The organism is Janthinobacterium sp. HH104, assembly GCF_001758715.1.
GTDB classification, from domain to species: domain Bacteria; phylum Pseudomonadota; class Gammaproteobacteria; order Burkholderiales; family Burkholderiaceae_D; genus Janthinobacterium; species Janthinobacterium aestuarii.
Map to the genome: position 1 here is coordinate 56388 of NZ_LRIB01000041.1, position 113339 is coordinate 169726.

Sequence of the window (113339 nt, forward strand, 5' to 3'; positions counted from 1 at the left end):
CCGGCTGCTCGCTCTGCTGGCGCTCGCAGCGCTCGGCCACTTCCTCGTACATGTCGAGTTTCTGGCTGTCGTTTCCTTCCAGGTGCGTGGCATAGATGCAGGTGGCCTTGTGCGCCACCGCATAGCCGGGCACGCCGACTGCCAGGCCCAGCTTCACGGCGCGCTCGAAGTCGCCCGCGTGGAAGGCCAGCCAGGCTTGCAGCAGCGCAGGGTGCGTGGGAAACGGTTCCACATCGCCCGCATGCAGGCGCGGCCAGGCCGCTTCCAGGGTTTGCGGCGTGTAGACATATGCTTCGTCCGGATAGGGGAATTGTTTCCAAGCCATCTCTCTCTCCTGTAATTGACGACGTGGCGCCAGCAGCAGCGTCAGTCGTTCTTGAGTTTGGTCACATACTCTTCCGACAGTTTGCGAAACAGCAAATGCGTTTCATTGCGCAGATACGGCCCGATCAGGGATAGCACCTGGTAGCAGCCGCGCGCCAGCGCATCGGACATCGATTGCTGCTCGCTGTACTTGCGCGGGTTGCGCACGTACTCGTACGACAGCCAGTAGGTGGCGACGACGACCATATTCGTCGCCATGGCAGCGACTTCCATGTCCGACGCTTCGAGCGACTGTTCGCTGCGCAAGTCTTCGCACAGCTGGGTGGCCACCTTGATCTTGTGCGCCAGGATCAGTTTGAAGTGCAGTTCCAGCTTGCGGTTGCGCGACAGCAAATCGTTGAGGTCGCGATAGAAAAAGCGGTAGCGCCAGATCAGTTCGAACATCAGGTGCAGGTACAGCCAGACGTCCTCGATATTCGAGCGGCGCCCGTCGGGCACGGTCAGGATGCGTTCGATTTCCGCCTCGAACTGGACGAAGATGGAGTTGACGATGTCGTCCTTGTTACGGAAGTGGTAATACAGGTTTCCCGGCGAAATGTTCATCTCTTCCGCAATCACGGTCGTCGTGATATTCGGCTCACCAAACTCATTGAACAGGCGCAGCGACAACTCCAGGATGCGTTCGCGGGTACGGCGTGGTGCTTTTTGTAGCATGGCGGGCAATCTCTCTGTGTTCTGCCTCAAGCATACCACCTAAGATAGTCGTAATGAAACACTGCGCCCGCTGGCACCGGCGAAAACCGCAGGCCAAAAAAAGCCTGCGCGAGCAGGCTGGAGGAATGCGGCGCCAGCTCAGGCGGCCGGCGCTTTTTTCTTCGCCGCCGGCCTCGCGGCGGGTTTACTCGCTGGCTTGCTTGCGGCGCGCGGCGCAGCCTTGGCGGCAGCCGCTTTCGGCGCAGTTTTCGTTACGGCTTTCGGCGCGGCTTTCGGCGCCGCCTTCACGGCGGGCTTGGCCGTCACCTTCGGCTTGGGCGCCGGCGCGGCCTTGGCCGACAGCGCCGCCACTTGCCGGCTCAAGGCATCGATCTGCGCGTGCAGCGCGGCGAGGTCCTGCTGCGTGGGCACGCCGATGGTGGCCAGCGCGCGCGCGACGCGCTCTTCGAACACTTGTTCGAGCTTGTCCCACGAGCCGCTGGCCTGCTTGCCCACGCCATCGGCCAGTTTGCCGACGCTGCCGCTGACGTCGGCCACCTTGTCTTCGGCCCGTTTCTGGAATTCCGTGCCTTCCTTCACCAGCCTGGAAAACACGCGTCCGCCCTCTTCCTGCGCCTTGGCGAATGCGCCGAGGCCCGCTTGCCAGATCTGCTGCGCGGACGAGCGCACGGCACTCGCCAATTCCGTGTCTTCCGTCAGCGCCTTCAATTTCTTCACCATCGCCAGCTCCCGTCATGTGAAAGGCCATGCCACTTCATGGATGCGTTTTATTCTAGAGAGCAAAACTAGAGACGGGAGTCTAATTCGATGGAAAGCTGCTGCGCAAGGTGCGCCAGCGCACGCGGCGGCCAATTACCCGCTGCGGAAAATCCTCAGGCCGCCGCTTTCACCTGGCCATGCAGCAGCTTGTGCAGCCGAAACCCTTCGCGGATATTCTCGCGCAGCACGGCGCCTTTCCACGGCTTGGTATAGAAGCGGTCGACAGCGCCGCGGTTGATGGCCGCCATGATGGGCGTCAGATCGGCAAAGGCCGACAGCATGATGCGGAAGGTATCGGGGCACAAATGCTTGACCCGCTCCATGAATTCGGTGCCGCTCATCAGCGGCATGCACTGGTCGCACAGGATCACCTGGACCTTGTGGCGGGCCAGGATGTCGAAACCCTCGGCGGCCGTCTGCGCCGTCAGGATGCGGTAGCCGTCCTGCGCCAGGAAGTCGCTGAGCACGTCGAGCATGAAGACATCGTCGTCGACGATCAGCAGGGTTTGCTGCTCTTCGCTGCCGGCATCCTGCGGCGCCTGCAGCAGCTTGCCGCCCATCAGCATCTGCTCGAATTCTTCCTGCGGCACGGGGCGGCTGAAATAATAGCCCTGCATCTCGTCGCAGCCGTGGCGCCGCAGGTAGGCCAGCTGCGCATCGTTTTCCACGCCTTCGGCGATCACTTCCAGCTTCATGCTGTGCGCCATGCTGATGATGGCCAGCACGATGGCCGCGTCGTCCGGATTGCTCGTCACTTCGCGCACGAAGGCGATGTCGATCTTCAGCTTGTCGATGGGGAAGCGCTTCAGGTAGGCCAGGCTGGAATAGCCGGTGCCGAAATCGTCGATGGAAATCTGGATGCCCAGCGCCTTCAGGTTGCGCAGCACGGCGATGGTTTCCTCGGCATTCGACATCAGCGAGCTTTCCGTCAGCTCCAGCTCCAGCAGGTCGGGCGCGATATCGTGCTTGCGGATCGCCTTGAGCACCTCTTCTTCCAGGCCGCCGACGAAGAACTGGATGCCCGACACGTTCACCGACAGGTGTACGGGGCCGATGCTGCTGGCGCCCCACTCGCTGATCTTCTTGCAGGCCTCGTCGAGCACCCAGTTACCGACGCGCACGATGAGACCCGTTTCTTCCAGCAGGGGGATGAACAGGGCCGGCGAAACCATGCCGTGGCCAGGACGGCGCCAGCGTATCAGCGCTTCGGCGCCGCTGATGCGCCCCGAGATGATATTCACCTTGGGCTGGAAGAACAGCACGAATTCCTCGTTGTCGATGGCGCGCCGCAGGGCATTTTCCATGTCCAGCCGCGCCATCGATTGCGCGTTCATTTCCGCCGTGAAGAAGCGGAAGGCGTCGCGCCCCGCTTCCTTGGCGCGGTACATGGCCGTGTCGGCATATTGAATCAGGGTGTCCGCATCGGCAGCATCCTCGGGGAAGACGGAAATGCCGATGCTGACCGTCACCGTCACCTCGTGGCCCTGCAAGTCGAAAGGCTTGCGCATCGCCTCGCGGATCTTGTCGACCACGCCAACAGCATGCTGGGCGCCTTCGGGCAGCAGCAGGATGGTGGCAAATTCATCGCCGCCAAAGCGGCCAATGGTGTCGCGCACGCGCAGGCAATCGACGAGGCGGCTGGAAAACTGGCGCAGCAGGTCGTCGCCGATCGTGTGGCCCAGGGTATCGTTGATATTCTTGAAGCGGTCGACATCCATGAACAGCACGGCCACGGCCCACTGGTGCTCGGCCGCCTGGGCCAGCGAATGGGTCAGTGAAGCGTAGAACTGGCTGCGGTTCGGCAAACCCGTCAAGGTGTCGAAATGAGCCAGTTTCATCAAGCGCTGCTCGGCGTCCTTGCGCTCCGTGATGTCGCGCGCCACGGCCACCAGGATCCAGCTCTGCCCCGAACGCAAGGTGCGCCGCTGCACTTCCACCGACAGGGGCGATCCATCCTTGCGCTGCAGCTGCAATTCCGTCATCGGGCCGCCCTGGTCGCCGGCCAGCAGCTTGTTGTACAGCTCTTCCAGCTGGGATTCGCCCTCGTGCGCACGGCCCGGGCCCACGCGCAGGAAATCCTCGCGCTCGAAACCGAGCATGCGGCACGCCGTCTGGTTGACGTCGACGAAGCACATGCCGGCGCGGTCGACGAGGAAAATCGCGTCGGCCGTGGCGTCCATCGCCAGGCGGAAGCGGCGCAAGTCTTCATCGAGGCGGATGCGCGCCGCCATGTCCAGGGTCAGCTGCTCGTGGTGGCGCTTGATCTCGTCGTACAGCAGCAGATTATCGTAGGCGACGGCGATCTGCGCCGCCACCGTGGCGGCGACCCGTTCGTCGACTTCGGAAAATTCATTCGCCCCCAGCTTGTCGACCAGGTACAGCCAGCCGTGGCTGCGCTCGCGCGAGGCGATGGCCACGCCGAGGAAGGAGTGTACGGGCGGGTGCGTGTCGGGCAGGCCCAGCGCGCCGGGGTCGCCCTTCAAGCCATTGACGCGGTAAGGCTGGCGCTGTTCCAGCAAGCGGTTCAAAATGCCCGTGCGCGGCGTGCTGGCGATGCGGTCGAGGTTTTTCTCGGCGCCGCACGAGGAAAAATAGCTGAGCTTTTCGGCGCCCTCTTCCAGTACGCCGATGCAGGCGTACTTGGAGACGCAGATATTCTGCGCCACCTTGCAGCCCGCCTCGATCAGGGCGCGCGGATCGCGTTCGGCACCCAGCTCGATGCCCAGTTCGATCAGGGCCGTCAGGCGCAGGCTCACCGCCTGCAGGCTCGACAGCGAGCGCGACAAGCGCTCCGTCATGATGCCCAGGTCTTCGGGGAGCGCAGCTTGGCCCTCGCGCTGGCTGGCCAGCTGCGAAATCTGCTGGCTGCTCGATTCGAGTTCGTCGAGGTAGCCGCTGACCTGGTGCTCGATGCCCGCCAGCTGGCCCGTGGCGGGAAGCGCCGCCCCGCCGCCCGCGCCCGGCGCCGCCGGCACCTGGGGCGCCGCCGGCATCAGTCCCAGCGCCTCGTTGACGGTGCGTACGATGACTTCGGGATCGGACGGCTTGGGCAAGACCCAGCGCACGCCGCACGCCTGCGCCAGCAGGATCGCTTCCTGCTCGCGGTAGGTGGCCGTATAAAAGATGATGGGCACGTCGGCCAGCGCGGGATCGGCATGCACGCGCGTGACAAATTCGTAGCCGTCCATGTTCGGCATGAGGATGTCGGAGATGATCAGGTTGGGCCGCTCGGTACGCAGTATTTCCAGCGCGTCGGCGCCGTTGGCCGCCTCCAGCAGGCGGTGGCCGCCGTAGCCGAGAAGTGCGGTCAGGAACTCGCGGTTCAGCACATGATCATCGACGATCAGGATGGTGGCTATGTCGTTTTTAACTGGCGTCGACGGCGCCCCGGGTAAAAAAGACTCCAGCTCCGCGACGAACAGGTCGGGTTCGATCGGCTTGCCGATGTAGCCATTGAAGCCCGCTTCGAGCAGGCGCTCGCGGTCGCCCACCATGGCCAGCGCCGTCACGGCCAGCGCCGGGATCTTGCGCAGCTGCGGGTCCTTCTTCAGCTCCGCCACCACGCCATAGCCATCGAGCTTGGGCAAATGCACGTCGCAAATGATCAAGTCCGGCAACTCGCTGCGCGCCATGCGCACGCCCTCTTCGCCGTCATAGGCGGCCAGCGGCGTGTACCCGAAGGCACGCAGCAAGTACACCATCAATTCCATATTGGTGGCGTTATCTTCGATAATCAGGATACGTGCGGACAATTAGCGCCCCCAATAAAAACGGCATGGACTCATTTTTCCGCATGCGCGGGCTACATAACAATCGTATAACATCTTGCCATAGATTCAGAGAAATTTCTGGCCCACGTACGCCTGCAGAACGGCTCAAGCGACCTCATGAACAAATTTTCCCCGCTTATCTTCTGACGTTAGCTTAATACAGTACGCCAGTGGAAAACAGCATTTTCTGCCTCGTGCGTTGTTAAACATGGGCAACAGCAGAGTCAAAAGAGACAGTCTTGCCATGCAGACAAAACACAACAGGACTCAGGCGAAATGGGGAGCGGAGGGAGGCTGGGCGACTTCGCTCTTGATAGTAATTTCTGCCAGTAGCTGGCGCAGCACGCGCGCATCGCTGGCCAGCGCCACGTGGCCGATGCCGCCGAAAGCGATATTGCGCGCGCCCGGCAGCTGCGCGGACGCTTGCGGCGCGACGATATTGTCGTGATGCGAATAGATCGACGTGATCAGGGCGCGCGTCTCGGGCGTCTCGCTGGCGGCCAGCTGCGCCAGCCAGCCGCTGGGCGTGCCATCGACGCGGCTCATCTGGCGCGCATTGGCACCCGCCGCCAGGTTGGCCAGCGCCGTGCCGTGGTGCGGCGTGCCGATCGTGACGATGCGCGCCACGCGGGCCGCGCCGTAATGGCGCAGCCAGGCGCGCGCCACCAGGCCGCCCATGCTGTGGGCGACGAGAATCACGCGGTCGCTGCCCGTGCGGGCGCATAGCTCGGTGATGGCTTGTTCCACCAGCGGCACGAACTCCTCGATATCGGCGTTGATCGGTTCCAGGTCGATCGCCTTGTGCACGATACCGGCCCGTGCCAGCTGCCGGCTCAGCTTAGTCCAATAGCCGCCGTTGCACACATAGCCGTGCACCAGCAGCACCGGCAGGCCCTGGCCGAGGATGGTGCCGGCCGCATGCAGGCGCGGACGCAGCATGCCCCATGACGACGTCCACAGGGTGGCACGCAGTTCGCCCAAAAACAGGCGCGCCGCGCCCATGGTGCCCAGCTGGTATTCAGGCGGCACGGGGCTGCCCAGGCGCCGGCTCTCCCAGAAATTGCGCACGACGATCAGCGCGCGCACGGCCAGCAGCATGGCCAGCGCCAGCAGCACGGCCAGCAGCGGCGAAGCGACGCCCCACGCCTGCATGGCCAGGTACGCCAAGCCCAGCACGGCCAGCACTTGCAGCAGCATCAACCACTTGAGGATGCGCGCGATCATGCGGCGCCTGTTGCGGCGGCAGGCATGGGAACGGGCGCCGGCTTGCCCGTCAGCGCTTGCGCCAGGCCGCTGGCCAGGCGCGCTGTCAGCGCGTAGATCGTCAGTTGCGGATTGGCGCCGATCGACGTGGGGAACAGCGAGCCGTCGTGCACGGACAGGTTGCGTACGCCGTGATAGCGGCCGTCGGCGCCCGTCACGCCCAGGCGCGCATCGTCCGACATGGCGCAGCCGCCCATCACGTGGGCCGACACCACGCGCGCCAGCAGCGCCTTCATCGGCAAATCGCCGATGGCCTGCTTTGCCTGCGCCCAGCTCGTGTAGTGGCTGGCCAGCTCATGCACGGGATAGACGCTCCTGGCGCCGGCCGCGAACTGGATTTCCGCCATCGACAGCAGCGCGCGCCGCACGCCATCCCAGAGAAAAGGCGTGAGCGGATAGTCGAGCACGGGCGCGCCGAAACTGTCGATGGAGACGCTGCCGCCCGCCGCATCATGGTGAAAGCCGTCGCGCAGCAGCGCCAGCAAGGCGTGCGCATGGGGAAATTCGCGCATGGTGCGCGCATGCTCGTCGCCGAAGCCGCCCATGGTGGTGGCCATCAGCAGCGGGTGCAAGGGCGGCGCTTCGAGCTTGTAGCCGATAGGGCCATCGATGGGCGCCGTGTGCAGGAAATGGTCGGAATAAATCGTCTGTGGCGCGCCCGCATAGGCGTCGACCCTCTGCTTGAACAGGCCCGCCGACACCACGGTCGGATGCAAGAAGGTGCGCCGGCCCAGCAAGCCGTGCGGGTCGGGCGCCTGCGAGCGCAGCAGCAGCGCGGGCGAGTTGATGGCGCCGCCGGCCAGCACAAAGTGTTTCGCGCGCAGCGTGAGGCGCACGCCCGTCGGCGCCTGCCCGGTAGCGTCCAGCGCCGTCACCTGCAGGCTGTCGATGCGCTCGCCCTTGAAAGTGAAACGTTCGGCGCGCGCATGCACGAGCAGGCCCGCGCCCAGCGCCAGCGCCGACGGGATCGTCGTCACCAGCATCGACTGCTTGGCGTTGGTCGGGCAGCCCATGCCGCAGTAGCCGAGGTTCCAGCAGCCGTTCACGTTGCGCCGGATGGCGGCCGTGGGGATGCCCAGCGCCGTAGCGCCACGGCGCAGCAGATCGTTGTTTTCATTGGGCGGCGCGGCCCAGTCGCTTACGTGCAGGCGCTTTTCCATCATGGCGAACCACGGCGCCATGGCATCGACGCCATAGCCGGACAAGCCAAAGTGCTTGCGCCAGTATTCGAGGGTGCCGGGCGGCGTGCGGAAGCTCGAGGTCCAGTTGACGGTGGTCGAACCGCCGACCGTGCGTCCCTGCAGGATATTGATCGCCTTGTCGCGCGTCTTGCGCGCGGCCGATTCCTGGTACAGCGCGGGATAAGCGTCCGCTTCGCGCATCTTGAAGTCTTGCGAGGACTTCAAGCCGCCCTCCTCGACGATCAAGACCTTCAAACCGGCCAGCGCGAGGATTTCCGCCGTCACGCCGCCGCCGGCGCCGCTGCCGATGACGACGACGTCCGCTTCCAGGGTGCGGTCGGCGCTCAATGTGCTGGCGTCGGTGACGTTCCAGCCGCTGGCCACGCCGATGGCGATGGGATCAAGAATGGGGGATGTGCTCATGGATGCCTTATGCGCTCAGTTCGGGCAGCGGTCCCGGATAGCCGATGGCGGCCCAGTGGGCGGCATCGGCATACCAGGCGCCGAGGATCAGGTCGTGCAGGGCCAGATAGGCCGTCTGCAGTGTCGCCAGGCGGTGCGTGCGCCACGACTGCAGAAAGGCGGCCACCTGTGCCGGGTCGGCGTCAAGCCAGCCGCCATGCACGCCGGCGACGAAACGCCGCGCGGGCGCCAGCGCCAGAAGACCGAACAAATCCTGCACTTCCTGCTGCGCCGCCAGCGGCAAGCCGCGGATGGCCGTGTCCACGCCGGCGATGGCACCATCGAGCGCCACAGCCCGCGCGGTCGCGTCCCGAGTCAGTGCACTGCCCAGCATGGCCGGCACGATGGCCGCCAGCGCCGCGCGCGCTTCGCCGTCGAGCACGAAGCGGCCAGGCGGCGCCGGCCCGCGTACCAGCCGGTAGGCGGCGCCGCCGGCGGCCAGCACACCGGCGCCGAGCACGCCCAGTTTCAGAAACGATCTGCGTCGCATCCCCATGTCTCCCCTTGTTTTGTACGGCCTTTTGCAGGCCAGTGTACGCCAAAGGGGGCGGCGATCCGCGCGCAAAAACTAGAGCGACCCGTCTAGTTTGCGCGACGGGAACCACAGCAGCAACATGGCCAGCAGCGCCGCCAGCGCGCCGCCGATGGCGATGCTGGGCAAGCCAAAGGCGACGATCAGCGCACCGCCGAGCGCGCCACCGGCCGCCGTGCCCGCATTGAAGGCGGCGATATTCAAGCCCGCCGCCACGGCGTCGCTGCCAGGGCAATGCTGCTGCGCCAGGGCTAGCTGCCGCACGGTGGACAGGGTCACGAGGGCGAAGAACAGCAAGCCCAAAGTGCCGCACAGGGCCAGCAGGGCCACGGGCTGGGCGCGCAGCACATAAAACGCCAGCAAGTTGAGCGCCAGCGCGCCCAATGCCAGCACGGTGGCGCGCAGCGCGTGGGGCCTATCCGCGCACCAGCCGCCCAGCAGGTTGCCGCCGATGGCGCAAGCGCCAAAGCACAGCATGGCGGCGCCCAGCCAGCCCGCATCGAGTCCGCCCAGCTGCAACAGGAACGGCGAAACATAGGTGAAAAAACTGAAGGTGGCCACGCTGACCAGCGCCGCCACGCCGGCCGCCAGCAGCAGGGGCGGTTGCACGATGGCGCGCAGGCTGGCCAGGGCCGAGACGGCAGCGGTTTCCTGGCGCGCGGCCGGCATGGCGAAGCGCAAGCCGGCGCCGCCGCACAGGGCCAGCACGCCGATGGCCGCAAATACCCAGCGCCACGACGAGACGGCGCCCAGCCATGTCCCCAGCGGCACGCCGCCCGCCAGCGCCAGGGTCAGGCCCAGCCAGACGATGGATAGCGCCCGTCCCGCGCGCGACGGGTCGACCAGGCTGGTGGCCGCATGCGAGGCGACGGCCATGAACACGCCATGCGCGAGGCCCACGGCAAAGCGCACACCGAGCAGCGCGCCCAGTGCCGGCGCGGCCGCCATGGCCACGCTGCCGGCCGCCAGCACGAGCATGGTGGCCACCAGCACCTGGCGCATGGGCTGGCGCGCCAGCATGGCCGTCAGGATCGGTGCGCCGATGGCCGCCCCCAGCGCATACGCGGCAATGGCGCCGCCGGCCGCCGCCACGCTGGCGTGCAAGTCGCGCGCCATGGGGGTCAACAGGCCGGCGGCGATGAATTCGGACAAGCCAAAGGCGAAGCTGCACAGGGAGAGCAGATAAATCGCGGGCGGCAGGGACGCCGCGGCGCGGATGGAAACAGTGGACATGACGGCTCCAGTACAGGTAAAACGCCATGCTGGCCCCTGGGCCATCATCTGTAAAATATCTTATTTATCTTGAAATGAGACCTTGAAAGTCTCAATGCGTGGCAGACAGCCGCAACTGCGCCAGCAGCCGCTCGCGCACGGGCAACGTGCGCTGCGGGTCCCACGCCATGTACAGGTCGAGCTGGCGCAGCGCCTCGGGCGCGCTGCTTGCCAGCGGCAGCATGATCACGCCGGCAGGTGCGCAGGCCGCCAGGCTGGCCGGCAGCAGGGCCACGCCAAAGCCGGCCGCCACCAGTCCCAGCACCGTTTGCAGCCGGCGCGCCTGCTGCACCACGCGCGGCACGAAACCCGCATGCAGGCACAGGCTGGCCAGCTGGTCGTGGAAACCCTGGCCCAGCTCGCGCGGCGAAGCGACGAAATCGTCACCGGCCAGGTCCGCCAGATCCACCCTCACCTGTCCCGCGCAATGGTGGTCCAAGGGCAGCGCAATCACGATGTCTTCGCCCGACAGGCGCTCGAAGCGCAAGCCCGGCGTGCTGCGCCCGGGAGCGCGCAGCAGCGCGATATCGATGTCGCCCCGCTCCAGCCACTCGACCTGCTGCTGCGTCGACGCTTCGCGCAAGGTGAATTGCACGGCGGGCGAGGCGGCGCGGAACGCGCGCAAAGCCTCGAGCACGTGGGCATACGGCGTGATGTGGATAAAGCTGAGGCGCAAGTGGCCCTCGATGCCTTGCGCCACGCGGCGCGTGGCGGCCACGCCCTCTTCCAGGCTGGCCAGCACCTGGCGCGCCGTGACTAGGAAAGTGCCGCCGGCCGGGGTCAAGGCGACCTTGCGGTTCGTGCGTTCGAAAACAGGGTAGCCGAGCGCCTCTTCCAGCCGCAATATCGCCTGCGACAGCGGCGGCTGCGCCATGTGCAGCCGTTCGGCCGCGCGCCGGAAATTGAGTTCCTCGGCGACGGCGATGAACTGGCGCAGCAGCCGAGTCTCTATCATGGGCCTTTTTTGGCTACCGCCAGGATATGGCGCGCGATGCCGCGCAGGATATTGACTTCTTCCGTTTCCAGCCCCGTACGCGAAAACAGGCGTTTCAGGCGCGGCATGAGCTTTTTCGGATTGTCGGCGTCGAGAAAATCGATGGCGACCAGCGCCTGCTCCAGATGCGCATACATGCCGTCGACCTGCGCCAGGCTGGCCGCGTCGCCATGAAAACCGACGGGGCTGGACATTTGCCCATCGCCGAGCGCCGCCACGCGGCATTCATAGGCGACGACCTGCGCCGCCTGCGACAGGTTCAGCGACGAATACTCGGGATTGGCGGGGATGTTGATCAGCACATTGCACTGCTCGACGATCTCGTTTGGCAAGCCGAAGCGCTCATTGCCGAAGATGACGGCCGCGTGCAAGTCTGCGCCGGCCGCCAGCTGGGCCGCGATGGCGCGCGGGGCCGTGACGGGCGGCGAAAATTCGCGCAACCGGGCCGACACGGCGGCCGCGTAATTGCAGCCTTCAAGCGCCTCGGCGATCGAGCCGACGATGCGCGCGCCCGACAAAATATCCTGCGCGCCGCTGGCGAAGGCCACCGCTTCCGCATCCGTCAAGGCATCGGGAAAGCGGGGGTTGACCAGCACCAGATCGGAAAAACCCATCGTTTTCATGGCGCGCGCGACGCCGCCAATGTTGCCAGGACGACTAGTTTCGACAAGAATAAATCGCAGGCGTTTGAAAAGAGACGTGTTGATTTCGGGCAGATTCATTTAAAATAGCGCTATTGCGCGGTATCGATACAGGAAATTTCGGGAAACGGAGTCACAAAACGCTGACGCCAGGCCGGGATTTTAACCACTTCGGCACCGCTCCGCTCTTTAATTCATTCTTGCACTCTATCGTACCGGCGCCGCAAGGCGGCCATGGGCGGTCGCGTGCTTTTAACGGAAGCTCACATGCACCCAATGCTCAACACGGCGATCAAAGCCGCCCGCCGCGGCGCCGCCGTCATCAATCGCGCCTCTTTTGACCTCGACCGCGTCGTCGTCACGGAAAAACAACATAACGATTTCGTCACCGACGTCGACCAGGCGGCCGAACAAGCCATCATCGAGGTGCTGTCCAAAGCCTACCCGGACCACGCGTTCCTGGCTGAGGAATCGGGAGCTTCCGCCAACTCGCACGACGAGAACGAATATCAGTGGATCATCGATCCGCTGGACGGCACCACCAACTTCATCCACGGTTTCCCGCAATACTGCATCTCGATCGCCCTCGCGCATCGCGGCGTCGTCACGCAAGCCGTCATCTACGACCCGGTCCGCAACGACCTGTTCACGGCCACCAAGGGCGCCGGCGCCTACCTGAACGAAAAACGCATCCGCGTCACCAAGCTCGACCGCATCTCGAACGCCCTGCTGGGCACCGGCTACGTGGCCGGCAGCGCCCGCGCGCTGGACGAATACCTGAAGATGTACGCGATCATGGGCGAACGCAGCCAGGGCGTACGCCGCGCCGGCTCGGCCGCGCTGGACCTGGCCTACGTCGCTTGCGGCCGCCTGGACGGCTTCTACGAAAAAGGCTTGAAGCCTTGGGATATCGCCGCTGGCGCCCTGATGATCACGGAATCGGGCGGCATCGTCGGTGAATTTTCCGGCGAATCGGACTACCTGTACAAGGGTGACGTCATCGCCGCCAGCCCGAAGATCTTTGGCCAGATGATCACCTTGCTGACGCCATTCGCCTGATTGCCAGGCAAGGGCTGATGTAAAGAAGCTGCCGGAGGAAACTCCGGCAGCTTTTTTTTGCCCGCTCGGCTACCCCTCAGCTGCCCCGCATGGCCGGCAGCAGCACGCGGTAAATCTGCAGGAACGCCGGGCCCATCAGCACGACCATCAGCGATGGAAAAATGAAAAAGATCAGCGGGAACAGCAGCTTGAGGGCGATCCTGGCCGCCGTTTGTTCGGCGCGCTGGCGCCGCTTGGTGCGCAGCTGGTCGGACTGCACGCGCAGCGACGCGGCGATGCTCGTGCCGAAGCGTTCGGCCTGGATCAGCAAGGTCACCAGTGCGTCCACGTCTTCCACGCCCGTGCGCAGGGCCAGGTTGCGCAAAGCCTTGTCCTTGGCGCTGCCGGCGCGCAGTTCCAGCGTCACCAGTTGCAGCTCTTCGGCCAGCACCGCGCTTTTCAGGCCGATCTCCTGCGCCACGCGCGCCAGCGCCGCATCCATCGCCAGCCCCGCTTCGACGCACACCGTCATCAGGTCGAGCGCATCGGGAAAGGTCTCGAACACTTCGCGCTGGCGCTGTTTCAAACAGTGCGACAGCCAGACGTTGGGCAGGTAATAACCGAGGGCGGCGGCCGCGACCAGCCACAACAGCATATTCTGTCCGCCCTGGCGCAGCAGGAAATACAGCAGCAGCGGCAAGCCCACGAACAGGCCCGTCTTGGCCGCATAAAACAGGGCTGGCGCGGCCTGGCTGCGCCAGCCGGCATGGACGAAGCGGCTGCGGATGGGCGAACTTTCCCAGCCTTCGTCGGGCAGCGACAGCCTGGCCAGCGGGCGGGTCAGGCTGACGGCGTGCGCCACCCAGCGCCGCCTCGCATGGCGCTCCCGGTCGCCGGCGGCGCCCGCATCACCGAGCGATTGCAGCCGCTGCTGCACGGCACTGCCGGCAAACAGGCGCAGCACCAGCACGGCCAGCGCGAAAACAATCAGGAACAGCAGGCCCAGCAAAGCCAACTGCGCCGCACTCATGCCGCTCATCGTGTTTGCTCTTTCATGTCACACCCGGATATGGATAATTTTTCGGATACAGAGCACGCCAACCATCAGCAAGCCCAGCGCCACGCCGACCATCTTGCGCCCGCCCGCATCCGTGTACAGCACGGCAATGAATTGCGGATTCATCACGTGCATCATCAGCGCCGCGCCAAACGGCAGCAAGCCCAGTACCCAGGCCGACATGCGCCCTTCGGCCGACAGCACGCGCACCTGGCCCAGCAATTTCAATCGGTCGCGGATGATGGCGCTGATGCTGCCCAGCAATTCAGTCAGGTTGCCGCCCGTTTCCCGCTGGATCAGCACGGCGATGACGACATAGCGCAAATCCGTGCTGGGCACGCGCGCGGCCAGGTTGCCCAGCGCATCGGCCATCGCCACGCCGAAACTGACTTCGTCGAACACGGCGCGGAACTCGTCGGCCAGCGGCCCCGTCATCTCCTCGCCCACCATTTTCAGCGCGGTGGGAAACGCATGGCCGGCACGCATGGCGCGGCCCATCAGGTCCAGCGCGTCCGGCAATTGCTGCTCGATGCGCACCAGCCGCCGGCTCCTGGCGCGGCGCGCCAGCAGATACGGCAGCGCGGCGCCGCCCGCGCCCAGGCCCAGGCGCACATACCATGGCAAGGGCAGCGCGCTGGCCGCCAGCAGGCCGGCGGTCGCGCCAAGCGCGCAATAGCCGAGGAAGCCGGCCACGAGCCAGCGCATGCCCGCCTGCAGCAGCAGTTGCTCGATGCGCCGCGCGCCGGGCAAGCCTTCCAGCACGCCCTGCAGAAACGGATAGCTGCTCAGCGGGCGCTGCTTGGTGATCGACAGCGCCTGTTCGCCATCGCTGGCCGTGTACATGGACTGCAAGCGCCGCGCCACCCGCGCAGCGCCCGCCCCCCGCGCCGCTTGCCACGCCAGCCAGGCGCCCGCCACCAGCAGCACGACGGCAAGGAAGAGGAACAGATAGACAAGATAGGAAAGCATGGCGTTCAGCGTCCCGCCGCGGTGGGTTCGAACAGGGCGGCCGAGACGCCGATGCCAAAGCTGTTCAGGCGCTCGAGGAAGCGCGGGCGGATGCCGCTGGCCGAGAACTGCCCGACCACGGCGCCGCCCTCGGCCACGCCAGTCTGCTTGAAGCTGAAGATTTCCTGCATCGTGATGACCTCCCCTTCCATGCCCGTGATTTCCTGGATCGACGTGACCTTGCGCTTGCCGTCGATCAGGCGCGACACTTGCACCACCACCGACACGGCCGAGCTGATCTGCTGCCGGATGGCCTTGCTGGGCAAATTCGCCGCCGCCATGCTGATCATGTTTTCCAGCCGCGTCAGCGCGTCGCGCGGGGTATTCGCATGGATGGTGGCCATCGAGCCTTCATGGCCCGTGTTCATGGCGCCCAGCATGTCGAGCGCCTCGGCGCCGCGCACTTCGCCCAGGATGATGCGGTCGGGGCGCATGCGCAGCGCATTGCGTACCAGCGCGCGCTGCGACACTTCCCCCTTGCCTTCGATATTCGCGGGGCGCGTTTCCAGGCGCACGACGTGCGGCTGCTGCAATTGCAGTTCGGCCGCGTCTTCCACCGTGACGATGCGTTCCGTATTGCCGATGAAGCCGGAAATCACGTTGAGCATGGTGGTCTTGCCGCTGCCCGTGCCGCCGGAAATGAGGATGTTCATCTTCGCCTTGCCCAGGCCCTGCAGCACTTCGGCCATCTCGGCCGTCATGCTGCGGTAGGCGACCAGGTCGGCCAGGCGCAGCGGATCGACGGAAAAACGCCGGATCGACATCACGGGACCGTCGATGGCCAGCGGCGGGATGATGGCGTTCACGCGCGAACCGTCGGGCAGGCGCGCATCGACCATGGGACTCGACTCGTCGATGCGCCGGCCCACGCGCGAGACGATCTTGTCGATGATTTTCATCAGGTGGGCGTCATCGTCGAAGCAGATGTCGGTCAGTTCCAGGCGGCCGCCGCGTTCCACATACACCTGCTTGTGGCCGTTGACGAGGATGTCCGACACGCTGGCGTCCGACAACAGGGTTTCGAGCGGCCCGAAGCCCAGCATCTCGTGCTGGATGTCGCGCGTGAGGCTCCGGCGCTCGGCGTCGTTGATGACGACCGCCTCTTCGTCCAACAGGCGCTCGACGAGGCCGCGCAATTCTTCGCGGATGCGCTCCTGCGACAGGCGCTGCATGCTTTCCAGGTCGACCCGTTCGAGCAGCAGCCCATGGATGCGCAGCTTGAGGGCGCGGTAGCCGTGGTTGTCGATGGCCGCCGCGCGTTGCGGCGCGAGCGCGGCGATCTTGGCGCTGCCGAGCCGTTCGCGGATGGACAAGGCGGCAGTGGGGGAACTAGCCATGCAATGCTCCTGTTATGGGGTGTGGGTCAAGCATGTGCATCAAGCGCGCCGCAGGACACGGCCCAGCCAGCCCTGGCGCGCCGTGCTGGCCGCGCCGCCGGCCAGGCTGGCGGCGAACTCCTGCAGCGAGCGGGTGATCGGGCTGGCTTTGTCGAGCTGCAAAATCGGCATGCCCTGGTTGACGGAGGCGGCCGCCGAGGCGTAGTGATTAGGCACCGTGCGGTAGACAGCCGTGCCATACGCCGCTTCCAGGTCGCGCAGGCGGATTTCGCCGCCCTTGTCGTGGCGGTTGACGATGATGTGCACCTTTTCCTTCGCGTATTCGAGCGAGCGGAACATGCCCAGCAGGCGCTTGCCGTCGCGGATGTACGGCAAGGTCGCTTGCAGGACGGGAAAGATCATGTCGGCGTGGTCGAGCGCGCGCACGCTGACGGCGTCGAGGTTGCGGCCCACGTCGAGCACGATGAAATCGTACTGGCGCCTGGCTTGCCGGATGATGGCGTCGATGTGTTCGGGCGCCACTTCGCTGGCGTGGGCCGGGTCCTCGGGCGCGGCCAGCACGCTGTAGTTGGGCAGGATGTGCAGCATGCTCGATCCCAGGAACGAGGAGTCGAGCCGGTGGATGTCGCGCGTGACGTCGGACAGCGTGGCCAGCGGCTTGTTCTCGGAAACGAAGAGCGAGGCGTCGCCAAAATGCAGGTTCATGTCGATCAGGGCAACGCGCTGCTGGCCGCCGGCGGCCAGCGCATAACCGAGGTTGCTGGCGATGAAGGTGGCGCCGCTGCCGCCCTTGCAGGAAATGAAGGCCAGCACCTTGCCGTTGCCATGCTCGCGCCGCTCCAGCTTTTCCTCGATGCGTTCGAGCGCCGCATGCAGGCTGGCCGGCACGGCAGGAAACGGCAGCACGTCGCGCACGCCCGCGCGCATGGCCTGCAGCAGGAATTCGGGCGGCTGCTGGTGGCACAGCACGATGAAGGCCATGCGCGGATGCAGGTTGCTGAGGCGCTCGATGGCGGCCAGGTCGGCGCCGTCGTTCGACGGGCGGTCGAAGATCAGCACGTCGGGCAGCGATTGCGCCGCCTGCAGCGGTTCGAGCGATTCGCCGCCCGCGCTGATCTCGTCGAGCCGGTTGCGGCTGCGCAGCAGCCGGCCCAGTTCGGACAGTATTTTTTCATCCCTGGAATTGATGGCGATTTTCACGATATGCCTTGCTGATTCTGTGGTGACGGTGCCAGGCTCACGGGCGCGCCCCGACGCCGATGGTCAGGGCGGCTCCTTGCGGCGCGGGCGCGGCAAAGCTTTTCTGGTAGGCCGCGTGGGCGGCCTGCGCGGCCTTGCCATCGATGCCAGCCACGGGGTCGCGGTTCGCGCCCGCCTGCGGCGCCAGCACCTGGCGCGCGCGCAGCTGCTCGACGCTGTGGCCGAACTGGCGGTCCAGGTTCGGCGTGGCGGCGCAGCCGCTGGCGGCCAGGGCGGCCAGCAGCACGGGAAAGTAAAAAGAATGCTGCATGGTGTGCTCCTATTGAATGTCCGGGCCGGCCGGCGCTGTCTGCGTGGCCGCTTCCTGCCGTGGCCGTGGTGGGGTGGCGCCTTCCATTTTTCCCTGCAAGAAGAACTCGCCGCGGCTCGGTGCCACATAGGCGTCGGTCGGCAGCACGACAGCGGCGCCATCCGCGGTATCGAGCGGCTTGACCAGATGCGGCGTGATGATGAATACCAGCTCGGTACGGTCAGTCTGGAAATCGCTGCTGCGGAACAGCGCGCCCAGCACGGGAATCTCACCCAGGAAGGGCAAGGCCTTGATATTGGTCGTCACATTGTTCTTGATCAAGCCGCCAACGGCAAAGCTCTGGCCATCGAACAGCTGCACCGTCGTCGTGGTGCGCCGCGTGGTAAAGGCCGGCAGCACCGCATTGGCGGCGGCGCCCCCGCCCGTGGTGATACCGATGCCTTCGCGGTTCAGTTCCGACACTTCCGGTGCCACCTTCAGGTTGATGCGCCCCCCTTCCAGCACGGTGGGCGTGAACTTGACGGCGATGCCGAATTCCTTTTCTTCCAGCGTGATCTTGTTGGTCGTGCTGTCTTGCGCGACCGGAATGAAAATCTTGCCGCCCGCCAGGAAACTGGCTTCCTGGCCGCTGATGGCCATGATGTTCGGTTCGGCCAGCACCTTGACGAGGCCGTCGCGCTTTTGCGCGTCGAGCGTCAGGCCGTTGCCATTCTTGCCGTGCACGGCGCCCAGTTGGCTGGGGTTGCCGCTTAGCAGGTTCGACAGCAAGCCGTAGCTCCAGTTGCCGCGCGTGCCGCTGATGCCCACGCTGGCGCCCAGCTGGTCGACGAGGGTCTTCGACACTTCGGCGATCTTCACTTCCAGCATGACCTGTTGCGGCGCCGCGACCGACAGCATATTGATGACCTTGACGGCGCCGCCCGCACTCGCGGCGCCGTCGGCCGCTGCGGCCGATTCGCCTGCGCCCCGCTGCGCATAGGCTTGCGCCATCTCGAGGATCTGGCTGGCCTTGACGCCGTCGCTCACCTGTCCCGACAGCACGATGCTGCCGCCGGCCGCGCCAACTTTCACGGCGCGCTCGCCAGGGAAGACATAGGCGAGCTGCGCCTGCAAGCCTTCGACGTCGATCTCGACTTCAATATCGACGATCACGGGACGCTGCTGCCGGTCCCACAGGATCAGGTTGGTGCTGCCCGGGGCCAGGCCCCAGACGAACAGCTGGCTGGACGAGCCCAGCATCCTGGCGCCGGCCACGCGCGCATCGTTGACGGCGATCTGCGACACCGGCAGGCTCAGCTTGCGCAAGGTGGACTTGCCCACGGCGATGCGCACGGGCTCGCCCAGGCGGGCGATATCGGCGCCCAGCGACATGGCCGGCGCCGCCACCGGCGACATGACGGCCTGCCGGGCGGGCGCCGCCGCGATGGCGCCGCCCGGCCAGGCCAGTCCTGCCGCCAGGGCCAGGCGCATGCCCGCACTCGCGGCGTGCTTACGAAATGTATTCATCGGTCATCCTTGCTTGCCTGCTGATTGTTAAAATTGCTGGACGCTCGTATCCATGCCCTTGACGACGGTGACGCTGTCGCGCGTTGCGGCGCGTGCCGGGGCCGCCTGGCGCCGCGCCGCTCGCACCGGCGCGGGCGCCGGCACCTTCAGTTCCAGCAACGACTCCTTGGTGGCGCCGCCCGTGTTGACGGGGTCCGGATCGACCTGGTTGCGCAGCACCAGCGACAGGCTGCCAACGCTGCGCGCCAGGTCCAGCTTTTCCACCTGCTCCGGCGTCAGTTCCAGGGTCACGGCGTTGACCACCTTGGGCTTGTTGTCGTCACGGCCCGACTCCTGCGCCACGGCCAGCACGAGGATGCGTTCAAGCACGATTTTGGAAATGGCCAGTGGCGCGCCGCCTGCCGGCCTGGCGCGGTCATCCTGCGTATGGACGAGAATGTCGACGAAATTGCCCGGCAGGGCGAAGCCGGCCACGCCCACCACGTCATTGACGCGCACGGTCATGGCGCGCTTGCCGGCCGCCACGATGGCCGACAGGCCGCCGGTGGCGCCGGGCGGCGCGAGTTTGCTTTCCAGCACCGGCTCGCCTCGGCTGACGGCGCTGCGCGTGATGCGCCCGTCCAGCGCGCCGGCCTCGCCGAACGCCCCGGGCGGCATGGCGCCGGCGGGCCAGTCCATGCCGCGCAGCATGGCCGGCGTCACCTTCGCGCCCACGTCGATATCGACCAGCGCGACCATCACCGTCTGGCTGGCCGGCGCGCCCTGCCCCGACATCCAGCGCGCGGCCGCCAGCACGGCGGCCCCCGCCATCAGCAGCGCCAGCAGCACGATCGCAACGCGGCTATTTCTCATTGTTTTTCCTCTTGATCAAGCGTGGGGTTCCGGACGGGCGTGTCATGCATGGCCGCCGGCCGCCAGGGCCAGCCAGATGGCGGTGCCGGCGGCAATGGCGATCGCGTACGGCAAGTTGCCGCCCGGCGCGGCAGGCGCACCAAGCTGCGGTGCCTCGCCCGCTGCGGCGCGCAGCCAGCCTTGCAGCAACAATTGGCGGGCATTCGCCAGCGCCTGGCGCAGCGTGCCCTGATACACGGCGACGGCCAGCGCCAGCACGCCGCCCGCAAGCAGGCTGCACAGCACGGCAAACACGGCGGCGCGCGGACCGAGAAAAGCCCCCACCATCGCCATCAGCTTGACGTCGCCCGCGCCCAGCGCCTTCATCGCATGCATGGGCAACAGCAAGCCCAGCCCGACGGCGAGGCCGCCCAGCGCCAGCAACGGTCCGGACGGCGTCATCCCGGGCAAGGCCAGGCTGTTGAGCAACACGCCCAGCACGGCGCCGGAAAACACGAGCCGGTTGGGAATGCGCCGGCGGCGCACGTCATGCCAGACAGCCGCGGCAAGCAGCCCCCACAAGACTATGGCGGGGCTGAACGTCCAGAAAGAATGAGGGTCCATCGTGTACCTGATGCAAGCCGAGCGCAGCACAGCATGCGCATCGTTGGGCGGGAAGTCGGCAGGCCGGGCCGGATCGGCAGCCGGCCTGTCGGGGTGCAGCGCGGTGGGCCGGCGTTTTAGATCGCCGCGCCCGTCAGCTTGGTGCCGATCGCCTTGAAGGCGCCATCGAGGCCGGTGGTGAAATAGCCGACGGCCGTTACCAGCGCCGCAGCCACCAGCGCCGCGATCAGCGCATATTCGATCGCAGTCACGCCGTCTTCTTCGGCGATAAAGTTTTTAATGCAATTCATATTATTCCCTTTCAGGTCAAGTTTCAAACATGATAAAAACTGAAAATACAGTCTGAAAATAAAAACATCATCCTTGTTTTTATTTGCCAATTTCTGATGCGTGTATTTTATATAAACAAACATCAAATCGAATCAGAGAAAAGTCATTTTATGTGCAGTACAAAACATCTTAATTTTTTATTCACACCCAGTACATATGTACCGTCATTCCGCATGGATGGGCTCGGCCAGCCGGTTGCGGGTGGCGTACACATATAATTCCAAGCGGTTGGTGACATCGAGCTTGCTGTAGATCGATGTCAGATGATTACGCAAGGTTTGCTCCGAGATAAAAGCGCGCTGGGCTATCGCGCGGTTCAGCGCACCATTTCCTTCCACCATCATGGCAACGATCTTGCGCTCCTTCAGCGTCAGCCTGGCGATCCGCTGCTCTTCCGGATCGGGCGCCGCTTCCGGCTTGTTCTGCACGCCCAGCATGCTGTCGAGCAGCGCCGGATCCAGGCACAACTCGCCCTGATGCAGACGGACGATGGCGTCGACCATCTGCTTGACGGGCGTTTCCTTGCCCAGCACCGCCCGCGCGCCGCTGCGCACGGCGCGCCCGCATGCGGCCTGGTCCTGCGTGCCGCTGAACAGCAAGGCCCGCGACACGCCATTGCCGAGCAGCTGCGGCAGATAGTCGATGGCGCAGGCGCTGGCGCCGCTGCAGCCCAAGTCGGCGTCCAGCACGATGACGTCGGGACACAGGGTCCGCGCCAGCAGCAGCGCGCTGTCGATCTCGGTGGAGCTGGCCACCACCTGCATTGCCGGCTGGGCACCGGCGAGCAGCTGCTCCAGGCCCCACAGCCAGGTCTTGTGGTCCGACACCAGCATGACGCGGATGACATTTTTTGTTGACATGCTTTACCTCTTTACTTGAAGCCCACTCCCCTCGGGGAATGTTGTTGATCCGAATCGGCTTGCCTGCCTCGCGCGCGCGCCTTCCGCGGCTGCGCGCAGGGGAAAGAAGTCATGGGGGCACGAAGGAAGAGGCATCGGGCCGGCACGCGCAAACGCGGTGCGTGGCCCAGGCCAGCGGGCGCCGCATGGCGGGCGTGTGCCGGTGGATGGGCAGCGTGGCCGGGGCGGACGAGGCGCGGGCGCGCCAGCGCTGCTGCCACCGCTGCTGTTGCTTACATTGCAGCATTTTTGTTGCATCACCTTGCAAAACAAGTCCTTGCCTGCACGCAGGACAATCCTGACACCAGGCCTGTTTTCATACCCGCGCATATTACTCCCGGCCTTGTAAGGACGGGGCCGGGACAATTGAAATATGGCGATTAATTTCGATTATCTTGACCTGTAATAATTTAAATGGCGGCCACGCCCTTGAAAATCGATATAGAATAATCGCCAGTCAAATGGCGCATTGCCATCCGCCCGACATTCGTCATCGCGAAACTTTACCGGATTATTCCCATGCGTTTAAAACAGGCCGATTCCCGCATATTGCGCAAGCACGGCGGACAAGGCGGCGCCACCTTGCTTGAATTTGCCCTGATAACGCCGGTCTTTCTCATGCTGATAATCGGCATCATCGAATTGAGCATGGCTTATTTTGCCAATATGACCATGCAGCACGCGGTACGCGAAGGCGCGCGTTATGCCGTCACGGGGGCCAAGGACTTTGACCCCGACAGCGCCAACCAGCAGCGCTACCAGGCCGTGATACAGAAGATCAGGGACAGTTCCATGGGCATGTATGACAAGGTCAGCCCCGTGATCGCCGTCAACGGCAGCGATGCCGTCGGCGCCGCCATGTTCGGCCAGGCCGGCGATATCGTCGTCATTTCCGTCGATTGCCGCTGGGCGTTTGCCACGCCGATGATCCGTGCCCTGTTCCGCGATGGGCAGGCGCATTTCGTCGTGGCCGCCACCATGCGCAATGAAAGCTTTGGCGGCCTGTGATGCGCGGCTACTTTCCTGCGCGCGCCCCGCGCGGCATCGCCGCCGTGGAATTTGCCATCGTGCTGCCGCTGCTGGCGCTGCTGCTGTTCATGGTGGTCGATCTGTCACGCGCCATCCAGGCCAAGACCATCTTGCTCAACATCAGCCGCGAAGGCGCCAACCTGGCTTCGCGCTCCACCTCCGACCTGAGCGGATCTAGCCAGGCCATCATGAACGCGCTGGCGGCCAGCACGCCGCCGCTGGACATGAACCAGCGCGGCATGATCTACATCACCAAGATCATGGGCTACACGGCCAAGAGCGGCATGCGCAACATCGTGCTGGAACAGTACCGCTGGGATGCGGGCGCGAAGGCCAGCGGCTACCTGCCCACCAGCCAGGTGTGGCAATGCGGCAGCTGGAGCAATGGCGCGTGCACGGGCATCGCCAAGGACGAGTCCGCCCCCACGGTGGCCTTGATGCGGGACCAGCTGGCCGACGGCGAACTGATCTACGCCGTGGAAACTTTCTACAATTTCGACATGCTGTTCGGCACCTTGAAATTTGGCAACAGCACGACGCCCGTTCTGGGCCCCAACCTCACTTCGATGACGGTATTCTGATGCGCATTCCACACAAGCGGCAAGGCGGGCAAGTGCTGATCATGGTGGCGCTGTCGGCCGTCGTTTTGATCGCCTCGGTGGGCCTGGCCGTCGATTCGGCCCTCGGCTACTTCGTCAAGGCCAAGCTCAACGCGGCCGTCGACTCGGCCAGCCTGGCGGCGGCGCGCGGCGTCACGGCGGGCAGCTCGGAAGAGGAACAGCGGACCAATGCGCGCCAGTCGGCCAGGGAATTTTTCGACATCAATTATCCGGACCAGTTCCTGCTGTCGACGCCGACCCTGCATCCGGTCGGCGTCACGTTCGACAAGGGCACCGTCACCATCGACGTCTCTGCCACCGCCTCGCTGCCCGTCTCGCTGATGGGCGTACTCGGCTTCAAGACCCTGAACGTGGCAGCCAGCGCGCAAACCATCCGCAAGGACCTGGACATGGTGCTGGTGATGGATACCTCGGGCTCGCTGGAAAACAATGCGGACGCCGTGCGGGCGGCGGGCAAGTCCTTCCTGAATAAATTCAATTCCACCGTGGACCGCGTCGGCTTGCTGCATTTTGCCAGCGGCGCGCAGCTCGATCTGCCGATCAAGACAAGCGATCGCGGCTTCGATCGCACGCAGGCTGGCAATGCCATCAATGGCTACAAGTTCGAAGGCGGCACGAATTACTCAGAAGGCATGTGGAATGCTCAGGATCAGCTCAATAGCATCAGCCAGAACAATCGCTCCAGCCTGCGCGTCATCGTGTTCTTTTCCGATGGATCTCCGTCCGCCTTTTCCTCTTACTTTTTCCCCGCTACCACGGGCAATTGCACGAAAGCGGGAGCGCTGGCCGTGTACGACGATTTACCATCGAGCGGTTTTGCGACAGATGGACTGTACCGTATCAATGCAAGCAGCACCAAGCTCGCGCCCGAGACCTATTGCACCAGAAACCTGATCAGTGAATTGCCGACGTGGTATAACGCGCACAATCTTCCCGCCCAGGCCGACGATCCGACGGCACGCGAATTCCCCATCGTGACCACTACGCCGCGTGCGGTGAGCAAAGATATGTCCACCAGAAAACTCCAGTGGACCAATATGCACCGTGCATCGCGCAACCTGGCAGAGGCGATGGCCAGCAAGGCACGCCTGGAAAATACCTACATATTTACTCTGGGCATGGGCGCCGCGCTGAAGGCCAAGGCCGGGCCGGACAATGAAATCGGCGAGGACTTGCTGCGCTGCATGGCCAATACGGCGGATGCACCAAACCGTTGCCGCAAGCCGGCCGAACCCGTGGGCCTGTACTGCTATGCCGCCACGGACAGCGACCTGAGCCCGTGTTTCACGCGGCTTGCGTCAGCCATCCTGCGCATTTCCAGATAAGGCCCGGCCAGCTCCTAGAAGGCGAAGCAGCTGCAGCCCAGGGTGCCCCAGAAGCCGGAAAAATCGCTGACCGGCACGGCCGACTTGTGCGCCCGGTCGTGGGCGTGGGCGTGCACCCCGCAGGCGCCCGCGCACTGGTGCGGCATGGCGGCTTGCACCTGCTTCGCCACGGGCCGGTAATGGCCGGGCACCGTGCGCACGGGCGACCACTCTGGCAGTACGGGAATCGGTGGCGGCGCCAGATTGGTGAACTCCGCCTGACCATAGACGACCTTGCCGCCCACCATGGTCAGCACGGATTCGATCGACTTGATCGCCTCTTCCGGCACCGTGAAATAATCGGCCGACAGCACGGAGAGATCGGCCAGCATGCCCTCGCGGATACGCCCCTTCTTGCCTTGCTCGCTGGAGAACCAGGCGCTGCCCGCCGTCCACAGTTCCAGTGCCGTGTCGCGCGACAGTCTGCCCGCCGCATCCGTCAGCGCCAGGCCGCCCACGGTGCGCCCCGAAACCAGCCAGTACAGCGCCGTCCACGGGTTGTAGCTGGCGACCCGGGTCGCATCCGTGCCGCCGCCGACGGGCACGCCCGCGTCGAGCATGCGCTGCACGGGCGGCGTGGCTTTCGCCGCGTCGGCGCCATAGCGCTCGACGAAGTACTCGCCCTGGAACGCCATGCGGTGCTGGATGGCCAGGCCGCCGCCCAGCGCCTTGACCCGGTCGATATTGCGCGGGCTGATGGTTTCCGCGTGGTCGAACAGCCAGTGCAGGCCGCCGAACGGCGTGTCGCGGTTGACCCTTTCAAACACGTCGAGCATGCGGCTGATCGATTCGTCATAGGTGGCGTGCAGGCGGAACGGCCAGCGCTGCTCGACCAGGTGGCGCACAACCTTTTCCAGTTCGTCTTCCATGCCGGCCGCCAGCTCGGGACGCGGTTCGAGGAAATCCTCGAAGTCGGCGGCGGAAAACACGAGCATTTCGCCGGCGCCGTTGTGCCGGTAAAAATCCGTGCCGTCGCCGGGCTTGATCATGCCCGTCCACTTCTGGAAGTCCTGCAGTTCCGCGCCCTTGTTTTGCGTGAACAGGTTGTAGGCGATGCGGATGGTCAGCTGTTCTTTTTGCGCCAGCTCGTCGACAACGACGTAATCCTCGGGATAATTCTGGAAGCCGCCGCCCGCATCGATGGCGCTGGTGATGCCGAGGCGATTCAATTCGCGCATGAACTGGCGCGTGGAGTTCACTTGCAATTCCAGCGGCAGCTTCGGGCCTTTCGCCAGCGTGGCATACAGGATCATGGCGTTCGGCCGCGCGATCAGCAAGCCGGTCGGATTGCCGGCCGCATCGCGCACGATTTCGCCGCCTGGCGGGTTCGGCGTGTTATTGTCGTAGCCGACGGCGCGCAGCGCAGCGCGGTTCAGCAATGCGCGGTCGTACAGGTGCAGGATGAAGACGGGCGTGTCGGGCGCGGCCGCGTTGATTTCATCGAGGGTCGGCATGCGCTTTTCCGCGAACTGGAATTCCGTCCAGCCGCCCACGACGCGCACCCATTGCGGGTTCGGCGTGCGCAAGGCCTGCTCCTTGAGCATGCGCAAGGCGTCGGCCAGCGAGGGCACGCCTTCCCAGCGCAATTCCAGGTTGTAGTTCAAGCCACCGCGGATCAGGTGCAGGTGCGAGTCGTTCAAGCCGGGAATCACCGTGCGGCCAGCCAGGTCGATCACCTGCGTGGCGGGGCCGCGATGGCGCATCACGTCTTCCACGTCGCCCACGGCGAGAAATTTGCCATCGGCGATGGCGACGGCGGACGCCAGCGGCTGCGTCCTGTCGACCGTGTGGAAACGGCCGTTGAGCAAGATGGTGTTTGCGTGCATGGGAACTCCCGGATCAAATGAAAACACGGCCCCGCCGGCGGGCGGCGGAGCCAAAATCAGCGAAAAATCAATGGCCTTCGCTGGCGTTGAACATCGATTTGGCGTAGATCAGGCCCAGGCCATAGCCGCCGCCGTGCGCCACGGCCGTCGCCACCGTCTCATTGTAGGTCTCGCCGCGGGCCCAGTCGCGCTGCAGTTCCAGCAAGTATTGCACGGACGTCATCGGCTGCGCACCCGCCTGTATCATGCGCTGCATGGCCATCGCATGCGCTTCGTCGGAGACGTCGCCGCTGGCGTCGGCGATCACGTAGACTTCAAAGCCCTGCTCCAGCGCCGACAGCGCGGGGCCGACGATGCAGACGGAGGTCCACAGGCCGGCCAGCACGATCTTGCCCTTGCCGTAGCCATTCACCTTGTCGGCGATGCGCGCATCTTCCCAGGTATTCATGCTGGTGCGGTCGATCGGCGCCTGATCCGGGAAGACGGACTGGATCTCGTCGAAGATCGGGCCGGAGAACGATTTGGCGGCCACCGTCGTCAAAATCGTCGGCACCTTGAATTCCGCCGCCGCCTTGGCCACCAGGGCCGCATTATTGCGCAGCAGGGCCAGGTCGATGGAGCGCGTGGCGAACGCCATCTGCGACTGGTGGTCGATCATGATCAGGGTATGATCGTTCGGGGTCAGCAGTTTTTTGGCGGCTTGGGCGGTGGCGATAGGCATGATGTTTTCCTTAGTGAAAATAATTGAATATAAAAATACGGATGTCGTTATACGGTGCTGCTGCTCCTGCCCTTGCGTCACGCTGTGTGTGCCGGGCCAGTGCTATGCAGTATGGACGAGATACTTTGAAAACAAAAACGGAAAGAATGCCAAGCTATATGCAATTTTTTCGATAATGAAAAATAGCCGCGACAGCAGCCTGTCCTCAAGGAGAAAACATGGGATTTGAATTCAGGATCACGGCCGGCCTGACGCCAGAGCAGCGTCAGCACATCGCGCAGCTGCTAGAGTTGGCGGCGCGCCCGCCCGGCGGCGCCATGCCCGATACCGACGCCAGGCTGACGGACGCCGGCCTGTATGTGTGCCAGCACCTGCGCCCGGAGCCGTGGCACGGCCTGGCCGCCGTGCGCGGCTGGTTTGATACGCACGGCGTGCGCTACACCGTCGGCGAAATTGACAACTAAACGCCTTTTCTTTACTTGCGACATTGCAAACCTGAAACAAAACAGGCGCGTTTTTGCCAGGCTGTTATACTTCGCGTGTGCGGCACATATGACCAGTCCCCTTGCCGCTGTCTTTCGACCCCTAATCTGATTGCCTGCGACTGGCGCCTCACGATGGCGACAGGCCGATCTCACAATAAAGTTACCATGTCCTTTTCCTCCCTCGGATTGTCCGACGCTATCGTACGTGCCGTTACCGAACACGGCTACACCGTACCGACCCCGATCCAGTCGCAGGCGATTCCCGCCGTGCTGGCTGGCGGCGACTTGCTGGCCGGTGCACAAACCGGTACCGGCAAGACGGCCGGCTTCACCCTGCCCGTGCTGCACCGCCTGTCGACGGACGCCAATGGCGCATCCATCACCAGCAACACCTCGACGCGCCCTATCCGCGCCCTGATCCTGGCCCCGACGCGCGAACTCGCCGCGCAGGTCGAGGAAAGCGTGCGCGCCTACAGCAAGTACACCAAATTGAACTCGACCGTGATTTTCGGCGGCGTCGGCATCAACCCGCAAATCAAGCAGCTCAAGCATGGCGTCGACATCCTCGTCGCCACGCCGGGCCGCTTGCTGGACCACATGGGCCAGGGCACGGTCGACCTGTCGAAAGTGGAAATCCTGATCCTCGACGAAGCCGACCGCATGCTCGACATGGGTTTCATCCGCGACATCAAGAAAGTGCTGGCCGTCTTGCCGCCGAAACGCCAGAACCTGCTGTTCTCGGCCACGTTCTCGGAAGAGATCAAGGCCCTGGCCGACGGCTTGCTGAACAAGCCAGCCATGATCGAAGTGGCACGCCGCAATTCGACCGTGGAAGTGATCAAGCAAAAGATCCATCCGGTCGACCGCGACAAGAAGCACCCGATGCTGTCCTACCTGATCAAGTCGAACAACTGGACGCAAGTGCTGGTCTTTACGCGCACCAAACATGGCGCCAATAAACTGGTCGAACAGCTGGGCGCGGACGGCATCGGCGCCCTGGCCATCCACGGCAACAAGAGCCAGTCGGCGCGCACGCGCGCGCTGTCCGAGTTCAAGGATGGCACCTTGCAAGTGCTGGTCGCCACCGACATCGCCGCGCGCGGTATCGATATCGACCAGTTGCCGCACGTCGTCAACTACGACTTGCCGAACATTCCGGAAGACTATGTGCACCGTATCGGCCGCACGGGCCGTGCCGGCGCCAAGGGCGAAGCCGTGTCGCTGGTTTGCGTGGATGAACACGAAATGTTGAAAGACATCGAAAAGCTGATCAAGCAAACCCTGCCGCGCGAAGTCATCGAAGGCTTCGAGCCCGACCTGAACGCCCGCGCCCAGCCTGTGCAATTGCGCAGCGGCACCGGTGGTCACCGCAACAACAGCCGCGCGCCAGCGGGCGCCGTCGTGCGCGTGAAAACCGGCGGCAGCGGCGCCAAGCCACGCAGCGCCGGCCCATCGGGCGGCGGTGGCGGCGGTAACCGCAGCGGCAATGCGCCGCGTTCGGCAGCATCGCACCGTTCCGGCGGTCGCGGCCGTTAATACCCGCGGGTAAGCGTATCGCAGCAATCAAAACCGTTCCAGGACTTGTTTCTGGAACGGTTTTTTCATGCCCGCCACCAATTGCCGATTTGGGCTAGGATAGTGTCCATTGCCCCCACCTGCGTGCCGCCATGCCGAACTTCGCTGCCAACCTCAGCATGATGTTTACCGAACTGCCCTTCCTCGACCGCTTTGCCGCCGCCAGGGAAGCGGGCTTCGATGCCGTCGAATTCCTGTTTCCCTATGCCGTCGAGGCGCGGCAGATTGCCATGCGGCTGGAGCGCCACCATCTGCAGCTGGCCCTCTTCAACTTCCCGCCCGGCGACTGGGAGCGCGGCGAGCGCGGCATTGCCTGCGATCCGCGCCGGGGCGAGGAATTCCGCAGCAACGTGCAGCTGGCGCTCAACTATGCGCTGGCGCTCGGGGCGAAACAGCTGCACTGCATGTCCGGCATCGTGCCGCCCGGCATGAGCCTGGAGCGGGCACGGCAAAGCCTGATCGGCAACCTGCAATTTGCGGCCGACGCCTGCCGTCCACATGGCATCAACGTGTTGATCGAGCCGATCAACCACCACGACATGCCCGGTTACTTTCTGAACCATAGCCAGCAGGCGGCCGACATCATCGCCGACTGCCAGCGCAGCAATATCTTCCTGCAATACGACATTTATCACATGCAGCGCATGGAAGGCGAACTGAGCAACACCATCCGCGCCATGCTGCCCCTGATCCGCCACATCCAGATCGCCGACACGCCGGGCCGTCACGAGCCGGGCACGGGCGAGATCAACTACCGCCACGTGTTCAAGCTGCTGGACCAGGTCGGCTACGCAGGCTGGGTCGGCTGCGAATACCGTCCCGCCAGCGACACCGTTGCCGGACTGGGCTGGCGCGAGCAATTGACGGGCGCCTGATCGCAGCCTGCTTGCGCCCGCACAAGGCGGGTTGCGCAGGCCGGCACGACAATACCTTTCCATACAGTATTTCCTGTCGAGAGGTGACGTGTTTGCCATGCCCGCCCGCCATCGCCGCGCTCTTTACCTGCACCTGTACCTGAGCCTCTTCCTGGCTGCCGTGCTGTGTGGCTGCGCCACGGCGCGCCCCGAGCTGGCGCACGTGCGCGCCCTGGCGGCCGGCACCGATGCCTTGAGCGCCTTCAGCGAACTGTCGCAGCGCCACGTGGACAGCTACCAGCGCACCCGCCCCTATCTGTCGCCGGCCGAAGACGCGCGCGAACGCCTGCTCGATGCGCAGCGCCGCGCCGCGCAGGCGGACGCCGCGCGCCTGGTGCAAGCCGTGCGCCTGTACCTGCAGGCGCTGGGCCGGCTGGCCGATGCCGACGCGTATGACGTGCGGCCGGAACTGGCGGGCGCCGGCGCCGCCATCCGCACTTGGCCGGATAGCGGCATCGACGACCGCCATGTCAGCGCCTATACCCAGTTGCTGCAGCAACTGTCGCGCCTGAGCGGCGCGGCCAGTCAGCAGGCGCACCTGGCGCAAGTGCTGCACGATGGCGACGCGCCGCTGCAAGCCTTGCTGGCCGCGCTCGACAGCTTGCTGGCGCTGTACGACAAAAGCGGCGACAACGAGCGCGACATGGTGCTCGGCTTGCTCGACGTGGAAATCGCGTATGCGGACACGCCGCAGCAGCGCCTGCTGGCCGTGCTGGCGAAAAGCATGCAGCAAAGCAAAACCGAGGAATACCGCCTGGCTGGCTTGCGCCATACCCTGGCGCGCCGGCAACTGGCGGCACTGGGGCGCGAACACGCCCGGCTCGCCGCTACCCTCACCACCACGGAGGCACAATGGACGGATCGGTAGGCAGGAGCAGCAACAGCGAACGCCGCGAAGCGGCCCTCAGCAGCGCCATGCGGGTCGAGCAACTGGCCGACAGCCTGTCGCAGGCGGCCGTCACCCTGCACGGCGCCGTCATGCGCGCCATCCGCAAGCGCGCCAGCCAGGGCGCCGACGGCATCAGCCACAGCCAGGCGCAAGCCGTCTTCGCCCTGGAAGTAGCCTTGCGCCAGCAAGCCAACCAGCTGTATGCCGATGCGGCAGGGCACACGGTGGCAGGGCTGGAGACGGCGCAGCGCCAGCTCAGCGGCCTGCTCGACACGGTACGCCTGCGCATCGCCCGCAACGACGACGTGCGGCACTGGATCAGCCTGGCGACGAGCTTGTTGCACCTGGGCAGCGCCGTGCTCGCCGGCAATCCCGAGCGCATCCTCAGCACCTTGGGCAAGGTGCGTGAGCGGCTGCAAGAGATGGCCCCGGAGTGATTGAAATCGGCCGGCGAGCGCCTATACTGGGACCTCCCCCGCGTGGCAATCGTGCCTGCGGGACGATGACCAGAGGAGACCAAGATGCGTATCGAACCGTATTTGCAATTCAATGGAAACTGCGCGCAAGCGCTCGAATACTACCGCCAGCACCTGCATGGCACGGACCTGTGCCTGATGCCATTCCGGGGCACGCCGGGCCAGGAGCAAGTCAAGGAAGACTGGTATGACAAGATCATGCACGGCTCCGTGCAGCTGGGTCCCACCATGCTGATGGGTTCGGACGGCGGCTGTACCGAGGATGGCGCCAAGGGCATGCACGGCAGCTCGATCTGCCTGACCGTCGATACGCCGGAAGAGGCGGAACGGGCCTTCGACGCGCTGGCGCGTGACGGCACCATCCAGATGCCCATGGAAGAAACGTTCTGGGCCAAGCGCTTCGGCATGCTGAAAGACCAGTTCGGCGTCGCCTGGATGGTCAACTGCCTGAAAGAGCCAGCATAGAACGGCCGCTGCCAGCCTGCGCCGCATCAAACGCGGCGCGGGTGGTAGCGCAAGCAGAGCCGCCAATCTTGGACTACCATGATGGAAGTAACCTCTACCGGGTGATGGCCATGAATGGATTGCCGCAAGACCAGTTGCAGCGCCTGCAGGGCGTGCTGGAGCAACGCAAGCTGGCGTTGCTGGAACAGATCGAGAACGAAGCGGCCGAAGCGGACGCGCGCGCCTCCTTGCTCAATGAAATCGAAGCCTCGCCGGCAGACAACGCCAGCGTGCGCACCTTGAACGCCCTCGTCAGCGAAGCGGCCGAACACAACCTGGCGCAGCTGGCCATCATCAAGCACGCGCTGGCCAAGTTTGCCGATGGCAGCTACGGCCTGTGCGACAACTGCAGCGAAGCCATCGGCCTGTCGCGCCTGAACGCCCGCCCCGAAGCACGGCTGTGCATCGATTGCCAGACGCGGCTGGAAAAAGCCCGGCGCCCGGTACCATAACGGCTGCATGACTGCGCAACAACAAAGGGCAAGGCATCGCTGCCCTGCCCCGTGTTTTCCAGGGTGACTGCCATTGCCTGCCGTCCGCCGCCAGCGTCTGTGCGCCGGCTGGGTGGACGGGTCTCCTCTACTGCCATTGCCTCTGTGCAAGCTGTACGCTTGCTTAACTCATGTGCTGTCCGCCATTGATGGCGATGTTCGCGCCCGTCACAAACGCGGCCTCGTCGGACGCCAGGTAAGCGACCAGCGCCGCCACCTCGTCCGGCTCGCCCAGGCGGCCCAGGGGAATTTGCGGCAGGATCTTCGTTTCCATGATATCGGCGGGCACGGCCGTCACCATCTGCGTGCGCAGGTAGCCGGGCGAGACCGTGTTGACGGTGATGCCGTGGCGCGCCACTTCCAGCGCCAGCGCCTTGCTGAAGCCATGCACGCCCGCCTTCGCGGCCGCGTAGTTGCACTGGCCAAACGCGCCCTTCTGGCCGTTGACGGACGAGATATTGATGATGCGGCCCCATTTATGTTCGAGCATCGGTTCGAGCACCTGCTTGCTCATGTTGAACAGGCTGTCGAGATTGGTACGCATGACCTCGGACCAGTGCGGCAATTCCATCTTGCGCATGCTCTGGTCGCGCGTGATGCCGGCGTTGTTGACGAGCACGTCGATACGGCCGAACTGCGCCAGCACGCTGGCCACGGCCTCGCTGCAGGCAGCGAAATCCGTCACGTCGATGGCCAGCGGATGGAAATAATACTGCTGCGCCTGCTGCTCGTCGAGCCAGCTTGCCACCCGCGCATTGTCCGGCGTATGCGCGGCCACGACGGCAAAGCCCGCCCCATGCAGGCGGCGGCACAAGGCCGTCCCCAGGCCGCCCATGCCGCCCGTGACCAGCGCTACCTTTTGTTCCTTCATGACTGTCTCTCCCCGCTTGTTATGGTTGTTCTGCGTGGCATCAAGTGTAGGAGCAGTTTTTATTGCCAGCCTTGCGCCAGATCAAGTGCTCAGCCTGATGCAGCCGTGCGCGGCCGGCACCCCGGACTGTGCCAGAATGGCCGCTACTGCACAGCGAGAGGACAAGCCATGACGTACAAGACCGTATTGCTCCACATCGACGACAGCGCCGGGCGCGCCGCCCGCATCGAAGCGGCGGCCAGCATCGCCCAGGCTTGCGGCGGCCACCTGACGGGCGTGGCGCTGACGGGCGTGTCGCGCCTGCTGTACCAGAACCAGCCCGACCTCGATGCCGACCCGAACCTGAGCTTGCACCTGAACTTCCTGCGCGACCGGGCCACGCGCGCCCTCGACGGTTTCGAGGCGCAGGTGCGCGCGGCCGGCGTCGCTTCGTTCGAACAGCGCGTGCTCGACGACGAGGCGGCTGGCGGCATCAGCCTGCTGGCCCGCTACGCGGACCTGGTCGTCATCAGCCAATACAATGCCAAGGATAAATCACCGTCCGTGATGCGCGACTTTCCCGCCTATGTGCTGCTGCATTCGGGCCGTCCCGTGCTGATCGTGCCGTATGCGCCGCCGCTGCCCCTGCTGGCGCCGCCTGCGGCCGCGCGCAATGTACTCATTTCCTGGAACGCCAGCAAGGAAGCGAGCCGCGCCGTGAGCGCCGCCCTGCCCCTGCTGCAGCGCGCCGGCCAAGTCCACGTGGCCATCTTCGACGCACAGGTGCATGCCGCCGAGCACGGCGAACAGCCGGGCGCGGAACTGACGCAATACCTGGCGCGCCACGGCGTGGAAGCGCGGCTGCATTTGCTCGATGGCGGTGGCGTGCGGCGCGGCGATATCGGCGAAGCGCTGCTGTCGCAGGCGGCCGACCTGTCGGCCGACTTGCTGGTAATGGGGGCGTATGGCCATTCGCGCCTGCGCGAAACCATCCTCGGTGGCGTCACGCGCACAATTCTGCAAAGCATGACGATCCCCGTGCTGATGGCGCACTAGGGTGTATTGAAAGCGGCGGGCTAGCCGCCCTGCCAGGGCTGGCTGCGGATCTTTGCCACCTGGCGCTGCGCCAGCCACTGCCACAGCTGCAGCGCGTCGTCCTGCGGCAGGGCCGACATGTGGCGCGGACTGGCCAGGGCGATTTCGCAATCGCGGTCCGACCATTCCTCGAAAGTGACTTCGCCTCCGCTAGCGACCTCGACCTGATACATCAAGCCATCGTCGTAACCAAAACGCAACAGGACGGCGGCCGGGCTGCCATCCTGCGCCACGGCTCCGCCGCGGTAGACCTCGGCCAGCGCATCGGCCAGCTGTGCCGGCGAGGGCGCGCAGATGTCGCGCCCATCGGCCCGTGTCAGAATGAACCATGCCTGTGTCATGACGCGACCTCCTATTCATACCCGTTAGCATGCGAGGCAAGTACTACAGGCAGTCACCTTGGTCCAGTGTCACTTCGGGCGCGCGGAAACTATCCCTGTCGGCATTGTTTACCAATAATTACGAATACTAACAAGGATCATACCTAAATTTCATGCAGCGCGGAATTTATGCATATTCCGCGGCTGGCGCGCCGATTCACGCCACCAGCACGGGTATGCTGAGCGGATCGAAATCCAGCCAGTCGCCATTGGCGATCGTGCCTTCCGCTTCCTCGATGTGCTCGGCGCCGAGACGGTGCAAGGTCTCGAGCGCCCGTTCGCGCTCGTCGGGGCCACCGAGCGCGACGGCGATCAGCATGCCCGGATGGCGGGGCTGGCGGCGGTTTTCGCCATTACCCTCGCCATTTGCTTCGGGTTCGCCCGCGTCTTTCATTTTATTGAAACTGTAGAGCGAACCCACATGGGCGCCCACGAGCGCCCCCACCACCGGGCCCAGCGGCCCCGTCGCCAGGGTGGTAGCCGCGCCGATGCCCGCACCGACGGCGGCCCCGACGGCCGCGCCTTCCACTACGCCTTCGGGCGTTTCCTTGGCCCCAGGCGACATGTCGCGGTCGCCGCCAAGCGCGTGCAGATCATGCTGGCCCGGCTGGTTGACAAAGAAGGCGCTGATGCGGCTATCGGGAAAGCCCGCCTGGTTCAGGGCCGCGCGCGCGGCGTCGATCTGCTCCTGCAACTGAAAATGACCTGCGATGATGCGTGACATGATACGGCCCTCCTGGTCGGCTGCTGGCGCACCGTGCGCCGCTTGCCTGGCTAGCGTGCGCTTGCCGCCGGCGAAATACCGTTCGCTTGCGCACACAGCCGCCAATCATGCGGCTGCGCTGTACGGGCTACGGATATCGGACAGGAATTGTTGTGCGCGCAAAGCCCATTAGATGTTCTAAGGCGCCAGCGCCTTCGTCTCGCCAGCGAGGCGGATGATCGCCGCTTTTGCGCCCACGGCGCCCGGATAGCGGGGATCGAGCCGCAGCGCTTGCCGGTAGGCCTCGACAGCCTGCGGGCGCAAGCCTTGCTCGACATAAAACTCGGCCAGGCTATCCTGCAGATTCGCGTCGCGCGGATGCAGGCGGACGGCCGCCTGCAGCACGGCCATGCCTTGCGCCACGGCGCCGCTGCCTTTCAAACGGTAGGCTTCCAGGTTCAGCGCCGCCGGGTTGGCCGCACCGAGCGGATCGCGCTCCAGCGCCAGGCGCAGGGCGGCGAGGGCCGCTTCCGTCTTGCTTGCGCGCAGCAGGGTCAAGCCTTGCAGCGCATGCGCGCGGTCGCTGAGCGGATACAGTTCCACGGCCAGGCGGCTGGCCGCCAGCGCCGCCTCCACCTCGCCGCGCGCGACCGACGCTTGCGCCAGTTCCTGCAGCTCGGGCACGAAATCGGGATAGGCGCGCTGGCCACGGAAGGCCGTGCGCAGCTGGCTATCGAGCGCGGCGATGGATGGGGCCGCGGCCGGCCAGGCGATGGCGGCCGTGCGGTCCCAGCTGCCGGCCAGGGTCATGATGGCTTGCTCGAAGGCAGGGTCGAAACGGGGCAAGGCGCCGGCCTTTGTTCCTTGCGACAACAGGACATAGTCGCGCGCAAACGCCAGCGCGCCGCCGCGCGCGTATTGATTCAAGTCGACGCCCGACTGGCGCAACTGCCCGGCCATACTGGCGCCGGCCGTGAGAAACACGCGGCCGCCTGCGGGATGGCGGGCCGCGTCGATGAAGGCGCGCGCCGCCCTGGCATCGGGCGCCAGCGCTTGCCGGTTGATTTGCGTAAATGCTTCGCGCGTGGCGGCCGCATCGGCATACGGCTGATCCGTGCGCTCCGCGTATGACCTGCCCTCCTCGAACAAGCCTTGCGCCACCTGGTACGCGCGCTGCGCGCCCGCATCGGCGATATACGTGTTCAGCTGCCACGATTCGCCCGTGACGACTTCGAACAGGCGCTGCACGAACGCCTCGGGATTGACGCGCTCGAGGTTGGCGGCGACGGCAATGGTGAGCTTACGCGAGGGAAAACTGTACAGATAGGTGACGGTCTCCGGCTGCTGGCCGCTGTGGGCAATCGCGTAGCGCCCGCCCGTCGGGACGACTTCCCAGCCCATGCCATAGTCCGTCAAACGGCCGGCGCGCGTGGCCATCGGCTGCACCATGGCGGCCACGCTGGCCGCCGACAGTATCTTGCCTTCATGCACGCCCCTGCCGAACGCCAGCATGTCGGGCACGCTGGCGCGCGTGCCGCCGGCGGAAAAGCGGCTGCTGATGTCGACGAATTCCGCATTTTTCCATTCCTTGCCGGCCAGCCGGTAGCCGCGCACGCGATGGGCGATCACGGCGTCGGGGTCATCCATCACGATCGTGTCCATGCCCAGCGGCCCCCATACGTGGCGCCGCATGTAGCCGCCATAGCTTTCGCCCGAGGCGCCCTCGATGACGGCACCCAGCAGGTTGTAGCCGTAGCTGGTGTAGCGGAAGCGCGTGCCCGGTTCGGCGATCAGGTCGAACTGCTCGAAGACGGCGATGGACTGGCGCGTATCCTTGTGCTCCTTGAAGTGCTTCTCCGCCTTGCTGTTACGGTAGGCGTCGATGCCGCCCAGGTGGCCCAGCAACTGGCGCACCGTCACGGGAAACGGTTTGACAGGGAAATACGGCACATACGTTTGCACGGGTGCATCCAGGTCGATCTTGCCCTGTTCCACCAGTTGCAGGATGGCCACCGCCGTCATGGGCTTGGTGACGGACGCGAGCCGGTAGCTGGACCGGGCTGTGGCCGGCACGCGGTTTTCCAGGTCCGCATAGCCATAGCCTTTGACCCATTCCACGTCGCCCTGGCTGAACCCGACGGTCACGCCCGGGATGCGGGCCTTGTCCATGCGCTGAGCGACCCAGCCGTCGAAATCGGCCAGGCGCGCGGCCAGAGCAGCGGAAGGAGCGGATGAGGGAGCGGCGGCGGCTTGCGCCGCGCCGCAGAACAGCGCCAGCGCGCCGGCGAAACCGTAGTATTTGCTGCTTTGCATAATTAATATTCCATGGTGAGGGCCGTGTCCACAGCACGGCGCTGATGCATGGTAAGTGTCTTTTACACACTGCTGGCGGGCCGTGCACGAAATGCACGTGGCCCGCATGAACGGCACCGAAGCGGATGAAAATGTTGCAAAGGGTTGGCAAATGAGCAGCTACAATGCCCGCCATGCCCTCCTGCTTCCGCTACCTGCTGCTGTGCTGCCTGGCCTTGCCCTCTTTCGCCATGGGCATGGACAGGCTATCGCTGGCCGAAGGCTGGCGCGCCTGCGGCACAACCAGCGCCACGCCCACCGCCTCGCTGTACCAGCTGCTCAAGCCGGGCCTGCTGCTGTGTGTCGAGCGCGACCTCACCGTGGCCGCCACGCCCTCGTCGACGCAGCTGCTGGTGCTGTCGGCGCTGGCTTCCAGCGAAGTCTGGCTCGATGGCATATTGATCAGCAGCAATGGCCAGCCAGCCCGCCAGGCCAGCGGGGAACGCGCGGGCGACATCGATTTCGCCATCCACCTGACGCCACGGCAGTTGGCCATGGGCAGACACCACCTGCGCCTGCTGCTGTCGACGCAGCAGGCGCCTGCCCGCCTGGCGTCGCCACTGTACGCGCTGTACCTGGTCGACCGGCAAGGCTACCGCGCGGCGCTGGCCTGGTACCGGCTGCCGCCGCTGCTGCTGGCCGGGGCGCTGGGTGCCGTCGCCCTGCTGTTTCTCGCCTTGACGGCGCTGTACCAGCGACAGCGGCACTGGGCCATGTTTGCCGCGCTGTGCCTGGTGGCGGCGCTGCTGCTGGTGGTGGAACTCTGGCGCAGCGTTGCCGGCTATGCCTATCCCATGCATTTGCCGCGCCTGTACGCCGTCAGTGCCCTGACCTGGCTGTTTTCCGCCTTGCTGCCCCTGTATTTTTATACGGCATACCGGCTGCCGCGCTGGCCGCTGGCGGCGGCGGTACTGCTGGCGGGCATCGCGCTGGCCGGCGCGCTGCCCGCGCATTTCGACTCGCGCTGCTGGTCGATGTTCTTGACGGGCCTGGCAGCGAGCCTGGCGCTCAACCTGGGCGCCCTGTGGCGCCGCCTGCCGGGCAGTCTCGGCGGCACCTTGATCGCGCTGGCCTCGTGCGCCCTGTTCCTGCTGACGGGCAGCCAGTTTGCCGAAGGGGGCTTCGCCCTCGTCGTGTGCTTCTTGCTGCTGCCCCTGTGCGCGCAATTGCTGGCCCAGCTGCTGCGCGAACGCAGCAAGGCGGCACGCGCCCAGCAGCTGGAAAACCAGCTCTTGCGTAAAAGCATGCAACCGCATTTCCTGATGAATTCCCTGAGCCTGATCAGCGAACTCAACGCGCAATCGCCGCAGGCGGCCGAAACCTTCATCGAGGCACTGGGCGCCGAGTTGCGCATGCTCAACGAATTCGCCCAGCAGCCCAGCATCGCCCTGACGCAGGAACTGGCCCTGTGCGAGAACTACCTGAGCATCATGGGCACGCGGCTGCAGCAGCCATGCAGCCTGCAGCTCGATGGCGAGGCGGCGGGCATCACCGTGCCGCCCGCCACCTTGCTGACGGCGCTGGAAAATGCGTTCAGCCACAACCGCTACCGCCACGGCGCCACCTTTATCCTGCGCATCGCACACCATGCGCAAACGCACGTGCTCACCCTGATCCTGCCCGAAGGCGAGACACGCCAGCATGCGGGCGGCGGCGTGGGCGAACAATACATCCGCGCCAGCCTGCACGCCGTGTTTGGCGATGCGGCCCGCTATGAGCGTGAATATGCGAGCGAACAGCAGCAGGCTGGCTGGCGCCTCACCTTTACCTTGCCGGCGGCGCCATGAATGTGTTGATACTGGAAGATGAACCGCTGATCGCGCAAGGCCTCGAACGCGAGGTGCGTGCGCATTTCGGCGCGCGCCTCGGCAATCTCGTGCTGCATGACAATGTCCCGCAAGCGCTGGCCGCGCTGGCCCAGGAACAAGTCGACTTGCTGCTGCTGGACTTGAACCTGCATGGCGCGGACGGCTATGACTTGCTGCGCCTGGCCCAGACAGCCCCGTTCCAGACCATCATCGTCTCGGCCCACGCGGAACGCTCGATCACGGCCTTCGAATTCGGCGTGCTCGACTTCGTTGCCAAGCCCTTCAGCCGCGAACGCCTGCACAAGGCGCTGCAACGCTATACGGGGCGGCATACGGAAGCGGCCTCGCTGGCTGTGAAAAAACGGGGCGCGCTCGAATGGATCGCCATGGCCGACATCGACCATGTACAGGCCGATGGCCACTACAGCAATATCGTCCTGCGCAGCGGCGAACAGTGTTTTCACGACCTGGCCATCGACAAGCTCATGGCCCTGCTGCCGCCCCACTTCCTGCGCGTGCACCGCTCCTACATCGTCAACAGCCTCGGCTTCAAACGGCTGCGGATCGCGGCGGGCGGCAAATACGCGCTCGACACGCAAACGAGCACGGGCATCCCCGTGTCACGCAGCAGCTATCCCGCGCTGAAACAGCGGCTGCTGGGCTGAACGCTTACCAATGTGCCGCGTAGTTGGGAAACGGCGAGGCCATGTGCTCGGGCTCCACGGGTGGCGCCATCCAGTCGCGCGGGTCGACCTTGTAGTACTGCAAGAATTGCGCGTACAGTTCTTCGTGGCGCTCGGCCATCTGGTACGGTTTTTCAAAGAAGGTTTCCGTGGCCACGGCAAAGAATTCGGCGGGATTCGTGGCGCCGTAATGGTCCATCACGCTGTGCTGCTGGTAGATGGCGTCGTGGCGCAGGTTGTCGAAGTCGCGCGACAGCACGGTGGCCCAGCTGCGGTAGCTCGACACGCTGGGCAAATACGGCGCGCCATTCGCGGCGCCCGATTCGCTGTCGAGCTGGTGGGCAAATTCATGCAGCACGACATTGTGCCCATCGGTCCAGTCGGCCGCCCCGCGCTGCACGTGATCCCAGGCCAGCACGACTCTGCCATCGCCCCAGGATTCGCCCAATAGCCCATTGGCCGATGGCGTCACCACGCCGCCCGGCCCCACTTCATCGCGCGTGACGATGAATTCCGTGGGATACACGAGGATGGTGTCGAGTTCCGGATACACCTGCGTCTGGCGGTTCAGCAACAACAAGCAAGCCTGGCCGGCGATGGTATAGCGCATCTCGTCCGTGATCTCCAGGCCACCGCAGCCGACGAATTTCTTTTGATACAGGAATTGCACGACGAGACGACGCAACTGCTCCTGCAGCGGCGCCGGCATGCGCGGATACACGGGGATATTCTTTTCCAGCACGGCCAGGCCTTCAGCCGGCAAGGGCCTGGCCAGGGCCCGCTTCAGGCGCCAGCGGGGAAACCACAGCGAAAAGACGATGGCGGCCGTGACGAGGGCGATCCACAGCAGCGGGTTCATGCGAAGCCCCGTTGCAAGCAAGGCAGTGGCGGACACGATAACGAGGCGGCATAGGCAGACAAGGACAAGCTCCTTCAAGTGAACCCGCGCGTTGCGGGCAACAGTCCAGCCCACATGGGGATGCTTGCTGTCTTTTCAATCAGACGACATGAAACGGTCTGCCCAACGCCAAAAGCCGGGTTGCAACCCGGCTTTCGACATGCATCTGAGAATCAAAACCACAAGCATTCCGCCCGCCGGCCGCCAGGCGGCCGATCAGAAGCGGCTTTTACTCGGCAGATTTTTGCTGCGGCGCACCGAACAAGGCTGCCACCAACGGATCGCGCGTCACGGGACCGCGGTTGACGCGGATGGCGTAATGCGTGTCATCGGCCAGGATGTGGAAGTGACGGCCGCTGCCTGCCATGCTTTGCTCGCGCAGGCCCGGACGGTCCTTGCGCGGTGGCGCGCCTTCGCGTTTCGGCTGGACGATGGCGGCCAGGAAGGCGCGCACGCGCTCAGGATCCGGCGTCAGCTGGTACACTGCCTTGCCCAGGTAGGTGGCGGTGCCTTCGATGTAGCGGGCCAGTTCGATCACGCCCGCTTCGCGCAGGTCGCGGATGTATTTGCGGGCGCCCGATGGCGAAAACTTGAGGAACCAGGCGATTTCGTCGGCCAGCATCTCGTGCAGCGACAATTCGCCGATCAGCTTTTGCATGTTTTCGATGCGGCGCAGGGTGGCCGACGTCGAACGCACGCGCTCGATCGGTGCCATGGAAATGGGATTCATGCGTTCCGGGGGGATAGGTGCTGCGCGTTCTACCATTTGCGAGCCTTTTTCGGGGCTACGAAGTTCCTGGTGCGCTGCCTTTAATTCGCTCTTCACGTGAGACTGAGTCATTGCATGCATTTGAATACTCCTTTTAAACGATTGCCGGTAGCCCGGATTGTTAAGTTCTTGGCAATTTTTATACCAGAACGCCACGAATCCTGAGCGTCTGGGCACAGAATGCCATCCTGCTCCTCACTGGTCTGTGCGTTAACGAACATTAGAAGCAAGAAAGTGAAAAATATTGCCTTGTTGAATTATTTCTCTCAGTGCATCTATAAAAGACATCTAAAAACGCTGCGCTCGCATACGCGCACAAAGTGAAATAGCGAACAGAAGCGTCGGCATCCTTGCAATAAATTCAAGCTTCGCGCGTGGCACCCGCCGCCCGCATTGCGCCAATCTTGATACTTTGCAAAGGAACCATCATGAATATGCCCAGTCTGCTGGCAGCCGCCGCCCTGATCACCTTGTCCGCCTGCAAAAAACCGGCCGACGCGCCGCTGCCCGAAACGGCGCCCAACCCCGCTTCCGCGCCACAAGTGATGCCGCCCCCTGTCGCGCCAGCCACGCCGGAAGCGGGTCCTGGCAGCACGACGCCGCCTGCGCCGCTGACGGACCCGGCCACCGCGCCGGCCCTGCCGCCCGCCACGACGCCAAAGTAAGTCCGGCAGACAGAGCTATCCATCAGGCGCCCGCGCGGCGCCGCCTCTACTCCACGGGGGAGTTACGCGTTGCCAGCCTGTTTGCAACGCGTTTTTTTACGATTGGAGTCGGCCGCGCCATTTAGGTTCACCTGCTCCGAGCCCGCAAGCCGGTATCGAACCCGCCCGCCACAATGCGGCAATCCGCACAGTCTTTCCCCTGGCCGTGCGGAAAGGCGGAATCTCGCCATTTCCCAATTTCAATAGATTCAAATTAAACCTTTATAAACAATCACTTGCAATAAACGCCAAAATGCGCTCCACTGGCACGGAAGATGCTTTTATATTTTCATAGCCGCCATCAGAGCGGCGGCCTGACCCACTATATAAAAACCATCTACCTTTTGGAGACAACAGCATGGCAAGCACCTTCCGCATCTCGTCCTTCCTCAACACCAAGGCACTGGCCGTGGCCGTCGCCCTGGCCGCGCAATTCCCGCTGGCCGTCCACGCGGCCGATACCGTACGCCTGGGCAACCTGAAATTCGCCCATTACGGCGCCGTCGCCTACATGAAGGAAATCGCGCCGAAATACGACCTGAAGATCGAAGAGCGCATCTTCGCCAAGGGCCTCGACATCGTACCGGCCATGATCGCCGGCGAAATCGACGTGTCCGCCAGCGCGCTGGAAGCGGCCATCACAGGCCGCGCCACGGGCTTGCCCGTGTACCTGGTGGGCGGCTTCGCCAAGGGCGGCGTGCAGATCGTCGGCCGTCCCGACCTGAACATCAAGGGTATCGCCGACCTGAAAGGCAAGAAAGTCGGCGTCACGCGCGGCGGTCCGCAGGAAATCCTGCTGTTTGCCGAATTGACCAAGGCCAAGCTGACCTGGTCCGACAAGCCGGGCAAGGACGTGCAGATTCTGTACATGGGCTACCCGGACTTGAACCAGGCGCTGCTGACCAAGGATATCGACGTCATGAGCCAGTCCGAGCCGTACTCGACCCAGGCCATCCACAAGAAATATGGCGCGGCCATCATCAAGCCCTACGACACGCCGCTGGGCGAGCCCGTGCGCGCGCTCGTGATGACGGAAAAAATGTACAAGGAAAAGCCGGCCGTGGCCCAGCGCTTCATGGATTGCTTCGTCGCCGCCACGCGGGCATTTTTGGCCGACCCGAAACTGGCGGAAAAATACGTGCGCGAATCGATGTTCAAGAACCAGATCACCTCTGACGATTACCGCGACGCCATCGACAACGCCATCTTCACGGAAGACATCACGCAAAGCCACGTGCAGCTGACCACCGACTACATGGTGAAATTCGGCGTGGGCCGCATGGCCAAAGCGCCTGCCGCCAAGGATTGGGTCAAGCTGGATCTGCTGGAAAAAGCCAAGAAGTCCTACGCACCTCGCTAATCTGAAAGTGTCACGATGAATATTCAAATGATGAAACGCTTCGCGCACGGCGCCGCCGTGCCCGTCGCCGTGCTGCTGCTGTGGCAAGCCATGTCCACGTTCGGCTGGATCAACCCGCAAATCCTGCCCTCGCCCGTCGCCGTGGTCGTGAAGTGGTATGAATACCTGATTCCCATGGAAGCGTACACGCCCGAAGCGGGCAATTACCTCGTGTGGATGTTCTCCGGCGAATTGCCGCACGACGCCTGGGCCAGCCTGTCGCGCGTGCTGGGCGGCTTTGCCATCGGTGCCGGCCTGGCTTTGCCGCTGGGCTTGCTGATGGGCACCAACAAGACCATCTATAAACTGTTCGACCCGCTGGTGCAGGTGCTGCGCCCGATTCCGCCGATCGCCTACATTCCGCTGGCAATCTTGTGGTTCGGCCTGGGCAATCCGCCCGCCTTCTTCCTGATCAGCATCGGCTCCTTCTTCCCCGTGCTGATGAATACCATCGCCGGCGTGCGCCAGGTCGACGGCATCTACATCCGAGCCGCGCGCAACCTGGGCGCCAGCCAGATGACGATGTTCCGCCGCGTCATCCTGCCGGCCGCCACGCCGTACATCCTGGCCGGCGCGCGCATCGGCATGGGGACGGCCTTCATCGTCGTGATCGTGGCGGAAATGATCGCCGTGAACAGCGGCCTCGGTTTCCGCATCCTGGAAGCGCGCGAGTACTTCTGGTCCGACAAGATTATCGCCGGCATGTTTACCATCGGCCTGTTCGGCCTGGCCATCGATATCGCCATGAATGCCCTGAATAATCATTTGCTGCAGTGGCACCGCGGCCTGGAACACTGAGAGGAACGGCCATGACCACGATCAATATCAATGCAGTCAATAAAATCTTCACCACGGGCGGCGCGGACGTCATCGCCCTGAAGGACATCAACCTGGAAATCGCCAGCGGCGAGTTCATCTGCCTGCTGGGACCGTCCGGCTGCGGCAAGTCGACCCTGCTCAACGCCATCGCCGGCTTCTCGCAACCGACGTCGGGCCAGATCCTGGCCGGCGGCAAGCTGATCACCGAACCCGGCCCCGACCGCGGCATGGTGTTCCAGGAATACGCGCTGTTCCCATGGATGACCATCGAGAGCAATATCGCTTTCGGCCTGGAAATCGCCGGCAAGACGCCAGCCGAGATCAAGGAACGGGTCGACATGCTGCTGAGCATGCTGGGCTTGACGGAATTCCGTGCCCGCTACCCGAAAGACTTGTCGGGCGGCATGCGCCAGCGCGTGGCCATCGCCCGCGTGCTGGCCCTCGATTCGCCGATCATGCTGATGGATGAACCGTTCGGCGCGCTGGACGCCTTGACGCGGCGCAACCTGCAAGATGAATTGCTGAAAATCTGGAAAGTCTTCGGCACCACCATCGTGTTCGTCACGCACTCGATCGAGGAATCGATCTACCTGGCCGACCGCACCATCGTCATGACCTACCGTCCCGGCACCATCAAGCGCGACGTGGCCATCGACCTGCCCCGCCCGCGCGACCCGAGCGACCCCGAGTTCAACCGCCTCAAGCGCATGCTGGGCGAGATGGTGATGGAAGAGCAGCAGCGTCATCACAATGCCGAAACCATGGCCAGTACCGCCGATTGAGGGAGCTTGATTAAGCGACCGCAAACTTATTTGGGGTCTGACCCGGCGGGTCAGACCCCAAGGCCATTCGTCCCCCTGCTGGCCGTGGGGTCGCTGGCCGTGCTGACGTGGGCGTCGTATGCCTGGGTCAAGCAGCGCCAGCTCGACGAATTGCACCGCACCCTCGATTCGCGCGCGGAACTGTACGCGGCGTCCATCGGCGGCGCCCTCAACAAATACGAATTCCTGCCTCTGGCCGTGGCCCAGAGCGATGCTGTCGCGCAATTGCTGGAACAGCCCAGCGCCGATAAAGTCGCGCAAATCAACGCCTACCTGGTCGACATGAACCGCCGCGCGGGCGCCTTTGCCGTCTACGTGCTCGACGACAAGGGCACGACCCTGGCGTCAAGCAACTGGCAAGACCGCAGCTCGTATGTGGGCGTCAACTACGGTTTCCGTCCGTATTTCAAGAACGCCATCGCGGGCGGCATCGGCCGCTTTTACGGCATCGGCTTTTCCACCTTCGAGGCCGGCTATTTCATTTCGCAGCCCGTGCAGCGCGACGGGCGCATCATCGGCATCGTCGCCGCCAAGGTCAACCTGGACTGGATCGAGCAATCGTGGCGCACGCCCGGCGCGGGCGAACAGATCTGGGTCAAGGATGCAAATGGCGTGATCATCCTGGCCACGACACCGGCCTTCAAGTTCAAGACCCTGGCCCCGCTGTCGCCGGACGCCAAGAAAGACATCAGCGAACAGCGCCAGTTCCTGCAAGAAAATCTGCCCATCTTGCCGCACCGCGTCAGCCGCCAGTATGCCGACGGCGCCAGCGTGATGACCCTGGAACGTCCGCAGACGGGCGATACCCCCGCCCTGTCCGGCAGCGCCGACTACCTGGCCGTGAACCGCGCGCTGGGGCCGCTGCAATGGCAGATCACGGTGCTGGCCGAACTCGACCAGGTGAATGAGGCGGCGCGCAACGCGGCCATCGCCGCCGCGCTGGGCTGGGCCTTGCTGCTGCTGGCCCTGATGTATGCGCGCCAGCGCCGGCGCCGTATCGCCGACAAGCTCAATGCGCAACAAACCCTGGCACGCGCGTATGAACAGCTGGAAATCAAGGTCGAGCAGCGCACGGCCGACCTGGTCCACGCGAACGGCCGCCTGCAAGCCGAGGTGACGGAACGCGAACGGGCCGAGCAAACCTTGCGCTATGCTCAGGCGGAACTGGTGCAAAGCGGCAAGCTGGCGGCCATCGGCCAGATGGCGGCCGGCGTCACGCACGAGCTGAACCAGCCGCTGGCCGCCCTGCAAACGTTTTCCGACAATGCCAAGGTCTTCCTGGCGCGGGGCCAGATTGACGATGCGCTCGACAACCTGTCGACCATTTCCGACCTCGTCAAGCGGCTCGGCTATGTCACGTCGCAACTGAAAGGCTTTGCGCGACGCAGCGACGATGCGCGCAAACCCGTCAGCGTGCGCCAGGCGTTCGCGCAAACCATGCTGCAAATCCGCACGCGCAAGAACTCGCAGCGTTTGACCCTGCATGAAGGCTGGCCTGATGGCGACATCATCGTGCTGTGCAACGCCATCGGCCTGGAACAGGTGTTTACCAACCTGATCACCAACGCCATGGATGCCGTGCCGGAAAACGAACCCGTGCAAATCTGGTTCCAGGTGCGCCGCGAAGGCAGCCTTGCCGTGCTGCATATCACCGATAATGGCCCCGGCATCCCGCTGGCCTCGCTCGACAAGATCTTCGACCCCTTCTATACCACCAAGGAACACGGGCTGGGCTTGGGATTGTCGATCAGCGCAGGCATACTGCGCGCTGCCGGCAGCGCCCTGGCCGTGCGTAACCGCAGCGCGCAGGAAGGGGGCGGCGCACAATTTACCATCACCCTGAGCTGCGACCCGGGGGAGAGAGACAAGGAAACATCTGATGCACGAGAATAATTTTGAAGGCATGCAAGTGCTGCTGGTGGAAGACGATGCCGTCGTGCGCAAGGGCGCCCGGCAATCGCTGGAACTGGCGGGCTTGCAAGTGACGGCTGTCGCCACGGCCGAGGAGGCGCTGCCCTATCTGGTGCCTGAATTTGCGGGCATTTTATTGAGCGACATCAAGCTGCCGGGTATCGATGGCTTAAAACTGCTCGATATCGCCGTGGCACAGGATGCCAGCCTGCCCGTCATCCTCGTCACGGGTCACGGCGACGTGTCGATGGCCGTGGGCGCCATGCGCCGTGGCGCCTACGATTTCATCGAAAAACCGTTTTCCGCCGACTTGCTCGTGGAAGTGTGCCGCCGCGCGCTCGACAAGCGCCACCTGGTGCTGGAAAACATGAACTTGCGCCGCCAGCTCGAGCAGCGCGTCGGCATCGAAGCGCGCATCGTGGGCCGCAGCGCGGCCATGGCCAAGGTGCGCCAGCTGGTACTGAACCTGGCGCCGAAATCGGCCGATATCATCATCCTCGGCGAAACGGGGACGGGAAAAGAACTGATTGCCCGCTGCCTGCACGACTTCAGCGAGCGGCGCGACCATCCATTCGTGGCGATCAATTGCGGCGCCCTGCCCGAATCGATCTTCGAATCGGAACTGTTCGGCCACGAGGAAGGCGCGTTTACAGGCGCGCAGCGCCAGCGCATCGGCAAGATCGAGTACGCGAACGGCGGCACCCTGTTTCTCGATGAAATCGAAAGCATGCCGCTGGCCCTGCAAGTGAAACTGCTGCGCGTGCTGCAGGAGCGGCAGGTGGAGCGGCTCGGTTCCAACAAACTCATTTCCGTCAATTTCCGCGTGATTGCCGCCGCCAAGGAAGACTTGAATGTGCTGGCGGAACAGGGGAAATTCCGTCCCGACCTGTATTACCGCCTGAACGTGGCCAGTCTCACTCTCCCCGCCCTGCGCAACCGGCGCGAGGATATCCCGCTGCTGTTCGAGTTCTTCGTGCTGCAGGCGGCGCTGCGCTACAGCCAGCCGGCCGCCCTCGTCAGCGGCGAACTGATCGCGTCCCTGATGGCGCAGCGCTGGGCCGGCAATGTGCGCGAGCTGCACAATGTGGCCGACCGCTTCGTGCTGGGCTTGCTCGACGACACCCTGAGCCCGGCCGGCTGCCGCGAAGCGTCGCTGGCCGAGCAAGTGGACACGTTCGAAATTTCCATCATCGAGGAAGCCTTGCGCCGCCACAATGGCAACGTCATCGATGCGGCGGCCAGCCTGAATATTCCCAAGAAAACCCTGTACGACAAGCTCAAGCGTTTCGACATTTCGACCGAGCAATTTCGCTGACGCCTGCGCCACGGCCAGCCATTCACCCACAGCCGCGGGCGGCGCGCTCCTACTTGCCGCCCTGCCCGCGCATGCCAGAATCGGTACTCCACTTCAAGCCACGAGAAGGAGTTCCCATGAAACCATCTGCATTGATGCTGGCCACCCTGCTGCTGGGCGGCGCAGCCGCCCTGGCTCAGGCGCAATCGACGAGCAATAGCAATACAACAGGCAACACCGGCAACACGGGCACGGCGGCCCAGCAAGATACGCAGCAAAATACGCGACAGGATGACACGACGCCGCGCAAGCATGACAAGAAGCAGAAGCAGAAATCGGGAAAATCGCGCAACAACGATACGACCGGACAGTCCACCAGCGGCACCAACTCGGGCGGCGGTACCCCGGGCAGCGCCGGCCAGTCCGCAGGCAACGCCGCGCGTAGCGGCACGCAGAACATGAATGGCAATACGGGCGGTACAGGCACGTCGGGAACTTCGGGAGCTTCGGGAACGTCAGGAACTTCCGGTACCTCTGGCACATCGGGCAATACCGGTAATTCCGGCACCTCCGGCACGTCGGGTAACACCGGCAACACTGGTAACTCCGGCACCACGGGCAACACGGGCGTGGTCCCGCCGCGCCCGCCCGGCCGCTAAGCGCCGGCAACGCGGCACGGGATAGCCATGACGGCGCTGCAGGCCGCGCTGCTGCTGCACGGCCTGCTGGGCGGGGCCGACGTCATCCTGAACCACGAGCTCCTCGTGCAGTTGCCGTCGCGCCCGGGCGCAGCCGCCGAGCAGCGCCTGCACAGTGCCCGCGAAGTCATCTTCGGCCTGCTGTTTCCCTCGCTGGGCCTGTTCAGCTGGCATGGCTGGCTGGCCTGGTGGCCCGTGGCACTGCTGCTGGCGGAGATACTGGTCTCGCTGCGCGATTCCGTGGTCGAAGGCGATACGCGCCGCTTGCCCGTGCCCGAACGCATCTTGCACGTCTTGCTGTTCATCAACCTGGGCGTGATCACCACCTTGCTGTTGCAAGCGCTGCCCGGCTGGCTTGCCCTGCCGGCCGCCATGCAGGCCCTGCCGCCCGGCGGACCCGGCCAGTGGCTGGCCGCCATGGGCGCTATCTCGCTGGCATGGTCCGTGCGCGATGGCCTGAGCGCGCGGCGCCTGCGCTTGCGTGCGGGCCAACATGCGTGAACACTGGCAATATGCTCACACGCGCATGCGGCATATTCCTACTTGGATACGACGGCACGCATGTGACAATCCAGTCTCGACAGCAACTCCCAACTTTTACACAGGACACGCACCATGAAAACTCCCGCTCTCTTGCTGGCCGCCACCCTGATGACCGTTGGCGGTGCCTGGGTGCAAGCCCAGTCGACGACGAATCTGAACCAGACGGGCAACCACACCAACAATGCCAGGGACCCGGGCCAGCAATCGGATGCCTCCGACAAGCTCGACAACAAAGGCAAGCTGGTCCACGATGGCAAGGCCAGCAAAACCCGCACGGACAAACGCACGCGGCGCGGAAAACCGACGGCCAATCATCGGGACAAACCGCACAGCGGCACGCCCACCGAGCCGCCAGCGTCCACACCTGCGGTGCCCAGCATCCCCATCGCCCCCACGAAATAGTGTCTGCGCTGCGCCATGTTGCTTCCAAGCACGCTATCATCACGCCTTTACAAGATAGCCAGGAAGACAATGAAAGCAGCATGGTGTGGAATGATGGCGGCGGGCGTATTGGCGGCCGCGAGCGTACAGGCGGCACCCACGGTGGGCGAGTGCATGGAACTGACGACGGGCATCAAGTTCAGCAAGAACAATGGCGACGCACAAGTCAACGTCGAGGAACTATTCGAGGGCAAGAAACAAAAGGGCACGCAGCTGATCCTCAACGGCGGCGTGCTGCTGGCCACCTCCTACCAGGACATCCGCGATGGCCAGGTATTCCTGACGGGCAACGTCCACTACAATGAAGACGGCACCGTGCGCAGCAAGAACGTCTACACGCCGCAGTCCGCCATCCCCGCCAACATGCGCCCCGGCCAGGAAGTGCGCGTGCAATTTTCGGACACGCAAACGAGTACCCACTACCCGCTGGCGGGGCTCTCCGACAAGATCACCACCTCCACGCGCACGGACGAACGCAATTTCTCCATCACCTTCCTCGGCTGGGAACGCCTAGAACTGGGCGGCCGCCGCTTCCCCGACGCCTGCAAGTTCGAACTGCATGACGTGGGCGGCAAAAGCAAAGGCAAAAGCGGCGAATACGTATGGTACGCGCAGGGTTTCGGCGTAATCATGACGGACAAGCTCGACAAGAATGGCGAGGTGCAACCGGCGTACCGGATTGCGCTGACGAACATCCTCAGCGCACCGTAAATATTTTTTGATTATATTGCGCTAGAAGCTGGCCAAGGACACGGTTCATCCCGCCTAGTTCAGCGACGCCAGCGCATTGCCCCGCACCTGGAACGCCACCTTCGCCACCGTCTTGCCCGCATCATCGACCAGCGCCAGCGCATGCTTGCCCGGCACGGGGCGCCAGCTGATGCTGTCAAGCGCCGCGCCCAGGTCCTTGCCGTCGAGCACCCAGCGCAAGGCATGGCTGCCCTGGGCCTGGAAGAACACGCGCTGCAAGGCTGGCGGGATGTCGGGGTCGATGGCGAGGATGCTGTCTTCGGCCGGATACACGATGGCAGGCGGCTTCACGGTGTCGCCCAGAACGGCGATGACGGGGCTTTCCGTGCCGGCGATAAACCATTCGCGGCGCGGCGCTTCGAGTGCGGGCTGGTAGGCCACCATCTGCTGCAATACGCCGGGCGGCGCTTTCGGGGCGTGGCTGGGCACGTTCTTGTGCAGATAATCCATGACGTCGCGCCACACGGGCGCGGCGCCCGTCACACCCGACACGTCCCACATGGGCTTGCCGTCAAAGTTACCCACCCAGACACCCACCGTGTAGCGCGCCGAGTAGCCCATGCACCAGTTGTCGCGCATGTCCTTGCTCGTGCCCGTCTTGACGGCGCTCCAGAAATTCGTCCCCAGTTCGTTGCGCAAGCCAAACGTCATGCTGCGCGCGGCGCGGTCGGCCAGGATGTCGCCAACGATGAAGGCGGCGCCCGGCTCCATCACACGGCGCCGGTCCTTGCCAGCCTGGCCCGGCTGCAGGCTGGCCGTGCTGTACAGCCCGCCATTGGCCAGCGCGCGGTAGGCGTTGGCCAGTTCCAGCAAGGTCACTTCGGACGAGCCCAGCGCCAGTGACGGGCCGTAGTACTCGGCCGGTTCCGTCAGGCTCGACAGGCCCACTTCCTTGAGGCGGTTGTAAAAACCGTCCTGCCCCGTCAGCAGCACCGTGCGCACGGCGGGAATGTTGAGGGAACTGGCAAGGCTGGTGCGGGCGCTGACGTAACCCTTGAAATTGCGGTCGTAGTTTTGCGGCGCATACATGCCGGACGCCGTGGCGACGTCGAGCGGCGAGTCGTCCATGACGGACGCGGCCGTCATCAGCCGGCGCTCGATCGCCAGTTCATATAGAAATGGTTTCAGGGTGGAACCGGCCTGGCGCAGGGCCGCCACGCCATCGACATGGCTGCCGCCCGCATTGCCGACATAAGCGAGGATCTCGCCGCTGCGGTTATCTAACACGATGATGGCGCCATCGTTGACATTGCGCTCGCGCAAGGAGGCCAGCTGCTGGCGCAGGTTTTCCTGCGCGAAGCGCTGCAAAGGACCATCGAGGGTGCTGGCGACCTGTGCACCGGGCTGTTTCAGCAACTGCTGCGCCACTTGCGGCGCCGGCGCCAGTTCCGCGGCCAGCGCGTTGCGCTGCAAGGCCGTCTGCACGCGCTGGCCGATCAGCTGGCAGCTGCTGTCCATGCGCCACTCTTTTGCCAGCGCGCAGGCACGCCGCGTGACGGTGGCCGGCGGCGCGTTCGGCGCGCGCACGAGGCTGGCCAAAATGATGGCGTCCGTCTGGTTCAGGCCGGACGGCGCCTTGCCGAACAGGCTGTACGAGGCGGACGCGATGCCTTGCAGCTCGCCGCGGAACGACACCAGATTCAAATACGCTTCAAAAATCTGCGCCTTGCTCCAGCTGTCTTCGATGGCTTGGGCCGCGCGCATCTGGTCCCATTTCTGGCGCAGGCTGCGTCCGCCCGAGGACGCCTGCAAGTCCGCGTCCAGCTGGCCCGCCAGCTGCATGGTGATGGTCGAGGCGCCCCGGGGCTTTTTCGAAAACAGATTGTCCCAGGCGGCCGTGGCCAGCGCGGACACATCCACACCGCCATGCTGCATGAAGCGCTGGTCTTCCGCCAACAGCACGGCCTGTTGCACGGCCGGTGAAATATCGGCCAGCGGCACCCACGGCAGCCGCCGCACCTTCATGTCCACGCGCAAGGATTGCAGCGGAGCGCCGCTACGGTCGAGCAACTGCGCTTCCGAACTGCGGTAGGCGGCTTGCACCTGGGCCGGCGTCAGGACCGCCTCGGCAAAGACCGGGCCGGCCAGCAGGCAGCCCATCAGTAAAACCTTGCCTTTCACTGCCCCACCTTCACATTCACGTTCGGCGACTCGCCAAACATTTCGGGCGAATACATGGCTTCGATGCGCGTGGCCGGCAGGCTGAAGTCGCCGGCATTGTTCAGGCGCACCGTGTATTCCACGCTCCAGCTGCCCTTCGGCACGAACGCGTAATACGCGCGGAAGGCGTCGAACGCGCGTTCCTCGAACGTGGGCCAGACCCAGCCCGTGGACTTTTCGCCGGCCGTCATCAGCTGCGAATCACGGCCCAGGCCATTGCCCAGCACGGTGGCACTGGCGGGAATCGGGTCGTCGACCACGACCCAGCTCATGTCCGCCCGCGCCGACAAGTCCAGGCGCACGCGGTAGACGTCGCCGCGCGACCATGCGCCCGCCGTCTTCTGTTCCACCGGCGTAACGGTTTTCTTGATCGTGTAGCCGCTGGACACGGGCGCCTTGAGCGGGATGGCCGCCAGGCTTTGCACGGTGGCCCACGGTTTGCCCGTGCCGCTGTGTGCCAGGCCCAGGGTGTCCGTGCCCTTCGGCCACGCTTGCAGCACGGGGCCCACTTTCGCCGCGCCGTTCCACACGAGCGCTTGCGTATCGCCGCCCAGCTTGACTGCGCTGGCGCCCGTCACCGGTGTGGATTCGAACTTGGCCGAGAACTTGTTAATGGCCAGGGTGCCCCAGGCGTTGGCTACCGTCGTATCCCAGCGGCCCTTCTTCTGGCGGCCCATGCTGCCGCGCACGAGGCGGCCGATGTCGTCTTTCCACGCCGGGTTGTCCATCACGGCCAGCAGCAGGCGGTTGGCGTTGACGTCGCCCGAGACCATCAGCCACCACCAGTTATCCTTGCGCTCGGTGGAAAAGCCCATGGTCGTGCCCTGGAAATTCAGGCGCGAACGCAAAATCTGCTGCGCCTCGGCCAGCAGCGCATCGCGGCGTGCCAGGTTTGGCGTGCGCTGCAGCAACAGGCTCCAGTCGATCACGGCCGAAGTCGGCCACAGGTTCGGGTTGATGCTGATGCTTTCCAGCGCATCGGGCGGCACTTTGTTCGAACGCGACAACGCTTCCAGTGCGGCGAGCTTGCGCACGGCCAGGTCCGTCGTATCCAGCGCGGAACGGCGCACGATGCGGCCCTGTACGAAGGCCGTCAAAGCCGCTTCCATGCGGTTTTTCGTCTGTTCGGGAATCGCATAGCCCGCTTCTTTCGTTGCCGACAACACGTAGGCCGTCAAGCTGTCGCTGCCTTGTTCCATGATGGGGAAGTATTTCAGCATGCCGTCGCCATCCAGGTAGGCGGGCAGGCTGGCGGCCAGCTTGTTCCACGCCTCTTGGTCTTGCAGCGCGATGGCCTTCGACGTGTTTTGCTCGAAGCAGGTGTACGGATACGCGGCCATGTACTCGCGCACACCTGGCAGCTCACCGCCGAGCTTGGCGACAAAGCTGGTCTGGATACCACCCCGGCCCGGCAAGGCGCCGGCCGGCATTTGCACGGGCAGATTGATGGGCTTGTCGACTTGCTGCAAAGTGGCCTGGTACGTGCGTACGGGCGTGGCCTGGCCCACCTTTTGCGTGATTTTCAGTTTATCGGTATGGCTACCTGCCTTGGCGCCGATCTCCCACACAATCTGCTGCGCACCGAGCGGCACCTGGTAATCCCAGCCTACTTCGCGCGCTTCGCCCGCCGCCAAGGTCAAGCTCTGGCGTGGCAAGGCCTTGCCCGCCGCGCTGGCGTTCAGGTCCACGCTCAAGGACGCGGCTGAGGTGTTGCGCACGGTGAAACCGGCGCGCAACTGGTCGCCTTCGCGCACGAGGGTCGGCAAGCCCGACATCAGGATCAAGTCTTGCGAGCTGCGGATGTCCGTGCTGCCCGTGCCGAACAGTTCCTTGCCGGCGCTGGCGATGGCGACGATGCGAAACGCCGTCAATGAATCGTTGAGCGGCACTTGCACGGTCGCTTCGCCCTTGGCGTCGAGCTTGACCGTGCCCTTCCAGAACAGCAGGGTATCGAACAGCTCGCGGCTGGCGCCCTTGCCGCCGCCACCGCCGGCCGGGAAGGCCTTGCGGCCGAAGTGGCGCTTGCCGATCACCTGCATCTGCGCCGTCGCCGTTTCCACCTGCAGGCTGCGCTGCGCCATCATGGTGTCGAGCAATTTCCAGCTATCGTTGGGCATCAGTTCCAGCAAGCCCGTATCGACGGCCGCCAGCGCCACTTCGGCGCCGACTGGCAACGGTTTACCGTCGGCGCGGCGCACGCGCACGGACACCTCCGCCTTGTCACGCGTCTTGTACACCTCCTTGTCGGACACCACCATCACGTTCAGTTCATGCGCCTGCCACCCCACGTTCAGCGGTGCAATGCCCATCTTGTAGGCCGGCTTGCCCAGGTCAACCAGCGCCGTCGGCTGCACGCCGTCCACCCTGCCCCGCACGACAAACACGGACACATACACATTCGGCGCGTAGTTTGGTTTGACAGGGATATTTACCACGGGTTCCCGGCCATTGAGCTGGCGTACATAGGTGTCGAGGATGCCTTCGCGCTCGACCGTGATCAGCGCAGTGCCCGAACGGAACGGCATGCGTACTTGCAAGCTCGCTTCCTGGCCCGGTTCATAGCGTTTCTTTTCAGGCAGCACATCGATGCGGTCATTGTCGCTGGCGTTGAACCACCAGTCGCCGCTGCCGGCCACCCACGTTTCGCGGTTGGCGACCGCCGAGTTGCCGGCACTGTCCTGCGTGCTGGCACGCAGGACAAGATTACCGCTGGCGGGCGCCTTCACGTCGCACATCAACAGGCCCTTGCCATCCGTCTTGCCCGAGCACGCCGGGCCCAGCTTAACCACTTCGCTGCTGTTTTCATATGCATAGAAGCCGCCAATCAGCCGACGGCGGTGCGAATAGCTGTTGCGCTGGAAGAAATCGACGGCGACCGGGGCATTCGCCACGGGCTTGCCATTGGTGCCGAGCACGGCCACGGTGAACTTGAAGGCATCCTTGCTCAAGGCCCAGGCATCAGGCTTGATGCCGATCAGATAGTTTGATGGCCACAGCGGGACGCGCGTGGCAACGGAAGCCGTCTCGCCATTCGCATCCTGGAACGCCATTTCCGCCACCAGGTCGCGCGGCGTGGACAGCTGCGGCAGCTGGTCGATAACGATACGCGCGCCGCCCGCCTTGTCCAGGGTCAAACTTTGCGTGCGCGCGGCCGCCGCGCCTGCACCGGCATGCCCGCCATTGCCCTCGTCCTGCCACCCGCCCTCATCGTCGTCGTAGCCGGTGCCCTGTTTCACAAGACCTTCCTTCACGTCGCCATTGCTGAAACTGAAATCGGGATAATCGGCAAACGTCACGCTCTTGTCTTGCAGCACCGTGCGCAGCTTGACGGGCGCGTTGGTGGCCGCGCCGCCGGCCAGATACGTGATTTGCGCATCGAGGGCCAGCTGCCTGGCCTGCACGGCGGGCGCTTTCGGCCCCTGCAGCACGGCTTTCATGGTCGGCACGCGGAACGCTTCCACGCGGAAACTGCCGGATGGTCGGCCCGCCATCGTCACGCTGTACTCGCCCTGCTTGGCGTCGGCGGGGATGACCCAGTCGCTTTCCGCCGTGCCGCTGGCGGACCAGCGCAGCGGCAATTGATAGTTCTGGTCGCTGCCCTGGTGCGTGATGACGACGGAGGTGGCGCTGCCGGGGCCGTTGTTCTTGTCGACCAGGCTCATGCCTTCGCCCGTGTGCTTGCGGATGAAATGCTTCATGTGCACGGTTTCACTGGCGCGCAGCAATGTGCGGTCAAATACCGTCGCCAGCAAGGTGTTGTCGGCGCGCGTGTCGTCCGTGGGCAAATTGAAACGCCACGCTTCGATGCCGCCCACCCAGTCCGACAGGGTGAACGTCATGTCGCCGCCGCTGCGCGCGCTGATAAAGTAGCGGCCATTGTTCTTGCAGCTGGAATTGGCCAGTTCGCCGGGAATGTGCGCCACGCCGTCCGCACCCGTGGCCCCTTGCCACAGCAGCTTGCCGGCGCAGTCGCGCACGGCCACTTGCGCCTTCGCAACAGGCGCGCCCTTGTCGAGCGACGTCACCCACACGAGCGACGATTGCGCGCCATGCTTGAAGTGGGCCGCCAGATTCGTCACCAGCGCGGCCGTACGGATATAGGCCGTCGTCGGTTTGCCCAGCAGCACTTTGCCAAGGATGGGGCTGGCCAGTTCGACCACGTAAAAACCCGGTTTTTGCAGCGGAATGCCGATCACTTCAAAAGTTTTCTTGCCATCGGGACGCGGCAGGCTGATAGGACGCGTGCCGGCCGCGCCCGCCAAGACGGATTTGCTCATGTTGCCCGCATATTGCGCGTACGGCTGCCAGTATTCGCCCCCGTCGCCGTTGCCGGCCAGGCGCTGCATCCACTCGATGATGAACTTGTCGTCATTGTCGGGCACGCGCAAGGTGGCTCCCGTGGCGGCTGCGGATGGCTGGGCGACTTCCTTGCCCGACAGCACGGGTTCGATATTGCGCACCGTCACGGGCAGCAAGCCGTCGCCCTTCGCTTCGATGATGCCGAACGGGGCCGGGAATTTGAGCAGCGGCGGCTGTTCGCCCGTGCGCACCGTCATGGGGAAGCGCGCGCGATTGAGCAAGGCGCGGCCCGCGTCATCCGTCAGCTTCGGCGGCAGGCTCAAGACAAAACTCGCTTGCACGGGGAAGGGGCCGTTGAAGGCGGCGCTGTACAGGAATTCCGCCTTTTCTTCCTCTTTTGAAATCGTCGGTACATACGTCTTGCCGCCGCCCTTCAAGGTCATGGCGCGCACCAGCGATGCTTTCACGGGCGCGGAAAACTGCACGCGCATGGGCAGGAAGGGTATGCATTGCTCCTTCGGGTTGCTGCGCTCGCAGCTGAATTTGGCCGTGAAGTCGGGACGCGTCTTGAACTGCAGGGTTTGCGCTTTCTCCGTGGCGATGCCGCTGGCGCTGGCGATGCCCTCGCCCCACACGAGCGACACCTTGGCGTTGGCGGGGAAGCTGCGCTTGCATTGCAGCACGGTGACGGGCAACGGCGGCGCGCCCTTGCTGGCCACGGGCATGCCCGCTTTCCATACGACGCCCCGCTGTTTGAAATACACGGTCAGGTAGCGGTCGAGAAAGCTCTTACGCAGGGTCAATACCTGCTCCAGTTCCTTGCCTTTGAACAGGCGCACAGGAATCTTTTCATTGATGCCATCGGCGCGGCAATACGCATTCGCGGCCACGCTGGCCTCGTTCGGCGCGGCGTCCAGGCCCAGCACGAAGATCTGGTTTTCATCGATGTACGGCTGGCCGTCATACGGTACGGCCTCGACGATGGCCGGGCCGCCCGTGGTGAAACGGTAGGACGTCGTCCCCCGCAAGGCCTGGCCCGCCTGGTCCTTCAGCCCCGGCTTCAAGGTGAAGCTGCAGGCCACGCCGGCCGGCAAGTCGCGCTCGAAATCGAAGTTCCAGTTGCGCTCGTCGGCCCAGCGCCCCGCGCCCGCCACGACGCCAGGCTCGGCCTTGCCGCAATCGATGGCGAACGGCGCGGGCAAGCCCATGTCGCCGAACGGCACCATCGGCGTGGCGAACTGCGCCCGTACCTGGCGTACGGCCTTGACCGTGCCGCTCGGTGAAAACACGGATACGCCGCTATCGGCCCAGGCCGGCGTCGCCGAGCCCAGCGACAGCAGCAGGCACAAGGTCCCCAGTTTGCCGGTCAGCGGGGAAGAAAAAATACGGGGCAGGTCAGGCACGGGTGACTCCTTGATGAAAAGTGGCGGAGCTGGCTGCAGCGCGAAAAGTTGCTTGGCGGAAGCCTGGAAAAGCAACGGAACGCGGCAGGAATACAACATCAATGTAATATTAGTTATCAAGCTCATCATTGTTGCTAATATACAGTGGCATGCAGGTGACAAGTCGTACGATTGCCTCTTGCCGCGGCGCCAGGAAGTGGCGTGCTTGTAAAAGTTTTACCTAGCAAATTAGTTTTTTTCAACAGCAAAGTCATTGTCGTGAATCTGCAACACCATTGATATACCACAATGCTTTGTGCGCCAGCGCACCGACCACCTGAACCTGCAACCGTATTCTCTAGTCCAACAGCAGTGCATTTATCGCAAGAAAACGCACCTGGAAGTGTGGTCGATCTCTAGCAATAGCACGTGTAGCAAGATGTCGTTTTGATGCCGTAGAGAAAATCTCTTATCAACGTTGGGAGTTACTTGTGAATAATCTAAAAAAAATCGCCGTTGCCGCCGCAGTCCTGTGCTCTGCCCTCGGCGCACAGGCCCAGGAAATCAATCCCTCCTGGTATATTCAACCTAGCATCAACGCACTCAAGCCAGATTCCGACTTCGCCACGGATAAAACCGGCTATGGCGCAGGCTTGCGCTTCGGTAAGCCTGTTTCCCAGGACTGGGATATCCAGCTGGGCACCACGTATGCACGTTCCAAGGATGGCGGTCAGCGCTACCAGCAAAATACGCTGGGCGTAGACGGCTTGTACATGTTCTCGCGCAAAGCCTTCCGTCCCTTCCTGCTGGTCGGTGCCGGTATGCAACGCGACAAGGACACCAGCTTCGCCTTCGGTGAGCGCAGCAAGAGCTCGCCATACGCCAGCGTGGGCCTGGGTTTCCAGTCCAGCATCACCGATCAACTGTCCGTCCAGGCTGACGTGCGCAACGTCCACGGTTTCCTGCGCGGCAACACGTTCGACCCGAGCAGCAAGGCCAACAACTACTACGTCACCGTGGGCCTGAATTACGCGTTCAACAAACCGCCAGCACCGCCGCCACCACCGCCACCGCCGCCAGTGCGTGAAGAAGTGGTCGTGGTCGTGCCGCCGCCACCGCCGCCACCGCCACCAGCACGCTTTGAAAAAGTGACGATGTCGGCAACGGAACTGTTCGCGTTCGACAGCGCCAAGCTGGGTCCGACACAGACCAAGCTCGACGAAATCGCACGCGTGCTGACGGCAGCACCGGACGTCAACAACGTCGTCATCAGTGGTTATGCCGACCGCATCGGTTCGCCCAAGTACAACCTGAAACTGTCGCAGCAGCGCGCTGATGCAGTCAAGGAATACCTGGTCGCCCACGGTGTCGCCGCCAACCGCCTGACGGCCGAAGGCAAGGGCTCCACGAATCCTGTCGTCACGTGCAACAACAAGAAACGTGCCGACCTGATCAAGTGCCTGGAACCAAACCGCCGCGTTGAAGTGGAGCAAATCACCATCGAACGCCGCGTGCAGTAAGCTGAACAGTGGTACGCCACTTGTGAATTAAAAAAAAAGGGGCTCGCGCCCCTTTTTGCATTGAAAGCCACCATGAATTTCTCTACCCGCTATCCCAAACTGGCCAGCCTGGCGCCGTTCAGCAAGCAGATGCGCAGTGTCCTCTTCTGTTCCGTCACTGAATGGCTGGAACACCGCGCCTCGAGCAAGGGGGCCGCCCTCGCCTATTACACCCTGTTTTCCATCGCCCCCATCCTCGTGCTGGTGATCGCCATCGCCGGCTTTTTCTATGGCCCGGCCGCCGCGCGCGGCGAGCTGATGGGGCAACTGCAGGGCTTGCTGGGCACGCAGGGCGCCGAAGCCATCCAGCTCGTGCTGGCCGGCGCGAAGAACCATGAACAGGGCCGCATCGCCACCCTCATCGCCAGCGCCCTGCTGCTGTTTGGCGCCACCAGCGTGTTTGCCGAGCTGAAAGCGAGCCTCGATGAAATCTGGCAAGTGCCGCCCTTGAAGGAAGCGGGCGCCTGGGACATGCTGCGCACGCGCTTGCTGTCGTTCGGCCTGGTGCTGGTGCTGGCCTTCCTGCTGATGGTATCGCTGGTGGTCAACGCGGCCATGGCCATCCTCGCCAACTTCTGGGAGGGCGTGTGGAAAGACACGGCCGTGCTGTTTACCATCCTGTCGAACCTGATCGGCTTTGCCGTCATCGCCAGCCTGTTTGCCGTCATCTATAAAATGCTGCCGCGCGTGCGCCTGTCCTGGCGCGACGTGCTGATCGGCGCCATCGGCACGGCTTTCATGTTTTCACTAGGGAAATATGCGATTGGCGTGTATATCGGCAATAGCGGCGTGGCCAGCAGCTATGGCGCGGCCGGCTCGCTGGTGGCGCTGCTGCTGTGGGTATATTACTCGGCACAAATCTTCTTCCTGGGCGCCGAATTCACGCGCCAGTTCGCCCTGCAACTGGGCAGCATGAAGGATATGCCGAAGACGGATGACGGCGACCTGCAAGTGAAGATATTGAAACGCCATCAGTCGTAGGCAGTCTGCACGCAACAACGGCGCCCGCGGGCGCCGTTTTTCTTATCCAGCCTCAACTTACTCGCCCAGCAATTCGGCTACCACTTCCATGCCCTGCACGCGCTCGGCCACGACCTTCACGATGACGATGATGGGTACGCCCAGCAGCAAGCCCCAGACGCCCCACAGCCAGCCCCAGAACAGCAGGCTGATGAAGACGGCCGTGGGGTTCATGCGGGCGATGCGCCCCGTCATCCACGTGGTGACAAAAGTGCCGACCAGGGTAGCGATGGCCATCGACGTGCCCGTCACCAGCAAGACCATTTCCAGCGATTCGAACTGCAAAAAGGCGACGAGCCCCGTGGCGATGGTGATGAGCAAGGGGCCGAAGTACGGCATGATGTGCAGCAAGCCGGCCACGATGGCCCAGGCGCCCGCGTTTTCCAGGCCGATCACGCGCAGGGCGATCCACATCAGGACGGCCAGCAAGCCATTCGTGACGAGCAGCATGAACATATAGTTCTGGATCGAGGTATTGATGTCTTCCAGGATGTGCACGGTGACCTTCTTGCGGCTCAGCGACGGTCCCGTCAGCTTGACGAGCTTGCGCTTGAAGGTGTCGCCCGACAGCAGCAGGAAAAACACGAGGAAGATGACCATCGTGGCCTGGCTGACAAAGCCCACCAGGCCCAGCGAGCCTGCCCAGACCCAGTCCATGATCTTGAAATTGGGGCCTTCGGACGCTGCCGCGGCGCGGCGGTTGTTGCGGCGCGCTTCGGCGCCGGCGGCCACTTGCTCGATCTCATTGGCCACGGCCTGCATCTTCTGGAAGGTGCTGTTCTTGCCACCCGTATTGGCGGCGATCAGGCGCGACAGTTTATGAGTGGCGGCTGGCAACTCTTCAACGATGGATTCGAATTCGCCCTGCACGCGCTCGACCACAACGATGGAGCCGAACAGGATCAGGGCCGTGACGACCGTGGTGCCGATGGCGCGCGGCAGGCGCAGCTTTTCCAGCCAGGCGACGACGGGATTGAGGGTGTAGGCAATGAAAATGCCGAAGATGACGGGAATGAGGAATTTCTGTGCCCACTGCAGCGCATAAATGAAGCTGACGGTGGCGATGATGCCCAGCGCCATGCCACGCGCATTGACATGCAGCGGCAAACGCAAGGATGCGTCCAAGTGCTCCACGGGCGTGCCGGGAGGTGGCCCGGCAGGCTCGGTGGAGGCAGCCGCCACCGGCTCGGGCGGGGTATCTGAAGGCTGGATATGCATGCGATTCCCGCGACGGTCGGTGGTGGGCCGCAGCGCCAGCCGTGGGGCTGGCCGCTGCGGCGGGTCAGGCCATTACTTGACGCGGATGTCGTTTTTCACCGACTTCACGCCCTTGACGCCACGGGCAACTTCACCCGCTTTGGCGGCATCGGCTGGCTGGGCAACGAAGCCGCTCAGCTGAACCACGCCCTTGAAGGTTTCAACGTTGATTTCCGTCGATTTCAGGGTAGGCTCATTGAAGATGCTGGCTTTCACTTTGGTGGTGATCGCGGCGTCGTCGATGTACTCGCCCGTGCCTTCCTTGGTTGGGGTCGAAGCGCAGCCTGCAACGGCGAACAGGGAAGCGACGAAAAGGCCAGTAGCGATAGATTTAGTGAATTTCATGGTTTTTTCCTTAGGAGTGGTCAATCAATGTGCTCACAATGAGCTTCTTATACCAGTGTGGTGACTGCGCGCCGGATGGAGCTCAGTAGCCGAACTGGGTTTTTGCAGCCTTGATACAGTCATCCTTGGCTGCGCCGGCTAATGCATCGCATTTTTCTGTCGCGACCTTGTACTCGGCTTTTCTCTTTGCTTCACGCGCATCGCTGCGCGCTTCGATGACTTTCTTGTCCGCCTTGGCGTCGGCCAGGGCCGCCACCTTGGTGGACTTGGCCAGCTTGACGCAGACATCCTTGTCGTTGCCCGTCACCGCATTGCAGCGCGCCAGGTCGACGTCATAATTGGCATCGGCAATCTTGATGCGGGCCTTGGTGTAGGCGCGCAGGGTATTCGTATATTGCGCCTGGGCCACGGCTTCATCGTAGGTACGCACGGCCTTCGCTTCGGCGATGCAGACATCCTTCGGGTTGCCCGTGATTTTTTCGCACTCGGCATGCGCCAGCTTGTAGTTCAGGGCCGCCTGTTCATTGGCCGCCTTGTAGGCTGCTTTTGCTTCCGGCGTGGCGGCCACTGCCTGGCCGCCCCAGGCGGCGCATGCAAGGCTGACGACGATGGCGGTGAAAAGCTTATTCTTGTTCATATTGTATTTCTCCCTGGTGGTACCAAACATGTCTGCTTGGCATGACTACCGTTTTACGTGGATAGTCGCCGCTCTTCTGTACGCTGCCGTACACAAGTAATTTATTTTGAAAGCGGAAGGGATACAGGGAGAAATAACAACGTTTTGGTGGATCGCTACGGTAAAAAATACCATTTTTGGCAGCAAATAACTACGTGCGGCAGCGTACAGACCCGGGACGGGGGCATGACTAAGATGGCACTACACCCTCACCTCGTCAGGAGAATAAAATGAAAACCAACGCCACCTTGGCCGCACTGATGCTCGCCGCCACCGCCGTACTGAGCGGTTGTGCCACCGGCCCTTCCCAGTCACAACAGTATTACCCGGCCAACCAGCCTGAGTCCGCCATGTACGGCACCGTCGATTCCATCCAGATCGTACAGGGTGGCGGCCAAACCAGCGGCGCCGGCGCCGTGGTCGGCGGTATCGCCGGTGCCCTGCTGGGCAATACCATCGGTTCGGGCAGCGGGCGCACGGCCGCTACCGTGGCGGGCGCCGTCGCCGGCGGCGTCGTGGGCAACCAGGTCGAAGGCCGCAAGCAGCAGGCACAGGCTTATCAGATCAGCGTGCGTCTCGACAACGGCGAATACCGTACCGTGGTGCAAGACAACGCCAATGATTTGCGCCCGGGCAACCGCGTGCGCGTCGTTGACGGCCGCGTCTACCGCTATTAATCCACTGGCCGGGCTTGCCAGCAAGCCTGCGCCGGACCATGCACCAAACAAGGAGATACCATGGGCACCATCATTCTGATCATCTTGATCCTGGCCCTGGTCGGCGTCCTGCCCACCTGGCCGCATAGCCGCAACTGGGGTTACGGCCCCAGCGGCATCGCCGGCCTGGTCGTAGTGATACTGATCCTGCTATTACTGACAGGCAGGTTGTAAAAAAAGGCGCTACGGCGCCTTTTTTATTTCAAGGAGGAAATATCATGACTATCCACAACACACTCTTGGCGACCCTGTTCGCCTGCAGCCTGGCGCCGCTGGCACTGGCCCAGACAGCCACGCCGCAGCCGGGAGACCCGCAACGCTGGTACCAGGAAGACAGCACGGCGCAAGCCCAGCTGCGCACCCTGCGCAAGGAAATCGCCGCCGCCCTGGCCGAGGCCAAAAAAGCCTGCCGTACGGAACCGTCCGCCGCGCGCGCCACCTGCCTGAAGGATGCACAAGACACGTACCGGCAAGACATGGCGAATGCGGAAAAACTGCGCGCAGTGGCGCATACGCAGTGATGCAGCAATGCTGCCGTACTCTTGCTCTGTACTCTTGCAACGCCTGGCAAAACCGACGCGCAGCAGGTTTTGACAGGCGTCACTAAGCAGCGTCGCGTTCGTAGGGTGGCAGTTCATGCACCACGAGCGGCGTGTCTTCCGTGACAAAAGCCAGCCAGCCGGCCGCCTTGATCGCGCGCAGGCCATCCTGGTAGCCCTGCTCCCAGCGCCACTCGATGGAGCCCTTGGAGAAATTGATATCCTTGGCCGCCATGTGCCAGTCGCGCCCCGCATACGGCAGGCGCACGATGTGCATGGTGCTGTCGCAACCGAGCGCCACCAGTTCTTCCGTCTGCTGGCGGTTGTGCTTGGTGTCGGGCAGACCGGCGTACAGTTCGCGCAATTTGCGCTGCAAAGTGTGCGTGTTCACATAATCGGCGATATGCCGCTTCGAGCGCGAGGCGAAGGTGACATCCTTTTGCCGCGTCTGCACTTCATCGAGGGTGGTCGGTTCCGGCCCTTCCGAGCTCCACAGGTCCACCATGAAGACCAGGGTGTCGACGTGGGGCGTGTCGTCGAGCACGGTTTCCAGCGGCGTATTCGAGTACAGGCCGCCATCCCAGTATAAATCGCCATCGATGCGCACGCCGGCAAAGCCGGGCGGCAAAGCGCCGCTGGCGCGGATATGATCGGCCGTCAGGGCCTGCTGCTGGCTGTCGAAGCTGGTGAGGCTGCCGCATTTGACGCGCAGGGCGTTGACCGTCAGGCGCATGCCGCCGGGCTCGTTCAGGTAATCGAAGTCGACCAGTTCCTCGAGGGTGCTGGCCAGCTCGCTGGTGTCATAAAAACTGGCCTCTTCCGGCTTGACAGCGATTCCGGCAGGAAACAGGCTGAAGGTGCGCGGCTTGAAGAAGCCGGGCACGCCGCGCAGCACCGTATCGAGCGTGGCCAGCCAGATGTTCGAGCGGCGCTGCTGGTCGGAGACCAGGTTCATGTCGATGCTGTCGCGGTGCGCCACGCGCTGCCAGAACTGTTTCAGGCGCACGAGCCGGTCTTCGTGCTTGTTGCCGGCCAGAATGGCGGCATTGATGGCGCCGATCGAGGTGCCCACCACCCAGTCGGGCGCCAGGCCATGTTCGTGCAGCGCGTGATAGACGCCGGCCTGGTAGGCGCCCAGTGCGCCGCCGCCCTGCAGCACCAGCACGATGCGCAGGCGCGAGGGATTTAACTGATTGATCGGTGTCTTCGAATGCGTCATCAAGATGGCCCCTCTGTCCGCCGCGCGGAATGCGGCGTGAATCATTGTAAGGGATTGCGTGTATGCGCGCCGGACCTTGGGTGCAGGCAAAAAAAACGCCGTCAATGACGGCGTTCCTGTGCAACACGGCTGGCGTTCAGCGCTTGCGGCGCAGCCAGCTGGCGGCAACGGCGGCAACGGCCACGAGGACCAGGGCCGGCTTGACCAGCTTCTTGCGTCCGATAAACGATAGCGCCGTCAGCACGTAGGGCATGGCGCCTTGCAGCCGCATGCCGCCCGGCGCCAGCAGGGACTCGACGCGGTGGCCGGCAAAGCCGACCGCCGTCTCGACCACGCCCTGCAGCATCGACTCGGGACGCAATGCATAGCCCACGTTGGCGCGCGCATGCACGATGCCCACGCGGTACATTTCGCCCTGGGCGATCAGGAGGCGCTTGCGGGCGGCTTGCGCCGCCAGTTTGTCGGTTTCCGACATGAATTCTCCTCGTGAGGCAGCTTACATCAGCATGTCGCGGTCGGCCTTCAATTCCGCCATGGTGGCCGGCATCGACAGCTTTCCTTGACGCAGCATGGCGCGCGCATACATGACCAGCGCGATGGCCAGCAGTACGAACACGACCGTCATGATCGCCAGGATCTTCCAGCCCAGGCTATCCCAGGCGAGGAAAACGATCAGCACGCTGCCGTAAGCGATGGCAAACAAGCCCGCCACCGTCGCCAGCGCGAAAATGACAATCAGCTGCAGCATGTGATTGCGCACTTCCGACAGCTCGATGGTGGCCAGTTCCAGCCGCGACAACATCAGTCCGACGGCGTTTTTGGCCAGGCCGGCGACCGAGCCGATCAATCCCGGCCCCTGGTGAGACGAAGCAGACTTGTCCATATCGCTCCTGACAGTGGATTACTTGCGGCCCAGGATGAAGCCGACCAGCACGCCGACGCCAGCGGCAACGGCCACCGTGCGCCATGGGTTTTCCTTGACATAGCCGTCTGCCTGGGCAGCCATCTGCTTGGTGGCGACGATGGCCGACGCTTGCGCTTCATGCGCCTTGGCCAGGGCGGCGTCCAGGGTTTTCATGCCCTTGATGCGCACTTCATCGGCTTTTTCGCCGGTCAGAGCGGCAGCGGCGCTGAACAGGGCTTGTGCATCCTTGACCAGGGTTTTGACATCGTTATTAACGGTGGTGATATTATTTTCCAACATGGTTTAGCTCCTTAGCTGTGGATGAATGTAGTTACTATACCTACTTTACTCAAAAACACTATTCCATTAGATCGCGCATATCATCGGCGTGCTCTTCTTCAACAGCCATGATTTTGATCAACAAATGGCGTGTGGTCGGGTCTTTGTCGCCGATTTTCACGATCATCTGGCGATACGACTCGATCGCTACCCGTTCCGCGATCAAATTGGCACGCACCATGCTCTGCACGTCTTCGGAGTCATCATACTCGGCATGGCTACGCGCAAGCAATGTTGCAGGATTAAAATCTGGCTTGCCATTCAATTGCACGATGCGTTCGGCCAACCAGTCCGCATGTTCCTGCTCCTGCTGCGCATGCTCGAGGAACTCGGCCTTGATGCTGCCATTGTCGCGTCCGCTCACGGTGTAGTAATGGCGTTTATAGCGTGCGATACACACCAGCTCGGTGGCCAGCGCGCCATTCAACAAGGTAATCAACTCCTCGCGGTCGGCCTGGTAGCCGGCCGTCACGGCGCCGTCGTCCAGGTTTTTCGCGGCAGCGCGGATGGCCGCCGTATCGATGCCAGCTGGAATCTCAACAGATGTTGGTGTCATGATGCTTCCTTTCAATACTTGCGTGGGTATCCACCGGCCAGGTTGCGGCCGGTGCTGCCTTTGGCTTACAACGCCCCAAGGCGTTTAACGGCGGGCGGGAATCGCCGTGTTGTCCTCGGACAAGACGATTTCCACCCGGCGATTCAGTTGGCGGTTTGCCGCCGTGTCATTGCCGGCGGCCGGATAGGCGGCGCCATAGCCTTTGGTGGCGATGCGGTCGCGGCTGATGCCTTGCTCCAGCAGCGCATTGCGCACGGATTCGGCGCGGCGTTGCGACAATTCCAGGTTGTGCGCGGAGCCGCCCGTGCTATCCGTGAAGCCTTCGATCAGCACGGTGCGCTGCGGGTTGTTTTTCAGCACATCAGCCAGCTTGCGCGCCGTATTCGCGCCATCGGCCGTCAGATTCGCCTTGTCCGTGCCAAACAGCACGTCGCCCAAGGTGATCACCATGCCGCGTTCGGTTTTCTTGGCGGCCAGGTCGGCCAGCTGCGCCTCGAGTCCGGCGGCGCGGGCTTGCGCATCGCGGGCCGACGCTTCGGCAGCTTGTGCCTGGGCCTTGGCCGCTTCCGCATCGGCCTGCGCCGACTGGGCGCGCGCCGTGGCCTGGTCAGCCTGCTGCGTGCGCGCATCGAGGCGCAGTTGATCGCGCTGCTTGCCGGCGTTGGCGATATCGGCTTCCGCAGCTTTCTGCTTGGCGACTTCTTGCGCCGTGGCTATCTTTTGCTTGGCCAGGTAGGCCAGCTTGTCGACTTTTTCGCTATCTTCCTGGCGCGTGGCGGCCGCGTTCGCCGCTTCCAGCGCAGCGCTCGCTTCGCGGAATTCGCGTGGCGCATAGGTCGACACGATCGGGTTCGATTGCGCCGCCATGTAGTCGCCGCGGGTCTGGTCGAGCAGGCTGGTGGTGGTCGGTGCGGAGCTGCAGGCGGCGACAAAGGCGGCCATGGCCAGCAGGCCGGGAATGGTGGTGTAAGTAGCTTTTTTCATGATGGGGTCCTAGTTATTGTTATTAGTTATTGTTTTGGGGCTTGCTGATTGGCGCGGTCGAGCTCTTCGCGCATGACGCGGATGTTCTCGTTGATCTCGTCGGCGGCGCTGGTGGCCTTGGCCGAGTTGGCCTTGCTTTGCGCCAGCTTGGCATCGGCTTGCGCCTGGTCGGCCAGGTCGCGCGCCGTCTTGTAGTCGCGGTCTTTCAGCGCCTGGTTGGCCATGCGCATTTTTTCGCGGGCCGAACGCATTTCATCGGGCGCCAGGTCGGCGGCGCCAGCGCTGGCGGCGTTATCGACGGCGGCGCGCGACACGGCGACGTCGGCCGTGGCTGGCGTTTTCAGACTGGAACAGCCCGTCATCAGCACAACGGCGGTGGCGCAAGCGGCCAAGGCGGCCAACGGGGACATCTTGAAATCTCGGTTTGTCATTTTTCTTCTCCTGGAGAATGTAAGCAGTAAGGTTCATACGTCGGTGCATCTGGAATCAGGAACGGCGTTTGATGTAGACGTTATAGGCTCCGGCTCCCCGCATATCCGTTCGGTGCCGCACATAGGGTAGGAAATCGACAATACTTGCATGGGCAACGTGCGCTAGCGCACGTGCCCGACAGTAAAACCTGAAACAGCCCCGGCCTTAGGACGATTCCTGTAGCATCGCGACTACTTGTTCAGAAAGAATCCGCTCATGCCGCTCTCCCGCCGTCAGAAAATCGCCCTCGCCAGCACCGCCGTGCTCATCGCCCTGCCCGTCACGGCTTCCATCGTCCTGCTGAACATGGACTGGAACCGCGCCAAGCCCTGGCTCAATGCGCGCGCCAGCGAAGCGCTGGGCCGGCCGTTTGCCATCGAGGGCGATCTGGCGCTGACGTGGCAGCAGCCGACGGCTGGAGGGAAACAAGGCTGGCGCGACTATTTGCCATGGCCGCACCTGCAGGCCAAGGATGTGCGCCTGGGCAATCCGAGCACGATGGCTGGGACGGATGACGAAGCGCAACTGGCCAGCGTCAGCCAGCTGGCGTTCTCGCTCAATCCGCTGGCCCTGCTGGACAAGAAAATCATCATCCCGCAATTGCGCTTCGACACGCCGCAGGTGCGCTTGCTGCGCAACAAGGACGGCAAGAACAACTGGACCTTCGACAAGCAGGAACAGCCGTCGCCGTGGCAGCTGGAATTGCAAAGCGTGGTCTTCAGCAAGGGCACCGTGACCCTGGACGATGGCGTCAGCAAAACGGCCATGCGCGCCGATGTCGACACCATCGCGGGCGACGCGCGCTACGGCATCGCCTGGACGCTGTCCGGCAAATACCGTGGCGAAACCGTCAAGGGCGGCGGCAAGGCGGGCGGCGTACTGTCGCTGCAGCAGCAAGGCACGCCCTTCCCCATCCAGGCCGACATGCGCGCGGGCGGCAACAGCATGGCCATCGAAGGCACGCTCACGCGTCCGGCGAACCTGGCCGCGCTCGACGTGCGCCTGAAGCTGTCCGGCCCCAGCATGGCGCGCCTGTATCCCTTGACGGGCGTGCTGCTGCCGGAAACGCCGCACTTCAGCACGGAAGGCCATTTGACGGGCACCCTGGCGCCGCGCGGCGGCGAGTGGGTATACGACAAGTTCAGCGGCAAGGTAGGGTCAAGCGACATCAGCGGCAAGCTAGCTTTTTCCGCCAGCACGCCGCGCAAGCGCCTGACGGGCGAAGTCCACTCGCGCCTGCTGCAATTTTCCGACCTGGGTCCGCTGGTGGGCGCCGATTCCAGCGCCAGCAAGAAGGAACGGGGCGTGGCCTCGACGCAGCCGGCCGGCCGCGTGCTGCCGGTGGAAACGTTCAAGACAGAGCGTTGGACCAGCCTGGACGCCGACGTGCGCTACACGGCCGACAAGATCACGCGCGACGCCGAGCTGCCGATCAGCAAGCTCGACACGCATGTGGTGCTGACGGATGGCGTGCTGTCCTTGACACCGCTCAACTTCAACGTGGCGGGCGGCACCCTGACGTCGCAGATCAAGCTAGACGGCAGCGGCAAGGTCATCGCCAACGGCATCGCCGCCGAACTCAAGGCCAGCGCGCGCCATCTGCACATCCAGCAACTGTTCCCCCGCCTGCCCGCCCTGCAGGCCAGCGTGGGCGAAATCAATGGCGACGCTTCGCTGTCGGCCACGGGCAATTCCGTCGCCACCCTGCTGGGCAGCTCGAACGGCGAAGTGCGCGCGCTGATCAATCGGGGCAGCATCAGCAAGCTGCTGCTGGAAGAAATGGGCTTGAATATCGGCAGCGTCGTGCTGGCCAAACTGTCTGGCGACAAGCAGGTCAAGCTGAACTGCATGGCCGCCGATTTCGCCGTCACCAAGGGACTGATGCGCACGCGGCAGTTCATCGTCGACACGGATGACGCCGTCCTGAATATCGACGGCACGGTGAACCTGGCCGATGAACGGCTGGACCTGACCCTGCGGCCGGACAGCAAGGGCTTGCGCGTCTTTTCGCTGCGCTCGCCCCTGTACGTGCATGGCACTTTCAGCAAGCCCGATGTGAGCGTCGACAAGGGCGTGCTGGCCCTGCGCGCCGGTGGCGCCCTCGCGCTGGCCGTGGTGGCGCCCGTGGCGGCGCTGCTGCCGCTGGTCAATGCCGGTCCCGTCGAGGATAGCGAATGCGCGGCACTGCTGGCCCAGGCGCGCGTCAAGCCGGTCGCCCCAAAGCCGGGAAAAGCCGTACGCAAGGTGCGCTGAACGGGGTGTGGGTGCCTTTACAATTGTTACACACCTATGTGCGTTGCCGAACAGACCCTGCCTTGTCGCAATCCTATCCTGTAATCGTGCCTGAAACACACGGCGTCACGAAGTCATCCGGCCCATACCATGCCGGCGCCACGAGGTCCGAATTCATAGGAGAACTATCATGCAAATCATTAAAAAAATCGCCGCTACCACTTCCGTTGCTGCCCTTCTGCTGAGCCTGACGGCTTGCGCCAACATGTCCGGTCAGGATAAAAACACGGCCATCGGCGCCGGCGTCGGCGCCGTTGCCGGTTCCGTGCTGACGGGCGGCAGCGCTGTCGGCGCAGTCGGCGGTGCCGCTGTCGGCGGCGTGATCGGTAACCAGGTCAAGCCGAAGTAATCGATGATGAAAAAAGCGGGGTGGGTGCCCAGGCGCCCGCCCCGCTTTTTTGCGTCTGCGATATAAGCTTTAAAAAAACAGGATGAAAGCCAGCGGGGAAAATCAGACGAAGACGTTGGCCATGCCGATGGTGCCGCTGTCCTTGACCAGCTCGTAGCAGCGGCAGGAAACGGCTTCCAGGCCAGCCGAATCGAGGATCTCGATATTGCCGCGGCTGTAAGTGATGAGTTTTTGCTGTTGCAGCGCACTGGCCGCCTTGGTCACACCGACCCGCCGCACACCGAGGGTATGGGCGAGGAATTCATGCGTGAGGTGAAATTTTTCGGACTGCAAGCGGTCGCGCGTGATCAGCAGCGAACGGGCCAGGCGCGCCTCGAGCACGTGGAAGCGGCTGCACACGGCAATCTGGATGGCTTGTGCCAGCAGGGTGTCCGTGTAGCGGTACAGCAAACGCTGCAGGGACTCGAGCTGGGCGAACTCGGCGCAGAAATCGGCCCGCGCGATGCGGCTGGCCGTGCCGGAACGTTGCACGACTGCGCGCACTTGCGCCAGGTCATGACCGAGCGCGACGGAAGCGCCCAGGACGCCTTCGCGGCCGACGGAGCCCACTTCCAGGGTCATGCGGCCTTCCGCCACGGCCAGCAGCGAGATCAGGCAGTCGCCGGGGAAATAGATGTGGGCGATAGGCTGGCCAGGTTCGTACAGCACCTCGCCCACCTCGACGGTGACGGTATCGAACAGCGCCGTCAGGTGCCGCAAATCGTGCTCGGGCAGGCTGGCCAGCAAGCGGTTGCCGGCGTCAGGCGCGCCCATGGGCGACCCCAGGCCGGATCGGCCTGTATCGCGGGACAGGGTCGTGCTGGCGTTCGTTAGTGGCATTGCTTTTCCTTGGTGTCGTTACAACTCGACATAATTTTTACCTAGCCTACGGTGCAGTACCGTCCCTGTATGTACGGTGACGCACGGAAGCGGGGCAAGCGGTACAGCACACTGGCCGCATGCACGGATAACACGCACTACCCATTTCATTATTTTAAAAACAAGGAGCCTTCCATGACCACCACCACCAAATCCCTCCATCCGCTGGTGCTTGCCGCCGCCGTCGCCGTCCTGCTGTTTTGCGGCGTCGGCACGGCGGCCCTGATGGGCTGGCTGCCTTCGTCCCAGGGCGATAGCCAGCCGCTGGCAGCCAGCACCTCGGCCGAGCAGATGGCCAGCCTGCAGGCGAACCAGCCGCCAGCGAACCTGCAGCCTGCCGGCGCACAGCCGCTGGCCGCCCTGCCGCCACAGCAGCAGCAACAGCAACAGCAGCAACCCGTGCGCCAGGCGCAACAGCAGCCACAGCAGCCACAGCAGCCACAGCAACAGTACGCGGCAGCCCCGGCGCCGCAAGTGTGCGGCAATTGCGGCGTGATCGAAGCCATCCATGAAGTCAATACGCGCGCCGAAGGCAGCGGCGTGGGCGCGGCCGGCGGCGCCGTCGTCGGCGGCTTGCTGGGCAACCAGGTAGGCGGCGGTCATGGCAAGCAACTGGCTACCGTGCTGGGTGCCGTTGGCGGCGCCGTGGCCGGCAACCAGATCGAAGGCAGCGTGCGCGCCACGCGCAGCTACAACATCGTCGTGCGCCTCGATAACGGCAAGACGCGCACCGTGCACCAGAGCGCCGCGCCGAACTGGCGCCAGGGCGACCGCGTGCGCATCGTCAACGGCGGCTTGCGCGCCATGGGCTAAGCGAACCGCGGCGGCGCCGCTGCCGCGATTAGTTGCAAATTCAACACACGCCCGGCCCGTCCGGGCGTTTTCTTTTTGATAATGTTCGTTGGCGTACAGATGAGTTTGCCGTCCCGCGAGATGATGCATTCAAGAAAGTTCAACGGATGTCTTCAAGGAGATGCGATGGAAAACGACAAGACAGGCAGCCGCCGGATCTGGCTCGGCTTTATCGGTGGCGGCGCATTGGCCACCGCGCTGGGCTTCTGCGCGCTGGACCTGGCGCCCGTGCAAGCGAGCGCGCCCGTGTTTGGCGTGATGCTGTTGCTGACGGGCGGCATGGTCAGCTGTCTGGCCGGCGCCATCGGCCTGGCCGGCATGCTGGCCTGGATACCGGGCATGGATGGCGAACAGGAACGGCCGCCGCTGCGCGAGCGGAATCTGGCCAAATAAGCTGGCTAAATCAGGAATAAGTTGGGTAAATAAGGCTTGTGTACGGCACCGTACAGAAAATTTCAGAAACAAAGTAGACAATAAGTCATGGCATCAGCGCTCAGCGACCCAGTCGCCGCGCAATGACAAAAACCGATGACAGCGCACGGCCAAGGCAGCCGCCGTCATCCACACATTACTCTCGGAGGACACATCATGCTGTATACAATCGCCGTCGTACTCATTATTCTTTGGCTGCTGGGCCTGGTAACTTCCTATACCATTGGCGGCTTCATTCACATTCTGCTGGTGGTCGCCGTGATCATGGTGCTGCTGCGTTTGATCAGCGGGCGCGGTTTATAGAGGCCGGCGTACTGGCCAGACAGGGCGGCGCGCGTGCAAACGGCGCCGCCTTTTTGCCGCCTTTTGCATACAGTGTGCGCGCACTGGCACGCCGCGGCATTTTGCAGTAACGTGTGCAGGTAATTCCTGGGTATGTCCCAATAACAAAACAAGGAGAAAATCCATGAAAGAAACATTCAAAAAAGGCCCTGGTGCCAAATCCCTGATCGGCATGCTGGTGATCGCATTGGCCGCCACCGGCTGTGCTGACATGTCCTCGACGCAGCGTGGCACGGCCACGGGCGCCGGCATCGGCGCGGGCCTGGGCGCCTTGATCGGCGGCACCACCGGTGGCGGCAGCAGCGGCCGCACGGCCGGCGGCGCCCTGATCGGTGCCGCAGCTGGCGCCGTGGTCGGCAATATCTGGTCGAACCGCATGGAAAACCAGAAGCGCGCGATGGAACAAGCGACACAGGGTACTGGTGTGCAAGTGTCGCAAACGGCCGATAACCGCCTGAAAATGGAAATCCCGAGCGACATTTCCTTCGATACCAACCGCGCCGACATCAAGGGCAACTTCCGCCCCATCCTCGACCGCTTTGCCGCCACCCTGAATGAAAACCCGAACACCACGGTCAGCATCATCGGCCACACGGACAGCACGGGCAGCGATTCCATCAATGAGCCGCTGTCGGTGGAACGCGCAGCGCACACGCGCGACTACCTGTCGATGCGCGGCGTCTCGCCGACCCGCGTCGTGACGGAAGGCCGCGGCGCCCGCGAGCCGATCGCCTCGAATGCCGATGCATCGGGACGCGCACGCAATCGCCGCGTGGAAATCTATGTAGCCGAGCTTGCCCCACGCTAAGCTGACACGCATCAATAAAAAACCCGCCGGCAAGGTAACTTGCCGGCGGGTTTTTTCCATGTAAAACAGCTTATTTCGACGTCGTTGCCTTGGCGCCGCTTTCACCCTCTTTCGCCACCTTGGCGAAGTCGCCCGCCACCACCACCGAAACGGCCGATGGCTTCAGGTATTCGCGCAGGCCCTGGTTCACTTGCGCCAGAGTCAAGGCGGCCACTTTCGCTTCCAGGTCCTTGTCGTACGCCATCGTGCGGTCTTGCGCCAGGTAGCCGGCCAGTTCGCGCGCCAAGCCCGCGTCCTGCGTGCGGCCCACTTCTTCCGATTGCAGCCAGCCTTTCTTGGCCTCGGCCAGTTCGGCTTCCGTGAAGCCGTCGGCCAGCACCTTGGCGATTTCCTCGCGCAGGGCCGCTTCCACCTTGACCGTGTTTTGCGGCGCACTGATGGCATACGCCATCCAGTAGCCGGCCGGCTCGCGCGACGGGATGCTCACTTGCGAACCGACGCCGTACGACAGGCCTTCCTTCTGGCGGATGCGGTCGGCCAGGCGGCTGCGCAAGGCGCCGCCACCGAGCATGTGATTGGCCATCAGCAAGGCCGGATAGCTGGCGGCATCATCCTTGAGGGGAATCGGCTGGATGGCGAACAGCACGCTGTTGGCCTTGTCCGGCGTTTCCAGCGTGACTTTCTCGCCGCTGACAGGCTTGACGGCGTCAAGAATGCGCACATACGGCTGCTGCGCCTTCCAGCTGCCGTACAGGCTGGCCACTTGCGCCTTCAGCGCGGCCGGATCGAAGTCGCCCACGGCGGCAAAGGTGGCGTTCGAGGCGCCATAGTAGGCGCCATGGAAGGCTTTCACATCGGCAACCTTGATGGCTTTCCATTGCGCCAGTTCCGCCGGCAAGGTGGCCACGTGGCGCACATGGCCTTCCGGCGTGGCGTCGAGCAGGCGGCGGAAGGCGTTCACGGCCAGCGGCTGCGGTTCAGGCAATTCCTGCTCCGCGCGGCCGACGCGCTCGCGCTGCAATTCCAGGAACTCCGTTTCGCTCAGGGCCGGCTTTTGCAGCACTTGCGCCAGCAGGTCCATGGCGGCCGGCAAGTTCTCGCGCTTGCCCGTCAGCATGGCGGTGACGCCCTCGGCGCCGCCCGTGATGACCACTTGCGTACCCAGCTGGTCGAACTTGTCCTTCACTTCCTGGCGCGACAGTTTATCCGTGCCGCGCGACAGCAGATTGGCCGTGTAGCTGCCCACTTGCCCCTTGCCGCGCAAGCTCTCTTCGCTGCCGATCTGCAATTTCAACACGATGCTGACGGTATTGCCCTTGGTTTTCTTCGGCAGCAAGGCGCCTTTCAAGCCGTTCGGCAAGGTAAAGCGCGTGGTGCGCGCTTCGATATTGTCGGGGCTCGGGTCGAATGCTTCGCCCTGCGCCACGACGGCGCGGCCCGTGTAGCCGGCCAGTTGCGGCGCCACGTCGGCATAGGCCGGCACGACGGTGCGGTCCGGCGCATCGGTAGGGATGAAACGGCCCAAGGTGCGGTTCGAGCTCTTCAGGTATTTCTCGGCCGCCGCCTGCACCTGCGCCGTCGTCAGCTTGTCGAGCTGGTCGCGCTGCAGGAAGAACAGACGCCAGTCGCCGGCCGCCAGCGATTCCGTCAGGGCGATCGTCATGCGCGCCGTGTTCGACGTGATCAGTTCGACCTGCTTGTTCAACTGCTGTTTCACACGCGCCACTTCCGCGTCCGTGACCGGCTGCGACTTCAAGTCTTCCAGCACTTTCAGCATGGCCGCTTGCGCCGCGTCGAGGTTGCCATCGACAGGCACCAGCGCGCCGAACAGGTTGTAGCCCGGCTCCAGGTTGCTTACCGCGTTGTATTCGATCTTGCTGGCCAGCTTGGTTTCCACCAGCGCCTTGTGCAGGCGGCCGGCCGGTGCATCCGTCAGCACGTGGCCGAGCACCTCGATGGCGACCGCGTCCGGATTGCCGGACGGCGCCACGTGGTAGCCGGCGCCGACGAACTGCGTGCCGCCGCTGCGGCGCACCGTCACGGCGCGCTCGCCATCCTGCACCGGTTCGGCCGTGTAGGTCGGTTCGATCACGCGCGTCGGTTTCGGGATTTTGCCGAACAGTTCATTGATCTGCTTCAAGACCTTCGCCTCATCGAAGCGGCCCGCCACCATCAGCACGGCGTTATCGGGCTGATAATATTTATGGTAAAACGCGCGCAGGCGGGGAATGTTCACCTGCTCGATGTCGGAACGGGCGCCGATGGTCGACTTGCCGTAGTTGTGCCAGTCGTAGGCGATGGCCTGGATGCGCTCGCTCGTCACGCCGATCGGGTCGCTCTCGCCCATCTCGAACTCGTTGCGCACGACCGTCATTTCACCCTTCTGTGTCTTCGGATTCCACAGGTCGTTCTGGTCGATGGCCGCGTTGACCATGCGGTCCGCTTCCATGGCCAGCATCTGGCGCAGGTTGTCGTCGTTGGCGGGGAAGGTGGCGTAGTAATTGGTGCGGTCGTACCAGGTCGTGCCGTTGAACTGCGCGCCCGTCGAGTTCAGGATCTCGACCGGGGTTTTCGTGCCCTTCTTGATGCCGAAGTTGGCGCTGGGCTTGAACAGCAAGTGCTCGAGCAAGTGGGCCATGCCCGTTTCGCCATAGTTTTCATGGCGCGAACCGACCAGGTAGACGATGTTGGTGGTCAGGGTCGGCTTGCTGGCATCGGGGAACAGCAGCACGCGCAAGCCATTGGCCAGCCGGTATTCGGTAATGCCTTCGACGGACGTGACCTTGACGGCGGCGGCGCGGTTCGGCGCGGCCTTGCCGGTTTTCTGGGTCGGCGCCGCTTCAACGGGGGTGGCGGCCAGGATGAACGACGGCGACAGGATGCCGGCGGCAAGCAGGAGGGCGGTAATTGGTTTCAAGGCAGAGTCCTGGTAACACTACATGATTGGGCAAGGCGCAACAGCAAGCGCCATGGAATACATACTGAGTGCAAGAATGATCACGGAGCTTGCGCTGCGTCTTCGCCACTACGTGAAATTATTGCCATTTCACAATTTACGTCATGCTTGTCACTTGCGCAAGTCCCTGTCATCAAGCTGTTATCTGCCCGTGTTATACTCCACGGTTCCAGAACTATCTGCCTGTATATGAGACGAGCTCTCGTCCTGCTCTGCCTTTTTGTTTTCATCGCGTTACCCCAGGCGTTCGCCAGCATGGCCTACGCCAGCCCCTCCCCATTCCAGCACCTTGATGTCGCCGGCGTTACCGCCACGCCTGCCGCCGATTGCCACGATGCCGGCCAGCCCGGCGACAGCTGCGACGCCAACGAATGCGACAACGATCCCATCACACTGTACCCGAGCTCGCGCCAGGCCGTACCGTTTTACGCCATCATTTGGCAAGCGGGACCGGGCGCACTTTCCGAAGCGGACGTGCGGCTGGCCACCCGGCCGCCGCGCGTCCGCCACTGAGACGAACACGGCAGCACCCATCACGCCCGGGGCGCCAGCCGCCAGGCAAGCTTGATACTTACTGACTTTACAAGGTTACACACATGGAATGGTTATTTGACCCGACAATCTGGGTCGGCCTGCTGACGCTGGTCGTACTGGAAATCGTACTGGGTATCGACAACCTGATTTTCATCGCCATCCTGGCCGAGAAGCTGCCGCCGCACCAGCGCGACAAGGCCAGGGTGCTGGGCCTGACCCTGGCCCTCGTCATGCGCCTGGGCCTGCTCTCGCTGATTTCCTGGCTGGTCACCCTGACGACGCCATTGTTTTCCATATGGACATTCTCGTTCTCGGGGCGCGACCTGATCCTGCTCGTCGGCGGCCTGTTCCTGCTGTTCAAGGCCACCAGCGAGCTGCACGAACGCCTCGAAGGCGTCACGCACGCCCAGACGGGCCCGAAAGTCTACGCCGGCTTCGGCCTCGTGGTGGCGCAGATCGTCGTGCTCGACGCCGTCTTTTCGCTCGACGCCGTCATCACGGCCGTCGGCATGGTGGAAAACCTGTACGTGATGATGGCGGCCGTCGTCATTTCCATCGTCGTCATGATGCTGGCCTCGAAGGTGCTGACGCGCTTCGTCAACGCCCATCCCACCGTCGTCGTGCTGTGCCTGAGCTTCCTGCTGATGATCGGCCTGTCGCTGGTGGCCGAAGGCCTGGGCTTCCACATTCCGAAAGGCTATCTGTACGCCGCCATCGGTTTCTCGATCGTCATCGAGTTCTTCAACCAGCTGGCGCGCCGCAACTTCCTCAAGCTGCAATCGAACGCCCCGCTGCGCGACCGCACGGCACAAGCGGTGCTGAGCCTGCTGGGCGGACGCAAGGGCCGCGAAACCGTCGAAGAGCACGAAGTCAAGGAATTGCCCGACGTCTCCGCCTTCGGCGTGGAAGAGCGCAACATGGTCAGCGGCGTGCTGACCCTGGCCGAGCGCTCGATCCGCTCCGTGATGACGCCGCGCGGCGACGTGTCGTGGGTCAACCTGAACGACAGCAGCGACAAGATGCTGCAGCTGCTGCGCGACACGCCGCACAGCATGATTCCTGTCTGCAATGACGACCTCGACAATGTGGTCGGCATCGCGCGCAGCAAGGACCTGATCGAGGACCTGGTGTCACACGGCAAGATCGACCCGGCCAGCATGCGCGAAGCCGTCGTCGTGCCGGAAGCGGCCGGCGTGCTGAAAGCCATGGAAACCCTGAAGCGCTCGCGCGGCCAGCTGGTGCTGGTGGTCGACGAGTTCGGCACCGTGCAAGGCGTGCTCACGCCGATCGACATCCTGGAAGCCATCGCCGGCGAATTCCCCGACGAGGACGAGCAGCCCGACGTGGAAGTGCTGGGCCCCGGCCACTGGCGCATCGACGGCGCGACGGACTTGCATTACCTGGAGCAAGTGTTCGAGACGGAAACCCTGGTCAGCGAAGACGGCGAATACAACTCGCTGGCCGGCTTCCTGCTGGCGCATTTCGAAAACATGCCGGCCGTGGGCGAAGTGCTGGAACTCGACGATCTGCGCTATGAAATCCTCGAAGCCGACGAGCGCCGCATCGCCAGCGTCGACGTGCGCCGCATCGAGCCTGATCACAGTTTGTAACACAATGGCGAGCGTGCCCCGCTTGCCATGCCGTATGCTGAAGTCTGCCTTTTTTGGAGACGCCACCATGAAACATTCTTTGCTACGCCTGAGTCTGCTGGCTTGCGCCGCCTTGGGCAGCCAGGCCAGCGCCCAGGCCGCCTCGCCCTCCACCACCATCAAGCCGGGCCTGTGGCAAGTCGACAGCAAGATGGCATCGCCCGACGCCGCCACCGACAACGCCATGTCCATGGTGTTGCAGCAGCTGGGCAACCTTCCTCCCGATCAACGCAAGCAGCTGGAAAGCATGGCGGCCAGCCGCGGCATGGCCATGCCCACCGTGGGCGCAGACGGCGCCGTGCGCGTGACGGCGTGCGTGACGCCGGAAATGGCCGCGCGCAAGCAGATTCCCACGGGCCAGCCCGGCGATTGCACCTCGAAGAACAAGGATATCGCGGGCGGCATGCACGTGTCGTTCACGTGCGCGAATCCGAAATCGAGCGGCGAAGGCAAGGTCTTGTTCAGCGGCGAGCAGGCGTTCAACATGCAGCTGGCGGTGACCACCAGCGCGCGCGGCACGCCGGAACAGGTGAATGTAACGAGCAACGGCAAGTGGCTGGGAGCAACGTGCCCTGCGCCATCAAGCGCTGCTGGTCAGAAACCGTGACGGAAGCCCATATTGAAGGCGGCATCGCCGCGGCCCGCATCGCTGGCATTGCCCACCGTGTAGCGGGCGCCATTCTTGTTGTGGATCTTCGCGTAGGACGCGTAGAAATCGCTGCGTTTTGACAGCGAATACGTGAGGCCGACGGCCACCTGCTTGGCATCGCGATCAGCCAGGTCGCGGTCATCCTTGCGCACGTACGAGGCCAGCAGCTTGAAGCCGCCCACGGGCACGGACACGCCCAGCAAGGTGTCGCGGCTGTCCGACGACGACATCGACAGGGCCAACGAGCTGTAGGCATTGTTCGGGTCCCACGGCGAACTGCCATAGCCCTTGTTCACGCCCACGGCGGCAAAGGCGGTCGCCACTTTCAGGTCGATATTGGCCGCGATCAGGGTGTTGCGGGCCGACATGTCGATGGCGGGCAAGGTGCCGGAAGCGAGGATGAAGTTGTTCTTGCGCTGGTGCGACACGCTGACATTCACGGCGCCGGACGAATAGCCGAGGGTGGCGCCATACGCGCGGTTGTTGGCGCTGCTGTACGGCGACTCGCCGAAACTGTAGATGGCGCTGGCGGTCACGCCGCGCAAGGCGGGAGTGACGTATTTGACGGTATTGTCGTAGCGTTTCACGCTGTAGCCGGCCAGATTGCCGGCGCTGCCGGCCATGCCGCCCTTGAACGGGTCGGCCACGTCGGTCAGGGTCAGGTATTGCAGGTTGTACTGGCGCCCCAGGGTCAGCGCGCCCAGGCGGCTGTCGAGGCCCACGTAGGCCTGGCGGCCGAACAAGCGGCCCTCTTCCGACTGGCCCGTGTCATTCTGGATGCCCGCTTCCAGGGTAAACACGGCGGAGACGTCATTGCCCAGCGCTTCGCGGCCCTGCACGCCCAGGCGCGAGCCGGACGCGACGCCGCCGGACACCTTGGCGCCGGCGCAATTGGCGGTGCAGCCGCGTTCGGCCACGATGCCCGCGTCGAGCACGCCGTACACGGCAACGTTACTGGATGCGGCACTGCCTGCGCCATCGGCAGCCTGGGCCGTCGCGCCCAGCGCGAAAGGCCCCATCCCTATCACAGCAAGCGCAAAATACGAGGTCTTCATGATAAATATCTCGGTAACGTGAGTTGAAACTTCCCGGTATTGATCAGGACATGCGCTGTGTGTCTGATCTCAGTGTTACCTTATCCCCGCTTTTTGTCCAGCCATCCGTGCGTTGTACAACAGAAACTTCAGCTTAGCCCCAGGAAATGCGTCGTACACTGACAACACGCAAGATTGACCATGATTGGTGGCAATTTGCCGCAAAATGGCGTGAATTGCAGGCCCTGCCGTAAAGCAATGTTCGGTGGCGAACGTTGCGCGATCTGACGCAGGCGGTACACTACTGGTTTTACCGACAGCGGCTCGCCCGTTTTTTCTGCATGCTAGCTATCCTCGAACGCATTGACCCCAACTCCAGCAATATCGACTTGCTGGTGGAATTATTCAACTCACTGCGTCCCAAGCGCTCCCACGACAGCGCTACCGCGATTGCCAACGTGCGCACCCTGCGCCAGCTACTCAAAGGTAACCCCGCGCAAGCGCGCGCCCTGCACGAATACGTGCTGCGCGTGCTGGCCGCGCGCCGCCACGCCAGCCTGTACACCGATATCGGCGTGCTGTCGAACAGCGGTTTTTTCACGGAATTGAAACGCCGCATCGCCTACCGCATGCTGCCGCCCGCCTTGGGCGACGAATACCTGAACGACGCGCTCGACCAGGTGCTGTATTTGAAGACCGATTATTTGTGGATCAGCAACGTGCCGGCCACGGACTGGCTGGAACTGTTCGACGTACTGACCAGCGACGACATCGAACTGGCGGTCGGCGATGGCAACATCATGCTGCCGGGCATGCTCGACGCCATCCGCACCCTGTCCTACCGCGTCTGCGCCATGGGGCTGGAACCGGAATTGACGCGTTTCCACAATGAAATCGAAGTGTTCCAGTCGCCGTTCATGGTGCAGAACACGGAAGTGAATGCCTACCTGGACGCCTACACGAGCCTGCTGCAAGGCGACATCGAGCACATCGAGGACGCGCGCCATTTGCTGGTGATGCTGGACCAGTGCGATGCCGTCATCGCCAAGATCCGCAAGAAGGCGCTGTACCAGGGCACCAGCATTCCCCTCACGTATTTATTGGTAGCCTTGGCGCAAAGCATCGAGCGCCTGCGCAAGCTGCTGTTCCTCGTCGACACGAGCGGCGAATTGCCCGCATCGAACAACGTGGACATCGCCGCCATCACGGTCGACGCCACGCAAGACTTGCTGCACCCGCAACCCGTCAGCCGCCGCCGCGCGGGCGCCGTCGGGCTGGCGCTGGAACTGATACGCGCGCATAACCACAAGTACAAGGTCAGCGACCTGTTTTCCGACAATATCAACTTGTTGGCGCGCAATGTGACGGAAAACGCGAGCCGCACGGGCGAGCACTACATCGCGGAAAACCGCCGCGAAATGGGCGCCATGTTCCTCTCGTCCGCAGGCGCCGGCATCATCATCGGCTTCATGGCCCTGTTCAAGATACTGATGTCGTATCTGCGCTCGGCGCCGCTGGTCGAAGCGTTCATGTTCAGCATGAATTACTCGATCGGCTTCATGTTCATCCACTTGCTGCACTTCACGGTCGCCACCAAGCAGCCGGCCATGACGGCCTCGCGCATCGCCGCCGGCCTGCACAGCAAGGATGGCCGGAATATCGACCTCGACAGCATGGCCGAACTGATCAACAAGGTCTTCCGCACGCAAAACATGGCCGTGCTGGGCAACCTGGCCACCGCCATTCCCACGGCCTGGCTGATCGCGCTCGGCTACAAGGCGATCACGGGGCACAACCTGGTCACGCCCGAGAAGGCCATGCACTTGCTGCACGATATCGACCCCATCGGCAGCCCCGCCATCTTCTACGCAATGATCGCCGGCGTGTGCCTGTTCGTCGCAGGCCTGATTTCCGGCTACTATGACAACCAGGCCCTGTACACGCGCTGGGCGCAGCGCATCGCGCAATTGCGCGGCCTGGGCCGGGTGATCGGCCAGGAGCGCTTGCAACGGCTGGGCCTGTATCTGGAAAACAACCTGGGCGGGCTGATGGGTAACTTCTATTTCGGTATCTTGCTGGGCTCCATCGGCACCCTGGGCTTTTTGATCGGCTTGCCGATCGATATCCGCCACATCACCTTCTCGGCCGCCAACTTCGCCACGGCCCTCGTGGGCCTCGACCACAACATGAGCTGGCAACTGGCCGTCAAGTCGCTGTCGGGCATCTTCGCCATCGGCACGGCCAACCTGCTCGTCAGCTTCGGCCTGGCCCTGTGGGTGGCCCTGCGTTCGCGCCAGGTGCGCTTCAAGCACGGCATGCAATTATTGAAGATTCTTGGCAAGCGCTTCCTGCGCTCGCCCATCGTCTTTTTCTTCGGCTCGAAAAACCCGCCGCCGCTGGCACTGGTCGACGAGTCGGCAAACCTGTCATTGACAAACAAGGCTCAAAAATGACCGCTAGGCGCATGCAACCCTGCCTCACCGCCCTACTGCTATGCTGGACCCTGGCTGCATGCGCCTCGCTGCCCGATGTCAAGAACCTCAACACCACGCTGGAACCGGTGGCCAAGCCCAAGGTGATCACGGGCAAGGGGGCCGTGCTGAACGTCAACAGCCGCGCGGCCCTGCTCAACAAGCGCTGGGCCAAGTCCGGCATGGACTTGAAGACCCAGGCCGCGCTGGAAGAGGCGGCCACGGGCGTGCCTTTGATCAAGGGCAACAAGGTGACCCTGCTGTTTGACGGCCCGCAAACCATGGCCGCCATGTTCCAGGCCATCAGCGATGCGAAGACCAGCATCAACCTGGAAACGTATATCTTCGACCAGGACCCGCTGGGCCTCAAATTTGCCGACATGCTGATCGAAAAGCAGCAAGCGGGCGTGACGGTCAACATCATCTACGACAGCGTGGGCACCATCGGCGTGCCGCAAGCGTTCTTTGACCGCATGCGCGCGGCCGGCATCCACCTGGTGGCCTTCAACCCCGTCAATCCCGCCAAGCTCAAGGGCGACGACTGGAAGATCAACAACCGCGACCACCGCAAGGTACTGATCGTCGACGGCAAGATGGCGTTTACGGGCGGCATCAATATCAGCGATACCTATGCGAAAAGCTCGCTGTTCCGCTCGAAATCGAAACCCACGGACAAGAAGGACGTGGGCTGGCGCGATACCCACGTAAAAGTGGAAGGCCCGGCCGTGGCCGCCTTCCAGTGGCTGTTCATCCGCACCTGGGCCCAGCAAGACCAGGCCGACCTGCCTGACGCCAATTATTTCCCCGTGCTGTCGGAAGTGGGCGACAAGCTGGTGCGCGTGGTGGCCAGCGAGCCCGACGGCGGCTTTGAAATCTACAAGGCGTACATCCTGGCCATCCAGGAAGCAAAGAAATCGATCCACATCACGTCCGCCTACTTCGTGCCCGACCAGCAGACGGTCGACGCCCTGATCGCGGCGGCCAAGCGGGGCGTGGACGTGACCGTGGTGCTGCCCGGCGTATCCGACAGCGGCCTCGTGTTTCATGCGGGACACGCGCTGTACGACCAGCTGCTGGCCGGCGGCATCCGCATTTTTCATTTGAAACTGGCCGTGCTGCACGCCAAGACAGCCGTCATCGACGGCGCCTGGTCGACGGTAGGCTCGACGAATATCGACATGCGCAGCTTCCTGCACAACAGCGAACTGAACGTGATCGTGCTCGGCGACAGCTTCGGCCGAGAGATGGAAAACGCCTTCCAGGAAGACTTGCGCGACTCGGAAGAAATCACCAAGGCGAAATGGGAAACGCGGCCGCTCTCCGACCGCATGAAGGAGTGGGCGGCGCGTTTCATGAATTACTGGCTGTAAGCACCGATGGGGCAACTGGATATTTGCATGGATATGCACTATATTGCACCAATAGTATGACAATCGTCGTGCTGCTCATCTCTGGAGTTGACTACCATGGCTACCGTGCGCAAGACCATTACCTTGACGGACCAGCAAGACGACTGGATCAAGGCGCAGATTGATGCGGGGCGCTATACCAACGACAGCGAATACATCCGCGACCTGATTCGGCGCGAACAGGAACGCAGCGCCGAACTCGATGCGATCCGCGCGGCGCTGATGGAAGGAGAGGCAAGCGGCGAAACCCAGCCTTTCGACGCCAAGGCGTTCAAGCAGAGAATGCTGGCGGCGCATGGCTGAATACCGGCTGACGCCTGCCGCCGAGCATGACCTGGAGGCGATCTGGGCTTATACGGTACAGCGCTGGGGCGTACAGCAGGCCAGTCATTATCTTGACAGCATGACGGCGGCCTTTGATGACCTGGCAGGCGCGCCAGGGACCGCGCCGGCATGCGAGCAGATTCGGCCCGGCTACCGGCGCCGCAAAGTCGGACGGCACATGATTTATTTTGGCTCTGTCATCGGCAAGTAGGGGAATGTCGGAATTTTCCCTTGGCCATGCTGTCTGACTCTGCATATCAATCACACAGGGAGCAGATCATGCGGCCAGCCGAATGGATCACCTTGATTGCGCAGTTTGCTCAGTTGAGTCAGCGTCAGCGGCAAGCAGGCATTGCCCTGCTACGTGGCAGCGTGCCACACGACGCGACCGTCGCGCTGCTGGAAAGTGTCGCGCAGCCGCGATTGGCCTGTCCCGCCTGCCATTCGGACCACTTGCACCGACATGGTCACGCGCACGGTCTGCAGCGCTACCGCTGCGCTCCCTGCGGGCGCACCTTCAATGCGCTCACCGGCACGCCGCTGGCGCGCTTGCGCCATAAATCGTTGTGGCTCGACTATGCCGATTGCCTGCTGGCATCGGATTCCGTGCGCAAGGCAGCGTCACAGCTAGGTGTGCACCGCAACACCACGTTTCGCTGGCGTCACCGGTTTCTATCGCTGGCCAAGACGGACCGGCCGCATGGCCTGCATGGCATCGCCGAGGCAGACGAGTTATATCTGCTGGAATCGGAAAAGGGATCCAGAACTATGACGCGTCCGCCCCGGCGCCGGGGCGGCCATGCCCATAAACGAGGCATATCGAACGAACAGGTCTGCATCCTGGTGGCGCGCGACCGCACGGGACAGACCCTCGATTTCGTCACGGGAAAAGGAGCGCTAACCAAAGCGCAGTTGCACCACTGTTTGTTGCCCATGATCGACAAGGATGTGCTGCTGGTCACCGACGGCCATGCTGCCTATCGGGCTTTTGCCAGGGAAGCGGGGATCAGCCACCAGGCCGTCAACTTGCGCGCCGGCATCCGCGTGCAGGGCGCCGCCCACGTGCAGAACGTCAACGCCTATCACAGCCGTTTGCGACAATGGATGGGGCCGTTTCACGGCGTGGCGACGCGCTACCTGCCGAACTATCTGGGATGGCGCTGGATACTCGACGCCAGGCGCATCCGCTCATCGGAAACATTATTGAAAGCAACTTTGGGCGCATTCCCACATCTAATGGTGACATAGCCTTTATTTTCGCATCACGAACTATGGCATTGCCATCGTGCGTATTCTGCATGACCGCATGGATGCGGTACGCCATCTTTAATGAAATCACCATCCGACGCGACGTCTCACAGCGGCCGCAAACTGGCCCACACGCCGCCCTGGCGCTCGAACGCTTCCGTGCTGACTTTTTCAAAGTCGGCGCTGTCTTCATTCCAGCTGTAGCGCTCGACGCGGATACAACTGTTTTCCACGCGCAGCACATTGAAGGAGTTCGACTCGCCCCTGCCCCGCGTGGACGTGGCCGTGCCCGCCTGCACCATCAGGGCCGCGTAGCCGGCGATCTTGTAGCGCTCGGCTGTGTTGCCCGCCACGCTAGCATGCAAGTGTCCCGCCAGCAATAAATCCACACCGCATTCGGAAAACATCTGCAAGGCTTGCGGGGCGCGGTCGACCAGGTCGTCTTCATCGAAGTTTTCCGGCAAGTCGAATGGATGGTGGGTGACGATGATGCGCGTCAGGCCGGGCGGCAAACTGCCCAGGCGTTCACGCAGAAAATCGATCTGCTCGTGGCTGATGCGGCCATCCTTGAACGTCAGGGAACGGGCCGTGTTGATGCCCAGCACGGCGATTTCCTCGTCCACATATTCGGGCGACAAATCGTCCGTCACATGGCGCCGGTACTTCACCAGCGGGGTAAGGAAGCGGGAAACGACGTTGTACAGGGGCACATCATGGTTGCCCGGCACCACGATTTGCGGCCCTGGCAAGCTGTCGAGAAATTGCCGCGCCTGCTGGAACTGGGCGCTGCGGGCGCGCTGCGTGAGGTCGCCCGAGACGACGACCACATCCGGTTCCAGGCGTTCGATCAGCGCGCGCAAGGGCGCCAGCAGGTCCGCATCGACCCTGCCAAAATGCAAGTCGGACAAATGCACGATGGTACGCATGGCCTTACTCCCCAGAAAGTGCCGGCGCAGGCACCAGCACGGCCAGCGCGGCCTTGTGGATGCGGTACTGCAGCGGCGTATTCATGATCGTCACTTCCCCATCGGTGGCTACGCGCAGGCGGCGGTGGTGCGTGGCCACCTCCAGGTCGGTAGCCGTCAGCACATCAAAATCCTTGGCTTGCGACAACTTGCCGAACAGCGCGTGCAAGGCCAGCTTCAGCAAGCCCAGGCGGCCAGGACGCTGCGCCACATACAAGCTCAGCTGGCCGCCATCGAGCCGTTCGCGCTCGCCGATATTCAAGCCTTCCATCATGTATTCATTATTACCGATGAAGACGAATGGCGTGCGCCGCGCATGCACGGCATCGTTGAGTGTCAATTGCACGCTGAGGAAAGGATAGCGGCGCAAGGCCGCCACCAGGGCCCAGCTGAAGGCCAGCCACTTGCCCCGCCCCAGCCGGCGCTGCTGCTTTTCGCGGTCGCGCACGATATCGGGATACAGGCCCAGGCTGGAATTATTCAGGAATATACGGCCATTGACTTCGCCCACGTCGACCTGGTGCGGCACGCCCTGCGCCACGTTGGCAATCGCCGCATCGAGCTCGAGCGGAATATTCAAATCCTTGGCGAAATGGTTCAAGGTACCCAGCGGCAAGACGCCGAACGGCGTGCCGCTGCCCACGACAACGGAAGCGACGGCGTTGATGGTGCCGTCGCCGCCGCCGGCCACGACGATGGGCGCGCCATCGCGCAGGGCCCGTTCGGCCGTGGCGATCATCTCGGTGCCGCTTTGCGCCAGGGTGATGTCGGCGTCGAGGCCCACGGCGGCGAATTTCGCTTCGAGCTGCTGCGCCCAGTCGGGCGCATAGCCGCAACCGGCGCCTCCATTGATGATGACTGCAATTTTGCTCAGGACAGTTTCCCCTTATTTGGTTTGCCGGATATGCCGGCGCCGGCGCAGGGTCGACACGCCGGCGATGCAAATGGCCAGCCAGCCATAGCTTTCCGCCATGGCCGCCAGCACATCGCTCAGGTAATGCGCGCCCAGGTAGATGCGGCTGAAGCCCACCAGCGCCGCCATCAGGAAAGCGCCCAGAGCGATGGCGATACGCTTGCCCCAGGCGCCCGGCGCCGTCTGGCAAATCAGGTAGGCGGCCAGCAAGCCGTACAGGGCTGTCGAGGTGGCAGTATGGCCACTCGGAAAGCTGTAGGTGCTCAGGGCCGTCTGCAGGATGGGCTCGTCAAAGCTGGGCCGCGCGCGGACAAAAATGTACTTTAGCAGCAGGTTCAAAAACATGACGCCCGGCATGGTGATGACGAGGGTAAACAGCCAGTAATCGGCGCCCTTGCGGTGCAGATACCAGCCCAGCAAGGTGGCCAGGATGATGGCGCCGATCACGCCATGCATGTGCGTGACGACCAGAAGGCAAGTGGTGATCCACGGCACGGCATGCTGGTTGAACCACTGCGCCACCTGCAAGTCGATCACGGTAATTTGCTCCATGCCCATCACGGCTTCGGCAATCTCGTGGAAGACGACGATGGCCACCAGCATCAGGGCCACGCCCACCGTCATATGCAGGCCCAGCTCGCCCTCGGGCGACAGGCGCGCCTCGACGAAGCGGCGCAGTTTCGTGGTCCAGCCCGTGGTCATGCTCATGTCATTTTTCTCTTGCAAACTCATCTCTCTTTCCTGTTCCCGGTGATGATCAAAAAAACCACACCAGTAAAAAAATACTGTTTATTCATACAGTAGCTGTGTATTCATACAGTAGTTATGCTATTCTGATGACTCGTTCAACACATCTCCCTCAAAGGAATTGTCATGGCAACATTGAATAGCGGTTTTGGCTCACGGTTCGGCCTGGAATACGCCCCAAGCTCTTTCCTCGTCCGCATGGGCAAGCGCGAAATCCTCGTCTGCCGCGACTTCCGCAAGCGCTACTACACCGTCAATCCCCTGATCGAGTGCGGTACGGGCATCGAGCCGGGCTATGTTGAAGTGCTGCTGATGCGCCGTTGGTTGCTCATTCTATCCAAGGCACATTAAGAATGACTTTAAAACAAGGTACTCGTACCCTGTTGTAAAGTCAGCTCCGTCCGGCCACGCCGGGAGCGCGCCAGTACCGGCCAGCGGCAACGCTGGCCGACCCCTCATTACTGTGTGCGTTCCGGTGCGGCCGGGCTGGCAGGTGTTTGCACTGGCAGCGTCGTGTCAAACACGTTCGCTTCGTACCACAAGGTCACGAACAACACCATCACGACGGGGCCGATGAACAAGCCCACGAGGCCCAGGGTTTCCACGCCACCCAAAATGCCGAACAGCACGGCCAGGAAAGGCAAGCGGGTGGCGTTGCCGATCATGCCGGGGCGTACGAAATGGTCGGCCACGAATAGCACCACGGTGCCCCACGCGGCTACGCCGATGGCGGCGCCCACACTGCCCTGGAAGACCAGCAAGGCGGCCGCGCACAGGTAAGCGAGCGGCGCGCCGAACGGGATGATGGCCAGGATGCCCGTGGCGAACGCCCACAGGGCCGGCGACGGCAAGCCGGCGATGGCGTAGGCGATGCCGATCAGCACGCCTTCGGCCAGGCCCACCAGCACCAGGCCGTTGACGGTCGCGCGGATGGCGGTGGGAATTTTTTGCGCATAGCGGCCCCACCGTTCGGGGCGCAGGAAATGGCTGCCGACGGCCGTGATCTGGCGCGTCAGCGCTTCGCCATCCTTGTAGAAGAAAAACAGGCATAAAAACGCCAGGCCAAAATCGACCAGGCGGTGGAACACGTCCGCGCCCAGCACCTTGAGCATGTCGCGCGCGGAATGAAAGCCGCCCACGGCGCTGCCCGCAAAGAAGTGGCCGAGGCCGTGGGGCTGGCTCAGGGTGGCTTGCCACCAGTCGCCGATAGCGCTGCCGGCCAGCGGAATATGCGCCACCCAGTCCGGCACGGGCAAGCCGTCCGTATTCGCATGCACGACGAAATTGGCCAGCACGGGCACTTCGCGCGCCGCCTGCGCCACGCCGAACAGCACGGGAACGATGAAGATGCAGGCGAACGCCAGGGTCAGCACGGCCGCCGCCACGATGGGGCGCTGGCCCAGGGCCGCGCGCACGCGCAAATACAGGGGCCAGGTGGCCACGCACAGGATGCCGGCCCACACGAGCGGCAAAAAGAAACGCTGCATGACGAACGCCGTCACGGCGATCAAGGCCAGGGAAAAACCTGCGCTGACAATATCGCGCTGAGTATCGTTCATGCCACTCCATTCGTGCCCGGCGCCATGGAGCGCCAGTATTGGCTACGCGCCAGTTGCGCAGGCGTAGCGTAACACGGCGGCATTCCGCTTTAGACGAGGCCCAGTTCCGCAGGCTTGACGCCGGCAAACACGTGGTCGAGCTGCGCGGGGGTCAAGCCGAAGGTGCGGCGCAGCAAGCCTCCCAGCACGGCCCGGTACTCATTCAGCACGGGCATGTCGCGGTTCTGGAACAGCGTCGCCTGCGAAATCGCCACCTGTTCGCCCGCCACCTGCTTGCCTTTGATGCCGCCGCCCAACACCCAGAACACGCTGCCGTGGCCATGGTCCGTGCCGCGGTTGCCGTTTTCGCGGAAGGTACGGCCAAATTCGCTGACCACGACGACCACGGTATTGCGCCACTCGCTGCCCATTTCCTGCGAGAACGCGGCCAGGCCACGCCCCAGCTCATCGAATCGCCCCGCCAGATAGCCGTTCGCGCCGCCCTGCCCCACGTGCGTATCCCAGCCGCCCACGTCGACGAAGCCCAGGTTGTATTTATCCTTCATCAAGCGGGCGATCCGCTGCGCTTCCAGTTCAAAGCCCTTGGTACTGATGGCGTTGCGGTTGGCCGCCTGCATCTCGCCCGTCAATTCCTTCGTCACATCGTCGCGCACGGCAAATCCCGCACTGACCGGTTGCTGCAGGGGCGTGCCCTTGTACATGGCCGCGATGACTTGGCTTTGACGCGCATCAATGCCCGACTTGCCCACCGAGCGCAATCCCATGTTCGGCACTTGCACGCCGCCCTGGAAGATCAGCGGCAACTGGTCCGTGAAGGAAATGGCGTGGTTGCCTTGCTTGGCATTCAAGCTTTGCGCCAGCCGGTTCAAAAAGCCTGAGCGGAAATCGCGGCGCCCGCCGATCTCTTGCCCCAGTTCGATGCTGTCCTGCGTCTCGAAGTGGCTGCGCGTCAAATCCGTCGTGCCCGCAAACGGAATGAAGGCCGCCTCGCCACCCATAAACATGGGATAGATGGTTTCGCGCAAGGCCGGATGCAGGGCCCAGTCGGTCGTCAAGGCCAGCGCGCCGTTTTCCTCGCCCGGTTTCGCGATGGCGATATTCGGCCGCGAGGCATAGTAAAAATCGCTGCCGATGGGCACCAGCAGATTGTTTGCGTCATAGCCGCCGCGCAAAAAGACGAACAATAGCTTCGCATTTGTGGCGGGCGCGGCCAGCAAGCTGCCCGCATGCGACAACAGCGGCGCGGCGGCCAGGGCTTTCAGCAAGTCACGACGGTTCATGACAATTCCTTTCAGCGGTGCATCATTTCGGGCGACGAGAGCAGGAAGGTATTCCACTCCTGCGGCGAAGCGGCCTGCTCCAGGGCCTGCCGCGTGGCCGGGCTCAAGGTCGGCTGCAGCGACTGGTAATACAGGGCGCTGGCCAGCTGGGGAAACGCCACCTTTTCCTGCGGCTGCGGGCCATCCGTCTTGAACAGGCCGGCGCTGCCCGAGCCGATGGTGCGGGCGATATCGAAACGCGTCGTCATCTGGCCTGGGCTGGCCCAGGAAGCATCCGTCAAGGGATAACCGTCCGGCGTCTGGCGCCCGTACAGAGGCTGGCCCATGCGCGAGAGCCAGCTCAGCATGGGGCCCGCATTCAGGATGGGCTTGTCGTCATAGCTGAGGCGCACGGCCGACACCACGTAATGCATGGGGTCCTTGAATTTCTTGCCCAGCGACTGCTTGAATTCGGGACTGTTGAACATGGTTTGCAGCACGTCGGCGATCATGCCGTCGCTCTGCTGGAAGGTGGCCGCCATGCGCGCCACCAGAGGCGCGGGCGGATTATCGCCGACGAAATACTGGGCCAGCTTGCCGCTGATGAAATGCGCGGTGGCGGGACTGCGGCTCAAACGATCCAGCGCTTCATCGAGCTCGGCCAGTCCCCTGCCCTTCACCGTTTGTCCGAGGAATTGCTTGTCGCCGTAATCGTGGCGGTTCGGGTTGAATTCAAACAAGCCCCTGCGCACGTATTGCGACTGCAGCGCCGGTTTCACCTTTGGCGTATCCGGTCCCAGGTTCACGCCCACGCCTGTCAGGATGCGCGCCAGTTCCTGCACGTCCGTCTGGCTATAGCCGCCGTTCACGCCCAGCGTATGCAGTTCCATCAGCTCGCGCGCATAGTTTTCATTGATGCGCTTGGCGGCATTGGCTTCATTGTCCAGATAGCGCAGCATGGCCGGATGGTGGACGGTCGCGCCCAGCAAGTCGCGGAATTTTCCCAGCGCGTGCGGCGCGATGGCGTTCGCCTCGTAATCGCCAACCATGGCGCGCAAGTTGTGCTTGCCCTGGTGCACGCTGAAATGGTTGAGCCAGAACCAGCTCAGCTGCTGCTGCAGCTGATTAGGCGAATACACGTCCAGCAATAGAGAACGCGTAGCCGCTTCGCGCGCCAGGCGGTTGAGCTCCTGCTGGTAATCTTTTTGCGCCTGCTGCTTGGCCATGTCGTCCATGACGGCAGCCGACTCCTTGCGCTTTTGCTCCACGGACATGACGAGTTGATCGAGCGGCACCTGGCTGATGGTCATGGCGTCGATCTGGGCCTGCACGGCGGCAGGCAAGCTGGCTTTGCCCGGATGCAATTGCGCCTGCAGATAGCGCTGCCAGCCTTGCGCCTGCATCTGGCGCGCGCTGCCTGCGTTCACGCCCCAGCTAACCCTTTCCAGCAGGGCAATGTCCTGCGCGGAACTGGTCTGCGCGCGATGATCGGCCTGGACGGCAGGTCCGGTGGCGGCGCAGCCGGCCAGCAACAGCAGGAAAATCACGGTTGTCGGCAACAGTCGGTTGGGGGTCATGGCGGTCCTTCAAGCGGTTTCAACCAGAATGCCTGAGGGTACGCCCAGGTTGACCTGCGCATGATTGCCATTTGCAACGAGTTGTAATCAATAATGTTATTTATGCAATTCCGCGCACTTGTCGCGCAGGAAGTCGCGCAGCTGCAGCACCAGCGGCGTCACCTGCGCCCGGTGCATGCACAGCAATTGCAAGGGCGCGGCCTCGCCCGCCACCTCGGGCAGCAGCACGTGCAGACGGCCGGCGGCCACGTCGCCGGACACATCGAGCCGCGATTTGTAGGCGATGCCCAGGCCCGCCACGGCCCAGCGGCGCACCAGGTCGGCATCGTCGGCGCTGCGGTTGCCGCTCACATCTATCGTCACCTGCTCGCGCTGCGGCAGGCGGTAAAAGGTCCAGCGGTCGTGCAAGCCGTCTTCCAGCGCGAAGCGCAGGCAATTGCGCTGCGATAAGTCTCCCAGCGCCAGCAGGGGTCCATGTTCGCGCAGGTAGGCGGGCGACGCCACCAGTACCCGGTCGTTGGCGGGCGCGATGGGCATGGCGACCATGCTCGAATCGTCTTGCTGGCCATAGCGGATGGCCACGTCGACTTGCTGGCGCACCATGTCGGCCACCCGGTCGCTGACGCTGAGCTGGTAATGCAGCTTCGGATGGCGCGACTGGAATTCGTCGAGCCAGCCCAGCATCAGATTGCGGCCTAGGTCCGAGGGCATGGCAATTTTCAAGGTTCCGCCGAAACTGTCCTTGCCGGCGAGCAGCGCATCGTGGCCGGCGCGCAGCAGGCGCAAGGCTTCGCGCGCGTGTTCCAGGTATTGCGTGCCTTCCGCCGTCAGGCTCAGCGAACGCGTCGTGCGGGCCAGCAGGCGCAAGCCCAGCTCCCCTTCCAGGCGCTTGACGGCGGCGCTGGCCAGCGCGGGCGAAATGCCGATCTCGCGCGCGGCCGCCGACAAACTACCGCGGTCGGCCGTGCGCACAAACACCTGCAAGTCATCGAGTCGCAGCAATTTTCAGTATTCCTTTGAAAGTGTTTCGGTACGCGCCCCCTGTTTCCAGGGCGAGAAAATGGCCATGATACGTCAAGCCCGTATGGCCACGCCAACAATGGTGTCGGATTACGGTCCTTCGGACCTGATCCGACCTACCCCTAATCCATCACTGTTTTACCAAAGGAAGCACATGAAAGCCATCGCCTACCGCCACAGCCTGCCCATCACGGATGCAGACGCCCTGCTCGACATCGAGCTGCCCGTGCCCGTCGCCACGGGGCGCGACCTGCTCGTCGCCGTCAAGGCGATTTCCGTCAACCCCGTCGACACCAAGGTGCGCAAGAACCGCGCGCCGAAAGACGGCCAGCCGGAAGTGCTGGGCTGGGATGCGGCCGGCGTCGTCACGGCCATCGGCCCCGACGTCACCCTGTTCCAGGTCGGAGATAAAGTCTGGTACGCGGGCGCCATCAACCGCCCCGGCAGCAACAGCGAATTCCAGCTGGTCGACGAGCGCATCGTCGGCCACATGCCGGCCAGCCTGGACTTTGCTCCGGCCGCCGCCCTGCCCTTGACCGCCATTACGGCCTGGGAACTGCTGTTCGACCGCCTGCAGATCAGCCGCGACAAGAATCTCACCGGCAAGTCCCTGCTGGTGATCGGCGCGGCCGGCGGCGTCGGTTCCGTGCTCGTGCAACTGGCGCGGCAGTTGACGGGTGTCACCATCATCGGCACGGCCTCGCGCGCGGAAACGGCCGATTGGGTCAAGGAACTGGGCGCCCACCACGTGATCGACCACAGCTTGCCGCTGGCGCAGGAAATCACGCGCCTGGGCTTGCCACCCGTCGATTACGTGATCAGCCTGAACCAGACCGACAAGCATTTCGAGCACATCGTGGAACTGATCGCGCCGCAAGGCAAGTTCGCCCTGATCGACGACCCCGAGCACATCGACGTGCGCAAGTTCAAGGGCAAGAGCGTGTCGCTGCACTGGGAACTGATGTTTACCCGTTCGCTGTTCCAGACGGCGGACATGGTCAAGCAGCATGAATTGCTCGAGGAACTGGCACAGCTGGTCGATGCGGGTGTCATCAAGACCACCCTGGCCGAGCGCTTCGGCACGATCAACGCGGCAAACCTGAAACGCGCGCATGCCCTGCTGGAAAGCAATACGGCAAAAGGGAAAATCGTCCTGGAAAGTTTTAATTAATCAGGTAATCAAAATGGCCCGGAAATCATTGACGTTGGTCAATGTCGGACCCGTGATCACGGCATCTCCCAGCGCCTGGAAGAAGCCGTGGCCATCGTTGTTGTCCAGGCTGTCGCGCGGTTTGATGCCTTGCGCCCAGGCCCGTTGCAGGGTGTCGGGCGCCAGCACCGCGCCGGCGATGTCTTCCTGGCCGTCGACGCCATCCGTGTCGCCGGCCAGCGCGTGGATGCCCTCGTGCCCGTCCAGCGCGATGCCCAGCGCCAGCAGGAATTCCACATTGCGCCCGCCGCGGCCGTTGCCGCGCACGGTGACCGTCGTTTCGCCGCCCGACAGCAGCACGCACGGGGCGGGAAACGGCTGGCCCCGCGAGGCCGTTTGCAGCGCGATGCCAGCCATCACCTTGCCCACGTCGCGCGCCTCGCCTTCCAGGCTGTCGCCCAGGATATACGGCGTGATGCCGGCCGCGCGCGCCACGTCGGCCGCCGCTTCCAGGGCCATCTGCGGCGTGGCGATCAGGGTCGTGCGCGTGCGCGCCAGCCGTGGGTCATCGGGTTTCACGGATTCGCCGCGCCCGCTTTCCAAGGTCTTTCGTATGCTGTCCGGCAAGTCCATGCCATAGCGGCGCACGATGGCCAGCGCATCATCGCACGTGGTCGCGTCACCCACCGTGGGGCCGGAAGCGATGTCGCCCAGCTTGTCGCCAGGCACGTCGGAAATGGCCAGGGTCACCACTTGCGCCGGATGGCAGGCGGCCGCCAGGCGCCCGCCCTTGATGGCGGACAAATGGCGGCGCACGCAATTCATTTCGCCGATGGTGGCGCCCGACGCCAGCAACGCGCGGTTCAGCGCCTGCTTGTCTTCCAGGCTGATGCCGTCAAGTGGCAAGGCCAGCAGCGACGAGCCACCGCCCGAAATCAGACACAGCACGGTATCGTCAGCGTGCAACTTGCCGACCAGCTCGAGCATGCGCCGCGCCGCGTCCATGCCGGCCGCATCGGGCACGGGATGCGACGCTTCGACGATCTCGATGCGTTCGCATGGCACGGCATAGCCATAGCGCGTGACGACGAGGCCCGACAGCGGCCCCGGCCAGTGCCGCTCCACGGCTTGCGCCATGGCGGCCGACGCCTTGCCGGCGCCGATGACGATCAGCCGGCCCTTGGGCGCGGGCGGCAGATGGGGCGGTATGCAGTGCGATGGCTGGGCTGCGGCGATGGCGGCCTGAAACATGGCTTGCAGCAAGGCGCGCGGTGGCGGTGGCAGGGTCGTCATCATGGTCAATTCCTCCGGTTCGATCAGCGGTTCACTTAGCGATTAACGATGCGCGCGGGAACGCGCAGCACCAGTATGGCGCCCAGCAGCATCACTGCGGAAAGAATATACAGGGCCACGTCGGTGCCGCCCGTCGCATCCTTGATCCAGCCGACGAGGAAAGGGCTGACGAAACCGGCCACCTGGCCCAGCGAATTGATCAGCGCCAGGCCGCCGGCCGCCGCCGCGCTGCCGAGAAACGCCGTCGGCAAGGGCCAGAACATGGGCAGGCCGGACAACGCGCCCATGGTCGCCAGCGACAGGCCGATGAGGGCGACGACCACGTTGCCATGCGCCTGTGTCGCCAGCAGCAAGCCGCACAGCGCCATCAGCAAAGGGCCGCTCAAATGCCAGCGGCGCTCCTTGTGCTTGTCGGCCGAACGGCCCACCCAGATCATGAAGATGCTGGCGCACAGGTAGGGAATGGCGCTGACCCAGCCCACGGCCACGGGGCTGGCAAAACCGAGCGACTTGACGATGGTGGGCAGCCAGAAGTTGATCGCGTACACGCCCATCTGGATGCAGAAATACACGAGGCCCAGCATCCACACATGCTTGTTGCGCAGCACGCTGGCGAAGGTGTCGGCCGTATTCGCGCCGTTGCGGCGCTGGCGTTCGTCCTCGTCGAGGTCGGCGCGCAGCAGCTGCTTTTCTTCGGCATTGAGCCACTTCGCCTGGGCGATGCCATCGTTCAGCAGCACGTAGACTAGAAAGCCCAGCAGCACGGTGGGAATGCCCTGCAGCAGGAACATCCATTGCCAGCCGGCCAGGCCGCCGTGGCCCGCGAACGATTGCATCATCCAGCCCGACAAGGGGCTGCCCAGCAAGCCGGAAATGGGAATGGCCGACATGAACAGGCCCATGATGCGGCCCCGGCGCGACGCGGGATACCAGTTCGTAAAGTACAGCACGATGCCGGGGAAGAAGCCCGCCTCGAACACGCCCGTGATGAAGCGCAGCGAATAGAACGCGGCCGGCGTGGTGACGAACATCAGGCAGGCCGAGGCGATGCCCCAGGCGATCATCAGGGTGCCGATGACCTTGCGCGCGCCCAGGCGGTGCAGCAGCAGATTGCTGGGCACGCCGCTGGCCACGTAGCCGATGAAGAAGATGCCCGCGCCCAGGCCATACACGCTCTCGCTCCATTGCAGCGCATCGAGCATTTGCAGCTTGGCAAAGCCGACATTCACGCGGTCCAGGTAATTGAACAGATAGCAGATGAAGATGAAGGGGATCAGATGCAAGGTCACCTTGCGGTAAGCGCCTTCGCGCACGCGGTCCTGCGCGGACGCGCCGGCGGACAGGCTGGCGCCTGGATGGGTGGTCATGGGTGTCTCCTGACTATTTTTTATGGGATACGGCCAGCCCATCGTACAATCGCCAGCAGAAACAGTCATCGTGCGGATGCATGAAGAAATATGGTGCTTGATACGATGATTCTATGCAAATGCACAAGACGGACCACCCCATGCCGAATATTGACCTTCCCCTGGCGCAGGACATCGTCCAGCGCACCATGCACATCATTCCCTTCAACGTGAACGTCATCGATGCGCGCGGCGTGATCCTGGCCAGCGGCGATCCGCAGCGCGTGGGCGACCTGCATCCGGGCGCGCAACTGGCGCTGGCCCGGCGCGCCAGCGTGGAAATCGGCGCGGCCGACATGGCCAGGCTGCCCGGCACGCGGGCCGGCATCAACCTGCCCCTGACGGTGCGCGGCGAGATTTGCGGCGTGCTGGGCCTGACGGGCGAACCGGACGCCGTGCGCCAGTTCGGCGAACTGGTGCGGACCATGGCGGAAATGATGCTGGAACAGGCGCGGCTGGTCAGCGAGTTGCAGCATGAAAAGCGCTACCGCGAGGAATTCGTGTTCCAGCTCGTCTACCGCACGGGGATTTCGGACGCCAGCATGCAGGCATGGGCGGCGCGCCTGGCGGTCGATTTACGGGTGCCGCGCGCCATGTTCGTGCTGGAAATACCGGATGCGGGCGAAGGCCCGGGCGAGCGGCTCGACCAGGTGCTGACGCAGCTGCAGCAAGTGCAGTCCGACCTGTCGGCCCGCTGGCCTGCCTTGCTGATGGCCGTCGTCTCGCCGGGCGAACTGGTGCTGCTCGACGCCTTTCCCGCCAGCGGCCCGCAGCAGGCGCGCGCGGCGCAAGCCAGGCAGCGCCTGCTCGAACTGCACCAGGTGGCACAGCAGGCGCTCGCGCCACCGGCCACCCTGGCCATGGGCGTGGCCTTGCCGGGCCTCGATGGCGCCACGGCTTCGTATGAATCGGCGAAGCAGACGGCGCGCGTGGGCCGCACCCGCGATGGCGGGCAAACTACTTTTTCCTATCTGGAACTGAGCCTGCCCGTGCTGCTGTCCGGCCTGCAAGCGGGTTGGCAGGCCGAGCAATTGCGCCAGACCCTGGCCCGTCTGCAGGCGCACGACCGCAAGTCGGGCACCCTGATGCGCACCCTGGCCGCCTGGTTCCGCCACCACAGCCACCCGATGGCCACGGCCAGGGCCCTGCACATCCACCGCAACACACTCGATTACCGGCTGCAAAAGATCGCCGAACTGACGGGGCTGGACCTGGACGACACGGATGACCGCCTGCTGCTGTATGTCGCCCTGCAACTGAATTGACAGATGCCCGTCTACAATGTCGGCTGACCGCATAACAGGAATAGCATGAACGACACCATCGAATGGACCAGTCTTGCCCGCACTTTCGGGTTGTTTACCGTCACGGCCGTGGCCGAACTGCTGGGCTGCTACCTGCCCATGCTATGGCTGAGCAACAAGGGCAGCGCCTGGCTGCTGGTGCCGGCCGCCCTCAGCCTGCTGGTCTTCGTGTGGCTTCTGACCTTGCATCCGGCCGCCAGCGGGCGCGTGTATGCCACGTATGGCGCCATCTACATCGCCACGGCGCTGGGCTGGCTGTGGCTGGTGGACGGCGTCACGCCCGCCTGGACCGACATCGCCGGCGTGGGCCTGGCCCTGGCCGGCGCCGCCGTCATTGCCATGGGGCACAAGGCGCAGTAATTACGCCGCATGCCGGCGGAAGTTCGTTTCCGCCGACCACGCCGCGCTGGCGCGGGCCAGCAAGACGGCTTCGCCATCGGCCAGCCAGTCGTCCGCATCGGCGATCTTCCACATGGCTTGCAGCAACTGGCGGCGCAAGTCCGGCTCGGTGATTTCATCGAGCAGGCTGTCGATCACGCCATTGGCCAGTTGCACGGCGCCATGCACGGTCGACGTCAGCATGTCGTCGCACAGGTCTTGCAGCAATTGCTGGAAGGCGGCCGGCTCAAGGTCGATATGCTCAAGGATCTTGCTGCGATGCATCGCTTGCAGCTCGGCGCTGGCCAGGTTGCCATCGACCACCATCATCAGGGCCAGGATACGTCCCGCTGCCTGGGGACTGTTCATTGCATAGGTACGCATAGTTCACTTTCCATTGTCAGTTTAAAAAGCGCGCCCCGCCATTGCAGGGCGCGCGGTACGGCATTTACTTCTTGTCGCTGCGGGTGATGAACACGCTGGCCACGCAGCTCGACACGATCAGGACCGCCACCACCAGCAACGACGCTTCCACCGGCACGTGGTACCACGGCATGATCAGCATCTTGGCGCCGATGAACACCAGCACCATCGCCAGGCCATACTTGAGCATGTGGAAGCGGTCAGCCACGTCCACCAGCAGGAAGTACAGGGCACGCAATCCCATGATGGCGAACAGGTTCGACGTGAAGACGATGAACGGGTCCGTCGTGATGGCGAAAATCGCCGGGATCGAGTCCACCGCGAAGACCAGGTCCGTCACCTCGATCAGGATCAGCACGAGGAACAGCGGCGTGACATAGCGCAAGCCACCCTTTGCCACGAAGAAACGCTCGCCGTGGTCGCCGTCGGCCACCCGCAAGTGGCGGCGGGCAAAGCGCAGCACGGGGTTGTTCGCCACGTCCGGTTCCGCATCGGCCGCCACCAGCATGCGCATACCGGTCACCAGCAGGAAGGCGCCAAACAGGTACAGCACCCAGCTGAACTCGCTCACTACCCACGCACCGGCCATGATCATCACGGCACGCATGACGATCGCGCCCAGCACGCCATAGATCAACACGCGGCGCTGGTACTGGATCGGCACCTGGAAGGCGCTGAAGATCAGCAGGAAGACGAACACGTTATCGACCGACAGCGCTTTCTCGATCAGGTAGCCGGAGAAAAATTCCAGCGCCTTCTGGTTGGCGATCTCGGGTCCGGCCGTGCCGTTCAGATACCACCACAGGCCGCCGTTGAACAGCATGGCCAGGCTGACCCACACGAGCGACCACGTCGCCGCTTCCTTGACGCTGACCTTGTGCGCCTTGTTGCCGCCAAAGACGAACAAATCCAGCGCCAGCATCACCAGGACAAAGGCGATGAAGCCGGCCCACATGGGTGCCGTCGCAATACTTTCCAGGCCGTTCATCGGCGGCCTCCGTAACTATCTGTCTGTATTCTGAAGTCCATGACACTCTCCTTGCATGAATTGAGCAGCCATCATAGTCCGAATACAAACATCGAACAAATCGAATATAATTTAAGAATACATCGAAAAAGTCGATGTATTAATCTGCCGGGAAATACCATGTCAACACTCAACTTCAAGCACTTGCGCTATTTCTGGATGGTGGCCAAGACGGGCAGCATCGCCCGCGCGGCCGAGCAGCTGCACCTGACGCCGCAATCGATCTCCGGCCAGCTCAGCGAGTTTGCCGACACCCTGGGCGTGGAACTGTTCCGTCGCAGTGGGCGCCAGCTGGAATTGACGGACACGGGCAGGCGCATCCTCAGCCATGCCGAAAGCATTTTCAGCACCGGCGATGAGTTGCTGGAAATCGTGCGCGACCAGTCGCGTACGACAACGACGACCTTCCGCGTGGGCTGTGCCGATTCCGTCTCGAAACTGATCGCCTGCCGCCTCGTGGCGCCGGCGCTGGGACTGGCCGAACCGCTGCGCATCATTTGCCGCGAAGGCCGGCTGGCAAGCCTGCTGGCGGACCTGGCCGTGCACCGGCTCGACCTCATCATGGCGGACCGTCCCATGCCGGCCCACTTGAGCGTGCGCGGCTTTAACCATTTGCTCGGCGAAAGCGGCATGACCCTGTTCGGCACGCCAGCCCTGGCCGCCACGCTGAACGGCGCCTTCCCGCAATGCCTGGATGGCGCGCCGCTGCTGCTGCCCGGCGAAGACTTCGCCATTTACGGGCGCTTGCTGCAGTGGCTCGGCGACAATAATTTGCACCCGCGCATCGTCGGCGAGTTCGACGACAGCGCCATGATGAAAGCGTTTGGCCAGTCCGGCGCCGGCCTGTTCTTCGCCCCCACCGTCATCGCGCCCCAGGTGTGCGAACAGTACGCCGTGGTGGCGCTGGGCCGGGTCGACAGCCTCGTCGAGCAGGTGTACGCGATCACCACGGAACGGCGTTTGCGCCACCCGGCCACCATCGCCATCAGCCAGAGCGCGCGGCGCGAGCTGTTCGTGTAAATCCGTTCAGCCGCTGACGACGATCTTGCCCGGCTGCCCGCCCCGCTCCAGCAGCGCATGCGCGCGCCGCAAGGTGGCCGCGTTCATCGGCGACAAGCGCTGCCGCAGCGTATGGCGCAGCACGCCCTCGTCCAGCAGCCGCGCCACGCGGTTCAGGATGCGGTGCTGCTCGATCATGTCTTCGGTGGCAAACAAAGGCCGCGTAAACACCATTTCCCAGTGCAAGGAGATGCTCTTGCCCTTCAGCGGCGCCGCATCGAAAACATCGTGGTCGTCGATGACGGCCAGCTTGCCGTGCGGCGCGATGAGCTCCACCAGTTGCGCGATATGTTGCGCCGTGTGCGACAGCGCCGCGATATGGCGCACGGGCACCACGTTCAATGCCGCCACCTGCGCCGGCAGGGGTTGTGTATGGTCGATCACGTGGTGCGCGCCCATGGCGCGGCACCAGTCGCCGCTGTCGCCGCGCGAGGCCGTGGCAATCACCGTAAAACCCGTCAGCTGGCGCGCCAGCTGGATCAGCAGCGAGCCGACGCCGCCCGCGCCGCCCAGCACCAGCAGGCTGCCCCGCTCCTGCCTGTCGCCAGGCGCGATGGCAAAACGCTCGAACAGCAGCTGCCACGCCGTCAGCGCCGCCAGCGGCACGCTGGCCGCCTGCGCAAAGTCCAGGGTCGCCGGCATACGCCCCGCGATGCGCTCATCGACCAGGTGATATTCGGCATTCGCGCCCGCGCGGTCGAACGAACCCGCGTAATACACGGCTTGCCCCGGCGCGAACAGGGTCACTTCGCTGCCCACCGCATGCACGACGCCGGCCGCATCCCAGCCCAGAGTCGTGACGGCATCGGGTACCGTCACCAGCCCCACGCGCACCTTGGTGTCGAGCGGATTGACGCCCACGGCGCGCACCTGCACCAGCACATCGCGCGGGCCGGGCACGGGCATCGGGCCTTCCATGTCGAACAGGCCGCCTTGTTCGTCCACACTGCTTCCTTTCTTGAAACCAATCATCTTCATTGCATGCTCCAGGTAAATCCGCATGGTAAGCAGCCACGCGAGAAAGAAAAATATGCTTCAATACGTTTCACACCTGACCAAACTGTCATGAATCATGCAAGACATCGATAATCTCTCCGGCGTGGTTCTGTTCGTGCAACTGGCGCAGGCGGGCAGCTTTGTCGCCGCCGCGCGCCAGGCCGGCATTTCGCCGTCGGCCGTCAGCAAGAGCCTGGCCCGGCTCGAGCAGCGGCTGGGCACGCGCCTGTTCCAGCGCAGCACGCGCCAGCTGAGCCTGACGGCGGAAGGCAAGCTGTTCCTCGCACGTAGCGAACGCATCCTGGCGGAAATGCAGGCGGCGCAGGAGGAACTGGCGGGCACGCTGGCGCCGCGCGGACGCCTGCGCCTGGGCTTGCCGGAACTGGGCAGCGTTTTCCTGCCCGCGCTGGCTGATTTTTCCCAACGACACCCAGCCATCGCCCTCGACCTGGACTTTTCGGACGCGCTGGCCGATGTCGTCGGCGATGGTTTCGACGCTGTCATCCGCATCGGCGCACCGCGCGATTCCCGCCTGGCCGCCCGCAAGCTGGGCCAGTTCCGCTCCTGCCTCGTGGCCTCGCCCGCCTACTTGGCGCGCCACGGCACGCCCAGCCATCCCCTTGAACTGCAACAACATGCTTGCCTGCACTACCGCTTCCGCCACAGCGGCAAGGTGGAACAATGGCAGTTGCGCCAGGAAGCCGAGGCGCCGGCGCCGGATTTGCCACTCTCCATGGTCTGCAACAACGTCGAAGCGCGCCTGCACTTCGCCCGGCAAGGCCTGGGCATCGCCTGGCTGCCCGACTTTTATGTGCGCTCCGCCATCGACGACGGCAGCCTCATCGAAGTGCTGAGGGACTACGCAATCACCGGGCATCCGGCCCACAGTTGCTGGCTGCTGTGGCCATCCGGGCCGCACCTGGCGCCGAAAGTACGGGCGCTCGTCGATTTCCTGGCCGAAACAGACATACTGTTGTCAGCCGCCCACGGAAGATGAGGCTCAAATACATTTGAGCAAATACATCTATATAATGGCAAGTCTCCCCGACGCCCTGCGCGCCCCTTCCTGGACTTGCCGCAATGAAGCACTTGCACGATATTCCCTCTGCCTTCAAGCATGAATTTGCCAACCCGCGCCTGTGGTGGTCGCGCGCCGTCGTCGTCGGCATGGCCGCCATCGCGGGGCTCGTCGTTGTGGGCTTTACGTGGCTGGCGGAGGAAGCGCTGGACTTGTTTCTCTTTTTTAACGGCAAGGCCTGGTGGTTCGCCCTGCTGTGGACGCCGGCCTGCGCCGCCCTGCTCGTCTGGCTGACGCGCCGCTACGCGATGGGCGCGGCCGGTTCCGGCATCCCGCAAGTGATGGCGACACTGGACCCGGCCGTGGCGCCCGAGCAGCGCTCGCTGTTCGTGTCGCTGAAACTCAGCGCCGCGAAAATCGTCCTGACGGCGGGCGGCTTGCTGGGCGGATTGTCGCTGGGGCGCGAAGGGCCGTCCGTGCAGATCGCCGCCGGCGTGATGCTGGCCGCGCGCCGCTGGCTGCCCCGTCACTCGCAGGTGAGCGCCCATTCCCTGCTGGTGGCAGGCGGCGCGGCCGGCATCGCGGCTGCCTTCAACACGCCGCTGGCCGGTGTCATGTTTGCCATCGAAGAACTGTCGCGCTCGCCCGAGCAGCGCAACAGCGGCCTCATCGTCGCAGGTATCGTGCTGGCCGGCATGATGGCCGTGTCGATCCACGGCAACGCCACCCACTTCGGCATCATCCACCCGGGTCCCATCGGCCTGGCACTGGCCTTGCCGGGCTTGCTCGTCACCCTGGTGGCGGGCGTGGCGGGCGGCCTGTTCGCGCGATTGCTGCTGGCATCCGCCCGGGGCAATCCATTAGGAAAATTGTCTGCGTGGAGAAAAGGCCGGCCCGTGCTGTTCGCCGCCGTCTGCGGTGTGCTGGTGGCGGCCATCGGCATCGCCAGCCACGGCGCCACGTTCGGCAGCGGCACCGTGGCCACGCGCGCCATGCTGGAAGGCTCGTCCGACGTGGCGCCCGCCTTTGTCGCCTTCAAATACGTGGCGACGTGGCTGACCGTGTGGTCGGGCGTGCCGGCAGGCATTTTCGCGCCCTCCTTGGCCATCGGCGCCGGCATCGGCCACGATATCGCCGTGCTGCTGCACTACCCCCATGCGCCCGCCCTGATCGCGCTGGGCATGGTGGGTTTCCTGGCCGCCGCCACGCAGGCGCCGCTGACGGCGTTTATCATTGTCATGGAAATGGTCGACGGCCACGGCATGGTGCTGAGCCTGATGGCCTGCGCCGTCGTGGCCAGCACGGTCTCGCGCGTACTGAGCGAACCGCTGTACGGGGCGCTGGCGCAGCTGCAATTGCAGCGGCTGCCGCTACAGCCGACGGGCCGGGAAACTACATCGTAAACGGAAACGGCTGCATGCCCGCCTGCCTGTCATCGGGGGCGACGACGGCCAGCAAGGCACTCAAACCCTGGTTCAGGTGGGCCAGGCTGGCGGCGTCCAGCTGGGCCAGGGCGCTGGGCAGCAAGCCGCGCGCTGGCTGCGGCGCGCCGGCGATCACGGCCTGCCCTTCCGCCGTCAGGGTCAGGGTGACCACGCGCTGGTCGGGCTGGTCGCGCGCCTTGCGCACATAGGACTTTTTCACCAGCGCCTCGACCAGGTTGCTGGCCGTCGTCTGGTGGATCGACATCTTGCCGGCCAGCTCGCCCATGCGCAGGCCCGGCCGCTCCAGCAATTCCTGCATCACCCACAATTGCGCGCCCGACACACCGCATTGCTTCTCGATCTGCGCCGAATGCCGCTGCGCCGCGCGCATGACGACGCGCATGTTTTGCAAGGCCATGCCCTGCGCCCTGGCTATCGCCGATACTTCCGCTTCCGCCACCATTGCCTCCAGTTATCCCGCCGGCTTCGCGCCTGCTGGCGGGCCGGAATCCGTACATGATACCTGCAATGGCGGGCGTCCCCCTACTGCCTATTGACCGGCGGGCACTTGCACTCCGGCCTGCCAAGTCTTCTCCCACACCTGTTTACCCCGCTTATCCCAGCGGCGCTCGATGCCGTGCTTCTTGCCGTGCTCATACGGCACAAGCTGCAGCAGACTGCCGTCGCTCGCCCAGACTTGCAGCAAGCCATGGCGCTGGCCATCGCGCATCGGAATGACCTTGGCGCGCACGCCGTTGTCATACCATTCCGTGACATCGCCCTGCTCGCGCCCGTGCGCGTCCTGCTGCCAGGCGATCGACGGCTTGCCATTGCGGCCCCACTTCTGCATGCTCAGCAGCTTGCCCTTGCGGTACAAGGCCTTTTGCGCCAGTTGGCCATTGTCATGGCTTTCAAACGACCAGCCATCGGCTTCGCCATCCACCCAGACCTTGCGCGCGAGCACCTTGCCATCTTCGGCAAGCGTGAGGAATTCGCCATCCTGCTTGTCATTCATAAAATGACTGCGCTGGAACAGCTTGCCATCGGCGTAAAACACTTCCTGCAAGCCATGCATCTTGCCGCCTTTCAGGAAGGCGCGGCTGCTCATCCTGCCATTCGGCCCGTACGATACGTACTCGCCATCGGCCATCTGCTTGCCGTGGTAGCTGATACGGTTCATCAGTTGGCCATTTTCATGGTAATTCTCGGAGATGCTGTCGCGCCCGTTCGCCAGCACGGTCACGCGCTGCTTGACCTGCCCGTTTGCATAGAATGACGTGCTGCCCGTCAGTACATTGCCCTGGGCATCGAGCCGCTCATCGCGGGCCAGCTGTCCATTCGGGTAATACCACTTGCGCAAGTGGAGGAAGCTGGCCTGGCTCAGATCGGGGCCGGTGGCGTAGGTTTCCAGCGCCACCGTGCCCGGTGCATCGGGGAACTCCAGCAGCACATGCCAGGCGCCCAGCGCCTCGTCGCGCACGGGCGCCGTGCGCAGCGCATACGCGGCGTGGCGCACATCGCTCGCCGCATAGTCTTCGTCCAGATAGACGCTCTTGTCCTGCGCCTGCTGTTGCCCCTGTGCCGGAGCCTGCTCCTGCGCCGCCAGCGGCACCGCCGTCATGAGCGCAGCCAGCAGCACCAGGCGCATGGTCCGTCGATATGGCCAGCCGGTCCCAATATGGATGTTAGCCACTACTTCGCCGCCACCGGCTGGCCATCCTGCCATGCCTGTTCCAGCACCAGCTTGCCGGCCTTATCCCAGTGGCGCTCGATGCCGTGCTTCTTGCCGTGTTCATACGGCACGATTTGCCGCGGGCTGCCGTCGCTGTACCAGGTTTGCAGCAAGCCGTGGCGCTGGCCTTTGACGAACGGGGTCACGCTGGCGCGCACGCCGTTGGCATGCCACTCCGTCGTATCGCCGTGGTCACGCCCCTGTGTATCTTTATGCCACGCAAAAATGGGATGGCCATTCGCTCCCCACTTTTCCAGGCTGAGCACGTTACCTTTCTGGTACAGCGTCTTGTTCGACAGTTTTCCATTGCCATGGCTTTCAAACGACCAGCCATCGGGCTGGCCGTGCACCCAGACGGTTTTGGCCAGCACCTTGCCGTCCTCGGCATACGTGACAAACTCGCCCTCGCGCTGGCCATCGACGAACTGTCCCCGTTGGAACAGCTTGCCATCGTCATAAAACGATTCCTGCACGCCATCCATCTGGCCATTGCGTTGATACGAGCGGCTGCTGACGGCCCCGTTCGCGCCATACGACACGTGCTCGCCATCGGCCATCTCGTCGCCGTGATACAAGATGCGGCTCATCAGCTGGCCATTCTCGTGATACGTTTCCGAGATGCTGTCGCGCCCGTTCGGCAGCGCCGTCACCTTCTGCTTGACCTGGCCGTTTTCAAAGTACACGCAGCCGCCGAGCAGCTCCTCGCCCTGGTCATTGAAATAGGTTTCGCGCAGCAACTGGCCATTCTCGTAGTAGGACTTGCGAAAACGCACGAACTTGACCTGGCTCAAGTCCAGGTCCGTGGTGTAGGTTTCAAAGGCCAGCACGCCCGGCGTGTCGGGAAATTCGAGGCGGATATGCCAGGCGCCCAGCGCCTCGTCGCGCACGGGCGGCGTGCGCAGCGCATACACGGCGCGGCGCTGGTTGCTTGGCATGAAATTTTCATCCAGATACATAGTCTGGTCTTCCTCCTGTAGGGTTGGCGTTGGCGCCGCCGGCGACTCCTGCGCCGCCAGCGGCAAGGCTGCGCCCAGCGCGGCGGCCAGCAGCCAGCGCATCGTTTGTTGATTTTTCATGTTGTTCCATTGTTCATGTTGCTTTGCGGCCACCATCATAAAGGCAAGCGCCCTGCGCCATGGGCACGATTGCCGCCCCATGAAAAAAGGCCGGGACGGACCTGCTGGTCCGGCTCCGGCCCGGCGGATGCGCTGGCACGCCAGACGCGCCACACCTCAGCCCACGCTATCCTTGACTGGCGACAACTGGCTCGCATGCAGGCGCGCATACGCGCCGCCCTGCTGCAGCAAATCCCCATGGCTGCCCGATTCCACCAGGCGCCCGCCCTGCATGACGACGATGCGGTCGGCGCTTTCGATGGTCGACAAACGGTGCGCGATGACGATGGTGGTGCGGTTGCGCATCAGCACTTCCAGCGCGGCCTGCACGGAACGCTCCGACTCCGTATCGAGCGCGCTGGTTGCTTCGTCGAGCAAGAGAATCGGCGCGTCCTTGTACAGGGCGCGCGCGATCGCCAGGCGCTGGCGTTGTCCGCCCGACAGGCGTGAACCGTTCTGCCCCGCCTGGGTGGAGTAGCCTTGCGGCAGTTGCATGATGAAGTCATGCGCATAGGCGGCGCGCGCCGACGCTTCGATGCGGGCCTGGTCAGGGGCCGGGTCGCCGTAGGCGATATTCGCCGCCATCGTGTCGTTGAACAAAATCACATCCTGGCTGACGAGGGCAAACTGGCGCCGCAGGGCCAGCAAGGCGTAGTCGCGCACGTCGACGCCGTCGAGCAGGATCTGGCCGCCGCTGACGTCGTAGAAGCGCGGCAGCAGGCCCAGCAAGGTCGTCTTGCCGCCGCCGGAACCGCCCACCAGGGCCACCGTCTCGCCGGCGCGAATGTCGAGCGTGATATCGCTCAAGGCCGTGGGCGCATCGGGGTCGTCGCTGTTGTAGCGGAACTGCACGTTCTGCAGCGACAAATTGCCCTGCACGGCCGCCGGGGCCACTGTGCCCGGGTCCGGTTCCAGCGGCGTGTCGATCAGGCCGAAGACGGACTCGGCAGCCGCTAGACCCCGCTGCAGCGGCTCATTGATCTTCGTCAAATTCTTGATCGGCGACTGCATGGCCATCAAGGCGCCCATGAAGGCAACGAAGGCCCCCGGCGTGATGGCGCCGCTTTGCGCGCGCAGCATGGCGAAATAGATCACGGACGACAGGGTAATACCGACGAGCATCATGATGAAGCCGGAATTCATTGCCGACGTGGCCGCGTGCTTGACGGCCAGCTGGCGGTTGCGCTTGACGACGTCGACGAAGCGCGCCTGTTCGTAATCCTGGCCGCCGAAGATTTTCACGACGCGCTGGCCGGCGATGCTTTCGTCGAGCACGGACGTCAGCTCGCCCACGGCTTGCTGCGAACTCTTGCTTAAATGGCGCATGCGGCGTCCCGCCAGGGTCACGACGATGGCCACGATGGGCATCGACGCCATGCAGAACAGGGCCAGTTTCACGTCGATGCTGAACAGCAGGATCAAATAGCCGACGGTGGCGACGGAATCGCGCACCATCACGTTGAGCACGTTCAAGCCCGCCTGCGACACCTGACTGGCGTCGAAGGCCACGCGCGACTGCGTCAAACTGGTGGTGGTGGTGTCGAAGAAGCGGCTGGGAAGGCGCATGATGGTGGCGAACATTTTTTCGCGCAAATCGGCCTGCACCCGGCTCGATAGCCAGACGGAACCGTAATCGCCGGCAAAGCTCGACACCATGCGCAGCACGGCCAGGCCCAGGATGGTGGCGGGAATCACCCACAAGTCCACCTGCCCCGCCTGTGCCGGCAAGAAACGGTCGACCCAGCCCTGCAGCATGCCCATCACGCCGGACGCGGGCGCGACCTGCGTGCTGGCCGTCGTACGCATGGCGTCGACGACGTTTTGCAACTGGCGGATTAACAACACATCGGTGGCGGACGCCACGCCCACGGCCAGCAAGGTGGCGGCAACGATGGCGCCATAGCGGCGAAACTGGCCGGCCAGGCGGAAAAACAGGAGGCGACTTTGCTGCATGCAGGTGAGAAAAGTGAGGGTAAAGCGTGATTCTAACCGCTGCCAGACTTACCTAGAGGAAAGTCGCACCTTGCCGGTGCAGAACCGGCAAGGGAACAACACGGACGATCAGCTCTTCGCCACTTTCCACGCGGCCGCGCCGGCCTTGCAGACCTTCAGCTTGAGCGTCTGTTCCTGGCCCTTGGCGCTCAAGGCTACCTGCACCTTGCGGCACGTTTGCGCATCCGTTTTTTCCGTGTCGCTGGCCGTGATTTCGGCGGCGATGCGCACGGAATTGCGCAAGCCTTCATTACTCCATTGCACGGTTTCGCCATCCTTCTTGTCATTGAGCACGTCGGTGACGGCCTTGACGAAGACGGGCTTGTCGTTCTTGTTCAGGTAAGCCATCGGCGTATCGGCCAGGAAACCCAGGCCGACGGCGGAGGCGGAAGCGCTGAAGACGACGCTGCCGAAGATCAGGGCGG

The 113339-nt window shown here is 63.7% G+C and carries 110 protein-coding genes (2 of these 110 cut by a window edge); 50 read left to right on the plus strand and 60 right to left on the minus strand.

The annotated features are described in order from the left end of the window. The 10 genes from JAB6_RS18830 to JAB6_RS18875 all read right to left on the minus strand — a co-directional run. On the minus strand, positions 1-325 hold the beginning of the coding sequence (locus JAB6_RS18830) for a hypothetical protein (RefSeq protein ID WP_034758773.1). It extends 449 nt beyond the left edge of the window; the window shows 325 of its 774 coding nt (coding positions 1-325); the start codon lies at positions 323-325; the stop codon falls past the left edge of the window. A gap of 41 nt (positions 326-366) precedes the next feature. Beyond that, on the minus strand, positions 367-1038 hold the full coding sequence (locus tag JAB6_RS18835; protein WP_034758777.1) for a TetR/AcrR family transcriptional regulator: 672 nt from the start codon (positions 1036-1038) through the stop codon (positions 367-369). 138 nt (positions 1039-1176) lie between these two features. Beyond that, a complete protein-coding gene (locus JAB6_RS18840) occupies positions 1177-1758 on the minus strand; it encodes a phasin family protein (RefSeq protein WP_070304063.1) in 582 nt (193 codons plus the stop codon). Positions 1759-1910: 152 nt separating this feature from the next. Continuing rightward, a complete protein-coding gene (locus JAB6_RS18845) occupies positions 1911-5549 on the minus strand; it encodes an EAL domain-containing protein (RefSeq protein ID WP_070304064.1) in 3639 nt (1212 codons plus the stop codon). A gap of 285 nt (positions 5550-5834) precedes the next feature. Then, entirely contained in the window at positions 5835-6791 is a 957-nt protein-coding gene (locus JAB6_RS18850) for a triacylglycerol lipase (protein ID WP_070304065.1), read from the minus strand. After that, positions 6788-8434: a GMC family oxidoreductase gene (locus JAB6_RS18855; RefSeq protein WP_070304066.1), complete on the minus strand. Its 1647-nt coding sequence runs from the start codon at positions 8432-8434 to the stop codon at positions 6788-6790. The genes JAB6_RS18850 and JAB6_RS18855 overlap by 4 nt, the downstream gene beginning before the upstream one ends. Positions 8435-8441: 7 nt before the next feature. Beyond that, complete coding sequence (locus tag JAB6_RS18860) at positions 8442-8969, minus strand: hypothetical protein (protein ID WP_070304067.1); 528 nt, start codon at positions 8967-8969, stop codon at positions 8442-8444. 72 nt (positions 8970-9041) lie between these two features. Next, entirely contained in the window at positions 9042-10238 is a 1197-nt protein-coding gene (locus JAB6_RS18865) for an MFS transporter (protein ID WP_070304068.1), read from the minus strand. A gap of 91 nt (positions 10239-10329) precedes the next feature. Next, complete coding sequence (locus tag JAB6_RS18870) at positions 10330-11232, minus strand: LysR substrate-binding domain-containing protein (RefSeq protein WP_070304069.1); 903 nt, start codon at positions 11230-11232, stop codon at positions 10330-10332. Continuing rightward, positions 11229-11993 carry an RNA methyltransferase gene (locus tag JAB6_RS18875; RefSeq protein WP_070304070.1) on the minus strand — a complete coding sequence of 255 codons (765 nt, stop codon included), beginning with the start codon at positions 11991-11993 and terminating at the stop codon, positions 11229-11231. The genes JAB6_RS18870 and JAB6_RS18875 overlap by 4 nt, the downstream gene beginning before the upstream one ends. Before the next feature lie 195 nt (positions 11994-12188). Here JAB6_RS18875 and JAB6_RS18880 point away from each other — a divergent pair, with 195 nt between their 5' ends. Continuing rightward, positions 12189-12971: an inositol monophosphatase family protein gene (locus JAB6_RS18880; RefSeq protein WP_034758799.1), complete on the plus strand. Its 783-nt coding sequence runs from the start codon at positions 12189-12191 to the stop codon at positions 12969-12971. A gap of 76 nt (positions 12972-13047) precedes the next feature. Here the strand turns inward: JAB6_RS18880 and JAB6_RS18885 are convergent, their stop codons facing one another. From JAB6_RS18885 to JAB6_RS18930, 10 genes are all read right to left on the minus strand, one after another. Beyond that, positions 13048-13989 carry a type II secretion system F family protein gene (locus JAB6_RS18885; RefSeq protein WP_070304071.1) on the minus strand — a complete coding sequence of 314 codons (942 nt, stop codon included), beginning with the start codon at positions 13987-13989 and terminating at the stop codon, positions 13048-13050. Between the two features lie 18 nt (positions 13990-14007). Next, entirely contained in the window at positions 14008-14976 is a 969-nt protein-coding gene (locus tag JAB6_RS18890; protein WP_083292812.1) for a type II secretion system F family protein, read from the minus strand. A gap of 5 nt (positions 14977-14981) precedes the next feature. After that, complete coding sequence (locus JAB6_RS18895) at positions 14982-16328, minus strand: CpaF family protein (protein ID WP_070304073.1); 1347 nt, start codon at positions 16326-16328, stop codon at positions 14982-14984. A 63-nt stretch (positions 16329-16391) separates the two neighbouring features. Further along, positions 16392-17552 carry an AAA family ATPase gene (locus tag JAB6_RS18900; protein ID WP_034758811.1) on the minus strand — a complete coding sequence of 387 codons (1161 nt, stop codon included), beginning with the start codon at positions 17550-17552 and terminating at the stop codon, positions 16392-16394. 37 nt (positions 17553-17589) lie between these two features. Next, complete coding sequence (locus JAB6_RS18905) at positions 17590-17862, minus strand: hypothetical protein (RefSeq protein WP_034758814.1); 273 nt, start codon at positions 17860-17862, stop codon at positions 17590-17592. 9 nt (positions 17863-17871) lie between these two features. Next, positions 17872-19368: a type II and III secretion system protein family protein gene (locus tag JAB6_RS18910; RefSeq protein ID WP_070304074.1), complete on the minus strand. Its 1497-nt coding sequence runs from the start codon at positions 19366-19368 to the stop codon at positions 17872-17874. A gap of 27 nt (positions 19369-19395) precedes the next feature. Next, complete coding sequence (cpaB, locus tag JAB6_RS18915; RefSeq protein ID WP_070304075.1) at positions 19396-20220, minus strand: Flp pilus assembly protein CpaB; 825 nt, start codon at positions 20218-20220, stop codon at positions 19396-19398. 42 nt (positions 20221-20262) lie between these two features. Continuing rightward, complete coding sequence (locus tag JAB6_RS18920) at positions 20263-20823, minus strand: prepilin peptidase (RefSeq protein ID WP_070304076.1); 561 nt, start codon at positions 20821-20823, stop codon at positions 20263-20265. A gap of 116 nt (positions 20824-20939) precedes the next feature. Next, positions 20940-21113 carry a Flp family type IVb pilin gene (locus JAB6_RS18925; protein ID WP_070304077.1) on the minus strand — a complete coding sequence of 58 codons (174 nt, stop codon included), beginning with the start codon at positions 21111-21113 and terminating at the stop codon, positions 20940-20942. Between the two features lie 204 nt (positions 21114-21317). Beyond that, the gene (locus JAB6_RS18930) at positions 21318-22013 is read right to left on the minus strand and encodes a response regulator transcription factor (protein WP_070304078.1); all 696 of its coding nucleotides are present in this window, start codon (positions 22011-22013) and stop codon (positions 21318-21320) included. A gap of 558 nt (positions 22014-22571) precedes the next feature. On the opposite strand from JAB6_RS18930, the gene JAB6_RS18935 reads away from it, so the two are divergent. Genes JAB6_RS18935 through JAB6_RS18945 form a run of 3 tightly spaced genes read left to right on the plus strand, consistent with a single transcriptional unit; the run spans position 22572 to position 25026 of the window. Continuing rightward, entirely contained in the window at positions 22572-23060 is a 489-nt protein-coding gene (locus JAB6_RS18935; RefSeq protein ID WP_070304079.1) for a TadE/TadG family type IV pilus assembly protein, read from the plus strand. Next, on the plus strand, positions 23060-23662 hold the full coding sequence (locus tag JAB6_RS18940) for a TadE/TadG family type IV pilus assembly protein (protein WP_070304080.1): 603 nt from the start codon (positions 23060-23062) through the stop codon (positions 23660-23662). The genes JAB6_RS18935 and JAB6_RS18940 overlap by 1 nt, the downstream gene beginning before the upstream one ends. Next, the gene (locus tag JAB6_RS18945; protein WP_070304081.1) at positions 23662-25026 is read left to right on the plus strand and encodes a VWA domain-containing protein; all 1365 of its coding nucleotides are present in this window, start codon (positions 23662-23664) and stop codon (positions 25024-25026) included. Before JAB6_RS18940 ends, JAB6_RS18945 begins: the two co-directional genes overlap by 1 nt. A gap of 14 nt (positions 25027-25040) precedes the next feature. Here the strand turns inward: JAB6_RS18945 and JAB6_RS18950 are convergent, their stop codons facing one another. After that, the gene (locus tag JAB6_RS18950; RefSeq protein ID WP_070304082.1) at positions 25041-26891 is read right to left on the minus strand and encodes an amidohydrolase; all 1851 of its coding nucleotides are present in this window, start codon (positions 26889-26891) and stop codon (positions 25041-25043) included. A gap of 67 nt (positions 26892-26958) precedes the next feature. Next, a complete protein-coding gene (locus JAB6_RS18955) occupies positions 26959-27612 on the minus strand; it encodes a hydrolase (protein ID WP_070304083.1) in 654 nt (217 codons plus the stop codon). A 218-nt stretch (positions 27613-27830) separates the two neighbouring features. Here JAB6_RS18955 and JAB6_RS18960 point away from each other — a divergent pair, with 218 nt between their 5' ends. The 7 genes from JAB6_RS18960 to JAB6_RS18990 all read left to right on the plus strand — a co-directional run bounded on the left by JAB6_RS18960 (position 27831) and on the right by JAB6_RS18990 (position 32907). Then, positions 27831-28076, plus strand: a complete 246-nt coding sequence (locus tag JAB6_RS18960; protein ID WP_070304084.1) for a hypothetical protein — start codon at positions 27831-27833, stop codon at positions 28074-28076. A gap of 186 nt (positions 28077-28262) precedes the next feature. Further along, positions 28263-29633 carry a DEAD/DEAH box helicase gene (locus tag JAB6_RS18965; protein WP_034758850.1) on the plus strand — a complete coding sequence of 457 codons (1371 nt, stop codon included), beginning with the start codon at positions 28263-28265 and terminating at the stop codon, positions 29631-29633. A 131-nt stretch (positions 29634-29764) separates the two neighbouring features. Beyond that, positions 29765-30547 (plus strand): 2-oxo-tetronate isomerase, encoded by a 783-nt coding sequence (otnI, locus tag JAB6_RS18970; RefSeq protein WP_070304085.1) that lies wholly within the window; start codon positions 29765-29767, stop codon positions 30545-30547. Between the two features lie 97 nt (positions 30548-30644). Then, positions 30645-31454 (plus strand): hypothetical protein, encoded by an 810-nt coding sequence (locus JAB6_RS18975; RefSeq protein ID WP_070304151.1) that lies wholly within the window; start codon positions 30645-30647, stop codon positions 31452-31454. Continuing rightward, positions 31439-31912: a hypothetical protein gene (locus JAB6_RS18980; protein ID WP_051992001.1), complete on the plus strand. Its 474-nt coding sequence runs from the start codon at positions 31439-31441 to the stop codon at positions 31910-31912. Before JAB6_RS18975 ends, JAB6_RS18980 begins: the two co-directional genes overlap by 16 nt. Positions 31913-31996: 84 nt before the next feature. Continuing rightward, complete coding sequence (locus JAB6_RS18985) at positions 31997-32416, plus strand: VOC family protein (protein WP_034758858.1); 420 nt, start codon at positions 31997-31999, stop codon at positions 32414-32416. A gap of 110 nt (positions 32417-32526) precedes the next feature. Continuing rightward, complete coding sequence (locus tag JAB6_RS18990; protein WP_070304152.1) at positions 32527-32907, plus strand: TraR/DksA family transcriptional regulator; 381 nt, start codon at positions 32527-32529, stop codon at positions 32905-32907. A gap of 163 nt (positions 32908-33070) precedes the next feature. On the opposite strand, the gene phbB is transcribed toward JAB6_RS18990, so the two are convergent. Next, positions 33071-33817, minus strand: a complete 747-nt coding sequence (phbB, locus tag JAB6_RS18995) for an acetoacetyl-CoA reductase (RefSeq protein WP_034758859.1) — start codon at positions 33815-33817, stop codon at positions 33071-33073. A gap of 168 nt (positions 33818-33985) precedes the next feature. Between phbB and JAB6_RS19000 the strand changes: the two genes are divergently transcribed. Next, positions 33986-34852, plus strand: a complete 867-nt coding sequence (locus JAB6_RS19000; protein ID WP_034758861.1) for a universal stress protein — start codon at positions 33986-33988, stop codon at positions 34850-34852. 20 nt (positions 34853-34872) lie between these two features. On the opposite strand, the gene JAB6_RS19005 is transcribed toward JAB6_RS19000, so the two are convergent. The 3 genes from JAB6_RS19005 to JAB6_RS19015 all read right to left on the minus strand — a co-directional run bounded on the left by JAB6_RS19005 (position 34873) and on the right by JAB6_RS19015 (position 38287). Then, positions 34873-35232: a hypothetical protein gene (locus tag JAB6_RS19005; RefSeq protein ID WP_034758862.1), complete on the minus strand. Its 360-nt coding sequence runs from the start codon at positions 35230-35232 to the stop codon at positions 34873-34875. Positions 35233-35428: 196 nt separating this feature from the next. Beyond that, positions 35429-35995, minus strand: a complete 567-nt coding sequence (locus JAB6_RS19010) for a glycine zipper domain-containing protein (RefSeq protein WP_070304086.1) — start codon at positions 35993-35995, stop codon at positions 35429-35431. Between the two features lie 177 nt (positions 35996-36172). Further along, the gene (locus JAB6_RS19015) at positions 36173-38287 is read right to left on the minus strand and encodes a serine hydrolase domain-containing protein (RefSeq protein ID WP_070304087.1); all 2115 of its coding nucleotides are present in this window, start codon (positions 38285-38287) and stop codon (positions 36173-36175) included. Positions 38288-38451: 164 nt separating this feature from the next. Here JAB6_RS19015 and JAB6_RS19020 point away from each other — a divergent pair, with 164 nt between their 5' ends. Both JAB6_RS19020 and JAB6_RS19025 read left to right on the plus strand, forming a co-directional pair. Further along, positions 38452-40113 carry a histidine kinase gene (locus tag JAB6_RS19020; protein ID WP_070304088.1) on the plus strand — a complete coding sequence of 554 codons (1662 nt, stop codon included), beginning with the start codon at positions 38452-38454 and terminating at the stop codon, positions 40111-40113. Then, on the plus strand, positions 40110-40799 hold the full coding sequence (locus JAB6_RS19025; protein ID WP_070304089.1) for a LytTR family DNA-binding domain-containing protein: 690 nt from the start codon (positions 40110-40112) through the stop codon (positions 40797-40799). The genes JAB6_RS19020 and JAB6_RS19025 overlap by 4 nt, the downstream gene beginning before the upstream one ends. Positions 40800-40803: 4 nt before the next feature. On the opposite strand, the gene JAB6_RS19030 is transcribed toward JAB6_RS19025, so the two are convergent. Both JAB6_RS19030 and JAB6_RS19035 read right to left on the minus strand, forming a co-directional pair. Next, positions 40804-41676, minus strand: coding sequence for a zinc-dependent peptidase (locus JAB6_RS19030; protein ID WP_070304090.1), 873 nt, complete (start codon positions 41674-41676; stop codon positions 40804-40806). Between the two features lie 268 nt (positions 41677-41944). Continuing rightward, the gene (locus JAB6_RS19035) at positions 41945-42445 is read right to left on the minus strand and encodes a winged helix-turn-helix domain-containing protein (protein WP_223278908.1); all 501 of its coding nucleotides are present in this window, start codon (positions 42443-42445) and stop codon (positions 41945-41947) included. A 467-nt stretch (positions 42446-42912) separates the two neighbouring features. On the opposite strand from JAB6_RS19035, the gene JAB6_RS19040 reads away from it, so the two are divergent. The 10 genes from JAB6_RS19040 (at position 42913) to JAB6_RS19085 (ending at position 51825) form a co-directional block, all read left to right on the plus strand. Next, positions 42913-43149, plus strand: coding sequence for a hypothetical protein (locus tag JAB6_RS19040; RefSeq protein ID WP_070304091.1), 237 nt, complete (start codon positions 42913-42915; stop codon positions 43147-43149). 397 nt (positions 43150-43546) lie between these two features. Next, entirely contained in the window at positions 43547-44548 is a 1002-nt protein-coding gene (locus JAB6_RS19045; RefSeq protein ID WP_070304092.1) for an ABC transporter substrate-binding protein, read from the plus strand. Between the two features lie 15 nt (positions 44549-44563). Beyond that, positions 44564-45385, plus strand: coding sequence for an ABC transporter permease (locus JAB6_RS19050; RefSeq protein WP_034758877.1), 822 nt, complete (start codon positions 44564-44566; stop codon positions 45383-45385). Positions 45386-45396: 11 nt separating this feature from the next. Then, positions 45397-46188, plus strand: a complete 792-nt coding sequence (locus JAB6_RS19055) for an ABC transporter ATP-binding protein (RefSeq protein ID WP_034786306.1) — start codon at positions 45397-45399, stop codon at positions 46186-46188. Between the two features lie 30 nt (positions 46189-46218). After that, complete coding sequence (locus JAB6_RS19060) at positions 46219-48120, plus strand: ATP-binding protein (protein WP_070304093.1); 1902 nt, start codon at positions 46219-46221, stop codon at positions 48118-48120. After that, positions 48107-49453 (plus strand): sigma-54 dependent transcriptional regulator, encoded by a 1347-nt coding sequence (locus tag JAB6_RS19065; RefSeq protein ID WP_070304094.1) that lies wholly within the window; start codon positions 48107-48109, stop codon positions 49451-49453. Before JAB6_RS19060 ends, JAB6_RS19065 begins: the two co-directional genes overlap by 14 nt. A 116-nt stretch (positions 49454-49569) precedes the next feature. After that, positions 49570-50091 carry a hypothetical protein gene (locus JAB6_RS19070; RefSeq protein ID WP_139143438.1) on the plus strand — a complete coding sequence of 174 codons (522 nt, stop codon included), beginning with the start codon at positions 49570-49572 and terminating at the stop codon, positions 50089-50091. Positions 50092-50118: 27 nt separating this feature from the next. Then, positions 50119-50631, plus strand: coding sequence for a hypothetical protein (locus tag JAB6_RS19075; RefSeq protein WP_070304096.1), 513 nt, complete (start codon positions 50119-50121; stop codon positions 50629-50631). A gap of 114 nt (positions 50632-50745) precedes the next feature. Continuing rightward, a complete protein-coding gene (locus JAB6_RS19080; protein WP_139143439.1) occupies positions 50746-51075 on the plus strand; it encodes a hypothetical protein in 330 nt (109 codons plus the stop codon). A gap of 69 nt (positions 51076-51144) precedes the next feature. Next, entirely contained in the window at positions 51145-51825 is a 681-nt protein-coding gene (locus tag JAB6_RS19085; RefSeq protein WP_139143440.1) for a hypothetical protein, read from the plus strand. 54 nt (positions 51826-51879) lie between these two features. On the opposite strand, the gene pbpC is transcribed toward JAB6_RS19085, so the two are convergent. Next, entirely contained in the window at positions 51880-53964 is a 2085-nt protein-coding gene (gene pbpC / locus JAB6_RS19090; RefSeq protein ID WP_070304099.1) for a penicillin-binding protein 1C, read from the minus strand. Between the two features lie 17 nt (positions 53965-53981). Continuing rightward, positions 53982-59726, minus strand: a complete 5745-nt coding sequence (locus JAB6_RS19095; RefSeq protein ID WP_254671688.1) for an alpha-2-macroglobulin — start codon at positions 59724-59726, stop codon at positions 53982-53984. Positions 59727-60196: 470 nt separating this feature from the next. Here JAB6_RS19095 and JAB6_RS19100 point away from each other — a divergent pair, with 470 nt between their 5' ends. Continuing rightward, positions 60197-61225, plus strand: coding sequence for an OmpA family protein (locus JAB6_RS19100; protein ID WP_070304100.1), 1029 nt, complete (start codon positions 60197-60199; stop codon positions 61223-61225). Positions 61226-61297: 72 nt separating this feature from the next. Further along, entirely contained in the window at positions 61298-62245 is a 948-nt protein-coding gene (locus JAB6_RS19105) for a YihY/virulence factor BrkB family protein (protein ID WP_070304101.1), read from the plus strand. Positions 62246-62302: 57 nt separating this feature from the next. On the opposite strand, the gene JAB6_RS19110 is transcribed toward JAB6_RS19105, so the two are convergent. From JAB6_RS19110 to JAB6_RS19120, 3 genes are all read right to left on the minus strand, one after another. Next, complete coding sequence (locus JAB6_RS19110; RefSeq protein ID WP_070304154.1) at positions 62303-63397, minus strand: AI-2E family transporter; 1095 nt, start codon at positions 63395-63397, stop codon at positions 62303-62305. A gap of 177 nt (positions 63398-63574) precedes the next feature. After that, a complete protein-coding gene (locus JAB6_RS19115) occupies positions 63575-63886 on the minus strand; it encodes a BON domain-containing protein (protein WP_034758914.1) in 312 nt (103 codons plus the stop codon). A gap of 82 nt (positions 63887-63968) precedes the next feature. Continuing rightward, positions 63969-64523 carry a hypothetical protein gene (locus JAB6_RS19120; protein WP_034758917.1) on the minus strand — a complete coding sequence of 185 codons (555 nt, stop codon included), beginning with the start codon at positions 64521-64523 and terminating at the stop codon, positions 63969-63971. A gap of 269 nt (positions 64524-64792) precedes the next feature. Between JAB6_RS19120 and JAB6_RS19125 the strand changes: the two genes are divergently transcribed. Genes JAB6_RS19125 through JAB6_RS19135 form a run of 3 tightly spaced genes read left to right on the plus strand, consistent with a single transcriptional unit; the run spans position 64793 to position 65799 of the window. After that, positions 64793-65239: a glycine zipper 2TM domain-containing protein gene (locus JAB6_RS19125; protein WP_034758920.1), complete on the plus strand. Its 447-nt coding sequence runs from the start codon at positions 64793-64795 to the stop codon at positions 65237-65239. A gap of 60 nt (positions 65240-65299) precedes the next feature. Further along, positions 65300-65452, plus strand: a complete 153-nt coding sequence (locus tag JAB6_RS19130) for a DUF3309 family protein (protein ID WP_010396415.1) — start codon at positions 65300-65302, stop codon at positions 65450-65452. 44 nt (positions 65453-65496) lie between these two features. After that, a complete protein-coding gene (locus JAB6_RS19135; RefSeq protein WP_034758925.1) occupies positions 65497-65799 on the plus strand; it encodes a hypothetical protein in 303 nt (100 codons plus the stop codon). An 82-nt stretch (positions 65800-65881) separates the two neighbouring features. Here JAB6_RS19135 and JAB6_RS19140 read toward each other — a convergent pair whose 3' ends face one another. The 7 genes from JAB6_RS19140 to JAB6_RS19170 all read right to left on the minus strand — a co-directional run bounded on the left by JAB6_RS19140 (position 65882) and on the right by JAB6_RS19170 (position 70250). Further along, a complete protein-coding gene (locus JAB6_RS19140; RefSeq protein WP_034758929.1) occupies positions 65882-67036 on the minus strand; it encodes a patatin-like phospholipase family protein in 1155 nt (384 codons plus the stop codon). A 136-nt stretch (positions 67037-67172) separates the two neighbouring features. Next, the gene (locus tag JAB6_RS19145) at positions 67173-67511 is read right to left on the minus strand and encodes a hypothetical protein (RefSeq protein ID WP_034758933.1); all 339 of its coding nucleotides are present in this window, start codon (positions 67509-67511) and stop codon (positions 67173-67175) included. Between the two features lie 21 nt (positions 67512-67532). Next, positions 67533-67919, minus strand: a complete 387-nt coding sequence (locus JAB6_RS19150) for a phage holin family protein (RefSeq protein WP_034758936.1) — start codon at positions 67917-67919, stop codon at positions 67533-67535. Between the two features lie 18 nt (positions 67920-67937). Beyond that, positions 67938-68240 carry a YqjD family protein gene (locus JAB6_RS19155; RefSeq protein WP_034758939.1) on the minus strand — a complete coding sequence of 101 codons (303 nt, stop codon included), beginning with the start codon at positions 68238-68240 and terminating at the stop codon, positions 67938-67940. A gap of 58 nt (positions 68241-68298) precedes the next feature. After that, positions 68299-68835 carry a bacterioferritin gene (locus tag JAB6_RS19160; protein ID WP_070304102.1) on the minus strand — a complete coding sequence of 179 codons (537 nt, stop codon included), beginning with the start codon at positions 68833-68835 and terminating at the stop codon, positions 68299-68301. A gap of 84 nt (positions 68836-68919) precedes the next feature. Beyond that, positions 68920-69819, minus strand: coding sequence for an OmpA family protein (locus JAB6_RS19165; protein ID WP_034758945.1), 900 nt, complete (start codon positions 69817-69819; stop codon positions 68920-68922). A gap of 26 nt (positions 69820-69845) precedes the next feature. Next, positions 69846-70250: a DUF4398 domain-containing protein gene (locus tag JAB6_RS19170; protein WP_051992010.1), complete on the minus strand. Its 405-nt coding sequence runs from the start codon at positions 70248-70250 to the stop codon at positions 69846-69848. Positions 70251-70506: 256 nt separating this feature from the next. Between JAB6_RS19170 and JAB6_RS19175 the strand changes: the two genes are divergently transcribed. Both JAB6_RS19175 and JAB6_RS19180 read left to right on the plus strand, forming a co-directional pair. Beyond that, positions 70507-72543, plus strand: a complete 2037-nt coding sequence (locus JAB6_RS19175; protein WP_034758951.1) for an AsmA family protein — start codon at positions 70507-70509, stop codon at positions 72541-72543. A 169-nt stretch (positions 72544-72712) separates the two neighbouring features. Beyond that, entirely contained in the window at positions 72713-72931 is a 219-nt protein-coding gene (locus JAB6_RS19180; RefSeq protein ID WP_034758955.1) for a glycine zipper 2TM domain-containing protein, read from the plus strand. Between the two features lie 102 nt (positions 72932-73033). On the opposite strand, the gene JAB6_RS19185 is transcribed toward JAB6_RS19180, so the two are convergent. After that, positions 73034-73744, minus strand: a complete 711-nt coding sequence (locus tag JAB6_RS19185; protein WP_070304155.1) for a Crp/Fnr family transcriptional regulator — start codon at positions 73742-73744, stop codon at positions 73034-73036. A 240-nt stretch (positions 73745-73984) separates the two neighbouring features. Between JAB6_RS19185 and JAB6_RS19190 the strand changes: the two genes are divergently transcribed. From JAB6_RS19190 to JAB6_RS19200, 4 genes are all read left to right on the plus strand, one after another. After that, a complete protein-coding gene (locus JAB6_RS19190) occupies positions 73985-74662 on the plus strand; it encodes a glycine zipper 2TM domain-containing protein (protein WP_070304103.1) in 678 nt (225 codons plus the stop codon). Between the two features lie 165 nt (positions 74663-74827). Continuing rightward, on the plus strand, positions 74828-75094 hold the full coding sequence (locus JAB6_RS19195; protein WP_070304104.1) for a hypothetical protein: 267 nt from the start codon (positions 74828-74830) through the stop codon (positions 75092-75094). Between the two features lie 195 nt (positions 75095-75289). Continuing rightward, positions 75290-75436, plus strand: a complete 147-nt coding sequence (locus JAB6_RS29030; RefSeq protein WP_010396376.1) for a lmo0937 family membrane protein — start codon at positions 75290-75292, stop codon at positions 75434-75436. Between the two features lie 163 nt (positions 75437-75599). Then, positions 75600-76283, plus strand: coding sequence for an OmpA family protein (locus tag JAB6_RS19200; protein WP_253192839.1), 684 nt, complete (start codon positions 75600-75602; stop codon positions 76281-76283). 70 nt (positions 76284-76353) lie between these two features. On the opposite strand, the gene JAB6_RS19205 is transcribed toward JAB6_RS19200, so the two are convergent. Continuing rightward, complete coding sequence (locus JAB6_RS19205) at positions 76354-79200, minus strand: pitrilysin family protein (RefSeq protein WP_070304105.1); 2847 nt, start codon at positions 79198-79200, stop codon at positions 76354-76356. Positions 79201-79494: 294 nt separating this feature from the next. On the opposite strand from JAB6_RS19205, the gene JAB6_RS19210 reads away from it, so the two are divergent. The 3 genes from JAB6_RS19210 to JAB6_RS19220 all read left to right on the plus strand — a co-directional run bounded on the left by JAB6_RS19210 (position 79495) and on the right by JAB6_RS19220 (position 82029). After that, positions 79495-79752, plus strand: coding sequence for a hypothetical protein (locus JAB6_RS19210; protein WP_034758969.1), 258 nt, complete (start codon positions 79495-79497; stop codon positions 79750-79752). Positions 79753-79835: 83 nt separating this feature from the next. Then, a complete protein-coding gene (locus tag JAB6_RS19215) occupies positions 79836-81383 on the plus strand; it encodes a TerC family protein (protein ID WP_070304106.1) in 1548 nt (515 codons plus the stop codon). A gap of 67 nt (positions 81384-81450) precedes the next feature. Continuing rightward, positions 81451-82029, plus strand: coding sequence for a DUF3617 domain-containing protein (locus JAB6_RS19220; RefSeq protein ID WP_070304157.1), 579 nt, complete (start codon positions 81451-81453; stop codon positions 82027-82029). Here the strand turns inward: JAB6_RS19220 and JAB6_RS19225 are convergent. Beyond that, positions 82017-83126, minus strand: coding sequence for a porin (locus JAB6_RS19225; protein WP_070304107.1), 1110 nt, complete (start codon positions 83124-83126; stop codon positions 82017-82019). The genes JAB6_RS19220 and JAB6_RS19225 overlap by 13 nt on opposite strands. A 320-nt stretch (positions 83127-83446) precedes the next feature. Here JAB6_RS19225 and JAB6_RS19230 point away from each other — a divergent pair, with 320 nt between their 5' ends. The 5 genes from JAB6_RS19230 (at position 83447) to JAB6_RS19250 (ending at position 88557) form a co-directional block, all read left to right on the plus strand. Then, complete coding sequence (locus JAB6_RS19230) at positions 83447-85558, plus strand: site-specific recombinase (protein ID WP_070304158.1); 2112 nt, start codon at positions 83447-83449, stop codon at positions 85556-85558. After that, positions 85555-86946 carry a cardiolipin synthase gene (gene cls / locus JAB6_RS19235; RefSeq protein ID WP_070304108.1) on the plus strand — a complete coding sequence of 464 codons (1392 nt, stop codon included), beginning with the start codon at positions 85555-85557 and terminating at the stop codon, positions 86944-86946. The genes JAB6_RS19230 and cls overlap by 4 nt, the downstream gene beginning before the upstream one ends. 96 nt (positions 86947-87042) lie before the next feature. After that, entirely contained in the window at positions 87043-87288 is a 246-nt protein-coding gene (locus tag JAB6_RS19240) for a type II toxin-antitoxin system ParD family antitoxin (protein WP_070304109.1), read from the plus strand. Continuing rightward, a complete protein-coding gene (locus JAB6_RS19245) occupies positions 87281-87520 on the plus strand; it encodes a type II toxin-antitoxin system RelE/ParE family toxin (protein ID WP_070304110.1) in 240 nt (79 codons plus the stop codon). Before JAB6_RS19240 ends, JAB6_RS19245 begins: the two co-directional genes overlap by 8 nt. A gap of 68 nt (positions 87521-87588) precedes the next feature. Further along, positions 87589-88557, plus strand: coding sequence for an IS1595 family transposase (locus JAB6_RS19250; RefSeq protein ID WP_070304159.1), 969 nt, complete (start codon positions 87589-87591; stop codon positions 88555-88557). A gap of 107 nt (positions 88558-88664) precedes the next feature. Here the strand turns inward: JAB6_RS19250 and JAB6_RS19255 are convergent, their stop codons facing one another. Genes JAB6_RS19255 through JAB6_RS19265 form a run of 3 tightly spaced genes read right to left on the minus strand, consistent with a single transcriptional unit; the run spans position 88665 to position 91167 of the window. Then, positions 88665-89483, minus strand: coding sequence for a metallophosphoesterase (locus JAB6_RS19255; RefSeq protein ID WP_070304111.1), 819 nt, complete (start codon positions 89481-89483; stop codon positions 88665-88667). Between the two features lie 4 nt (positions 89484-89487). Further along, positions 89488-90396: a diacylglycerol kinase family protein gene (locus tag JAB6_RS19260; protein ID WP_083292820.1), complete on the minus strand. Its 909-nt coding sequence runs from the start codon at positions 90394-90396 to the stop codon at positions 89488-89490. 12 nt (positions 90397-90408) lie between these two features. Continuing rightward, the gene (locus JAB6_RS19265) at positions 90409-91167 is read right to left on the minus strand and encodes a phosphatase PAP2 family protein (RefSeq protein ID WP_254671690.1); all 759 of its coding nucleotides are present in this window, start codon (positions 91165-91167) and stop codon (positions 90409-90411) included. A gap of 141 nt (positions 91168-91308) precedes the next feature. Between JAB6_RS19265 and JAB6_RS19270 the strand changes: the two genes are divergently transcribed. Further along, positions 91309-91533 (plus strand): hypothetical protein, encoded by a 225-nt coding sequence (locus tag JAB6_RS19270; protein WP_010396348.1) that lies wholly within the window; start codon positions 91309-91311, stop codon positions 91531-91533. Between the two features lie 107 nt (positions 91534-91640). On the opposite strand, the gene JAB6_RS19275 is transcribed toward JAB6_RS19270, so the two are convergent. The 4 genes from JAB6_RS19275 to JAB6_RS19290 form a co-directional block, all read right to left on the minus strand. Continuing rightward, on the minus strand, positions 91641-92741 hold the full coding sequence (locus JAB6_RS19275; protein WP_070304113.1) for an AI-2E family transporter: 1101 nt from the start codon (positions 92739-92741) through the stop codon (positions 91641-91643). Positions 92742-92830: 89 nt separating this feature from the next. Then, positions 92831-94021: a DUF1501 domain-containing protein gene (locus tag JAB6_RS19280; protein WP_070304114.1), complete on the minus strand. Its 1191-nt coding sequence runs from the start codon at positions 94019-94021 to the stop codon at positions 92831-92833. A gap of 11 nt (positions 94022-94032) precedes the next feature. After that, positions 94033-95577, minus strand: coding sequence for a DUF1800 domain-containing protein (locus JAB6_RS19285; protein ID WP_070304115.1), 1545 nt, complete (start codon positions 95575-95577; stop codon positions 94033-94035). A gap of 96 nt (positions 95578-95673) precedes the next feature. Next, positions 95674-96579: a LysR family transcriptional regulator gene (locus tag JAB6_RS19290; protein ID WP_034758996.1), complete on the minus strand. Its 906-nt coding sequence runs from the start codon at positions 96577-96579 to the stop codon at positions 95674-95676. 172 nt (positions 96580-96751) lie between these two features. Here JAB6_RS19290 and JAB6_RS19295 point away from each other — a divergent pair, with 172 nt between their 5' ends. Further along, positions 96752-97768, plus strand: coding sequence for a zinc-binding alcohol dehydrogenase family protein (locus JAB6_RS19295; protein WP_034758999.1), 1017 nt, complete (start codon positions 96752-96754; stop codon positions 97766-97768). Here the strand turns inward: JAB6_RS19295 and JAB6_RS19300 are convergent, their stop codons facing one another. Together JAB6_RS19300 and JAB6_RS19305 are read right to left on the minus strand one after the other, a co-directional pair. Continuing rightward, positions 97769-99040, minus strand: coding sequence for a glycerate kinase (locus JAB6_RS19300; protein ID WP_070304161.1), 1272 nt, complete (start codon positions 99038-99040; stop codon positions 97769-97771). It lies immediately after the preceding gene. Positions 99041-99075: 35 nt separating this feature from the next. Beyond that, on the minus strand, positions 99076-100407 hold the full coding sequence (locus JAB6_RS19305) for an MFS transporter (RefSeq protein WP_034759002.1): 1332 nt from the start codon (positions 100405-100407) through the stop codon (positions 99076-99078). Between the two features lie 140 nt (positions 100408-100547). On the opposite strand from JAB6_RS19305, the gene JAB6_RS19310 reads away from it, so the two are divergent. Together JAB6_RS19310 and JAB6_RS19315 are read left to right on the plus strand one after the other, a co-directional pair. After that, a complete protein-coding gene (locus JAB6_RS19310; protein WP_070304162.1) occupies positions 100548-101711 on the plus strand; it encodes a sugar diacid recognition domain-containing protein in 1164 nt (387 codons plus the stop codon). Between the two features lie 45 nt (positions 101712-101756). Next, positions 101757-102110 (plus strand): YnfA family protein, encoded by a 354-nt coding sequence (locus JAB6_RS19315; RefSeq protein WP_070304116.1) that lies wholly within the window; start codon positions 101757-101759, stop codon positions 102108-102110. Here JAB6_RS19315 and JAB6_RS19320 read toward each other — a convergent pair whose 3' ends face one another. Both JAB6_RS19320 and JAB6_RS19325 read right to left on the minus strand, forming a co-directional pair. Beyond that, the gene (locus JAB6_RS19320) at positions 102111-102512 is read right to left on the minus strand and encodes a TerB family tellurite resistance protein (RefSeq protein WP_034759008.1); all 402 of its coding nucleotides are present in this window, start codon (positions 102510-102512) and stop codon (positions 102111-102113) included. Positions 102513-102576: 64 nt separating this feature from the next. Continuing rightward, a complete protein-coding gene (locus tag JAB6_RS19325; RefSeq protein WP_070304117.1) occupies positions 102577-103539 on the minus strand; it encodes a TerC family protein in 963 nt (320 codons plus the stop codon). A gap of 159 nt (positions 103540-103698) precedes the next feature. Here JAB6_RS19325 and nhaR point away from each other — a divergent pair, with 159 nt between their 5' ends. Then, positions 103699-104598, plus strand: coding sequence for a transcriptional activator NhaR (nhaR, locus tag JAB6_RS19330; RefSeq protein ID WP_070304118.1), 900 nt, complete (start codon positions 103699-103701; stop codon positions 104596-104598). A gap of 6 nt (positions 104599-104604) precedes the next feature. On the opposite strand, the gene JAB6_RS19335 is transcribed toward nhaR, so the two are convergent. Then, on the minus strand, positions 104605-105615 hold the full coding sequence (locus JAB6_RS19335; RefSeq protein WP_070304119.1) for a zinc-binding alcohol dehydrogenase family protein: 1011 nt from the start codon (positions 105613-105615) through the stop codon (positions 104605-104607). A gap of 94 nt (positions 105616-105709) precedes the next feature. Between JAB6_RS19335 and JAB6_RS19340 the strand changes: the two genes are divergently transcribed. After that, positions 105710-106630, plus strand: coding sequence for a LysR family transcriptional regulator (locus tag JAB6_RS19340; RefSeq protein ID WP_368072927.1), 921 nt, complete (start codon positions 105710-105712; stop codon positions 106628-106630). A gap of 83 nt (positions 106631-106713) precedes the next feature. Next, complete coding sequence (locus JAB6_RS19345; RefSeq protein ID WP_070304120.1) at positions 106714-108054, plus strand: chloride channel protein; 1341 nt, start codon at positions 106714-106716, stop codon at positions 108052-108054. On the opposite strand, the gene JAB6_RS19350 is transcribed toward JAB6_RS19345, so the two are convergent. From JAB6_RS19350 to JAB6_RS19370, 5 genes are all read right to left on the minus strand, one after another. Next, positions 108044-108493: a MarR family winged helix-turn-helix transcriptional regulator gene (locus JAB6_RS19350; protein WP_235194348.1), complete on the minus strand. Its 450-nt coding sequence runs from the start codon at positions 108491-108493 to the stop codon at positions 108044-108046. The genes JAB6_RS19345 and JAB6_RS19350 overlap by 11 nt on opposite strands. A 132-nt stretch (positions 108494-108625) precedes the next feature. Continuing rightward, complete coding sequence (locus tag JAB6_RS19355; RefSeq protein WP_070304121.1) at positions 108626-109723, minus strand: toxin-antitoxin system YwqK family antitoxin; 1098 nt, start codon at positions 109721-109723, stop codon at positions 108626-108628. Between the two features lie 44 nt (positions 109724-109767). Beyond that, complete coding sequence (locus JAB6_RS19360) at positions 109768-110883, minus strand: toxin-antitoxin system YwqK family antitoxin (protein WP_175444573.1); 1116 nt, start codon at positions 110881-110883, stop codon at positions 109768-109770. Positions 110884-111039: 156 nt separating this feature from the next. After that, positions 111040-112875 (minus strand): lipid A export permease/ATP-binding protein MsbA, encoded by a 1836-nt coding sequence (msbA, locus tag JAB6_RS19365; protein ID WP_070304123.1) that lies wholly within the window; start codon positions 112873-112875, stop codon positions 111040-111042. Positions 112876-112983: 108 nt separating this feature from the next. Continuing rightward, positions 112984-113339 carry the 3' portion of a hypothetical protein gene (locus tag JAB6_RS19370; protein ID WP_034759028.1) on the minus strand. 28 nt of this gene lie beyond the right edge of the window, so 356 of the gene's 384 nt are visible here — the last part of the coding sequence; the start codon falls outside the window, past its right edge; the stop codon is at positions 112984-112986.

Coding starts and splice junctions, on each gene's coding strand:
- JAB6_RS19160 (WP_070304102.1), bottom strand. CDS start 68,835: ATGACACCAACATCTGTTGAGATTCCAGCTGGCATCGATACGGCGGCC.
- JAB6_RS19145 (WP_034758933.1), bottom strand. CDS start 67,511: ATGTCGGAAACCGACAAACTGGCGGCGCAAGCCGCCCGCAAGCGCCTC.
- JAB6_RS19245 (WP_070304110.1), top strand. CDS start 87,281: ATGGCTGAATACCGGCTGACGCCTGCCGCCGAGCATGACCTGGAGGCG.
- JAB6_RS18865 (WP_070304068.1), bottom strand. CDS start 10,238: ATGTCCACTGTTTCCATCCGCGCCGCGGCGTCCCTGCCGCCCGCGATT.
- JAB6_RS19200 (WP_253192839.1), top strand. CDS start 75,600: ATGAAAGAAACATTCAAAAAAGGCCCTGGTGCCAAATCCCTGATCGGC.
- JAB6_RS19105 (WP_070304101.1), top strand. CDS start 61,298: ATGAATTTCTCTACCCGCTATCCCAAACTGGCCAGCCTGGCGCCGTTC.
- JAB6_RS19340 (WP_368072927.1), top strand. CDS start 105,710: ATGCAAGACATCGATAATCTCTCCGGCGTGGTTCTGTTCGTGCAACTG.
- JAB6_RS18925 (WP_070304077.1), bottom strand. CDS start 21,113: ATGAATTGCATTAAAAACTTTATCGCCGAAGAAGACGGCGTGACTGCG.
- JAB6_RS19070 (WP_139143438.1), top strand. CDS start 49,570: ATGAAACCATCTGCATTGATGCTGGCCACCCTGCTGCTGGGCGGCGCA.
- JAB6_RS19035 (WP_223278908.1), bottom strand. CDS start 42,445: ATGAATCCCATTTCCATGGCACCGATCGAGCGCGTGCGTTCGACGTCG.
- JAB6_RS19355 (WP_070304121.1), bottom strand. CDS start 109,723: ATGCGCCTGGTGCTGCTGGCTGCGCTCATGACGGCGGTGCCGCTGGCG.
- JAB6_RS19005 (WP_034758862.1), bottom strand. CDS start 35,232: ATGACACAGGCATGGTTCATTCTGACACGGGCCGATGGGCGCGACATC.
- JAB6_RS18870 (WP_070304069.1), bottom strand. CDS start 11,232: ATGATAGAGACTCGGCTGCTGCGCCAGTTCATCGCCGTCGCCGAGGAA.
- JAB6_RS19325 (WP_070304117.1), bottom strand. CDS start 103,539: ATGAACGGCCTGGAAAGTATTGCGACGGCACCCATGTGGGCCGGCTTC.
- JAB6_RS19115 (WP_034758914.1), bottom strand. CDS start 63,886: ATGAAATTCACTAAATCTATCGCTACTGGCCTTTTCGTCGCTTCCCTG.
- JAB6_RS19315 (WP_070304116.1), top strand. CDS start 101,757: ATGAACGACACCATCGAATGGACCAGTCTTGCCCGCACTTTCGGGTTG.
- JAB6_RS19030 (WP_070304090.1), bottom strand. CDS start 41,676: ATGAACCCGCTGCTGTGGATCGCCCTCGTCACGGCCGCCATCGTCTTT.
- JAB6_RS18920 (WP_070304076.1), bottom strand. CDS start 20,823: ATGGACCCTCATTCTTTCTGGACGTTCAGCCCCGCCATAGTCTTGTGG.
- JAB6_RS19215 (WP_070304106.1), top strand. CDS start 79,836: ATGGAATGGTTATTTGACCCGACAATCTGGGTCGGCCTGCTGACGCTG.
- JAB6_RS18945 (WP_070304081.1), top strand. CDS start 23,662: ATGCGCATTCCACACAAGCGGCAAGGCGGGCAAGTGCTGATCATGGTG.
- pbpC (WP_070304099.1), bottom strand. CDS start 53,964: ATGGGCTGCCTGCTGGCCGGCCCGGTCTTTGCCGAGGCGGTCCTGACG.
- JAB6_RS19155 (WP_034758939.1), bottom strand. CDS start 68,240: ATGTTGGAAAATAATATCACCACCGTTAATAACGATGTCAAAACCCTG.
- otnI (WP_070304085.1), top strand. CDS start 29,765: ATGCCGAACTTCGCTGCCAACCTCAGCATGATGTTTACCGAACTGCCC.
- JAB6_RS19170 (WP_051992010.1), bottom strand. CDS start 70,250: ATGACAAACCGAGATTTCAAGATGTCCCCGTTGGCCGCCTTGGCCGCT.
- JAB6_RS19300 (WP_070304161.1), bottom strand. CDS start 99,040: ATGACGACCCTGCCACCGCCACCGCGCGCCTTGCTGCAAGCCATGTTT.
- JAB6_RS19230 (WP_070304158.1), top strand. CDS start 83,447: ATGCTAGCTATCCTCGAACGCATTGACCCCAACTCCAGCAATATCGAC.
- JAB6_RS18965 (WP_034758850.1), top strand. CDS start 28,263: ATGTCCTTTTCCTCCCTCGGATTGTCCGACGCTATCGTACGTGCCGTT.
- JAB6_RS19255 (WP_070304111.1), bottom strand. CDS start 89,483: ATGCGTACCATCGTGCATTTGTCCGACTTGCATTTTGGCAGGGTCGAT.
- JAB6_RS19040 (WP_070304091.1), top strand. CDS start 42,913: ATGAATATGCCCAGTCTGCTGGCAGCCGCCGCCCTGATCACCTTGTCC.
- JAB6_RS19250 (WP_070304159.1), top strand. CDS start 87,589: ATGCGGCCAGCCGAATGGATCACCTTGATTGCGCAGTTTGCTCAGTTG.
- JAB6_RS18930 (WP_070304078.1), bottom strand. CDS start 22,013: ATGTCAACAAAAAATGTCATCCGCGTCATGCTGGTGTCGGACCACAAG.
- JAB6_RS19265 (WP_254671690.1), bottom strand. CDS start 91,167: ATGAGTTTGCAAGAGAAAAATGACATGAGCATGACCACGGGCTGGACC.
- JAB6_RS18975 (WP_070304151.1), top strand. CDS start 30,645: ATGCCCGCCCGCCATCGCCGCGCTCTTTACCTGCACCTGTACCTGAGC.
- JAB6_RS19210 (WP_034758969.1), top strand. CDS start 79,495: ATGGCCTACGCCAGCCCCTCCCCATTCCAGCACCTTGATGTCGCCGGC.
- JAB6_RS18910 (WP_070304074.1), bottom strand. CDS start 19,368: ATGAATACATTTCGTAAGCACGCCGCGAGTGCGGGCATGCGCCTGGCC.
- JAB6_RS19175 (WP_034758951.1), top strand. CDS start 70,507: ATGCCGCTCTCCCGCCGTCAGAAAATCGCCCTCGCCAGCACCGCCGTG.
- cls (WP_070304108.1), top strand. CDS start 85,555: ATGACCGCTAGGCGCATGCAACCCTGCCTCACCGCCCTACTGCTATGC.
- JAB6_RS19360 (WP_175444573.1), bottom strand. CDS start 110,883: ATGAAAAATCAACAAACGATGCGCTGGCTGCTGGCCGCCGCGCTGGGC.
- JAB6_RS19050 (WP_034758877.1), top strand. CDS start 44,564: ATGAATATTCAAATGATGAAACGCTTCGCGCACGGCGCCGCCGTGCCC.
- JAB6_RS19180 (WP_034758955.1), top strand. CDS start 72,713: ATGCAAATCATTAAAAAAATCGCCGCTACCACTTCCGTTGCTGCCCTT.
- JAB6_RS18950 (WP_070304082.1), bottom strand. CDS start 26,891: ATGCACGCAAACACCATCTTGCTCAACGGCCGTTTCCACACGGTCGAC.
- JAB6_RS19320 (WP_034759008.1), bottom strand. CDS start 102,512: ATGCGTACCTATGCAATGAACAGTCCCCAGGCAGCGGGACGTATCCTG.
- JAB6_RS19075 (WP_070304096.1), top strand. CDS start 50,119: ATGACGGCGCTGCAGGCCGCGCTGCTGCTGCACGGCCTGCTGGGCGGG.
- JAB6_RS18890 (WP_083292812.1), bottom strand. CDS start 14,976: ATGCTTTCCTATCTTGTCTATCTGTTCCTCTTCCTTGCCGTCGTGCTG.
- JAB6_RS19285 (WP_070304115.1), bottom strand. CDS start 95,577: ATGACCCCCAACCGACTGTTGCCGACAACCGTGATTTTCCTGCTGTTG.
- JAB6_RS18935 (WP_070304079.1), top strand. CDS start 22,572: ATGCGTTTAAAACAGGCCGATTCCCGCATATTGCGCAAGCACGGCGGA.
- JAB6_RS18990 (WP_070304152.1), top strand. CDS start 32,527: ATGAATGGATTGCCGCAAGACCAGTTGCAGCGCCTGCAGGGCGTGCTG.
- JAB6_RS18940 (WP_070304080.1), top strand. CDS start 23,060: ATGCGCGGCTACTTTCCTGCGCGCGCCCCGCGCGGCATCGCCGCCGTG.
- JAB6_RS19130 (WP_010396415.1), top strand. CDS start 65,300: ATGGGCACCATCATTCTGATCATCTTGATCCTGGCCCTGGTCGGCGTC.
- JAB6_RS19140 (WP_034758929.1), bottom strand. CDS start 67,036: ATGACGCATTCGAAGACACCGATCAATCAGTTAAATCCCTCGCGCCTG.
- JAB6_RS19135 (WP_034758925.1), top strand. CDS start 65,497: ATGACTATCCACAACACACTCTTGGCGACCCTGTTCGCCTGCAGCCTG.
- msbA (WP_070304123.1), bottom strand. CDS start 112,875: ATGCAGCAAAGTCGCCTCCTGTTTTTCCGCCTGGCCGGCCAGTTTCGC.
- JAB6_RS19190 (WP_070304103.1), top strand. CDS start 73,985: ATGACCACCACCACCAAATCCCTCCATCCGCTGGTGCTTGCCGCCGCC.
- JAB6_RS19080 (WP_139143439.1), top strand. CDS start 50,746: ATGAAAACTCCCGCTCTCTTGCTGGCCGCCACCCTGATGACCGTTGGC.
- JAB6_RS19185 (WP_070304155.1), bottom strand. CDS start 73,744: ATGGGCGCGCCTGACGCCGGCAACCGCTTGCTGGCCAGCCTGCCCGAG.
- JAB6_RS19165 (WP_034758945.1), bottom strand. CDS start 69,819: ATGAAAAAAGCTACTTACACCACCATTCCCGGCCTGCTGGCCATGGCC.
- JAB6_RS18960 (WP_070304084.1), top strand. CDS start 27,831: ATGGGATTTGAATTCAGGATCACGGCCGGCCTGACGCCAGAGCAGCGT.
- JAB6_RS19270 (WP_010396348.1), top strand. CDS start 91,309: ATGGCAACATTGAATAGCGGTTTTGGCTCACGGTTCGGCCTGGAATAC.
- JAB6_RS19220 (WP_070304157.1), top strand. CDS start 81,451: ATGAAACATTCTTTGCTACGCCTGAGTCTGCTGGCTTGCGCCGCCTTG.
- JAB6_RS18855 (WP_070304066.1), bottom strand. CDS start 8,434: ATGAGCACATCCCCCATTCTTGATCCCATCGCCATCGGCGTGGCCAGC.
- JAB6_RS19120 (WP_034758917.1), bottom strand. CDS start 64,523: ATGAACAAGAATAAGCTTTTCACCGCCATCGTCGTCAGCCTTGCATGC.
- JAB6_RS18860 (WP_070304067.1), bottom strand. CDS start 8,969: ATGGGGATGCGACGCAGATCGTTTCTGAAACTGGGCGTGCTCGGCGCC.
- JAB6_RS19065 (WP_070304094.1), top strand. CDS start 48,107: ATGCACGAGAATAATTTTGAAGGCATGCAAGTGCTGCTGGTGGAAGAC.
- JAB6_RS19240 (WP_070304109.1), top strand. CDS start 87,043: ATGGCTACCGTGCGCAAGACCATTACCTTGACGGACCAGCAAGACGAC.
- JAB6_RS19310 (WP_070304162.1), top strand. CDS start 100,548: ATGCCGAATATTGACCTTCCCCTGGCGCAGGACATCGTCCAGCGCACC.
- JAB6_RS18905 (WP_034758814.1), bottom strand. CDS start 17,862: ATGCAGCATTCTTTTTACTTTCCCGTGCTGCTGGCCGCCCTGGCCGCC.
- JAB6_RS18985 (WP_034758858.1), top strand. CDS start 31,997: ATGCGTATCGAACCGTATTTGCAATTCAATGGAAACTGCGCGCAAGCG.
- JAB6_RS19195 (WP_070304104.1), top strand. CDS start 74,828: ATGGAAAACGACAAGACAGGCAGCCGCCGGATCTGGCTCGGCTTTATC.
- JAB6_RS19000 (WP_034758861.1), top strand. CDS start 33,986: ATGACGTACAAGACCGTATTGCTCCACATCGACGACAGCGCCGGGCGC.
- JAB6_RS19055 (WP_034786306.1), top strand. CDS start 45,397: ATGACCACGATCAATATCAATGCAGTCAATAAAATCTTCACCACGGGC.
- JAB6_RS19020 (WP_070304088.1), top strand. CDS start 38,452: ATGCCCGCCATGCCCTCCTGCTTCCGCTACCTGCTGCTGTGCTGCCTG.
- JAB6_RS19085 (WP_139143440.1), top strand. CDS start 51,145: ATGAAAGCAGCATGGTGTGGAATGATGGCGGCGGGCGTATTGGCGGCC.
- JAB6_RS18885 (WP_070304071.1), bottom strand. CDS start 13,989: ATGAGCGGCATGAGTGCGGCGCAGTTGGCTTTGCTGGGCCTGCTGTTC.
- JAB6_RS18840 (WP_070304063.1), bottom strand. CDS start 1,758: ATGGTGAAGAAATTGAAGGCGCTGACGGAAGACACGGAATTGGCGAGT.
- JAB6_RS29030 (WP_010396376.1), top strand. CDS start 75,290: ATGCTGTATACAATCGCCGTCGTACTCATTATTCTTTGGCTGCTGGGC.
- JAB6_RS19225 (WP_070304107.1), bottom strand. CDS start 83,126: ATGAAGACCTCGTATTTTGCGCTTGCTGTGATAGGGATGGGGCCTTTC.
- cpaB (WP_070304075.1), bottom strand. CDS start 20,220: ATGAGAAATAGCCGCGTTGCGATCGTGCTGCTGGCGCTGCTGATGGCG.
- JAB6_RS18880 (WP_034758799.1), top strand. CDS start 12,189: ATGCTCAACACGGCGATCAAAGCCGCCCGCCGCGGCGCCGCCGTCATC.
- JAB6_RS18850 (WP_070304065.1), bottom strand. CDS start 6,791: ATGATCGCGCGCATCCTCAAGTGGTTGATGCTGCTGCAAGTGCTGGCC.
- JAB6_RS19335 (WP_070304119.1), bottom strand. CDS start 105,615: ATGAAGATGATTGGTTTCAAGAAAGGAAGCAGTGTGGACGAACAAGGC.
- JAB6_RS19350 (WP_235194348.1), bottom strand. CDS start 108,493: ATGGCCTTGCAAAACATGCGCGTCGTCATGCGCGCGGCGCAGCGGCAT.
- JAB6_RS18980 (WP_051992001.1), top strand. CDS start 31,439: ATGGACGGATCGGTAGGCAGGAGCAGCAACAGCGAACGCCGCGAAGCG.
- nhaR (WP_070304118.1), top strand. CDS start 103,699: ATGTCAACACTCAACTTCAAGCACTTGCGCTATTTCTGGATGGTGGCC.
- phbB (WP_034758859.1), bottom strand. CDS start 33,817: ATGAAGGAACAAAAGGTAGCGCTGGTCACGGGCGGCATGGGCGGCCTG.
- JAB6_RS19025 (WP_070304089.1), top strand. CDS start 40,110: ATGAATGTGTTGATACTGGAAGATGAACCGCTGATCGCGCAAGGCCTC.
- JAB6_RS19295 (WP_034758999.1), top strand. CDS start 96,752: ATGAAAGCCATCGCCTACCGCCACAGCCTGCCCATCACGGATGCAGAC.
- JAB6_RS19010 (WP_070304086.1), bottom strand. CDS start 35,995: ATGTCACGCATCATCGCAGGTCATTTTCAGTTGCAGGAGCAGATCGAC.
- JAB6_RS18835 (WP_034758777.1), bottom strand. CDS start 1,038: ATGCTACAAAAAGCACCACGCCGTACCCGCGAACGCATCCTGGAGTTG.
- JAB6_RS18955 (WP_070304083.1), bottom strand. CDS start 27,612: ATGCCTATCGCCACCGCCCAAGCCGCCAAAAAACTGCTGACCCCGAAC.
- JAB6_RS18875 (WP_070304070.1), bottom strand. CDS start 11,993: ATGAATCTGCCCGAAATCAACACGTCTCTTTTCAAACGCCTGCGATTT.
- JAB6_RS19015 (WP_070304087.1), bottom strand. CDS start 38,287: ATGCAAAGCAGCAAATACTACGGTTTCGCCGGCGCGCTGGCGCTGTTC.
- JAB6_RS19275 (WP_070304113.1), bottom strand. CDS start 92,741: ATGAACGATACTCAGCGCGATATTGTCAGCGCAGGTTTTTCCCTGGCC.
- JAB6_RS19045 (WP_070304092.1), top strand. CDS start 43,547: ATGGCAAGCACCTTCCGCATCTCGTCCTTCCTCAACACCAAGGCACTG.
- JAB6_RS19305 (WP_034759002.1), bottom strand. CDS start 100,407: ATGACCACCCATCCAGGCGCCAGCCTGTCCGCCGGCGCGTCCGCGCAG.
- JAB6_RS19150 (WP_034758936.1), bottom strand. CDS start 67,919: ATGGACAAGTCTGCTTCGTCTCACCAGGGGCCGGGATTGATCGGCTCG.
- JAB6_RS19345 (WP_070304120.1), top strand. CDS start 106,714: ATGAAGCACTTGCACGATATTCCCTCTGCCTTCAAGCATGAATTTGCC.
- JAB6_RS19125 (WP_034758920.1), top strand. CDS start 64,793: ATGAAAACCAACGCCACCTTGGCCGCACTGATGCTCGCCGCCACCGCC.
- JAB6_RS19280 (WP_070304114.1), bottom strand. CDS start 94,021: ATGAACCGTCGTGACTTGCTGAAAGCCCTGGCCGCCGCGCCGCTGTTG.